The sequence below is a fragment of the Terriglobia bacterium genome, assembly GCA_020073495.1.
Lineage (GTDB): Bacteria > Acidobacteriota > Terriglobia > Terriglobales > Acidobacteriaceae > JAIQFD01.
Window position 1 is genome coordinate 175,001 of record JAIQFD010000004.1, and the last position, 114,051, is coordinate 289,051.

Sequence of the window (114,051 nt, forward strand, 5' to 3'; positions counted from 1 at the left end):
GAACCAAAAACTCGGCCGCCGTGGCGCGGTACGGAGTATTGCCGTCATTGCGCACTGCGTGGACGACGGGCTTGCCCATCCGTGCTTCGCCTCGCTGGCGCTTCTCCTGGACAGTATCTTTCCCCGGCACCGTCGTGGTGACAGTCGCATCAGTCAATGAGACCGCCAGGTAATCGTGCTCATGCCGGTGGAGTTGGGTGGTTTGGTGCGGCGGGATCTCGACGCCGACGACCTGGACGTTCTCGTTGCGGAAGATCTGTTTGTGGAACGGCTCTTGTTCCGCCGCGACTGGGGCTTGGGCCGATGCCCCCGTCACCAGAACAAGGCAACACAGCAGAAGCTTTCTCATCATTTGAACTCCAGGATGACGAACTGTGCCGGTCGATCGCCGTTGTTGCTGACAGTATGCGGCCCCTCGGGCGGCAGCCAGACAATGTCCCCGGCTTTGTTCTTTACCGGCATTGCCTGTTCGCCGCGCGGCGTGTTCGTCAAGTCGAGATCGCTGACCGCGACCAGCAGCCGCGGCAGTTCGTCTTCATGTTCGGGAGTCTCGCCGCCTGGCTCCAGCCGGAGGCGGCTGGCCCGCACCGCATCGGTCTCGAGCACCGTCTCCTTCGTGAACTTCACGTCCGCCGAGGCCATTCCCGCGGGCCCGATGCTGATCGTGCCGCCCGTCACCGCCATCGACGCCGGACACGGATTCCCCGCGAACCCGCAGATCTCCTTCGTGCTCTTTTTCTTGATCTCCACCGTGACGTTGCGGAACGGCGCCGCGCCGCGGTTAATCACCACGTGCGCGAAAGCTCCTTTGACGAAGCGCGTGTCTCCGTCCGCCAGGCTCATCTCCGCCGGAGACTGTCCCTGCACCGCGCTGGTGATCTCGGCCGCGCCGATGCTCACGAAGACGTAGTCGCGGTCGTGCTCGTGCAGGCGGGTGGACGCGTGCGCCGCCGCCTCCACCTGGAACACGCTCGTGTACTCGTTCTCCAGCGCCAGGTGGTGCGACGGCTCCTGCGTCAGCGGCACAGGCGCTTCCGTGCTCTGCGCCCAGCAGGCCACCGCGCAGAATGCCGCCAGCAGGACCAGGGTTCCGGGTTGCATGCGGCGGATTGTAGGACTCCCGGCGTCCCTCCGGAAGAGCTTTTTCGCCTCCGCCTGCCGGACCGCAATCCCCGGCGCCAGTTCCCCCGCATCTCGATCAATGCTTTTCACCCGATGAGCTGTCGTTCTCTTCCTCTATCGAGCTGACCCCGCCTATGGGATCGGAGTTGCCAAAGGGCTCGCTTTGAACATCGAAGCAATCTCTTGCGAAGCGGCGGTGGCTCGCTGATTCGCGACAGGAGTGTAGATCGAAGATTTGCACGAATGGGCTCGAGCGGTGCAGACTCGATTGCGGGGCTGCAAGGTTCGAGCCCTTGTTCTATTGGGCAGGAGTAGTGCCGTAAGAAAAGAGCGGAGCATTTGCTCGGTAGGAGTCGTGGCGCAGACATCGACGTTCGAGCTTCCGTGATGCACCATGTCGCTGCTTCTCCGCAACACACAAGGAATGGAGGGAACCATGCGTGGCAATGAGAAGGTGATGGAGCAGTTGAATGCGGCTTTAAGTGCGGAGCTGACAGCCATCGTTCAATACATGGTCCAAGCGGAGATGTGCCACAACTGGGGGTACCAGCGCTTGGGCGGCCTCACAAAAAGACGTGCCATCGAGGAGATGAAACACGCCGAAGGACTCATCGAACGGATCCTGTTCTTGGACGGCACGCCCGCTGTGGATCTCGCGTTAGTTCCCAAGGTCGGCGCCAATGTGCAGCAGCAGCTTGAGACTGACCTGCGCGATGAGACTGACGCTGTGCGGCAGTACAACCAAGCTGTGAAAGTATGCAGCGACGCGGGGGACGCCGGGTCTCGCGAGCTGTTCGAGCACATGATTCAGGACGAAGAGCGGCACGCCGACTTCTTGGAGGCCCAACTGCATTCAATCGAGGAACTGGGGATCGCCAATTACCTCGCAGAGCAGCTCAAGGGCGACAAGTAGCCGGGAGGCGCGATGCCAAAAGGAATGGTTTCGGCTCAGTTTTCGATTTGCCGGCCAACCACCCAAATGGACGCGCGTGGGCCTTCGCGGGGGACAGTTCCTGGTCGGTGGTGAGAAGGGCCGTTCTCGGCAGTCCTCGTCCGCACCGTCGGACCTGGAGGACGATTCCAGAACACCTTCGTGTGGAATGCAGCTCAGGACCATGCCCGGGGAGCACAGCTCGTCTGGGCAAACCACCTCGGCTGTCCGGGCCAACCGCCGGGGGACGAGCAGGGAACACTCTTTTCTGCCAATGTGCAAGAAGTTGCAGCTTTTCAATCGACGTTCCGGTCGAAAGTCCTTATTTTTCAATGAGATCCGTTTGGCCGCTTGCGTGCCTATTAGATGATCGTTCAACCTTGAACCTTGGGGAGCGTATATGCGTCGACTGTTAACAGCGGCACTTGCGGTTCTACTCCTGTCGGTCGTCGCTTCGGCGAACGTCGTAACTCTGACCTTCGAGGGCTTGGCCGACGGCGCAACAATAGGCAACTGGTACAACGGCGGCGGGGGCGGGAACTTGGGCATCCAGTTCTCGGACAACTCACTGGCCCTCATCGCCATACCTGCTGGTAACGGCAACTTCGGCGGCGAGCCTTCGTGCTGCACGATAGCGTTCTTCCTTTCTGGCGGCGCGGATACGATGAACGTTCCGGCTGGCTTCGACACCGGTTTCTCGTTCTTCTACAGCGCCGTGAACAGCCCCGGCGTGGTGAACGTGTGGTCGGGTGTGGATGCGACCGGAAATCTGCTCGCGAGCATCTCGCTGCCGGTCACGCCGGACGCCTGCGGCGGCTACCCGCAGGATTTCTGCCCGTTCTTCCCGATCGGCGTCTCATTCTCGGGCACAGCGATGTCGGTGGACTTCGGCGGAACGGCGAACCAGATCGGGTTCGACAACATCACCCTCGGCTCCGACATTCCTGGCGTTCCGGAACCGGCTTCGATGGTCCTGCTGGGCACCGGCCTGCTGGGCATCGCGCGCAAGATCCGCCGCAAAGCTTAATCACTTCGTTCCGCGGGAACAGGCCCGAGCCTCAGGCTCGGGCCTAGTTTTTTCCCCCAGAGCGTTTGCTAGCGGGCCTTACGGATACGGCTCGATCTTCTACTTCTCGTACACCTTCGCCTCCATGAAGGTCTTGAACAGCTCGGGGCCGAGCTCGCCGTCCTTGATGACGACCGTCGGGTTCCCGGCGATCCGACAACCGCTCGAAATGGATGTTGCTCCGGCTGAAACGGAAGCCGCTCCACAAAATCAGCCCCTGGGTGCGGGAACTGTGCGGAAAGGAAATCTTTTCGGCTGAGTTTCCGAGTCGGCGACCATCCGGGAGTCAGCGCGTGGTGGCTCGAATCGAAATGCCGAGTGCGGCCACTTCTACGGGCAGCCGGTTCTTCAGGGAACTATCTAGAGTTTGCGCCGTTCCTCGCCGAGACCTTATGCGGCAGCAGGTAAGTGAATCCCAGAAACACTTCCCAACGTGTGGATGTACTCGTGAGTCCATGACTGACACCGCCATCGAGCACGAGGTTTTTCCGCATGTTGTAATTCAGCGCCCACAAGTTGCCGACGGCATTGCTTCGCAGAAGAGGCTGAGTGAAATGCCATATTTCTCCGGAGATACCGAATTTCTTCACGAGTGAATGCGAAACCGAGAGCGTCTGCCCGAACTGGGCGCGGTGAATCGCGTTGTCGATGACTTCGTTGAAGAGAAAATTGGTGTCGTAATGGAAGCCTTTTACGTCCGCGCTGGCAAGAAGGAGCATTGAGTTTCTGGCGCTGCCAAAATCGAGGTCGGGTGTGCCTCCACTGTACACTCGTCGGAAATAACTCAATGCAATTGTTGGCCGCGCGCCTTCTCCCTGATGGACAACTCCTTGCACTCCCAGCGCCACGTCTCCCGTCCCATTTGCAGTTTGGTTTTCAGCGCGGGAATGGGCAAACGGTCCTACCGCGGCTAACAATTCGATCCGGCGCGTTAAAGAAAACTTCACCACCTCATTGAGACTTGACTGGGAAGAGAATTCGGGAGAGTGCCACGCACCCAAGAACCCGGTTTCAAATTGAAAGTAGCCAACCGGAGTCAGGGTTGCGGGCGTGGACACAGTGGGTCTGGCGGGGTTGGCAGCGGGGTCCTCCCGCTGGCGCGCTTCCTCCGGGATTTTCGGCGTTCCGGCTTCCTGCTGTGCGCAGGCGGAGATCGCGACGGCTACCAACAATGACAGTGGTAGTACCGACAAGGGCCGAATCATCGTATTTTCGTCGCACGCTTCATTTCGCCCGAAGCAGAAGAACGGGCACGCTGACACTGTGCTGGACTCGGATGGCTGTGGTACCCAGGAAAATATCGGCAAGGAACCGGTGCCCATGTGTGCTCATCGCCACCAGGTCGCAACCCTTGTGCTGAATCCATTTGATGATTTCCTTGACCGGCTCGCCGTAGGCCAGCTCGGCCTCTGTGGGAATGCCCATGGCTTGAAACTCTGCCCGGATTGTTTCCAGGTAGGCAGTGTCTTCGGCGATTTCGGGACTGACCGCGTCCGGGCCGTAGGTCCTAGCTGCCCATCCATCGGCCACATGAAGCAACACCAAGCGGCTCTGCGCGAGCTTCGCGAGCTGTTTGACGTGTTCGATAATCGCCCGATCGCTGGACGTGCCGTCCAAAGTCACGAGAATCTTTTCATACATGGGCTGTTCCGTTTCTGTCGTACGGGAGTCACCCGCCGGTGATGACGTGCCAGGCAGCCTTGAGCGAGTCCGGCAGGCCATAAATGTCCATCGCGGTGATCAGAATTGCGCTGGTCCAACCGGAAATCAATAGAAACCAACCGTTCTTCCAAGCTCCCATCCGCTTGCCGGAGCTGGTGAAGTGCAGGAGCGGGAACATGGCGAAGGGGAGCTGCAGCGCCAGCACCACTTGACTGAGGGTCAGCAGGTCGGTAACGCTGCTGTCGCCGCGGAGGCCGATGATGAGGACCGCCGGCAGGATGGCCAGCGTGCGGGTGATGAGCCGCCGCAGCCACGGCTGGATGCGCCAATGCATGAAGCCTTCCATCACGACTTGCCCGGCGAGAGTGCCGGTGATGGTGCTGCTCTGGCCGCTCGCCAGAAGCGCCACCGCAAACAGTGTGCTGGCAGCGGTCGTCCCCAGCAACGGCGCCAGCGTCAGATACGCGACCCGGATCCAATCACTGTCGGCGCTGAACTTGACCACCTGGCCGCCGGCTACGGTCACGCTTTCCTTGCCGAAGAACACCGTTGCCGCCAGCACCAGGATCGCGGCATTGACGAAGAAGGCGATGGTCAGGGCCGCGATCGAGTCGATGGTGTTGAACTGGATCGCGCGACGAACAGACAGTTCGTCCTTCTGCAACTGGCGGCTCTGTACCAGCGCCGAGTGCAGGTACAGGTTGTGGGGCATCACGGTCGCGCCGATCATACCGATGGCGATATATAACATCCCGGAATGACGAAAGTGTGGCGACACCAGCGCCCGTCCCATCTCCAGAAAGTCGGGCTGGGTCTGCGGGAGAACGAAGATCTCGATGAAGTAGCACACGCCGATGGTCGCGATCAGCAGCAGGACTATGGCCTCGATGGTGCGCATCCCAAAACGTTGCAAGGCCAACAGTAGCAGCACGTCCAAGCCTGTGATGATGACCGCCCACGGCAGCGGGATGTGGAACAGCAGGTTGAGGGCCACGGCACTCCCCAGAACCTCCGCCAAGTCACAGGCGCCAATGGCCACTTCGCTCATCAGCCAATTGGGCCAGCGGGTCCACTTGGGGTACCAATCGCGGCAGCATTGGGCGAGATCCTTGCCCGTGACCACGCCCAATCGGGCGGAAATCACCTGCATGAAGATGGCCATCAGGCTGGCCAGGCCGACCACCCATATTAGCCCGTACTTGAACTGAGCGCCGCCTTGCAGGTCCGTCCCCCAGTTGCCGGGGTCCATGTAGCCGACGCTGACGAGGATCGCCGGCCCGACGAAAGCCCGCCACTGCTCCCAGAAGCCGGCCTGATGGTGCGGCACCTCGACGGTACTGTGCATCCCCTCCAAAGATGGGTGGTTGCCGTGTGGAACCTCCGTTGCCATCCGCCCCGCCCCCTCGCACCTTAGCGCCAGTACAGTATCACAAGTTAACTGCAGCTAACTAACGCTTCGATGCTGGAACCGGGGGAGGAGAAGACACCCAGATTTTCTCTGCTGCGGGGCCGCCCAGGACAATAGCGCCCGCGGACGTGCCGATCGAGAGGGTCTGGTCGTAGTTGCGCTCGCGCAGATACAGCTCGCTTCCAGGCCTGATGCCGCGTCGATCAAGCAACTCCCCCAGCTTCGAATCCCTCTCGTACACGCTGGCCACGGTGTAGCTCTGGCCAGGTTCCGCTTCCGACAGCAGCTTGTACCCACGCCTGCGCTTCTGGGCGGGGCTATCGACGATCGCGAAATTTCCGTGAGGACAAGCTCCGCCTCGCCCAAGTTTCTTGACCAACAACGACTCGAAATCCGCTGACACGGCGTGCTCCAGCCTTTCGGCTTCGTCATGGGTGCGGTACCACGGCATACCGAAGATCTCGGTCAGCATCCGTTCGATGAGGTGGTGTCGGACCGCGATACGCTTTGCGATCCGCCGTCCTTCATCGGTCAACCGCACCCGCCCGTCTTTGCGCACCTCTACCAGGCCATCACGCGTTAACCGGCGTAAAGCCATGGTGACCGCGGGCGCCGAAACCTTCAGCCAATTCGCCAGCGTCGCTGAGATAACGGCTTCGGCTTCGTTCTCCGCTTCGAAAATCGCTTTCAGATAGTCTTCTTTGGAAACCGTGATCATCGCGGGGCGCGATTATAGCTGGCCAGGCCTGCCCTTCATAATGCCGTCACTCAAACGCCTGCACCGCCTCTGCCCGGAAAGTCGGCTGCACGTGGAAGTGACCTCGTTCGCAGCCGATCGACGGCGTCTTTCGGGATTGTGCCTGGATCACGGCCCACTCGGAAGAAATATTGCCTTTCGGAAAGTGGCCAGGGGTGTGTGAAAACCCCGAGATTCCGAGCCGGTCGAAACTGCCGGCGGGTGCGTTCGAGTGCAAGGACTTCGGCAGGAGACATTCCGATCGTTTTCGGCACAGCGACATTACGCCACGGCGATGCTGATTCTACAAACAACCGTTCGAGAGACGGGGGCAGGGATCAGAGAGCAGGGTGAAAGCGGTACCCGATCGCTGATGGCTAGTACGTATCTGGCTCGATCTTCCACTTCTCGAATACCTTCGCCTCCTGCCGATCGCCGGCTATGGTTCAACGGCATGCCTGCACCTCTCCAGCAACTTAAGCATTTGGTCCACGTCACGGTCGAGCGATTCCGCTACCTCCGCAGGGACAGCCCCCATGCCTTTCATCTTGCGCGGGCGGCTGTCTTCCAGGATGGTCCATATCTGCGAGAGTTCCGCGACGATCGTTCTGCGCAGGTGTTTCCGGCGTTTGTCGAGTCCGTACGCACGGGCCACACTGGCGGTCAGCGTCTGAAGCTCTCGCAGCGTTTCCTTCAACTCCGTGCGTTCGCTCTGCGGGATGGACCGCTCCACCACGGTCATCGTGGTCGGAGAGGTGCGCTCGTCCAGCTGGTCCAGGATTCGCGCCACACCGGCATCTACCAAGGCCATAGCCACCGCCAGACGGCGCTTGTGGTTCTCGTTCAATCCGTTCTCAGGCATGCGCGTTCCACCGCAAGCGGAAGTCGATGTAGAGCGGCGTCACCTTGATGCGCTCCGCGGAGCGATACCTCGGGTCGCGGGCCATCTCGATGAGCGCGAGGATGGCCCCGGGATTTCCCTGACTGAGCTCGACCAGGCGTTCCAGGAACTCTGCCATGTTCAATGCTTGCAGCCCTGACTGCGCGGCGCCCTCACGCGCGAAGGCGAGAGCCGTCGCCGGGTCGAAATTCCGGATTTGCAGCCGGTCGGAGCGGTCTGGATACAGATTCAGCAGGAACCCGAGGTCCTCCATGTGGGCGGAGCGGGAGACGGCGACCACCGGAGTGGCAGCCGACTGGACCGCCTCCTTGATGGACGAGAACAAGGCCTGAGAGGCGCCTGCGGCGTGGTCCAGAACGACCACGTAGCTCGCGGCGCGCAGCGCATCGCGGACGATCCCCCGGATCGCCACCGAACTCTTGTGCTCAAGACCCTTCGCTCCTTTGCCCAGACCAGCCGCCGCGTACGGGTCGCCGGCCCTCACCAGAGCGCTTCCCAGCGCATGAAAAATGCCTTTGACGCTGGTGGAATCACCGCAATACAGCACCTGCGGGAACTCCGGCAGTAGGGTTTTCAGCAGCAGCGTCTTGCCCACCCCGGCCGGACCATGCAGGAGAAACGGCTGCCGCCGGGCCAGGCGGCGCCGGACCTCGCCGAGTTCCTCCTCGCGCGCAAACACCAGCTCTGGCATCAGTGAGAGTCCGGAAAAGCGCCGCCCAACCTGACCTCGACTTCCATGGTCGTAACCAGTCGGTTACCGATCATTTCGGCGATGCTGGGCATGATGCGCTCGACGTTTTCCTCCGATTCGACGAACTCGACCACCAGGGGAAGCAGACCCCCGGCGTCCACCAGCGAGGTTGTCGTGATCCCTGCCGCTTTCGTATACCCGGCGACGCCGCGCACCACCGTCGCTCCCGCAAGGCCCTGCTTGGCCAGCAACCGGAGCAGCGCCATGTGCAGAGGGTGGCCGTGCCACTCATCCGCCTCGTTGATGAAGATCGACACGCGTCTGGCTTTCATGGGCCGCTCCTTGACGCCGAGAAGTCGCTACTGCATCGAGACGTCCTCCGGACCGCGCAAGCTGCGAACTTCAGCCTCCAGCGCCGCAAGACGCTCCAACGCCGCCGTGACCGCCTGGGCTCCCGCTGCGTGCGCCTCGCGGGCATGCACGATGGCACGTTCCGCGATCGATCTGACATCGTGCAGCAGGCCCCGGATCTCGCTCTCCAGCTGCCGCCGGCTCTCCCGCATGCGCTCGTCAATGTCGTTCTGCACGCGAGAGCTGTTGATTTCCATGAGGTCCCCGACAAACCGCAAGGCGTCGCCCGCTATGCCTCCGTACGCGCGCATCAGCCCCAACGCCTGGTCCGCAACGTAGCGGAAGGGCGAGGCAGGCTGGGCGATCCTCACCAGTTCGTGAAAGTGGAAGCGCGAGCGCGTACGGAATCCGGGCTCAAGGTCGAGCGCTTCGGGCATCTCCGCCAGTTCGGGGACATCCGCTGCGGCCAGGCGGCGCAGGAAATCGTTGCCTAGCTGAACGAAGCGCTGCACACCCTGGCGATAGGCCTCCTCTGCGTGGACCTGCTCGCTTTCGAGCCACGGATTCAGCTGTCGCCGCGCGACGTCCTGGGCAGCCGACATGGCGTTCCTCCGAAACCCCGGCCCGCCACGGCGCGGGATCGCGTGCAGGACTCCGGACAACTCTTCCTGCGCCGGCGGGAGTGCGCGGCGGAGGAACATTTTCCGTCGCTCAATGAGCGATTGCGAAAGGCGCTGCTGCTCCGCCCCGAGGAGGGCCCCGAGCTCGCGGAGGGAGGTCTCGGCTTGGGCGAGTGTCTCGCGCAGAGCCGTGATGCGCCGCTCCGACTCTTCGTCCGGGCGAAGCATCGCTTCTGTCTCCTGGTGCAGGGTGGCGAGCAGTTCCTTGCTGATGCGGCGCACGCCGCGTTCCCCCGCAGCCTGCGTGATGCGCCCCGACCCCTCCGCCAGTTCTTCCAGGCTGCGGACGAAGTTTCCCCAATCCCGTTCCGGCCCCCGGCCCTCCAGGCGCTCCGCGGCGCTGATCTCGAAGATCGGGCCGATCGGTGTCTCCAGGTGCTCTGCCAGCATGCGGCGAGCAAACGTGCTAGCCGCCGATCGTTCTACTTCCGTCACGCGGTCGGCCTTGTTCAGCACCACCAGAATGTCGTTCAACACGGCCGCGACCGTCTTCACCAGCTCGAGTTCATCTCCCGCGAGCGGCGGGTCCGTACCGATCACCACTACCGCCGCGTCGATGTGCGGGATGAATTCGTGGGTCGCCGCCGTGTTGCCGGTGAACACCGAGCCCAGACCGGGAGTGTCCACCAGGCACATCCCCGTGGCCAGCAAAGGGCAGGGCAGGAAAATCTCCACCCCGCTCACTCCCTTTTCGTTGCCGGGATTCTTCTCTTCCGAGACGTATTGCTCCACTGTGTCGGGACCGATCTCCTGCCAGGCGCCGCTCTGAGTCCGGATGCGGGCGGCGCGCTGCGATCCGAACCGGATCACCGTTGGGATCGCCGTGACCGGGACGACTCCCGCCGGAAGAATGGGTTCGCCCACCAGAGCGTTGATCAGGGTGGATTTCCCGCGTTTGAACTGGCCGACAAAGGCCGCGTAGAACAGGCCTTCGGCCACGCGCTCGGCCCGGGCGCGGGCGTCGGCGGCAACGCGTTCCGCTCCCAGTTCCGCGGCGATCGCTCCTAGCCGGTCGAGAACGGAAGCTCGGTCAATCGCGATCACACCGCTGCGGCCTCCTCATTCACCAAGGACGCTTCTTCGTTCTAGCTCTGACGGGTGTTCCTGAGGTGGGATCGAAGCTGGTGCGGGGCGACCCCTACCTCAAAGTAGGAGTCATCTTCCCTGTTGAAGGGCGGTTAAGGGTGAACTCCAACACCCGAATGCTGCAGATTATCCGCACTCCGCCCCGGCTGCGTCAATGGTCGCAGCTCGACCGTTAAAGCCGATACTCCTGATGGCTGATCGCTGGCGGCTGAGGGCTAGTACGGGTACGGCTCGATCTTCCACTTCTCGAACACCTTCGCCTCCAGGAAGATCTTGAACAGCTCGGGGTCGAGCTCGCCGTCCTTCACCGCGAATCCCAGGATCTCGATGGCCCGCTCCTGGCTCACCGCCTTCTTATAAGGACGGTCGCTGGCCGACAGCGCGTCGAAGATGTCCGAGATGGTCATCATCCGCGTCTGCACCGGGATCTCCGGCGCCGACAGCTTGTAGGGATAGCCCTTCCCGTTCAGTTTCTCGTGGTGTCCGCGCGCGATCTCCGGGATCGCCCGTATCTCCCGTGTCCACGGGATCTGTTGCAGGAAGTTGAAGGTATGCACCACGTGCGACTCGATCTGCAGCCGCTCCGAGTCGTCCAGCGAGCCCTTGCGGATGGAGAGCAGCCGCACCTCGTCGGGCGTCAGCAGCACCCGCTCCTCGCCCGCGAAACTGACGAACTTCTCCGCCGAGATGCCCTGCAGCATGTCGAAGCTGCCTTCCGGCAGCACCGTCGGCTCGTTCGCCTTGCTGATGATCCCGAGATAGTCGTCGAGCAGCCGCAGTTGCCGCTCCAGCTCCGCGTCCAGTTCCGGCGTTCTCTTGGCGAACGACTCGCGCCCTTGCTCCAGCAGGTGCTCGAGCTTCGCCCGCAGGATCTCCACCTCGCGCGTGCGCTTGGCGAACTCGATGCGTTGCTGGATCAGGTCCATCTGCGCCGGATACAGCTTCTTGGCCTTGACCAGCACTTCCTCCCGCACCCCGACTTTTCCGAAGTCGTGCAGCAGCGAGGCGTAGCGGATCTCTTTCATCTCGCTGCGCGCGAACTTCAGGTCGGCGAACGGTCCCGCATCGCAGCGGTCCACCGATTCCGCCAGCGCCACCGTCAGGTTGGCCACCCGGAACGAATGGCCGCTGGTGGTGGGATCGCGCGCCTCGATCGCGATGACCGACGCCTTCACGAACCCTTCCAGCATCCGCTGGATGGCCTCATATAGCTGGCTGTTCTCGTAGGCCACCGCCGCCTGGCTGGCCAGCGACTCCACCAATTCCTGCTGCCGCTGCGTGTACGACACCACCTCCGTCTCCACCATCGCCGCGTCTTCCAGCTTGATGTCGTAATTCCGCTTCGCATTCAGCAGTTGCACCACCCCCACCACTTCCGCCTTCTGGTTGCGCATGGGGATGGCCAGGATGGACTTGGTGCGGTACCCCGAGCTCTCGTCGAAGCGCCGGCTGAAGGAGAAGGGTACGTCCTCCGGCAGCTCGTAGGCGTCGCCCAGCCGCAGGCCCTCGCCCGTCAGCGCCACGTATCCGGCGATGGATTTCTTGCTCAGCTCCATCGTCGTTTCCTTGAAGGGGAACGACCGCGAGTCGTTCTGCGCCAGCTTGAAGAGAAGATGCTTGCGCTGCTCCTTGCGCTCGTCCTTCACCTTCCCCGGCGGCAGCTTGCTTTCCTCGGCCTCCACCAGGTACAGCGAGCCCGCGTCGCTCTGGGTGATCTCGCGGCACTTGGTCAGGATCATGTCCAGCAGCCGCTCCGTGTCGTGCTCCGCCGACAGCGCCGCCCCGATCTTGTTCAGCTCCGAGATCTCGCGCGTCGCACCCGCCAGTTGCTCCCCCACCTGACGCCGCGTCGCGTGCAGGTGGATGTGGTCCACCGCGTTATCCACCATCCGTTCCATCAGATCGTTGGGGGTGTTGGGAGGCAGGTAGGCGTACACCACCGAGTCCAGCCGCGGGTCCTGGAAGCGTTCGTCGGTCAGCGCGATCACCCGCACGCTGGGGTCGCGCAGCTTTTCGTAGTTTTCCCGCACCAGCCGTTCCGACGACGTGACCACCACCTTTTCCGCCGCCTTGATGTCGAGCTTCGTCCACGCCATCCGCCGGTATCGCTGCGTGCCCCGCATCACCTCCCGGCACACCACGTCCCCGTCGAAATACACCACGACGGGGAGTACGTGGACACTACCGTGCGTCGCGGGTCGTGCCGGTGCGCTCATATTTAGCTCAGGCGGGGAATAGGTGCTCTGGCGGCAAACTATACCAGTAGTCCGTCTCTAGTGACTAGATATTCAGCGGTGTTTGCGTGGGTGCCCCACCCAAGCCCGGCTTTGGCTTGGGTGGGCGTGGCAACTGAGCCTCTCACCACCGGTGGAACGCCGGATGCCCCTCTTTCACCGCCACGAATTTCCCTCGGCAGGTCGCGCACACCTGTCCGCCCGCCCGCAGCTCGGCTTCGATGACGGCGCGGTCGTCCTTGATCTCCGCCACCCGCGCCACCAGCCGCAACGGCCCGGCCTCGGTCGGCGTCGGACGCAGCAGCTTGATGGCATACTCCGCCGTCACCGTACAGGGCGGATGCTCCGCCCCCTGCCGCTTCATCAGGTGATACGCCGCCGTCCAGTTGGAATGGCAGTCCAGCAGCGCCCCGATGATCCCGCCGTTCAGCGCCCCGTGGTACGCCTGGTGATGCGGCTGCGGCTGCCACTCCGCCACCACCTCGTCCCCTTCGACGAAGCTCTGGATGTGCAGCCCCTGCGGGTTCGCCGGCCCGCATCCGAAGCAGATGTTCGCCGGCGCGTACGTCTCTTGCAGACTCTTGCTCATGAGAAGACGTGATGATATCTCACGCTTCGCCTCTGCGTTCCGGAAAGCATCTTCCGAGGGTTGCTGCCTCCCGCGCTAAGGTGCTCCCCACTTCCAGCCCAGCCGCTCGTCGTGGGCTCCGGTGCCGGTTCTTAACGGCGGCGAGCAGCCCTGATTCCTCATTCGACATATTGACGTACTATGCACCGCCTAAGCCGCTGTAGAATCGGCAGTTCCCCTGACCAGCTACTCTCGGTGAGCAGTTCTGAAATCGGAACAAAACCGTCCACTGCGGGCTGAGTGCCAGCGGTCCAGCTACTCTGGGCTGCTTTTCGGTGTCCGAGGGCTACGTGCATGAACGGATTCACTGACAAGGTTGCATTCATCTGGAGCGTTGCTGACCTGCTGCGCGGCCCTTACAAGCCACACCAGTACGGCAGGGTGATTTTGCCCCTGACGGTACTCAGGCGTCTCGACTGCGTTCTTGAGCCGACCAAGCAGAAGGTGCTCGACAGGCACGCCGTTCTGAAGAGTGGCCCGGTAAAGGATTTCGAGCCGATTCTGAACCGCGTAGCTGGACATGCGTTCCACAACATCAGCAAGATGGACTTCCAGAAGCTGAAGGGCGATCCCGACAAGATCGCTCCGAACCTCGACAAGTACATTAAAAGCTTTTCGTCTAAGGCGCGGCAGATTTTCGAGTTCTTCGAGTTCGACAAGGAGATCGCCAAGCTCGACGAGTCCGACCGTCTGTACCAAGTGGTCAAGAAATTTGCTGATATAGACCTGCACCCCGACAAAGTTCCGAATCATGAGATGGGCCTCATCTTCGAGGACTTGATCCGGCGCTTCAATGAATCCTCGAACGAGACGGCGGGAGATCACTTCACCCCACGCGAAGTCATCCGTCTGATGGTGAACCTGCTGTTCGAGCCGGACGGGGCGGTCTTACGGAAGGCGGGCATTGTCCGCACGCTTTACGATCCGGCTTGTGGAACGGGCGGAATGTTGTCAGTTTCGGAGGAATATCTCCGCGACCTGAACCCACAAGCGCAGCTTGAGGTCTTCGGGCAGGACTACAACAACGAGGCTTTCGCCATCTGCTGCTCGGACATGATGATCAAGGGGCAGAACCCGGAGAACATCAAATTCGGCGACAGCTTCACGAAGGACGGGTTACCCGGCATGAAGTTCGATTACCTGCTGGCAAACCCACCCTTCGGCGTCGAGTGGAAGCCACAGGCCGACGCCATTGAGAAGGAGCACGAAGAGAAGGGATTCGAGGGCCGCTTCGGGGCAGGTCTGCCGCGCATCAATGACGGATCATTCTTGTTTATTCAGCACATGATCTCGAAGACGAAGCCGAGCGGCTCACGGCTGGCGATTGTGTTCAACGGCTCACCCCTATTCACAGGTGACGCCGGATCGGGCGAGAGCGACATCCGCAAGTGGATCATCGAGAACGACTGGCTCGAAGCGATTGTCGCGCTACCCGACCAGATGTTCTACAACACCGGCATTTCGACTTACATCTGGATTTTGACGAACCGCAAGCGCCCCGAGAGGCGCGGCAAGGTTCAACTGATCAATGCCGTGGATCTGTTCCAGAAGATGCGACGTAGCTTGGGCAACAAGAGGAACGAGCTTTCCGACGCGCACATTGCCGACATCACCCGCATTTATGGGGAATTCAAGGAATCGGAGCAGTCGAAGATATTTGACAACGACGACTTCGGATACCGGCAGATTACGGTCGAGCGCCCACTCCGCCTGCGCTTTCAGGTGACGCAGGAACGGATCGAGTGGCTGAAGGAACAGACCGCGTTCCAGAACCTCGCCAGGAGCAGGAAAAAGGGAAAAGAGGGCCAGCGAGAAATCGAGGCTGGCGAGGCATTACAGGCCGAGATCATCGCCATGCTGAAGGGAATGAACCAAGCCGTGGTGGACAAGAGCCGCCCTGCTTTCGAGAAACGGCTGACACGCGCAGCACAGTCTGCGGACATCAGGCTCTCGGCTGCGCTGCAAAAGGCAATCCTGACAGCGATGTCTGAGCGCAACGACGAGGCCCAGATTTGTGTCGATGCAGATGGCAACCCGGAGCCGGATTCCGAATTGCGTGATTACGAGAACGTGCCGCTGAAGGAAAACATCCACCTGTACTTCAACAAAGAGGTTAAGCCCCACGTTAGGGACGCTTGGATAGAAGAGAGCAAAACAAGGATCGGTTACGAGATTCCGTTCACTCGGCACTTCTACAAGTACACGCCGCCACGCCCGCTGGAAGAGATTCGGGCAGAAATCAAGCGTGTCGAGCATGAGCTTGTAAAGGCGCTGGCTGAGGTGATGGGATGAAGGAGCACCCGCCGGTTCCAGCAAGAAGCACACGATACGAGTGGCTTCCAACAGTACCTAAGCACTGGGATGTAAACCGTATTAGGTACACCACGTATGTTAAGGGCCGGATAGGGTGGCAAGGGCTGCGATCAGATGAGTTCGTCGATGCGGGGCCTTACCTCGTGACTGGCACGGATTTCCGCGATGGGCAGATTGATTGGAGCAACTGCTATCACATCTCCGAGCAGCGGTTCCACGAAGATCCCTACATTCACCTTCGGGAAGGCGACCTGCTTATCACGAAGGACGGCACCATCGGGAAGGTCGCTGTGGTGACAGAGATGCGAGGACCGGCATCTTTGAACAGTGGCGTGTTCGTGACGAGGCCATTAGCGTCCGACTACATCACGCGGTTCATGTACTGGGTCCTTTGTTCGCAGGTGTTCTCTGAGTTCATCGAAGTGCGCAAGACTGGAACGACGATCTCGCACCTCTATCAAAACGTCTTCGATGATTTTGCCTACCCTGTACCTCCCATCGAGGAGCAGATTGCCATCGCCGCCTTCCTCGATCGCGAAACGGCTCGAATAGACCGCTTAATCGAACAGAAGGCGATGCTTTCGGAGAACTTGAAGAAAAGGCTGGATGCATTCGTATTCCACGCGGTGACAGGTTCACTGGGTAATGCGGACAAACGGAAACCATCTGGCTTGGAACTCTGTCCGCTTGTCCCGGCAGATTGGAAAGCCGAGCGACTGAAATGGTGGGTAAGTTTGTTCAGTGGCTTTGCCTTCACTGGGGAGCACTTTCGGAAGTCAGAGGACGAATGGCCGGTGCTGGTGACGCCTGGTAATTTTCACCCCGATGGCGGCCTTTACTTCGATAGCGGTAACCGTACCGTCTATGACTCTGCCGAGGTTCCGAAGGACTACACGCTGCGTCCTCGCGATTTGGTCGTGGTCATGACCGACCTGTCATACAAACGGCTCATTCTCAGCCGAGCCGAGTTTGTCCCTGAAGGCGAGTACCTACTCAATCAGCGAATTGCTCGCGTGGATGTACACCCTGGAAAAAGGCACGAGTTATTGCCGGAGTACCTCCGACTGGGAATCAACACAGTGGTCAGGGAGCAAGTGCTTCCGACCACAAACGGTGCGACCGTCTTCCACACTTCAGCCGCCAAGATTCTCAATTGTGTGGTGTTCATTCCGCCCTATGAGGAACAGCATAGAATCGTGGATTCCGTCAACACTGAGCATCATAGGATGCAGGGATTACGAGACGATATTGCATCGGCTATTCGGAATCTGACTGAGTACCGAAGTGCTCTCATCACTGCCGCCGTGTCTGGCCAACTCGATGTCTGCAACTACAGGGTGCATGAGGCAGCGTCATGCCCGTAGACCACCGCGAAAAGGCGTTCGAGAGCGCCATCGAGCACCACCTGATCACGAAAGCCGGGTACTCCAAGACCGAGCAGGCGCACTTCGTCCAGGAGCGGGCTCTCGACACGACGCAACTCATCCCCTTCATCCAGGAGACACAGAGGGAAACTTGGGATGCGCTGGTGAAGCTGCACGGCAAAGGGACCGAGACGGTCATACTCGACGATCTTTGCACAGCTATGGACTCACGGGGCAGTCTCGACGTGCTGCGGCACGGATTCAAGTGCTACGGCAAGATCATCCGCATTGCGTATTTCGCCCCTGCGCATGGCATGAACCCCGAGACGCAGAAGCTGTACGCGGCCAACCGCCTGACCGTCACGCGCCAACTTCTGTTCAAGCCGACCAGCAGCAAGTCGCTCGACGTTGTTCTCAGCCTCAATGGGATTCCGGTCGCAACCGCCGAACTGAAGAACCCGATGACGGGGCAAACCGTCGAGAACGCCAAATACCAGTACCGGAATGACCGCGATCCGAACGAGCTGATATTCCAGTTCAAGAAGCGCACGCTGGTGCATTTCGCCGTTGATCCCGACGAGGTTTACATGACTACACGCCTCACCGGGAAGAGCACTCATTTCCTGCCGTTCAACAAAGGCAATGGCACAGGCGCGGGCAATCCTGACAACCCGAACGGCTACAAGACAGCGTATCTGTGGGAAGAGGTGTTGCAGCGGGACAGTTTTCTCGACATCCTGCACCGCTTCATTCACCTGGAGATCGACGAGCGCGAGATTCGCGGCAAGCTGGTGCAGAGAGAAAACCTGATCTTTCCGCGCTATCACCAGCTAGACGCCGTGCGGAAGCTGGAAGTCGCTGCGAAGGCAGACGGCCCTGGGCACAACTACCTAGTGATGCACTCGGCGGGCAGCGGCAAGAGCAACTCGATCGCATGGCTGGCGCACAGACTGGCGAGTCTGCACGGGGCGGACGACCAGCGGGTATTCGATTCGGTCGTAGTCGTGACCGACCGCCTCGTGCTCGACCAGCAATTGCAAAACACGATTTATCAGTTTGAGCACAAATCCGGTGTGGTCGTAAAGATTGACGAGGATTCCACACAGCTTGCCGAAGCACTGAAGAACGCGACACCGATCATCATAACTACGTTACAGAAGTTTCCATTCGTAACAGAGAAGATTGGTGTACTCCCGACGCGCAAGTACGCCGTCATCGTAGATGAGGCGCACAGTTCGCAATCAGGCGAGGCGGCGGCAGAATTGCGAGGAACTCTGGCGTCAGAGGCGATCCAGCAGCAGGCCAGGCAAGCGGCGGAAGAGCGTGGTCTGCCAGATTATGAAGAAGAGATTCTCAAGGCGGTTGCCCGGCGGGGACACCAGCCGAACCTCAGCTTCTTCGCGTTCACGGCGACTCCGAAGCACAAGACACTTGCCACGTTTGGCAGGCCGGGTCTGGACGGCAAGCCTGAGCCGTTCCACCTTTACAGCATGAGACAGGCCATTGAGGAACGCTTCATCCTCGACGTGCTGAAGAATTACACGACGTACAAGACATATTTTGGGTTAATCAAGTCCATCAAAGACGATCCCAAGCTGGACAAGCGCAAGGCAGCACGCGCTCTGGCCCGCTTCGTCAGCTTCCATCCGTACAACATCGCGCAGAAGACGGAAGTGATGATCGAGCACTTCCGCACCTTCACAAAGCACAAGATCGGCGGCAAAGCGAAAGCGATGGTCGTGACCAATTCCCGTGAGGCAGCGGTTCGCTACAAACTAGAGTTCGACCGCTACATCAGCGAGAAGGGATACACGGACATCAAAACGCTAGTTGCGTTCTCAGGCAGGGTGGTGCTCGACATCGGTGAGTTCACGGAAGTCAGCATGAACAACGGCATCCGTGAGAAAGAACTGCCGGAGAGGTTCACGACCGACGAGTACCAGGTGCTGATCGTCGCCGAGAAGTATCAGACGGGCTTCGATCAGCCGCTGCTTCACACAATGTACGTCGATAAGCGTCTTGCGGACGTGCAGGCGGTGCAGACCCTCTCGCGCCTGAACCGCATCCACCCGCTCAAAGAGGATACCTTCGTTCTCGATTTCGTCAACGAGCGGCAGGAGATTCTTGATGCTTTCAAGCCGTACTACGAGGTTGCGGCGATAGATGAGATGGCGCAGCCGAGCCAACTTTACGAGTTACAGCACAAGCTAGCAGCCGAACAGGTGTACTACGAGAACGAGGTCGAGGCGTTCTGCAAGGTATTCTTCAAGCCGAAGGAGAACCAGACGCCAAGCGACCATGCCCAACTGAACGCATCACTTGATCCGGCTGTTCGTCGTTTCACCGACTTGGATGAAGTGAAGCAAGAGGAGTTCAAGGGGCTGCTAGTCGCTTTTCGCAACCTGTACTCGTTTCTTGCGCAGATCATTCCGTTCCAAGACACCGACTTGGAAAAGCTGTACACGTTCATCCGGTTCCTAGTTGCGAAGCTGCCAAAGGGCCTGCGCGACCGGCTGGAACTCGATGATGAGGTTCGGCTCAAGTACTACCGCTTACAGAAGATCAGCGAAGGCTCGATTGTGCTCGAACCCGGCGAACGCGGAGTTGTGAGCGGCCCCACCGCAGTAGGCACTGGTGCTCGGCACGATGAGAAGGTGGAACTCTCCCGGCTGATCGACATCGTAAATGAGCGATTCGGTACTAACTTCACTCCCGCCGATGAACTTTTCTTCAACCAAATCCGTGAGGAAGCGGTCGCAGACTCTTCGCTACAGCAGGCCGCATTGGCGAATACGATGGACAACTTCAAGTTCGTGTTCGACAAGGCTCTGGAAGGGCTGTTCATCGACCGAATGGAGCAGAACGAAGAAATTTTCGCCCGGTACATGAACGACAAGGATTTTCAAAAGCTGGTCGCCAACGTGCTCCTGCGCCAGGTCTACAGTCAAATTCACGCCGAGAACGAACAGAAAGCATCGGGTGCGACAACATCGCCGAGTATGAATCGATAAAAGCACTTAAGAAATGACAGTGACATGGCCGACAGTACGCTCTGCCTATCTGCCGCAACCCACAAATTCTGGACAAAGAGATGGCTCTCCTGCTGTCTGCGATCGCCGCGAATAAAGCACAAGCTCCCGTCTGACGGGTTTCCTCGCGAGCTTGTGACCGGCAGCCAAGGTCCAGCACCTCGCCGTTCTGCGCTCCGCCGGCGTGGTCGCCACCCGCCGCGAAGCAGGCCCTGCTGCAGGTATTTCCGCTGGTTACTGAGTACCGAGTACTGAGTACTTAGTTATATAATCCGCCCACTCCCCTAAGACACAGGTACAACGAGGTCTCTCGATGGCCAGTCCGACCCAAGCACCCGCGCCGGCGGCTCCTGCCGCAGCGGCTCCCACCACCGGCGGTCTGCATTTCCTGCAGCGCATCAAGCTGTTTTCCGCGCTCTCCATCCCCGACTGCGAGCAAGTGGTCAAGCGCATGAAGCGCCGCGACTTCCCTCCCAACCAGGTCATCGTGCGCGAAGGCGCTCCCGGCACCTCGATGTTCTTCCTCACCGCCGGCAAGGTCGAGGTCCGCAAGAAGGACCCCCACACCGGCATCGACTTCCTCCTGGTCGAGATGGGCCCCGGACAGAACTTCGGCGAGATGTCCCTGCTCACCGGCAAGCCACGCACCGCTTCCGTCACCGCCGTGCAGGCCACCACCTGCGCCGTCCTCGAGCAGGCCGACTTCCAGGACCTCCTGCTGAAATACCCCAAGATCGGCATCGCACTCACCACCATCCTCGCCGAGCGTGTCGAAGCCGCCTCGCAGCAGGTCGGCATCGAGTACATCAACCTGTCGAAGATGAACTTCGATCCCCGCGTCCTCGGCCTTCTCCCCCAGACCATGATGCTGCAGCATAAAGTCATCGCCGTGGCCTTCGCCAACAACCGCCTCACCCTCGCCATGGTGAATCCAAACAACATTATCGCGCTCGACGATATACGCCGCATCATCAAGGGGGTGATGATCGAGCCGGTGGTGACTACGGAAGATGACTTCCGCAAATTCATGAACAGCACCTACCAGACGCTGATGAAGAAGGAGGAGGAGCCGCTGAAGGGCGCCAGCAGCGCCAACCTCGAGCTGGTGGGGGCCAAGCCGTCGGAGAACGTCATCGACCTGCTGCAATCCGAGATCATCCGCGACCTGCAAATGACAGAGGACCTCGCGGCGACGGGCGGCGACAGCAAGCAAGAGCTGATGTCGGCGTCGGAAGATGCGCCCATCATCCGCCTGGGGAATTCGATCCTGGGCCTGGCCATCAAGAAGGGGGCCAGCGACATCCACGTCGAGCCCATGGAGAAGGAGCTGATCATCCGCTTCCGCATAGACGGCGTGCTGCAGACGGTGCAGAACCTGCCAAAAAAGGTGCAGCTCGGCCTGATCTCGCGCCTGAAGATCATCTCCAAGCTCGACATCAGCGAAAAGCGCCTGCCGCAGGACGGACGCATCTCGGTCAACATGGAGGGCAAGCCCATCGACTTCCGCGTCTCCACCGTCCCGGCGAAGTGGGGCGAGAAGATCTGCATGCGCATCCTCGACAAATCGAACACCACGCTCGGCCTCGACAAGGTGGTGGCGCACGAGCCCACCCTGAAGCTCATCCGCGAGCTCATCAGCCAGCCTTACGGCATCATGTACGTCACCGGGCCGACCGGCTCGGGCAAGACCACCACGCTGTACTCCGCGCTGGCCGAGATCAACGACCCGGGCATCAACATTTCCACCGCCGAGGACCCCATCGAGTACGACCTGGCCGGGGTCAACCAGATCCAGGCCAACAAGGACATCGGACTGGACTTCGCGCGGGTGCTGCGCGCCTTCCTCCGCCAGGACCCCGACGTCATCCTGGTGGGCGAGACCCGCGACAAGGAGACCGCCCACATCGCGGTCGAGGCCGCCCTCACCGGACACCTGGTCTTCACCACCCTGCACACCAACTCGGCCGCCGGCGCCTTCACCCGCCTGGGCGAGATGGGCATCGAGCCCTTCCTGGTGTCGAGCTCCACCATCGGGGTGATGGCGCAACGCCTGGCGCGTCGCTGCTGCCAGCGCTGCAAGGAGCCCTTCCCCGCCGACGACGCCACCTGCGAGTTCATGGGCATGCCCAAGGGCACCACCATCTTCAAGGGCAAGGGCTGCGACGCCTGCAACGGCAAGGGCGTCAAAGGCCGCGTCGGCATCTACGAAGTCATGAAGATGAACGCCGAGCTGCGCCAGATGGTGGCCAAAGGCGCCCTCACCGAGGACATCCACAACGCCGCCCTCAAGCTGGGCATGTGGGACCTGAAGAAGTACGCCGCGTGGCTGCTCACTGAGGGTCTCACCACGGTGGAAGAAGTGCTACAGGTCGTCTCGGTTCAGGAGTAGCCGAGCGGCGCAGCCGCGAAGCCCTGAGTGAGCGCAGCGAGTCAAAGGGGTGCATGTGTAGCGCCCGAGCGGCACGGCCGCGGACACTGAATCGAGTACCTTGACGAGTTGTAAAGTCTGCCCCACCCAGATCAGCGTCTTCTTTTCGGCTGTGCTCAAGACCAATCAGAGCGACGGCCCCGTTCACAACCATAGATATTTCGCATAGAGAGCGGGATTTCGCGAAAACTCAGAGCTAGGATTCGATATGAGCGCGCTTCTCAGAATTTTAGGGATTTTCGATGGCTTACCGGCGCGAATTTTGCGGCTTTGCAGTCGTATGTAACCGCCCATTCCCCGTGGAATCAACAACTTGTCGCCAATCCGCGTTTTGTCCGCGGAGGGCAACTTTTTCTTGACTCTTTGCGTCAAATCTTGTACTAATTAGTAGTACAGATTGTACCGATAATGTGTACGGGGGCGTATAATGTTGACAGCGGCTACGAAGGGCCTTGCTACGGTCAAGGTCAAGCGATCGGAGTTTCGTCAAAGGCAGAGTGACTTTCTTGGGAAAGCCAAGGGGCAGACTGTTGTGGAAGTCACCGCCTGGGATGCTGAAAACGACAAATATGTCGTAGATAAGCGGTATTTCGACGATCTCCTTGTGCGCTTCCGTGCGCTTCGGGAAACGCTCAGTATCATGGCGAATCCCAAGTTGTACAACCAACTCCTGCGTGCGGGGAAAACGATTGATGAAGATGTCCGCCTCGGGAGACTCCACTCATTCGAGGAGGCGTTCGGAGAGGAGTAATCGTTGTACGACATCCAGTTCACCGATGATGGCCTTCAAGATGTGAGGGCACTTCCAAGAAACATAAGAAACGCACTCGGCAAGGCCATGAAGAAGGAACTGGCGCCCGATCCGGCGCCCTGTTCGGACGAACTTCGAGAGCCGCTACAAGGCTGGCGCAGTTTTCACCACGGCAAGTACCGCGTAGTGTTCAAGGTGTACAAAAAGGAGCGCATCATAGCCGTTGCGGGCATCGGGAGGCACGACAAGGACGAAGCTAAGGATATTTATCGGCGACTGGAGGCAGCCGCAAAGCGAGGCAAACTAGCGGAACAAGTTTTGGCGGCGCTGAAAGGCCTTTCGGCACCACCTAAGCGCTAACCTCCTCGTCTCATAGTCTTAGCGGAGAACGCCGCCCTCAAGCTGGGCATGTGGGACCTGAAGAAGTACGCCGCCTGGCTCTTAACAGAGGGCTTGACTACTGTGGAAGAGGTGCTACAGGTCGTCTCTGTTCAAGAGTGAGGCCGAGCGCAGCGAGCCCTGAGCGAAGCCGAAGGGCCTGAGCGAAGTCGAAGCGGAAGGACTCACGACCGTTGAAGAGGTCCTCCAGGTGGTGAGCGTGCAGGAATAACAGCCGCTGCTTCAAAGTTGCAACCACTTTGACACTTGCTACCGAGGCGAATAAATAGCGAAAATAGGACGGGATGCCACCCTTTGATGAAATCGGCATTTGGTCCGAGATCAAGCTCGCGATTATTCGGGATTACGCGGCAGCGTATTCACGAATCATGTCCGCCCAAACTGCTCCCAAGCTCCACCACTCCTACATCGACGCTTTCTCCGGAGCAGGTTTACACATCTCTCGTTCGAGCGGAGAACTCGTCTTAGGGAGTCCGCTGAACGCGTTGTCGATTGTTCCTCCGTTCAGGGAGTATCACCTGATTGACTTAGAGGGAGAAAAGGTCGAATTCCTTCGTGAACAGGTCGGGGAACTTCAAGAGGTTCACCTATACCACGGAGACTGCAATGAGATCCTGCTTGCAGAAGTGTACCCAAAGGTTCGTTTTGAGGACTACCGCCGGGCGCTATGCATCCTTGATCCCTACGGCCTCCACCTTCTCTGGAAGGTCATTGAGACGGCGGGACGCATGGGTAGCATCGACATATTTCTGAACTTTCCGACCATGGATATGAATCGAAACGTCCTCTGGCACGATCCCTCTGGAGTGTCCGTGGAGGACGCCGCGAGGATGACGTCATATTGGGGCGACGACTCATGGAGGAGCGCTGCATATAGACAAGAGCCGACTTTGTTTGGAGATATCGAGTTGCAGAAGAATCCAAACGCAGCAGTCGCCGAGGCTTTTCGGGAGCGCTTGCGCGCTGTAGCACGATTTGCCTACGTACCTAGCCCGCTGCCGATGCGTAATTCGAACGGGGCAGTCGTTTACTACCTGTTCTTCGCATCCCAAAAGGGCGTGGCTCGCGAGATTGTGACGGATATCTTTAACAAGTACCGCACGCTGGGTCTTGCGAGGTAACTGAATGGCATTGCAAAGCACAATAGAGTGGACAGATGCCACTTGGAACCCCGTGCGCGGCTGCACGAAGATCAGTCCTGGCTGCAAGAATTGCTATGCCGAGCGGTTCGCGGAGAGGTTCCGCAGCGTCAAGGGCCATCCTTATGAGTTTGGATTCGATTTGCGACTCGTCCCTGAAAAGCTCAAGGAGCCCCTCAAGTGGAGAACTCCTCGGAGGATTTTCGTCAACTCTATGAGCGACCTGTTCCACGAAGGTGTCCCAGACTCGTATGTCCGGCAGGTCGCGGACGTGATGGTTTCTGCAAACTGGCACACGTATCAGGTACTGACCAAACGGGCAAAGCGGTTATTTGAGCAATTGAATGGTCCCCTGCGGGACGTCGCTCGATCCCAGCACATTTGGTGGGGCGTCAGCGTTGAAAATCGAATGCACGGGCTGCCACGTATCGATCTGTTGAAAGACACTCCTGCACAAGTGCGCTTCTTGTCCATCGAGCCGCTCTTGGAAGATTTAGGACGAATTGATCTCCGCGACATTGGTTGGGTGATCGTGGGCGGAGAGAGTGGCCCAGGAGCACGCCCAATGAAGTGTGAATGGGTCCGATCTTTGCGCGACCAATGTGCCGGTGCCGGCGTTCCATTCTTCTTTAAGCAATGGGGTGGCACACGAAAGAAGCTCGCGGGTCGCAGGTTAGATGGAAGAACTCATGACGACTTTCCCGCGTCTCGGAAAGCTGCGTTCACAACCAACCACGGCGCTATCGCGGAAACCGTTGCCGCCGACTAGCCGGCGGGTTACCCATCAAAAGTCATAAGGGATAATCCCACGGTTTTGCAACTCGGGAAGCACACCGAGGAGTCGGATAATGTCGCTTCGACGCCTGAATTCGTCGCCGTTCCTGTCTAGATTCGCGTTCGGCAGCGTAGTGGTTTGAAGAGCGCCGCCGCAATCCAGGCAGAACGCGCCGTCTTGGAAATACCTCGCAAATGGTCGGAGATACCCAATGAACTCCTGCGGCACCTCTTCGCCGCGAAGCTCTCGGGCTCTTATCACTTCCAATCTTTCGAGCAAATAGCTAATCTCGTGGTTCCTGAACGAAAGGCCGCAACGGTTTTCTTCACTGACGCAAATTCCTTTCGGCATATGATGCTCCGTTCGCACTGATGTTCACAGTTTGACGTCTCCACGCGCCAAGTCTTGCATTCCACGGCCTGTAATAGAGCTGATCGAGTTCTGCGGTAATTTTGAGGACTCAAATCGCCAGATGTTAATGCCCAGAGTGGCGGCCGATGTCGGCTGGTCGAGTTTCATTTGCCGCTTCGATTCAATCAGTTCGACCAATTCCCTCCTGGCGTTCGACCTCTTCGACACCCGTTCTCGCCCATCATTCCAAACAAAAGCAACAGCACCGACGAGAATGTCGGTTAGTTGGAGGAGGTTGCTGCCTTCCAGCGGCATACTCCTAACGCGGCAGTAATCAAGGTATCTCTTTGGGGGCTGAGCACGTTTGACGAACCTGGCCTCAACTGTCCGTTCCAGATCCGTCACGGTGTGCCCAGGCCGGTCTTGGTATTGATGGATTCTGACATCGAAGAAGTGTTCTGGGTAACGGCGCAAGAAACCATCAGCCAAGAAGACACAATAGAATTTCAGATAACCTAGGAGTGGGTCCTTTTGCATGAACGCCCGACTATCCAAGGGGTATTTGCTGCGATCGACGACCATGCATTTGAAGTAAAACCGTTTCTCCTCCAAGAAAACGGTCAAGAACTCTTTGTAGCCCTCCAAATATTGACCGTCGCTCGGAACCTTTGCCCATTTGAGCGTGCCCGGTTCTAGCGCAAACCTATCTTTCGTTTCCGTCAGCTGCTGCTCCAGTCGGGACACGACGACATCCCCACCTTCCGGGTCGGAAGGACTGAAATACACGCCGCCTATTACATACTGGCGTAGGTTTTGCGATGATTCGTCGCAGAACATGACCATCGTGCTCGGGGCTCGCTTGACGAAACCCAGTTTCACATCAGTTACCTTTCGGTGCCTGGAGCAATCGTGCGTGCCAACTAAATCGTAATTTGCACGACAACTGCAGCAGCCACCCCTTGACACTCTCTCTGCATACGATTCTAGTCAACAGCCTGTCACTTCCGGTCTGCGAATAAGCTGTGGATAACGACAATTTGCTGTGGACGGATGAGGAAACTTGCACTAATCACAGTGCAGATGGCGGGTGGCCCACCTGACCATCGGGGGAACTGGGGATCGGCGGAGCGGGGGAAGAAGTACCAAGTACCCGGTACCAAGTTGAGGCGTTTAGCGGGCGTGAGCGCAGTGGGAGCCCGCTGCCGAAATCCTGAGCAGAGCGAAGGGTCTGGTACCCAGTACCAAGCGAGAGCCGTTGGTGCCGCACGATATAACCTGTGTCCGGGAGAAGCAGCCATGTCCTTCGAAGAGGCCCTGAACCTTGCCAGCAGAGACGACGGATTCAAAGCGACCGTGTACGCCATCAACACGCTCCTGATCCATAAAGGCATCTACACTCAGGAAGAATTCCAAGCCCTGTTCGTGGAATGGGTCGCAAAGGACCAGCGGCGCAAGGCCCGCCACCATAGCGCCTAGCCCGTTCACGGGCGTAAGACTTTAGCCCCGGGCGCCGGTAGGTCAGGCCTTTAGGCCTGACTCGCTGCGCGACCCGGGGTTAGCTGCATTAGAAGGGCAGAGCCCGCTTCAGCGGGCGTAAGAATCTTCTTTCGCCCCTGAAGGGGCTCTTCCCCAAACCAACCCCCTACCCCGGGCTCACGCCCGGGGCTAGATTCTTTCGCCGCCTGCGGCGGCTCCGCGGCCTCCGTGTCCTCCGTGGTGAGGTTCAGGATTTGTAATTTGCAAATTGCAATTTGTAATTTGCAAATTCGAAGCCCCTCGGCGTTCTCTGCGTCCTCGGCGGTAAAACCCGGATTCGCTCCGGATTGTGCTGAACCCGTTCAAATTGAGGCGCTTAGCGGGCGTGAGCGCAGCGGGAGCCCGCTGCCGAAATCCTGACCCTGAGCACCGCGAAGGGGAAGGATCTGAACCCGTTCAAATTGAGGCGCTTAGCGGGCGTGAGCGCAGCGGGAGCCCGCTGCCGAAATCCTGACCCTGAGCACCGCGAAGGGGAAGGATCTGAACCCGTTCAAATTCTTGTCAATACCCCTGAGAGCTATAATTCTCCCTAACCGCATCAATCCACGGCAATTATAAAATTGTGGAAAGTGGCACTTTTACCCCCTCCGATATGCCATACTGGAATTAGAGAGTAAGAAAAAAGCCCGCGGCGTGCGCTGCGGGCTTTTCGCGTTTTGCGGCCTGATTTCACCGCAGAGAACGCCGAGCACCCAGAGTCCTCACTTCGCCAATCGCAAATCACCAATTACCAATTACAAATTCCCCGATTAACACCATGCCCCCACGCTCCCTGATGTCCGTTTACGGGGAGCAGGCGGAGTGTGCCTTCGTCTTCCGCGCCATGCAGCATGGCCTGATTGTTTGCAAACCCTACGGCAACTCCACGCCCTACGATTTCGTCGTTCAGGCGCGTCGTCCCGGCCACGCCGCTCCCGCCCCCGGCGCTCCCCTCTGGCGCATTCAGGTCAAGTCCTCCTTCGGTCTCTTTCACGAGTCCGCTTACAAGATTTCCACGGAGCACTGCGGCCGCCCTTACACCTGCACCGACTTCGATTTCTTCGCCGCTTGGATCGCCCCCCTCGACGTCTGGTACATCCTTCCTGTCCGTGCCATTATCCCGTCCCGTTCTGTCGGCTTCTTTCCGCACGTTCCCCGCACCCGCAGCAAATACGAGAAATACCGCGAGGCCTGGGAGCTGCTGCTGTGATCTGTGATTTCAAGCCCTCTGCGTCCTCCGCGTCCTCTGCGGTGAGCACGCCCGCAAGACGGCTCAACCTCAGGGGCTAAAGCCCCGAATCCTTTCTTGACCGTCTAAACCCCGGCTTGAAAGCCGGGGCTTCCACGGTGCTGCGAACAGCGGTGGAAGCCGACGGCTTTAGCCGTCGGAACCAGACGCCTCCTTGATCCCGGCTTTAGCCGCGGTGGGCCTCAGGGGCTAAAGCCCCGAATCTCTTTTCACCCGTTACGGCACGACTGAAGTCGTGCCCCTTCCCCGGGCTAAAGCCCTGTACTACCTCCGAGGAGGTAGTGCAGGCCTTCAGGCCTGCTTCATCGGGCGTTCTTTAGACGCCGGCTTTAGCCGCGGTCGGCCCTCCGGGGCTAAAGCCCCGAATCTTCTTGACCGTCTAAACCCCGGGCTGAAGCCCGGGACTACCTCGTGTCGCGGCCGTGCGCGGGCGAGGAGGTAGTGCAGGCCTTCAGGCCTGCTTCATGGGCGCTTTTGGACAGCGGCTTTAGCCGCGGTCGGCCCTCAGGGGCTAAAGCCCCGAATCTTCTTGACCGTCTAAACCCCGGCCTGAAGGCCGGGGCTACCTCATTCGCGGCCGTGCGCGGGCGAGGAGGTAGTGCAGGCCTTCAGGCCTGCTTCATGGGCGCTTTTGGACACCGGCTTTAGCCGCGGTGGGCCCGGGACTACCCCGCCCGCCGCCGCCCGTCCCGCTTCGCCTTTTCCCTTGACGGACAGGCTCTCTCGTGCTAAGATATTGTTGTATCGTATTACGATATATCTCAACACTAGGAGGATTCCATGGCGGCGTTACTGTTTTGGGTGATTCTGGGAGGACTGGTGGGAGGGTTCGTGAAATCGGTCGCCTGGTACGAGAGCGATCGCGGCTGGCTGCCCTGCGTGCTGTTCGGCATGGCCGGCGGCGTGGCGGGTGGCTACGTGAGCACCCTGGCCGGCGCGGGCAACGGATTCGAGTTGAGCAGCATGGGCGTGTGCATCCTGGGAGCGGCGGTCCTGCTGACCGTCTACAAGCTGTTGGTGCGCCGCGCTCCCCAGAGCGTAGTCCTCAGGCGGGCCGCGTAAGACGGGCCTGCTCGACCAGCCTGCCCTGAGCGAAGTCGAAGGGACCGGCACAGGCCGCCGCGATGGGATCTCGGATCTCCTCGGCGGCCTTCGTGTCGTTTGTGGTGAGGTTCAGGATTTGTAATTTGCAAATTGCAATTTGTAGTTTGCAAAATCAGGTCCCTCTCCGTCCTCCGCGTCCCCCGCGGTGAAAAGCCTCTTCCCTGCGTCCTCCGCGGTGAAATCGGTCCTGGTGGCAGGCTACGTTTTTTGAGGCCATTTCCGGGGATCGTGCGTCCAACAGGACATGAGCAAAGATCCTCGTTACCCCATCGGTCCCTTCCAGTACGAAGGTCCGTACGATCCAACCCAGCGCAAGAAGTTCATTGCGGCCATCGAGCAGACGCCGGCCAGGATGCGGGCGGCGGTCAAAGGGCTGCGCGCGAAGCAGCTCGACACACCGTACCGCGACGGCGGATGGACGGTGCGGCAAGTCGTGCACCACGTCCCGGACAGCCATCTGAATGCGTACGTGCGGTTGAAGCTGGCGCTGACCGAGGACGAGCCGACCATCAAGCCCTACGACGAGAAGGGTTGGGCAAATCTGGCGGATACGCGCGAGACGCCGATCGATACTTCCCTGGCGCTGCTGGAAAACCTGCATGCGCGCTGGGTGAAGCTGCTGCGCTCGCTGAAATCGGCAGACTACCAGCGTACGTTCCGCCATCCCGAAGCGGGAGTGAGAACGGTCGACTGGCTGCTCGCGCTCTACTCCTGGCATGGACGGCACCACGTGGGGCACATCACGGAGTTGAGGAAGAGAATGGGGTGGTAGGGGTCAGCTCCGGGTCCAGCACTCCCGTGCTGGGCGACAGTCACGCCAGCGCGGAACCGAGGGAGAACTCGCCGGTCTTGTAGCGCATGACGGGCTGGCAGATGGCGCCGCAAAGAGCCTCGACGGTGGAGACCACGAGAGCCGTGTCTTCGCCCTTATGGAAGACGCAGGCCGCACCGGCGTCGAAGGCTTGCGAGCGCAGGTCGGGCGAGTCGTCACCGGTCATGAGGATAAGGACCGGGCCGGCGGGATGGTTGGCGGCGCGGATGAGGTCGAGGCCGGAGACGTCGCGCATCTGGAGGTCGGTGATGACGCAATCGCAACCGTCGGCGATGGCCGTGCAAGCGCTCTGCATGTCGTGGCAGCGGACCACGGTGTGGCCGTCGGCTTCGAAGATCCTGCTCCACATGAGAGTGAAGGAAGAATCGTCGTCCACCAGAACGAGCCTGAGATCGCGCAACCGTTTGACCGACGTGCCCATCACCGAATGCCTCAGAAACAAGTCCACGTATTTGACACAGTAGTAAGCCCAGTGGATGCGTTTTCGCCAGTTACCGGGGGACGTGTCCCAAAGGACGATGGTGGTACAAGTCTCTTACTCGCCAGCAGATACAGGCGGTTGGAAGAGCCCCTAGGGGAGCATTGGGGGCGGCTGCCGGGCCAAACCCAGTGCCGGAGCGCTTGGAGGAGGGTTGCCGGCGGCTGGACATGCGATTACTGAATAGTAAACATCTGCGCGGGCAGCGCGGGAGCGGGGCGATGTCCACGGGGCCAGCCGCGGAGGGGCACGGACGGCCGCGCAGAATTCCCGACAGACCGTGCTCTTGCCAAAGGGTAGCGGCAATAGTAGTGATAAGACGTGACTCTCCGAAAAGCCGAACCGTTGACTGCGCCCGGGGTGTCGTCCCACGACCGGATCCTGCAAGCCGCGAAGCAACTGTTCGCGGCGCGCGGATACGAGAACACCAGCACGGTGAACATCGCGCGCATGGCGGGCACCAGCGAATCGCAACTGATGAAGCACTTCGGCAGCAAGGAAGGCCTGCTGGAGGCGATCTTCGAGCAGGGCTGGGAGCAGATGTCGTTCTATTTCCGGGGGATCGAGGAGCTGAAGTCGCCGGCGGAGAAGCTGCAGGCGCTGCTCGACCTGGTGGTGAACGCGCTGGAGCGGGACAAGGAACTGAAGGAGCTGATGCTGCTGGAGGGCCGGCGCGTGCGCAAGGAAGGGCGCATGATCCTGATGACCGAGGGTTATCTGCGGTTCGTGAAGGTGCTGGACGGGATCCTGGCGCAGATGAAAGACGCGGGAATGCTGCGTCCGGAACTGGACGCGCAGGCGCTGCGTTCGGGGCTGACGGGGATGTTCGAGGGCATGCTGCGCGACCAGGTGCTGGCGCAGCGGATGGGATATCCGGCGAACTATTCGTCGGAAGACTTGCGAAGGGTCTTCAATGCGATGATCGGGGGATTGGTGAAAGGATAGTACCCAGTACCCAGTACTCGGTACTCAGTTAACCGCCGGTGTTTTCAGCGGTCACTCCGTTTTATCCAACTCTCTTGCGCTTCAAGCCAAGACTCACCACAAAGGACGCGAAGGAAGATCGAGAAAAGTAAAGGGCAGGCCGTGAGACCCGCCCTTTCCCTTAACTGGGTACTGAGTACCGAATACTTCTTCTCAGAGTTTGCGCAAGACGTCGAAGGCTTCCTCGTTGTCGGGTTGCTGGTCGAGAGGGTAGACCTTGCTGAAGACGATCTTGCCACCCTTGTCGATAATGAACACAGAGCGCTCGTTGATGCCGGGGATGGGATCGCCCTGTCGGAGCACGCCGAACTTCTCTGCCACCGAACCGTGCGGGTAGAAATCGCTGCACAGCGGGTAGCTCAGCATGCCGATGTCTTTCTTCTGCCACGCGATGTGGCTGGGGATGGAATCGACGCTAATGCCCACGACCTGGGCATCGAAACCGGCGAACTTGTCGAGGTCCGCGTTGTACGCCGGCATCTGCGCGGTTCAGACTGGGGTCCAGTCCAGCGGATAAAAGGCCAGGACGACGTGCTTCTTGCCCTTGAAGTCGCTCAGCTTGACCTTCTGCTTCTTGTCGCCGACGACAGCAGGGACCTCGAAGTCCGGCGCCATATCACCAACTTTTAAAGGCATTCGTTCCTCCGCTTACGAGTACAGTTCTTCCGCCCACGAGGAGCGGAACCTATCGATTTTAGTCAGGGGGAGAACAAGGAGCAAGCCGGGGGAAGAAGTACTCAGTACTCAGTACTCAGTACTCAGTACTCAGTACTCAGTACTCGGCAACAATATACTTGGCGAATCAGCCATCGGGGTGCACAATGAGCACTCTGGAAAGGCTGGTTAGCCTAATGGAGATACTAAGGCTTTACGCGCATCTGTACTTACAGAAGTACGCCGCACTCTCTCTCTTTTCCGACGTGGTGGAAAGGGCTGGAGATAAAGACTTTCGAAACTATCAAAGGCTACCGTTCTTGCTTAGCGAATTGAACGAGCTGTCTGCGCTATGCAAAAGCGCAGATTTGCCAGTCACTCGGAAGGCAATTCACAGTGCCATTTATGCCATCACATCGTACAGAGAGGACAATCCGCAGGTATTCAACAAGGCCATCCTGCATTTCCTTGAAAACATCAAGAGCAGGCTCCCAGACGAGTTAGAGACCAAGTTGTTCCTTCAGTTGCCACATTCGCGAAGAGACTATTTTGACACCCCTCGAAATGGTTGGGAGGAGATCATAGGACGCTTCCCTGACACCGCAACCGACATCGAGGAAATGTCGAAGTGTTTTGCGCTGTCACGGTATGCGGGTTGTGTCTTTCACTCGCTGTTAGTGGTAGAAGTCGGACTGATTGAACTCGGAAAAGAACTTGGGGTAACGGATCCAAAGTCTGGATGGGATGCGACCTGCAACAAGATGAAGCAACTGGTTGAGGGTGGACACGCAAAGTATCCGACAGCAGAGCGCGTGACCTATTCTGGGCTGGAGCAGATTAATAACTGCGCGCAAATGATGAAGCTTGCGTGGCGCAACAAGGTTAATCATGCTGCCAATCGTTTGGTCGTGATAAAGCCAGACTTTGCCCCGGACGTTGCAGAGGAAATCATGACAAGTAGCCGAGGATTTATGCGTCGCTTAATGGAGGAACTACCGCAGTGAGAAAATCGAATGAATACGAACGGTTTGACAGAACGATGCGCCAACTGCTGCGCGTTCCCCACTCTGAGATCAAGGCCAAGTTGGACGCGGAGAAGACAGCAAAAAAGCGGAAGCCTAAGAGAACTTCCGCTTCCCGCCGCGCATCTGGCGGGGGTGTTTAGCTGGCTGCTGGCGGTTGCGTCGCACCATCCTTGCCAGTGAGTTCGGCATAGGTGAGACGCTTTCCAAGTATGCCGCTAAGGGCGAGGTTGAACCGCTCGGAATCCGGCAGCGGGACGCGGTCAGCATCCCGGCGATTGTTGTAACGGAACATTTGCTCATCGAGGTAACGGAACAAATGGAACGGCTCGACGTTAACGTAGGTTCCACCAAGGCCGCGCTTCAGGAGACTCCAGAAGTTTTCGAGGCCATTGGTGTGAACCTGTCCGCGAACGTAGCCGAGTGCATGGTCAACCACTTCGTGAGCGAAGTAGTTTTCCAGCCCTTTGTAAGAGAGCAGCTTGTCAGTGTAGAGAGCGGAACCTGGCAGCACGTTCTCTTTTACGATCTCGTGAATCTTGTGGCGCTTCCGAGTCTCGACCACTTCGGCGCGGACGTGACCACCTCGCTCCAGCACTCCGACGATGATTGCTTTCTTCCCCATGCCGACCTTCGCATCGCGCTTGCCGACGTGGACATTACGGGCCTTCGCACCGATGAAGGTTTCGTCAGCTTCGCAGCTTCCGCCAGAACCGCCCAACTTGCGGAAGGATTTGTTCTGCAAGGCCTTGCGGATGCGATGCAGCATGAACCATGCGCTCTTTTGGGTGACTCCGATAGTCCGCGCTACTTCATAACTGCTAACTCCGTTGCGGCAGTTGACCAGCATCCAGACAGCGGTCATCCACTTGTCGAGCGGGATGGGCGAGTCCTCAAAAATAGTTCCGACCTTCGCGGAGAACTGGCGCTTGGGATGAACGCTCTTGCACTGCCACTTGCGCTGATTCTTCAGGAACACAACGTCAGCGCGGCCACAGGTGGGGCAGGTGACTGTGCCATCAGGCCAGATTCGCTCGACCACATAGGCCAACGCATTGTCGGGATCACCGAAGTACCGGATTGCCTCTTGAAGAGTGCGGGGCTGTTTTCTGTCTTTCATGGAGACAGAATAGCCCAAGGGATTTGATTTGTCAAGTATATTATTGCCCAGTACTCAGTACTCAGTACTCAGTACTCAGTACTCAGTACTCAGTACTCAGTACTCAGCACTCGGTACTCGGTAGTCGGTAGTCAGAAACCTTCGGTCGCAGCAAGCATTCGGGTGAGACCGATTCACTGACGGGGTGGGGCAAACACGGGCGAGATCCTTCGGCGCTGAAGCGCCTCAGGATGACAAACGTAAAGACTCGGGCGGGCAGTCCTAGTCAATCCACCAGAGCCAGGCGGCACCCATGGCGATGGTGGCGAGGGCGACGGGAAAGCCGGCGCGGAGGTACTGGCGCCATGTGATGTCGACCTCGGGGCGGGCGCGCTCGGCGACGATCATGTTGGCGACCGAGCCGGTGATGGTCAGGTTGCCGGCGAGGGTGCTGGCCATGGCGAGCGTGAGCCAGGCGGTGTGCGGGTTGGCGAAACGCGAGACAGCGGACTTGAGCAACATCACGGCGGGAACATTGCTGACGACGTTGGAGAGCAGGGCGGTGACGAGGGTGAGGGGGGCGACGCGCTCGAGGTTCCAGCCGCGGGTGAGGGCCATGAGGCGGTCCACGATGCCGGACTTCTCTGCCCCGCCGACGATCAGAAACAGCCCGATAAAGAAGACGAGCAGGCCCCAGTCGATCTCGTCGTAGATGCGGCGGGGCTCCACGGTGCGGGTGATGAGCAGGAGCGCTGCGCCAAGAGCGGCGATCATGGCAGGAGACGCCCCGGCGAGGAAGCCGCCCAGGACAAAGACGATGACGATGCCGGCCTTGCGCAGGCGGGTGGGCTCGGTGCGGCTGGCTTGGCGGCGGTCGTCGAGAGGCGGGAGGGAGATGTCGTCGTGGCGGTAAAGCCAGTGGAGGATGGCCCAGTCGAGCAGCAGTCCAAGAATCGCGACGGGGCCGAGGTGCCAGAGGAACTCGCGGTATCCGATGCCGGAGACGGAGCCGATGAGCATGTTCTGGGGGTTGCCGGTGATGGTGGCGACGCTGCCGATGTTCGAGGCGGTAGCGAGGGCGAGCAGGTAGGGCAGCGGGCGAAGTCCCATGCGGCGGGTGACGCCGATGACGAAAGGAACCATCACCAGGCAGACGATGTCGTTGACGAAGAAGGCGGAGAGGATGCCGCTAGTAAAGATGACCGTGGGCAGCAGGTGGCGCGGATGCAGGCGGCGGACGATGGCTTCGGTCACCCAGTCGAAAAAGCCGGCCAGGCGCAGGTTGCCGACGATGAGCATCATGGAGAAGAGCAGGACGATAGTGGCGAAGTCGATGTACGCGATCGCCTCGCGGGGGCCGATGATGCGAAAGGCAAAGAGGACCGCCGAGCCGATGATGGCGGCGCCGGGGCGGTCGATCTTCATCCCGGGGAACTTGCCGATGGCGAAGACCAGGTAGCTGCCGAGGAAGACGGCGTAGGCCGCGGCGAGTTGCGCGTCGGAAACGACGATCGGCGGAAGATGGGTGGGCAAGCGGGGATATCTTAGCAGCGAAAAAGGTAGACCCTGCGCAGAGTACTCAGTACGCGGTACTCAGTACTCAGTGGCCTTCGGCCGCTGCGCGCATCGGCGTGGAGCCGATCTACTAACGTCGTGATTTGAGCATCGGCGAGGTCCTTCGCGGGCTGACGCCCGCTCAGGATGACAGGGGAAACAATGGTTCGTTCTCTGATCGACGAGGCGCAGCAACAACGGCCGCGCCTCGCTCAGGATGACACCATCGAGATCCTCGATCGCGTGTGACGGCCGCGCGACAACCTGGCTCCCGGAGCGACGGAGGAGTTCAGCCGGCGGTTGCGACCGCGACTTTGGGTTTACCGGCGAGCAACTGGCGCAGGACGTACTGCAAGATGCCCCCGTGACGGTAGTAGAGGGTTTCCTGCGGGGTGTCGATGCGCACCAGGGCGCGGAACTCCTTAACGCCGGCAGGCCCAGCGGCGCGCACCGTGACCTCGCGTCCGGTGGCGAAATTGTTCTCGATAAGCTCCTTGAGGCCGACGATCTCGTAAGACTCCTCGCCGGTAAGGCCGAGGGAGTCGGCGGTGGCGCCGCCCAGGAACTCCAGGGGGACGATGCCCATGCCAACCAGGTTGGAGCGGTGGATGCGCTCGTAGGATTCGGCGATGACGGCGCGGATGCCGAGCAGGCGAGGTCCCTTGGCGGCCCAGTCGCGCGAGGATCCGGAGCCGTATTCCTTGCCGGCGAGGACGAAGAGGGGCACGCCTTCCTGCTGGTATTTCACGGAAGCGTCGAAGACGGTCATGGTCTCGCCGTCGGGGAGGTGGCGGGTCCATCCGCCCTCGGTGCCGGGAGCGATCTGGTTGCGCAGGCGGACATTGGCGAACGTTCCGCGCACCATGACTTCGTGATTGCCGCGGCGTGAGCCGTAGGAGTTGAAGTCCTTGATGTCCACGCCGTGGCCGATGAGGTACTTGCCGGCCGGGCTGTCGGGCTTGATGGATCCGGCTGGGGAGATGTGGTCGGTGGTGATGCTGTGGCCGAGCTTGAGCAGCACGCGCCCGCCCTTGATGTCGTTGACGGGCGGGGGCGTGTGCGGCATGTCCTCGAAGTAGGGCGGGTGCTTGACGTAGGTGGACTTGGCATCCCACGCAAAGGTGTCGCCGGTCGGCACCTTCAGGTTCTTCCAGCGCTCGTCGCCGGCGAAGACCTCGGAGTAGTTCTTCTGGAACATGTCGGAACCGAGGGCTTTCTGGATGGTGTCGGAGACTTCGCGCTGCGTCGGCCAGATGTCTTTCAAGAAGACCGGCTTGCCATCCTTACCGTTGCCGAGGGGCTCGTTGGCGAGATCGATGTCGATGCGGCCGGCCAGGGCGAAGGCGACCACCAGCGGCGGCGACATGAGGTAGTTGGCGCGGACTTCGGCGTTGATGCGGCCTTCGAAGTTGCGGTTGCCGCTGAGCACGGAGACGGCGACCAGGTCCTTGTCCTGAATCTCTTTGGAGACGTCGGCCGGGAGCGGGCCGGAGTTGCCGATGCAGGTGGTGCATCCGTAGCCGACGGTGTTGAACTTGAGCTGATCGAGGAAGGGCGTGAGTCCGGCGCGCTTGTAGTACTCGGTGACGACGCGCGAACCCGGAGCCAGCGACGTCTTCACCCAGGGTTTGGTGGAGAGGCCCTTCTCGACCGCTTTCTTGGCGAGGATGCCGGCGGCGACCATCACCGAGGGATTCGAGGTGTTGGTGCAACTGGTGATGGCGGCGATCACGACCGAGCCGTTGTGCAGCTTGCCGTCGCCCGCGGTCTTCTTGGCGTTGGGCTTCAGCAGCGAAGGCAGCGCCTGCTGGAAGTTGGTCTTGGAATTGAACAGCGCGACCCGGTCCTGGGGGCGCTTGGGACCGGCGATGCTGGGCTCGACCGTCGAGAGATCGAGCGCGAGCATGTCGGAGTACTTCGCTTCGGGCGCGCCCTTGGTACGGAAGAGGCCCTGCTCCTTGCAGTAGGCCTCGACCAGGGCGATGAGCTCGGGCGGGCGTCCGGTGAAGCGCAGGAAGCGGATGGTCTCGTCGTCCACGGGGAAGATACCGCAGGTGGCGCCGTACTCGGGGGACATATTGGCGATGGTGGCGCGGTCGGCGAGCGGCAGGTTGTCCAGCCCGGGGCCGAAGTACTCGACGAACTTGCCCACGACGCCCTTCTTGCGCAGCATCTCGGTGACGGTGAGCACAAGGTCGGTGGCGGTGGAGCCCTCGCGCAACTGTCCGGTCAGCTTGAAGCCGACGACGTTCGGGATCAGCATGGAGACAGGCTGGCCGAGAAGAGCGGCCTCGGCTTCGATTCCGCCGACGCCCCATCCCAGCACGCCCAGGCCGTTGATCATGGTGGTGTGTGAGTCGGTGCCGACCAGGGTGTCGGGATAGGCGATCGGCTTGCCGTTCTCCTTCACGAAGACGACGTGCGCCAGGTACTCGAGGTTGACCTGGTGGACGATGCCCATGTCGGGCGGAACCACGCGGAAATTGCGGAAGGCGGATTGTCCCCAGCGGAGAAACTCGTAGCGCTCGCGGTTGCGCTGGAACTCGAGGGCGGCGTTGATGTCCATAGCCTGCGGGGTGCCGAACTCGTCCACCTGTACGGAGTGGTCGATGACCAGCTCGGCGGGGGAGAGCGGGTTGATGAGATTGGCGTCGCCGCCCATCGTCTTCATGGCGTCGCGCATGGCGGCCAGGTCCACCACCGCGGGAACGCCGGTGAAGTCCTGCAAGAGCACGCGGCTGGGAGTGAAGGCGATCTCGGTGCTGGGGGCCGCGGCGGCGTCCCAGGCAGCAAGAGAGCGGATGTCGTCCGGGGTGACGGAGCGGCCGTTCTCGGTGCGCAGCAGGTTCTCGAGCAGGATGCGGAGCGAGAAGGGCAACTGAGTGGTGGAAATGCCCTGCTTGTCGAGCGCGTCGATGCGGTGGATCTCGTATTCCTTGTCGCCGACGCGGAGGGTGGAGCGGCTTCCAAAACTGTTCTGCATGGCTATGGACCTTTTATGAGAGCGTTGCCAAACCTTAAACAGTACCACTTCGGTAAGGGGGATTCTAGGCAGTTTCAGGATTGCGTCGTCCCGATGGTACTCCGGCAAACAAGCGATGCCTGACCCAGGACTTCCGTCCTGGGCTGCGCATGCGCCGCGCCCTCGGCGCTGCGCGACAGCAGGTGATGCGGTAGCGCAACCCTGGAGATCGGCGAAGAGCAGGCAAAGAACGACTCGCCCAAAAGGACCCGAAGGAAGGGCCACAGGGGCACGTCGGTCACCGGGGCAAAGGCGCAGCGCTGGGTTTGACACCCGGCGGGCAGCACGCCTAACCTTGTCTCTCTTTCCGGCGAACATCATGAAGATCCTGGTCATCGGAAGCGGCGGACGCGAACACGCGCTGGTGTGGAAGCTGGGGCAGTCCCGGCGGGTGAAACAGCTCTACTGCGTCCCGGGGAATGGCGGTATCTGCCGCGATGCGGAGTGCGTGCCGGGCGACGTGAAGAGCGTGGACGCGCTGCTGGCGGTGGCCAACCAGGTGAGGCCTGACCTGACGGTGGTGGGGCCGGAACTACCGCTGGCGCTGGGCGTGGCGGACGAGTTCGCGAAGCGCGGGTTCGCGGTGTTCGGGCCGACGGCGGCGGCGGCGCAGTTGGAGTCGAGCAAGGGCTTTGCCAAGGAATTCATGCAGCGCCACCACATCCCCACGGCGCACTACGCGATCTGCAAATCCACCGACGAGGTGAAGAAGGGGCTGCCGCTGTTCAAGACCCCGATCGTGGTCAAGGCGGACGGGCTGGCAGCGGGCAAGGGCGTAGTCATCGTCTCCACAAAAGAGGAAGCGGCCAGCGTCGCGGCGGAGATGCTCAGCGGGAAGATGCTGGGCGAGGCAGGGTCACAGGTGGTGCTGGAGGAGTGCCTGGAGGGCGAAGAGCTGTCGTTCCTGGTGATGAGCGACGGGGAGCGGGTGGTGCCGCTGGTGGCGGCGCAGGACCATAAGCGCGTGGGCGAGAACGACACCGGCCCCAATACTGGCGGGATGGGCGCGTACTCGACGAATGCGCTGCTCGACCCCAAGATGCAGGACTGGCTGATCGCGCATATTGCGAAGCCGGTGGTGGCGGGCATGGCGGCCGAGGGGCATCCGTACAAGGGCATCCTTTACTGCGGGCTGATGATGACGGCGCGCGGGCCGATGGTGCTGGAGTTCAACTGCCGCTTCGGCGACCCGGAGACGCAGCCCATCCTGATGCGCATGGAATCCGACCTGGTGGACGCGCTCGAGGCGGCGATCGCGGGCCGTGCGAGCGAGGGCGACTTCCGCTGGTCGGCGGATGCGGCGGTGTGCGTGGTGCTGGCGTCGGGCGGATATCCCGGGGCATACGAGCAAGGGAAGAAGATCAACGGATTGGACGAAGCGGCGAAAGTCGAGGGCGCCACCGTGTTTCACGCGGGAACCACAAGCCGAGACGGGGCACTCTACACGGCGGGCGGGCGAGTGCTGGGCGTGACGGCGCGCGGTGCAGACCTGGATACGGCATTGGCGCGAGCGTACGAGGCGGTGGACCGGATCCAGTTCGAGGGCATGCATTACCGCAAGGACATCGCAGCGCGGGCGCTGCGCCAGAAGGCTTCCAAATAACAAACGAGACGTAGCAAGCGACGTCTCTACAGGACAGGCATGGCGAAACCACTGGTTTCCATCGTGATGGGTTCGGATTCGGACATGGAGATCATGCGCGAGGCGGGGAAGGCGCTGGAGGAGTTCGGCATCCCGTACGAGATGGACGTGACCTCGGCGCACCGCTCGCCGGCGCGCACCAGCGAGTACGCGCGCAAGGCGGCGGGGCGCGGGATCAAGGTGATCATCGCGGGAGCGGGCGGAGCCGCCCACCTGGCGGGGGTGATCGCGGCGGAGAGCACGCTGCCGGTGCTGGGCGTACCCATCCCCTCGTCGGCGCTGCAGGGAATGGACGCGCTGCTGGCGACGGTGCAGATGCCGGCGGGGATCCCGGTGGGCACGCTGGCCATCGGCAAGGCCGGGGCGACCAACGCCGGCATCCTGGCGGCGCAAATCCTGGCCACCAGCGACCCCGAGATCACAAAGAAGATGCACGCGCACAAGGAAAAGCTGGCAAAGGGCGTGGAAGAAAAATCAGCCAGGCTGAAGGGCTCGCAAAAACAGGAGCCACGATGAACGGGGTCAGTTTCACCGAGCTGCTGCGCTATACCGAACTGGAGACGGCGAAGTGGCGCACCTTCCTGAACAGCGCGGGGCCGGCCATCCTGGAGGTGCAGATCGATACCGCGGGCAGGAAAGACCTGCGCGGGGTGCTGCTGCACATATTCGCCGTGGAATTGCGCTATTCGGAGCGGCTGCTGGAGACGGCCGAGACGCCGTACGAGAAGCTGCCCACCGGGTCGCTGGATGAGCTGTTCGGTATCCACGCCAAGGCGCGCGAGAACATCAAGCAGTGGCAGGCGAAGTCCAACGAGCGCGACCTGGCCAAGGTGCTGACCTTCCAGACGATAACAGCGGGAACGCTATCGGCAAGCAAGCGAAAGATCCTGGCGCACGCACTGCTGCACGGGATCCGGCACTGGGGGCAGGTGGCCGCCATCTTGCGGCAAAAAGGCTACAAGCAGGAGTGGGGGCACGACTTCATCTTCAGCGACGCGCTGGAGTAGCGATTAGCGATTGGCAATTAGCGTTTAGCCATTGAAGGGAACCCCGCTGGCTAAACGCTAATCGCTAATTGCTCGTGGCTTGTTTGCAGGTCACAGTTTCAGTGATTTCAGGTATTCCCGAAACGCATCGCCCATGTCGGGGCGCTTGAGGGCGAACTCGACGGTCGCCTTCAGGAAGCCGAGCTTGTCGCCGGTGTCGTGGCGCTTTCCCTCGAAGCGGAATCCATACATCTTTTCCTGCTGGAGCAAGAGGCGCATGCCGTCGGTGAGCTGGAGTTCGCCTCCGGCGCCGAGCGGGGTGCGTTCGAGCATCTCGAAGATGCGCGGGGTGAGGATGTAGCGTCCGATGACGGCCAGGTTGGAGGGCGCGTCCTGCGGCTTCGGCTTTTCCACCATGTTGTTGATCTCGAAGAGATTCCCGCCGAAGCGCGGGTCGGCTGGCTTGACGTCGAGCACGCCGTAGGCAGAGATCGCCGGCCCATCTACTACTTGTGTAGCAATCACGGAGGACTGGGTGGCGTCGAAGACCTCCATCATCTGTCTTAGGCAGGGGGTGGGGGCGTCGATGACGTCGTCGGCGAGGAGTACGGCGAAGGGCTCGTTGCCGACCAGCTCGCGGGCCATGAGAACGGCGTGGCCCAGACCCATGGCCTCCTTCTGGCGCACGTAGGCGACATGGATCATGTCGGAGATCTGCCGGACAACGGCGAGGAGCTCGGTCTTTCCCTTCTCCTCCAGCATCTTCTCCAGCTCGTAGCTGACGTCGAAGTGGTCCTCGATGGCGCTCTTGCCGCGGCCAGTGACGATGATGATCTGGTCGCAGCCGGCGGCGAGTGCCTCCTCGACGCCATACTGGATGATGGGCTTGTCCACCAAGGGCAACATCTCCTTGGGCTGGGCCTTGGTGGCCGGCAGGAAGCGGGTGCCCAGGCCGGCGGCAGGGAAAACGGCTTTGCGGACTCTCATCACCGTGTCAGGTTACAGCACCGGGCTGTCGTTGCCCAACATGGCGCGGCGGATGATCTTGACCGGCGGGAATCCCTGCTTGAGGAACTGGTCGTGGAACTCCCGCAAGCTGAACTTGTCGCCGCGCAGTTTCTTGTAGTCGTCGCGGAGCTTGAGGATCTGGAGCTTGCCGAGCGTGTAGACGAGGTACGTCGGGTCGGAGGTGCCACGCTTGGTCTCGACTTCTCCGACGGCACGCGGCTGGTAGCCTTCCTTGACGAAGAAATCGATCGCCTGGTCGAAGGTCATTTTGCCGGTGTGCATCTCGATGCCCACGATGTAACGGGCGTTACGGAGCAGCGCGTCCTGTAACTGGCCAAGGCGGAGGCGAAGCGCCCGCTTGTCTTCCTTGACGGCTTTTTCCGCCTGCGGCGAGTCACCGTAGCCTTCGTCGAGCATCATCTGCTCGCTGTAGTGAGCCCAGCCCTCGGCGTTGGAGCCGCAGCCCAGCAGCTTGCGCACCTTCGACGGCGCTGCCGGCACCCAGAGGAATTGCGTGTAGTGGCCGGGATAGGCCTCGTGCACGGCGATCGAGACCAGAGTGTTGTAATTGAACTGCGCCATGAATCCGGCGACGCGCTTTTGATCCCAATCCTTCTCCGGCAAGGTGACGTTGAAGAAGGCTTCCTTGGCGACGTGCTCGTAGGGGCCGGGGGTGTCCATGGAGGCGAAGGTGAGGGCGCGAGCGAAGGGCGGCGTTTCTTCGACGATGGGCAGCACCTGGGAGGGGACGGTGACGATCCGACCCTTCTCCAGGAAATCGCGCAAGCCGGTGAGCAGGTCGCTTGTGGTCTGGAGCAGGCGGTCGGGCGGCGGATAGTCCTTGCCCAATTCGTCGAGAAGCTGCTGCGGGGTCTTGTCGGGATCGAGCTTCTTCGCCGTCTCCTCGAACGCTTTCTGGTTCTGGTGAAGATTGTCGTAGCCGATCTTCAGGAGCTGGTCGAGAGGGGTGTCCACCATCTCGTCGTAGAGCAGCTTCTTGCGGTAATTCTCGGCTCCGATGCGAAAATCGCCCTTAGATCGCGGCAGCAGGTCCTTCTCCAGCCATGACCGGTAATTGCGCAGGGCGTCGATGACCTCGGAGTTGGCCTGCTTGAATTCAGCCAGGAGCTTCTGGTCCTTGACCGAGCTGAAGGCTTCGGGGACATCTTTCTGGAAGAATCCGATGATGCCGGGCAGTTGCTGGATGGCGACCTTGGTGAAGACCTCAGGCGGATCCTTGAGGTTGGCGCGGGCCTCGTCGAGGGCCTTGGGCATCTGGCGCTCGCGCGCGATGAGGGACTTGAGGCGCTGCTCCGGCGGCGCGAATCTTCGGCTCATGATGACGAAAGCGCTGTTGGTGATGTTGCTGGAGTAGCGGTTGGGATTCTTCTCCCAATTCCGAATCTCCACCAAGGACAACAGGCGGGAGTCGCAGCGTGCGATGACCAGGTCGCGGTCGGCCTGCTGACCGGGAGTGAGCCTGGAGGCGTCGAAGGCCTCGAAGCGCGCCTTCATGTGTTTGACGGCGGCGATCTCGTCGTCGACGGCCTTGCGGGAGAAGTCTTCCAGCTTGGCGTCGTAGCGGTGGAAGCCGGCGGAGGTGCCTTCCGTGGGATGGAAGGGGAAGTAGTAATCGTCAAAGAACTGGTCCACGAGCTTGTCCCAGGGAGACATAGTGGGTTCGGGGGCCAGCGGTGGCTTCGCGGTCCTGGGTTTCCTGGTGGTTTGGGCCATAGCGGGTGTGAGACAGCAGGCAATCAATGCAGCGGCGACGAGCCGCGAGAAGACGTTTCTCATCCGCACCTCGAGGGGCAAACAAGGTAACACAGGCGCTCAGTTGGCGGCGACTTTGGGCATCGAGAGGTCTTCCAGAAGCGTTCGCAGCCGGAACAGAACTTCTTCCGCGCCGGTGTAAGCGAGGTTGAACTTGAGCATGCCGTCTGGGCTGAACTGCGCGCCTCGGTTCTGGGCGACGAAGCGGGCCAGCTTTTCGGGGTCGACCTCGGCGTTCCCGGTGAATTTGATGGTGACTACGTCGCGGCGGCGGTCGATGGTGGTGACGCCCACGCGGCGGGCAAGCAGCTTGAGAGCCGCATACTCCAGCAGGTGGCGGACGGGTTCGGGCGGCTCGCCGTAACGGTCCACCAGCTCGGCGCGGACGTCGTCGAGCTGGGCCGCGGTCTCCACGCCGGCGGCGCGCTTGTACATGCGCAGCCGCTGGTTCTCCTCGCCGATGTAATCGGCGGGGATGCGGATGTTGATGCCAAGATTGAGCTGGGTGTCCACCTCGGCGGGCACTTCCTCGCCCTTCAGCTCGCGGACGGTGCGTTCCAGCATGGTGGTGTAGAGCTCGAAGCCGACAGCGTCGATGTGCCCGCTCTGCTGTCCGCCGAGCAGGTTGCCGGCGCCACGCAGTTCCAGGTCGAGCGCGGCGATCTTGAAACCCGCCCCTAGATCGGAGAATTCCTTGAGCGCGGCGAGGCGACGGCGCGCCAGGGGAGTGAGCTCGGCCTCGGGAGGAACTAGCAAATATGCGTAAGCCCGGCGATTCGACCGGCCCACGCGGCCGCGAAGCTGGTAGAGCTCCGAGAGGCCATGGCGGTCGGCGCGGTTGACGATGATGGTGTTGCAGAGCGGGATGTCGAGGCCGTTCTCGATGATGGTGGTGGCCACGAGCACATCGGCCTCGTGGCGGATGAACTTGAGCATGACCTTCTCGAGCTCACCCTCGGACATCTGGCCGTGGCCGATGATGACGCGCGCCTTGGGCGCCAGCTCCTGCACCTTGGCGGCGATCTCGTGGATGGTCTCGACGCGGTTGTGAACAAAGTAGGCCTGGCCGCTGCGTTCCAGCTCGTGCTCGATGGCGGTCTTGATGAGCTTGTCGTCGAAGCCGGCAACGACGGTCTGAATGGCGATGCGATCGCGCGGGGGCGTCTCGATGACGCTCATGTCGCGCAGGCCGGTCAGCGACATGTGCAGCGTCCGCGGGATGGGCGTGGCCGACATGGTCAATACGTCCACTTCTCTCTTGAGCTGCTTGAGGCGCTCCTTGTGCTTGACGCCGAAGCGCTGCTCCTCGTCAACGACCACCAGGCCGAGGTCGGTGAATCTGATGTCCTTGGAGAGCAGCCGGTGGGTGCCGATGAGGACATCCACCTTGCCCTGCTCGACCTTCTCCACGATCTCCTTCTGCTGCCTGGTGGTGCGAAAGCGGCTCAGCATCTCGATGGCGATGGGGAAGGCGGCGAAGCGCTGCTTGAACACCTGGTAGTGCTGGAAGGCCAGGACGGTGGTGGGAGCGAGCACCGCCACCTGCTTGTTGTCGCTCACGGCCTTGAAGGCGGCGCGCATGGCGACCTCGGTCTTGCCGTAGCCGACGTCGCCGACGACGAGGCGGTCCATGGGCTGGATGGACTGCATATCGCGCTTGACGTCCGCGATGGCCTGTTCCTGGTCGTCGGTCTCCTGGTGCTCGAAGGCGTCGTCGAATTCGCGTTGCCAGTCGGTGTCAGAGGGGAAGGCGTGGCCCTGGGCGGGCCGGCGCTGGGCGTAGAGCTTGAGGAGTTCGTCGGCCATGTCCTGCATGGCTTTCTTGACGCGCGCCTTTGTCCTGGCCCAGGCAGCGGTGCCGAGTCGGCTCAGAACCGGCTTGGCGCCTTCGGCGGAGCGGTATTTCTGGACCAGGTCGAGGCGGGTGAGGGGGATGTAGAGGCGGGCGGCCTCGTCGTACTCCAGCACCATGAACTCGGTCGCGGTGTCGCCCTGCTGGATCTCGTTCAGGCCCCGGTACTGGCCGATGCCATGCTCGACATGAACGACATAGTCGCCGATCTGAAGGTCGCGGAAATCAGAGAGGAAGGCGGCGGTCTTCGATTTCTGGCGGAGGGGGCGGGGGACAACCGCTTCCGATTCGTCGAACAGGTCGAGAAAGCCGAAGACGATCAGGCCGGGAGCGGGGAGGACGACGCCATCGGGGATTGCGGCTTTCACTACAACAGTAGTAGTAACTTCCTGGGCGAAGTAGGCGGTCTCTTCCAGACAGGGGTCGGCGGCGGCGGTCTTGGCATGGGTACCCAGGCGGTAGGGGACCCCGTATTCGCTGAAGATGTCACCCAGGCGCTCGACTTCGCCGATATTGGCGGCCGCGAAGATCACCCGCCGGCCCTCAGCGGTCAGCTTCTTGACCTCCTCCGCCAGGGCCGGGACCGATCCATGGAACCGGGTGGTGGGTTGGGATATAAACGACACATGTAGTATTTCGCTGTTGCCCTCGAAGCCCAGGTGTTCGAGGGAGCCTCCCGGCAAGGCGGCAACCATCTCGCGCCACTGCTCCGGGGCAAGGTACAACTCTTCGGGACGGGCGAGCTCGCCTACGCCGCTGCGCTCGTGCGCTTCCGCGATCTTCTCCCACCAGCGCTTGAGTTCATCTTCGGCGACGACAGGCTCATCGACCAGCACGACTGCGTTGGGAAGAAGCTGGAACAGGGTAGCGTCGGCGTCCGCCAGCGGGGCGTAGAACTCCCAGCCGGGAAAGACCGAGGCTCCACCGGCGACGGCAGCCTGCGCGAGCACCTCCGCGCTGCCGCTGAGGCGCCGTCCGGAAAGACGGGCGTGGATGGCCGCCAAGAGATCTGCGGTGACGGGGGTTTCGGTCAGTGGCAGAAGCGCGGCCTCGTCGGCCGGGTTCTGCGAGCGCTGGGTGGCGGGATCGAACTTGCGGAGGGACTCGACCTCGTCGCCGAAGAACTCGACACGCAGGGGGCGGTCGGCGTCGGGCGGATAGACGTCGAGGATGCCGCCGCGCAAGGCGTATTGGCCGGTCATTTCAACCACGTCCACCGAGGTGTAGCCCACGGTGTTTAGGTGCTGGATGAGCTGCTCGGCGTCGATGGACTCGCCCCGGCGGACGATGCGCGCCAGCCCACCGTAGAACTCAGCGGAGCGCATGCGCATGGCGGCGGCGGAAACCGGGGTCACCACGATGGAAGCGGCGCCAGTCACGATCTTCCACAGGGCGATGGCGCGCTGCTCCTGGATCTCGGGGTGGGGCGACATGTTCTCGTAGGGCAGAACGTCATAACAGGGCAGGTTGATGACAGCAGCAGGATCGGCCGCGCCGGTCAGCTCACAAAAGGCCTGGAGGACCGGGAGCATGGCCTCGGCGGAGCGGTTGTCGGCCACGACCACCAGGAGTGGGCGCCCTATGGCGCGGTGCAACAGCGCAAGGTAGAGCGCCTTGGCGGCCGGAGTGAGGCCAGAGACACGTATCCGCCCCGCGCCGGCTTTCAGGTGGGAGGCCGCACGCGCCAGTTCGGGGCTCTTTTCCACGTCCGCGAAGATTTCACGGACGAACGGCAGGACCATTCAGTCGTCGATTTTATCAGTTACGGACGGGTCTCGCGGAGCCAGTTCCGAGAAGCCGGTCGAAGAGCGGCAGGAAGATGGCGAAGTCCGTGGTAGGGATGTCGTGATGGCGCATGTGGCGGGCGCGGGCGGCGTCCAGCGCGCGCGGCAGCCAACCACCCATGTGGAAGCGCCAGTGAATCTCCTCGGTCAGGATGAAGTAGAGGACGAAGCTGATGAGGACGCCCGGCGTCAGGTTCAGGTGCAAGAGGTAGTCGGCCAGCGCGAATGGCCAGATGTTAAGCAGGAACATGGCGATGACCAGAAGCGGCCGTCCGGCGAGGTTGACGTACAGCGGCTCGTTGGGTTGGCCGAGCGAGGCGTGGTGGAGCATGTGTCCGTCGCCGGTCCAGGTGCCGGGCCAGTGGAGAGGCCAGCGATGCAGCGCGTACTCGAATCCGTTGGCCCAGAGGAAGCCACCGATCAGTCCGATGATCCACATCGCGGCACTGGGCGGCTGCTGCCAGGCGCAGATCGCCGCCGGGACCGCGCCGCACAGGGCAGCAGTGATCGCGTTGTGCGTGTTGATAGCGCGGCCGCGCGCAAGGGCTTCAAGATCGACTTTAGTCGCGACGGGCATACTTGTTGGACTAGCTTGCAGGATCGAGGGTCAGCCTGGTCTTGCCGCCAGCAACCAGCGCCGTGCCGCAATCACAGCCCAGACAGCCTCCACCAATCCGAACGGCCACGCTCCTTGAAGGAATCCGTAGACCGATCCCAGCACGCATGCGCCCGCGAAGGCCAAAATGAACCATCGGCTGCGGGCCTCGAATGCATAGCACACCACCATCGCCGTAACGGCGAACAGGCCAAATGCTGAAAGTGGGCTCACTCCGATCCTACTTTCCTGTTGTAACGGTCCGGGCGGGTCGCGGAGGGCGCGGGTGCCACCCCACATCTGCCTGCTATATTAGACCGTTCTCCCCAAGAGCGCCGCCATGGCTGTGAGCAGCACGAGAAAACTCGACAAGTCCCGCGAACTGCAAAAACGAGCCGAGAAGGTGATCCCCGGTGGGGTGGATTCGCCGGTGCGGGCGTTCCGCGCGGTGGGCGGCGATCCGCCGTATATCGTGCGCGGGGCGGGCTCCCGCATGTACGACGCCGACGGCAACGAATACATCGACTACGTGCTCTCGTGGGGGCCGCTGATCCTGGGGCACGCCTTCCCGGCGGTGGTGGCGGCGATCGCCGAGGCCAACAAGAACGGCGCCAGCTTCGGGGCAAGCACGCCAGCGGAAGCGGATTTGGCCGAACTGGTGCTGGAAGCGTATCCGTCGATGGAGAAGGTGCGCTTCGTCAGCTCGGGGACGGAAGCGACGATGTCGGCCATCCGGCTGGCGCGGGGCGCCACCCAGCGCAAGTACATCGTCAAATTCGAAGGTTGCTATCACGGGCATTCCGACGCGCTGCTGGTAAAAGCGGGCTCGGGCGTGGCCACGTTCGGTATCCCGGGATCGGCGGGGGTGCCGGAAGAGTTCGTGCAGTTCACCCTGGCGCTGCCGTACAACAACCTCGACGTGGTGCAGGAGGCCTTCCGGCGGCACAAGGACGAGATCGCCTGCGTGATCGTGGAGCCGGTGGTGGGCAACATGGGCTGCGTGCCGCCCGACCGGCAGTTCCTCGACGGGCTGCGCTACCTGACGTCCCGTGAGGGCGCGCTGCTGATCTTCGACGAGGTGATGACCGGCTTCCGCGTGGCCTACGGCGGCGCGCAGGAGCTGTACGGGACGCGACCGGACTTGACCACACTGGGCAAGATCATCGGCGGCGGACTGCCGGTGGGAGCGTACGGCGGGCCGGCGGAGTTCATGGACATGGTCTCGCCGCTGGGGCCGGTGTACCAGGCAGGAACGCTGAGCGGGAACCCGCTGGCCATGGCAGCGGGAATCGCGACGCTGAAGCATCTGCGCGACCACCGCGAAATCTACGGGCAGCTGGAGCGCCGCGCGGGCACGCTAGTCGAGATGAGCCTCGAGGCTGCGCGGCAGGCCGGCGTTCCGATGACCGCGAACCGAGTTGGATCCATGTTCACCTGGTTCTTTAGCAAGGGCCCGGTGAGCGACTGGGATTCGGCCGCCAAGTGCGACACGGCCGCGTTCGGAAAGTTCCATCGCGCCATGCTGGAGAACGGCGTGTACCTGCCTCCGTCGCAGTTCGAGGCGGCGTTCCTCTCGGCGGCACACACGGACGAGGACATCCGGCAGACGGTGGAGGCGGCGCAGCAGGCCTTCTCGGCGGTCTCAAAGTAAAACAAACCAAAGAGACCCTGAGGCACAGAGGACCACGGAGTTGTTCGGATTTCCTCCGTGTCTCCGTGCCTCCGTGGTTTGGTTCCATTTTTCCACATCCGGAAATTGACCCTCGGCATCTCACCATTTACCCTGTGCGCCGCTTTACAGGCTGAGAGACGCGCATTTAGACTTACGAGTTTGACCTATCCGCAAGGAGAGCACTGAATGGCTGCCGTTGAAGAAAAAGTGAAACAGATCATCGTGGAGCAGCTCGGGGTAGACGAGGGCGAAGTAACGCCGAAAGCCTCGTTCGTGGACGATCTGGGCGCCGACTCGCTCGACACGGTCGAGCTGGTGATGGCGTTCGAGGAAGCCTTCGACATCGAGATCCCCGATGAGGACGCGGAGAAGATCCGCACGGTCAAGGACGCGGTGGACTACATCGAGTCGCACGCGAAGGGCAAATAACGCTTGGCTCGTCGTGTCGTAGTAACCGGGGTCGGGCTGATCTGTGGAGTCGGCAACACCGCCGAAGAAACGTGGGCCGGGCTGTTAGCCGGCAAGAGCGGGATCGGCCGCATCACCCACTTCGATGCCACCAATTTCGCCTGCCAGATCGCGGCCGAAGTAAGGAACTTCGACCCCCTCAACTTCATCGAAAAGAAAGAGATCAAGAAGATGGGACGCTTCATCCACCTGGCCATCGCGGCCGCGGATGAGGCCATGAAGTCGAGCGGGCTGCAGGTGACGGCAGAGAGTGCGACCCGAGTCGGAGTGCACCTGGGGTCGGGGATCGGGGGATTCGACGTCATCGAGCGGGAGCACATAAACCTGCTCCAGGGCGGACCGCGCAAGATCTCGCCGTTCTTTATCCCCGGATCCATCGTGAACCTGGCGGCAGGCCAAGTCAGCATCCGCTACGGAGCGAAAGGGCCGAACGAGGCCACGTGTACGGCGTGCACCTCGAGCGCGCACTCGATCGGCGACGCGTTCAAGATCATCCAGCGATGCGACGCCGACGCCATGATCGCCGGCGGCACCGAGGCGGCGATCACCCCCTTGGGCGTCGGAGGATTCGCGGCCATGCGAGCGCTCTCCACCCGCAACGATGCGCCGGAGAAAGCCAGCCGGCCGTGGGATGCCGGTCGCGACGGGTTCGTGGTGGGCGAGGGCGCGGGGATCGTGATCCTGGAGGAACTGGAGTTCGCGAGGCGGCGCGGGGCCAAGATACTGGCCGAGATTATCGGGTACGGCATGAGCGGCGACGCCTTCCACATCACGCAGCCGGCGGAGCAGGGCGACGGCGCCTACCGCGTAATGACGAACACGCTGGCCGACGCAAAAATCCAATCCAGCGACGTCGGTTACATCAATGCGCATGGCACCTCGACGCCGCTGGGGGACAAGCTGGAGACCATCGCCATCAAGCGGGCCTTCGGGCCGACGCCACCGCCAGTGAGCTCGACCAAGTCCATGACCGGGCACCTGCTGGGCGGGGCGGGTGGACTGGAAGCGGGCATCGTGGTGCTGGCGCTGCGCGACCGGGTACTGCCACCGACGGTCAACCACGACGTGCCCGATCCGGAGTGCGACCTGGACTACGTGCCCAACACTGCGCGCAAGGCACCCAACCTGCGCATCGCGCTCACTAACTCGTTCGGCTTCGGCGGCACGAACGGCTGCCTGCTATTCCAGCGCTGGGAGGAATGACCGGCGCGACAAGCAAGACATAGAGAGCGCAGCCGCGCGGGCTGCGCCTTTTTGCTGCGCGCCGGCGACAGAGTGCTGGGGGGATTTCCCTGCGCCCGCGCGCATCGCGGAACTAGAATTCTGCATCTTGGGAGGGTTCCTCCGGGAGACAGCCATGCTCCGAAAACTAGCCTTGTGTATTTGCGTTGTTGCGTTCTCCGCTGCCAGCGCGGCACAAAAGACTGCTGACTGGACCGCGCCTATCAAGGACGCGCTGGGGCGGGCGGGCAAGCTGGATGGCGGCGTGTACAAGGTGACGTTCCCGCGCACCGACCTGCACGTGCGCATCGGCAACACGAGCGTCGAGCCAGCCGCCGGACTGACGTCCTGGATGGCGTTCCGGCAGGACAGCGGAGGCGCTGTGGTGGACGGCGACCTGGCGCTGCTGGAATCGGAGGTCACACCCGCGGTGAGCACACTTTCGCTGAACGGCTTCGAGGTGAGCGCCGTGCACAATCACCTGCTGGGAGAGCGGCCCCGGGTGATGTACGTGCACTTCTTCGCGCGCGGGGAGCCCGGCAAGCTGGCCGCCACCCTGAAGAACACGCTCGCGCTGAGCCGGACGCCGCGCGCGCCCGCGGCGTCGGAAGCCACGCCGAGCTACGACACGAAGGCGATCGAGAGCGCGCTGGGCCGGGCCGGGACATTGAACGGGCCGGTACTGAGCTTTGGGTTTCCGCGCGAGCACCGCATCAGCACGCACGGCGTCGTGCTGCCGCCGCCGATGGGCATGGCGACCGCCATCAACTTCCAGCCGTCTCCGGCGGGCGTAGCGGCGACGGGTGATTTCGTTCTGCGGGAGGCGGAGGTGGATCCGGTGATCAGCGCGCTGCGCGCCGGAGGAGTGGCGATCACCGCCGTGCACACGCACATGCTCGACGCCGAGCCGCGCATGATCTTTCTGCATTTCTGGGCGGAGGGCGCTCCGGAGCAGGTGGCCAAGGCGCTGAAGGCGGCGCTTGACGAAACCAAGTAGGAACAAGAAACCGGCCGGGGCGCCCCCGGCCGGAGGAGGATGCACAACCTCTACTTGTCGGCGTTCTCAACCACCTTTTGCGAATCCTTTTGCGCCTTCTCCAGTTCCTTGCGGGACTTCTCCATCTCTCTGTGGAGCTTTTTCATCTCCGACTCCATTTGGAGCTGGGCTTGGCGCATGGCGCGGCTTATCTCTTCGCGGCTGAGGAGCAGCGCCTGGTGGCTGGCCTTCTCGATCTCCGGGCGAAGCTTTTCGAGATCCCGGTCCAGGGCCTCGAGATCCAAGTCCGGCAGGTCGATGCGGAACGAGTTGTCGGGATTCTTGCTCTCGGGCAGGGTAAGCGTGACGGATTGCTCGCGCCGGTCGCGGACGATGCCGAGCGTCACCTTGCCGCTGCGATGGCTGCGCATAGCCGAACGCCAATCGCCGCGGTCGGCGATGCGGTCCTTGTCCACGCGGATGATCACGTCCCCGGCCTTCAGCCCAGCCTTGTCCGCGGGGCTGCCCTTTTCCACCGAGCGCACCAGTACGCCATCGCCGTTCTTCACGCCAAAGTACTCGCCGAGTTGCGGCGAGAGGCTCTCGATGACGATCCCGGTGTTGGAGTAGGTACGGACGTTGATGTCGATGCTCGGGATGTCGATGACCGGCATGGCGGGCATCGCGGGCATGGCGGGCATGGCGGGCCTGGCTTCGGGATGAAGTTTCCACATCTTCTCTTCAAAGGCGAGGGCCTTGCGGCGGTCGGCCAGAGTGGCTTTCACGGTCATGGGCTGGCCGTCGCGGCTGATGCCGAGGGTGACGGTGCGTCCCGGGGGCATCTCCTTGATCATGCGCCGCAATTGCTCGACGCTCTCCACCCTCTGTCCGTTGAGTTCAAGGATGACATCGTGCTCCTTGAGGCCGGCTTTGCCGGCGGGAGCGTCCTGATCCACCATGGTGATCTCGGCCCCGCGCTCCTCTTTCAGCTTCAGGTCGGCCATGCGGTCGGCGGTGACATCGCGCGAATCGACGCCGAGATAGGCGGCGCCGACGGTCGAGTCGCCCTCGCCGTCCCCGACGTGAAAGACGTAGCCGTCGTCGTACGGAATCACGCCGGCCGCCGCCCACGTCGAGGCAGCGAGCGCAGCCACAAGCGCCAGTTTTCCAATCATGCGTAGCATAAGAATCCCCTTTACCTCTTTCCTTTGCGCAACTCGATGTTGCCGAGGGTCGTACGGAGTTTCAGAACCGGGCCCCCGCCATTGATCTGGCCGCTCGCGTAGACCTCTTTCGGGCCCCAATCCCCGCCTTCGGAGGTGATCTTCAGCTCCGGAAAGTCGGAACGGATCTTGTGTCCGAGCGCGGTCTCGATGACAGCCTTCACGGTCACCTTCATGTCCGCCGGGAGATACACGACGACGTCACCCACGCTCGTAGCGAGATACGACTCGGTGAAATCGGCGGGCTTGCCGATGAATTCCGCGGTGATGGATCCGGCCGCGGTCTCGGCCTTGACGCCGCGCATCAGCTTGTAGAGGTGGATTCCGCCGCCGGCGGTGCTGGCCTTCACCGGTCCGGTGGCGGAGTTCAGGCGGATACTGCCGCCGGAGGTCTCGAGGACCGCGCCGCCGTTGACGTCTCCAACGTCAACGCTACCGCCCGCGGTCGTGGCCTTGAGTTCCCCGCCGCATTGCTTGACGTTGATGCTGCCGCCAGCGGTCTCGGCGACAACCGCCTGGCCGGCGGATTCGACGAAAATGCTGCCCCCGGCGGTGCTGGCGCCGACCTTTCCCTTCACGTTGCGCAGGACGATGCCGCCGCCCTGGGTTTCGAGGCTGACGTCCCCACCGGAGTTGCCGACCTCGATGCTGCCGCCTGCGGTCGAGGCGGTGATGTTGCCGCCGATGTCATTCAAGTTGATGCTGCCGCCGGAGGTCTCGACAGCTGCCGATCCGGCGATGTTATTGACCCAGATGCTGCCGGCGCTGGTCTCGACCTTCAGCGAGCCCAACTCGCGGGGCACGCTGATGGTGAATTGCACCGAGAACCGCTTGTACCGGCCACGGTCGGCGTTCGCTTCGATGATGGCGGTGTCGCCGCGAGATGCGGCCGAGATGCGGAAGCCTTCGAGCTGCCGCCGGGCCTCGCCCTCCTCCACACAGATCTTCTTGGTGACGGTGTACTGGATGCCTTGCTGCGAACCACCGGTGACCTGGACCGCCCCGATGGGAGTCGTGACTTTCAATACCCGGGCCGCAGGCAGAGTGCCGGTCACGACCTGCACCCAATCCTGTCCGTCCCGCTTGATCTGGGATTCCTGCGCCAGGGCCGGTAGCGCCCACAGCGCCGCCGCGGCGATCAGCATCCCGAATTGAAGTTTCGTTTTCACTTCTGCGTCTTCCCTTCCTGAGCCCTGATTCGTTTCCCTTCGCCCGGGAGCGCTAGTCGATCTCCGGGAGCGAGTCGAGCACGCGGCGCGACTCGGAGCGGATGAACTGGTTCTTGTCTGTATCCGCCAAATGCTTCAAAACCTGGCGCACGCTGCCGTCAGCCTTCACCGGCTGGAGCAGGCTGATGGCCATGGAGCGGACGCCCGCATTGGAATCGTTGAGCAGCGCGTCGAGCACGGCATCGCGGACGCTGGTGTCGGTCTTCACGTAGTCGCGCAGGCTGTCGAGGGCTTTCAGCCGCACGCCGGGGTTGTTGTCGTAACGCAACGAGAGCATGAGCGACTGGCGCACGTTCTGGTCGTCGGGTTTCTGGGTGAGGATGTCCACCGAATCCATGCGCACGCCGGAGTTGGTGTTGTTGCGCGCGGCGTAGAGCAGGAGCTGCTGGATGCGTGGATCGTCGAGATTGCCCTGGGCCGTCTGCGGCTGGAGCGTGTTGTACTTGATGCGGACGCTGTTGGTGGCCGGGTCCTGGGTGATGGCCTGGATGCCGGCGATGGAGGCTTCGGAGCTCTGCGCGGGGACAGTTCCCGCTTTCTCACTGATCCCGGAGTTGCGCGTCACCTGCCAGCCCGCGATCCCGCCGCCAACGAAGCCGATCATGATCAGCGCCAGGACCATCGCGGGAGCCAACCTGGCCTGGTGCAACCATCCGGCGAAGTCGAAGGTGAAGCGGCGCCAGCCGCGGTGCTGCTCGGCGTCTTCCAGCACCTCCGAAAGCCGCATGCGGGAGGCGGCCAGCAGGTTGGGCGAGGGGTCCGGCGGCTGGACGGCATGCATGGCGTGATGGAAGGCGCGGAAGGCGCCCAGTTCCACGGAGCACGACTCGCAGCGCTCGATGTGGCGCTCCAGTTCGTGCCGCTGGTCATCCGCCAGCTCGTCGTAAACGTACAGTGCGACGTTCTGTTTCACCCAATCGCAGTTCATGGTCACTACCTCATGTCCCCGAGCGAGCCGCGCATCTTCTGCGTGGCGCGAAACAGCGTGTTCTTCGCTGTCTCCTCGGTCGTATTCAGCATCTCGCCGATGGTGCGAAGCTTCAGCCCCTGGAAATGTTTCAGCTCGAAGACCATGCGCTCGCGGGGCGTGAGCTTGGTCATGGCGCGGGCGATCCGCCCGCCCAGTTCGCGGCGCATCAGGTCGCGCTCGGGATCGGCTCCCGGGCGGTCGTCGGCGAACTGATTCAGCAGGTTGAACTCTTCTCCCTGGCTGTCGGTCACGACCGGCGCGTCTTCCTTGCGCACCTGCCGCTTGCGCAGGTGGTCGAGGCAGAGGTTGGTCACGATGCGGTAGACCCAGGTGTAGAACGAGCACTCGAAGCGAAAACTGCCGATGTTGCGGTAGGCCTTGAGGAAGGCTTCCTGGTAGATGTCCTGGGCGTCCGCCTCCGAACCGGTCAGATGCAGCGCCAGGCGCAGCACCGCGCGGTCGTACTGGCGGACCAATTCCTCGAACGCCACGTGGTTCCCACGTTGCGCTTCACGGATCAGTTGGCTGTCATCGACTCGGCTCAGACTTTGACTGACCATGTGACCCCGCCGCGCGGGGGCTGGAGTGGAACCGCTGGCGCCAACCGCGAGTGCCATCACCTCGGCCGGCATGTCGCTTCTCCTGAACTCGCCTGGGGTCCCAAAGAACCCCTAAAGTTCCGCCTTGCATAGTCTTGGACGAGTCAGGCGCGGTTCCGTGAGCAGGATTATAGGGGACAACCGGGCTAATTGTGGAAAACGCTCCATCGGCCGGAAGGACATTATGGCCGGACTAACTCTTTACCGGGGATAAGGACTACTGTCCGGGCACGACTGCCGCCGTGCCCGGAGAGGAACTACTCGGTCGCGGCTTCCTTCTCGATGATGACCTTGACCGACGTGGCCACGTCGCGGTGCAGGCGTATCTGGACGGTGAACTCGCCCAGCATCTTGAGCGGCTCGTCGAGCTGGATCTTGCGGCGATCGACGTTGAAGCCCTTCTTCTCCAGGCCTTCGGCGACATCGCCCGAGGTGACCGAGCCGAAGAGGTGGTCCTTCTCGCCGGACTTGCGGGTGAAGTGCAGGGTCAGGCCGTCGAACTGCTTGGCCAGTTCCTCGGCTTCGCCCTTCTCGCGGGCGGAGCGGCGCAAAGCAGCGCCGCGCATCTGCTCGATCACGGCGCGGTTGGCCGGCGTGGCCTCGATAGCCAGCTTGCGCGGCAGCAGGTAGTTGCGTCCGTATCCCTCGGCCACCTTCACGACGTCGCCGCGATGGCCCAGCTTGGATACGTCTTCCTTCAGGATGACTTCCATGATCAGTGCTCCACAATCTGCCGGCGCGATCTGTGTCGCGGCAGCGAAATCTTCGTTTCCGCTAGATCCTCGCCGCGAACGGCAGCAGGGCGATGTTGCGGGCCTGCTTGATAGCGGCGGTGAGGCGGCGCTGGTGCGGCGTGCATACGCCGGTCAGACGCCGGGGAACGATCTTGCCGCGCTCGGCCACGAACTGCGCGAGCAGGCGCACGTCCTTGTAGTTGATGGAATCGATCTTCTCGACGCAGAACTTGCAGACCTTCTTGCGGCGGAAGAACTTGCGGGGACCGCCTTCGCGGCCGCCGGAACGGGGACCGCGATCGCCGCCGGGGCGGGGGCCGCGATCGCCTCCCATACGGGGACGCTGCTGCGGCGCCTGGGTCTGGACCTGGGCCTGCGGCTGCGGGGCCGCTGCCGGTTGCTCGGAGGCCGCGGCTTCGGTGGTTGCGGGTGCCTGGACTTTCTCTTCGTCAGCCATAAATCTCCTTGAAATTTCTGGCGGACAGCCGAATGCGGCTGTCCCACACGATTTCGTTAGACCGCGGCGGGCGTCGCCGGTTCGCCGGTAGCCGGCTCGGCTGCGGGCTCGGGCGCACGCTTCTGGTGCGTGGCGCGGATCTTCTTGATCTTGTCCTGCCGCTTCTGTTCCTCGTCCACGCGCACGGTGATGAACTTGATCACCGGCTCGGTGACGCGCAGGCGGCGCTCCAGCTCGGTCACCATCTGGCCCGTGCCCTCGAGGGTGAGCAGGATGTACAAGCCGTCCTGGAACCTGCGAACGGTGTAAGCCAGGCGGCGCTTGCCCATCTTCTCCACGTTCTTGACGGCGCCGCCGGCGGTGGTAACGCTGGTCTCGAGTGACGAGATCAGCTTGTCGAGATCTTCGTCGGCCATGTCGGGCCGGACGATAAACATCACTTCATAAGTACGTTGCATTGTCTCTCTCCAAAACTCTTCTACGCTTCCGGTTCCGCCGATTCGACCTTGCGGTTGAACCGGTTCATGGCCTGTGGCACGCCATCGGCGAGGATGACCTTCACCGCATCGGCGGCGCTGTCGAGCATGTCGGCGATCGCTGCTTCCTGCGAGCGCTTGATCTGCGACAGCACGTACCGGGCGCCGTCCTTCACCGGGTGCCCCGGGGCGATGCCCAGGCGCACGCGGGTGAATTCCTGCGTGCCCAGCGCCCCGATGATCGACTCCAGGCCGTTGTGGCCCGCCGAGCTTCCCCGCGGGCGGATGCGCAACTGGCCAAGCGGCAGGTCCAGCTCGTCATACACCACGATCAGGTCCTGCGCCGGATCGGCCTGGTACTCGCGCACCAACTCGCGTACCGACATGCCGCTGAGGTTCATGAACGTCTCCGGCTTGGCCAGGAGAACGTCGTGTCCCGCGATCACGGCCTTGCCGGTCAACGCCCGGCCATGGCGGTTGCTCACCCGCACGCCACAGTCTTCCGCGATGCGGTCCACCGCCAAAAACCCCATGTTGTGCGGCGTGAACTGATACTCGATGCCCGGATTGCCGAGACCGACAATCAGCTTCACGGTGCTGGTATGAACCTTTCGTTCATCAACACATGTCCGCTTTGTTCGAGATCCTTCGCGCTGTCGCGCTCAGAGCCTGTCCTGAGCGTAGCGAAGGAATGACCGCGGCGGGCTCAAACGCCCGCCAAGCGCGGTCACTTCTTCTCTTTCTTCTCGGCCTTCTCGGCCTTTTCGGCCTTTTCGGGCTTGGCTTCCGCCGCGCCCACGGCAGCGCCTTCCTCAGCCTCCTGCTTGCCCTTCTTGATGACTTCGGGCTCGGCAGGAGCGGCAGCGACTTCCACGCCCGCCTCGGCCGGTTTCTCCTCAACATGCTCCTTCACCGACACGATGTGGGCCACGATCTGGTCCGCGACGGTAAGGAACTTCAGCTTCTCGCTGTGCGGCAGGCCGGAGACGCGCAGGTCGGTGCCGAAGACCAGGTGCGCAACGTCGGCGTCAATGTGGCCCGGTATGTCGGCCGGCAGACACTCGACCTCGACTTCGCGCAGCACCTGCTCGAGGATGCCGCCCTGCGTCTTCACGCCCTCGGGCGTGCCCAGGAGGCGGACAGGCACTGCAACCTTCATGCGCATGTCCATGGCGATCCGCTTCAGATCCACGTGGAGCAGGGAGCTGTTGATGGGCTCGTACTGCCAATCCACGATCATGGCCTTGGTGCGCTCCGTGCCGGCCTGGAGGTCGAAGATGGTGTTATGCCCGGTATCCGAATGCAGGATGCGCAGCATCTGCTTCGGATCGACGAGCAGCGCGATGGTCGGCTTCTTGGCGCCATAAAGCACGGCCGGGATGCGGCCGGCGGCGCGCACCCGCCGAGCTTCGTTCTTGCCGCGCGACGAATCCTGCCGCGGTTGCGCTTCCACTACGTTGCTTGCTGTTGCTGTAGCCATGATTCCCTTCGTCCTTATGTGAATAGCGTGCTGACCGAGGTCTCCTCGTGGATCGACTGGATCGCCCGTGCGATGAGACCGGCGATGGAGAGCACCCTGATCTTGGGTTCCTGCCGCCCCAGTTCCGTGAGCGGGATGGTGTTGGTAACAATGACTTGCTCAAGTTTCGACTTCGCGATGCGTTCGATGGCCTTGCCGGAGAACACGGGGTGGGTGGCGCAGGCATAGACCTTGGCCGCGCCCGCCTCGACCAGCGCCTCGGCGGTCTTGCACAGGGTGCCGGCGGTGTCGATGATGTCGTCGAGCAGCAGGCAGGTGCGCCCGTGGACGTCGCCGATGACGTGCATGACCTCGGACTCGTCCATGCCCGTGCGGCGCTTGTCCACGATGGCCAGCGCCGAGTCCATCTTCTTGGCGAAGAAGCGCGCACGCTCCACGCCGCCGGCATCGGGAGAGACCACCGTCAGGTTGGGAAAGGCGGCTTCCTTGCAGTACGACACCAGCACCGGGGACGCAAACAGGTGGTCCACGGGAATGTTGAAGAAGCCCTGGATCTGCGGCGCGTGCAGGTCGATGACCAGGACGCGATGCGCACCGGCGGTGGTGATCATGTCGGCCACCAGCTTGGAGCTGATGGGTGCGCGCGGCTTGTCCTTGCGGTCCTGGCGCGCGTACCCGTAATAGGTGATGACGGGAGTGATGCGGCGCGCCGAGGCGCGCTTGAGCGCGTCGATCATCAGCAGCAGCTCCATCAGGTGCTGGTCCACCGGGAAGCAGGTGGGCTGCAGCACGAAGACGTCGGTGCCGCGCACGTTCTCCTGCAACTGCACGTAGGTCTCACCGTCCTGGAAGCGGGTCACCGTGGCCTGGCCACGCGGCATGCCCACGTGGGCACACACCTCGTCGGCCAGCGCCGGGTTCGCCGTCCCGGAGAAGATCTTGAACTTGTCGTCGTGCCGTGCCCTCTGCGGTTTGCGATCGGTCTTGGGCTGTTGCGAGGGCTCCTGCGTCTTGTTTTCCGCGGTTGCCACTGTCGTCGCCATAGCGTTCGTCGCCACCTCGTGTGGACTGCCGACCTCGAGCGTCTTTTTCGTGACCTGGTGCATCTTCCCGCCGACTACCGAATCCTGACCTCTGCTGCCTGCTGATCTGGCTGGGCGGCTAGGATTCGAACCTAGACAAAGTGCTCCAAAGGCACTTGACCTACCATTAGTCGACCGCCCAAAACCCTGTTTCTAGTCTCCGGTTTCTCGTTTCTCGAAAGAACCAGCCCTCGAAAAACTAGAAACGAGAAACTAGAAACTCATACAAACATCCGCCGCCAGTACTGCCGGCGCGACAAGGTCCTCGTCGCCTGCGCCGGAATACCATTACCCTTCAGGCGCTCCACCGCAGTGCGGGCCGCCGTTTTCGAGGAAAACAGCCCGTAGACAACCGACCCTGAGCCGGAGAGGGACGCATACCGGGCTCCTACCCGCTCCAGGGCACGCTTCACGTCACGCAGTTCGGGATGCTCAGAAAAGACGACCCGTTCAAAGTCGTTTTCGATCCCGGCACGGACAAGGTCGAGAAGCAGTGCCTCGGCCCGGTCCCCGGCCCCTCTCCACCGCACGGGGCTGGGAACACCGGTGGAAGAACCCCTCAGCCACGCAAAAATAGAGTGGCTGAACCGATTCATTTTACTGGATATAGCGGGAGAGGTCAATTTCCTGGACTGGCCCCCTCGGATTCGCCCGGAACGCCGATCCCAGGCCGCGAACGCTTGTGGGGTGGAGACGCCAGCGGTAGGCATGACTACCACGCAGTCGAGAGCAGGCAGGTCTTCCAGGGGATAGACCTCCTCGCCGCGGCCGGTGCCGAGGATGGTGCCGCCGACCAGGAACAGGGGCACGTCGGAGCCGACCTCGGTGGCGATGCGCAGGCGGTCTCGGGGAGAGAGCTCAACCTTCAGCACGCGCTCCAGCCCCAGCATGGTGGCGACGGCGTTGGACGAGGCGCCGCCCAGGCCGCCCTGCACCGGCAGCCTTTTCTCGATGGCGATGGTGACCCTGGCGCGCTTGCCGAGCGTGCGCAGGACGAGGTCGGCAATGCGATGGCAGGTGTTAGATCGGTCGGTGGGGACGCTGCGCGCGTTGGATCTCAACTCGATACCGCTGCCCCGGCCCACGCTGACGCGCACCACATCGTGCAGCGCGATGGTCTGGTACACGGTGCGCAGCTCGTGAAATCCATCGGGGCGCGTGGGACCGATGCGCAGGCCGATGTTGATCTTGGCGAACGAGCGAACCGCGACGGGCATGTCCGGGCATTGTAAACCAGCAGTCAGCGCCCACCACTCAGCCAGGGAAACTGTGTCGCAATGGATGAACACTAATGACCCAACCTGGGTGCTGAAAAACCGGACACATAACGAATGACTCGTACTATGCTGCTGTCAGGGGTGAGGGTGAGCCGCATTCCAGTGTTGTCCACGCTGTTCGAATGGGAGGGCACCGTCGGCCGCGGCCAGTACTTCGGCTACGGTGCGACGCTGTTTGCGCTGAAATACACGGTCGACAGAGTGGTCGCGAAGCAGGTCTTCCACCGGCCGTGGACACCACTGAATTACTACGAACCTGCGGGCGCGTTCTCGATCGTGAGTCTGCCAGCGAGCGAGCAGCGGTTCTTTTACACCATGCTCGCCATCGCCATCCCTTTCATCTGGTTCGGCGTGTTGCTGACCGTGAAGCGGCTCCGCGATCTCGGCTATCCGCTCGGCTGGACCGTTCTGTTCTTCGTTCCCTTCGTGAATCTGCTTTTCTTTGTAGTGCTCAGCATTCTGCCCGGCGACTCAGCCGCCGCGTCCGCTACGGTTCAGGCAACCAGTTACTGGGAGAACGTTGCGCCGGAGAGCAAACTCGGCGCGGCGTTCGCCGGGGTGCTGCTTTGCACTCCGATCGCCCTGCTGCTGACGCTCTTCGGGGTCAAAGTACTGGCGAATTATGGATGGGGACTTTTCGTCGGCGTCCCGTTCGTTGTTGGATTCGTTTCCGTGGCTGTGTACAACCTGGGCGGGCGGCGGCGGAAGCGAGAGTCGATCGCGGTTTCGATGCTCGCGTTGTTGATCGCGGGCACGACGCTGTTGTTCGTCGCCATCGAAGGAGCAGTGTGCCTGCTGATGGCGCTGCCCATCGCGGCGCCGATCGCGATGATGGGCGGGGCGCTGGCCCACAGCATCTTCTCGCGTCCGTTGCCGCCGCATCCAGTACCGCAGGTGTTCGGGGCTCTGGTGCTGGCACTGCCCATGCTGATGGCCGGAGAACAGGGGGCGCACTTGCCGCCACGGCCCATTGCGATCCACTCGGAAGTGGTGGTGAATGCGCCTCCGCAGAAAGTCTGGAACCAACTGATCGCCTTCGCGCAGATCCCAGATCAGCGCGAATGGTTGTTCCATACCGGCGTCGCCTATCCCATCCGCGCCGAGATCCAGGGTCACGGGCCGGGCGCGGTGCGTTACTGCGTGTTCTCCACCGGAGCGTTCGTCGAGCCAATCGAGGTTTGGGACGAGCCGCACCGGCTGAGCTTCTCGGTGCGCGATCAGCCGCCGGTCATGCAGGAATGGTCACCATACGACATCAAGCCGGCCCACCTGGCACAGAACTACCTGCTTTCGCGCCGCGGCGAGTTCCGGCTCACCGAATTACCCGGCGGGCGCACGCGCCTGGAAGGTACGACCTGGTACGAGAACCGCTTCTGGCCCGGAGCCTACTGGCAGGTGTGGTCGGATTACTTCATCCATCGCATCCACATGCGGGTGCTGGAGCACATCAAGACCTTGGCGGAGCGTTAGCCCTCAAACTCGCTGCGAGGCACGCCGGATTGGCGGATCACCGACAGCAAGGTCCCAGTCTTTAACTCGCGATGATTCGGTACCGGGACCGTGACCGTCGTGTCGGCCATTCTTTTTTGCATGATGATGTGGCTGCCACGCCGGCGGACTTCCACGAACCCGTGACGGGAGAGGATGGCACAAATTTCCGCTCCGGAGAGGATCCGGAGTTTAGTCACCCGCGACCTCAAGGCGGGTCACGAATACCTCGGTGTGCAGACGACGCTGGACCTCGGAAGGATCCGCAGTCTCAAGGAATAACTCGACTGCTTCCTTCAGGTTTAGGCGAGCTGCCTCGATGCTCTCACCCTGGCTCGCAATGTCGAACTCAGGACAGAGCGCGACATACATGTCGCCCTCGCGCTCGATGATGGCGGTCAGCTGTCGAGGTGGTTTCATATCTGTCACATTCTAGAACAGCGCCGACTGTTTGCGGCTGGGCGTGATGCCGAAGTGGTCGTAGGCGAGCTTGGTGGCGACGCGGCCGCGCGGGGTGCGATCGAGGAAGCCGATCTGGATGAGGAAGGGCTCGTACATCTCCTCGATGGCCTCGGGCTCTTCGGCGAGCGCGGCGGCGAGGGTGTTCACGCCGACCGGGCCGCCCTGGTACTTCTCGATGATGGTGAGCAGGAGCTTGCGGTCGATCTCGTCGAAGCCGTGCTTGTCCACTTCGAGCATCTCCAGCGCAGCCTCCGCGGTGGCTATGTCGATGCGGCCGGCGCCGCGCACCTGGGCGTAGTCGCGCACGCGCCGCAGCAGGCGGTTGGCGATGCGTGGCGTGCCGCGGGCGCGCATGGCGATCTCGGAGGCCCCATCGTTCTCGATCGCGACGCCCAGGATCTCCGCCGAGCGCTTGACGATGATCTCCAAGTCGGCGTGCGTGTAGAACTCGAGGCGCAGCATGATGCCGAAGCGCGAGCGCAGGGGCGCTGAAAGCAGCCCAGCGCGGGTGGTGGCGCCGACGAAGGTGAAATGCGGGATCTCGAAGGTGTGGGTGCGCGCCGAGGGTCCCTGGCCGATGATGATGTCGAGCTGGTAGTCCTCGAGTGCGGCGTAGAGCAGTTCTTCCAGCGCCGGCTGCATGCGGTGCACCTCGTCGAAGAAGAGCACCTGCTTGGCTTTCAGGTTGGTGAGGATCGCGGTGAGGTCGCCCTTGATCTGCAAGACCGGCGCCGAGGTCTGCTGGAGGCTGACCGCGAGCTCGTTGGCGATGATGCTGGCCAGCGTGGTCTTGCCCAGCCCGGGCGGGCCGTAGAGTAGGACGTGGTCCATGGCCTCGCCGCGGGACCTGGCGGCTTCGATGGCGACGGAGAGCTGGTTCTTGACTTTGTGTTGCCCGATGAATTCGGCCAGACGCTGCGGGCGCAGCTTGAGTTCGAAGGAGGCGTCGTCGTCAAGCGGCGCGGCGGAAACGATGCGGTCTTTCAGGTCAGGATTGTTCTTGGGCGAGGCCACTGAGCGGATAGTAGCGAGAAACGCTCCGGCAGGCAAACGGACGTTAGGGACGCTCGCGCAGGCCGCCCACCTCGGCGATGACCTGCTTCTCGACCTCCTCACCGTCGACGTACACGACGCGCATCAGGCGCAGGCGGCTGGAGCGCGGGCGACGGCAGAGGCCAGGTCGAGATCGTGGAAGGCGGATGAGGGCTCCCACTCATCGCCGTTCAGCGCGCAGCTCTCGTATTGCTCGAAGCGGGCCAATCTATAGTTGCCAGTTGTCGGTTGTCGGTTGTCAGTCACCCATTAAAGAGGGCGGCATCCCGCCGCCCCTGGAGGTCGGCGAACAGCCTACTCTTCTTCTTCGATGACTTCGCCGCGCTCCGCCTTGGCCGCTGCGATGATCTTTTCCTGCTGCTGCTGCGGGACGATGTCGTAGTGATTCATCTCCATGTTGAAGGAGCCGCGGCCCTGGGTCATGGAAGTGAGGTCGGCGCCGTAGGTCAACATCTCGGCCATGGGGACTTCGGCCTTGACCACGGTCTTGCCGCCCTTGTTGTCCATGCCCTGAATGCGGCCGCGCCGCGAGTTGAGGTCGCCCATGATACTGCCGGCGAATTCGTCGGGAGCGGTGATCTCGACTTTCATGATGGGCTCGAGCAGCGTGGGTTTGGCCTGCTCCATCGCCTTCTTGAAGGCGAGGCGGCCGGCCACCTTGAATGACAGTTCGTTCGAGTCCACGTCGTGGTAGCTGCCGTCGTAGAGGATCACCTTGAAGTCCACGACCGGGTAGCCGGCCAGGTAGCCGCGCTGGGCCGCCTCGACGATGCCCTTCTCCACGGCGGGGATGAAGTTCCTGGGGATCGAGCCGCCGAAGATGTCGTTGACGAACTCGAATCCACCGCCGCGCGGCATCGGCTCCATCTTGATCTTGCAGTCGCCGAACTGGCCGTGTCCGCCGGTCTGCTTCTTGTGGCGTCCGTGGGCGTCGGCGCGGCCGCGGATGGTCTCGCGATACGGAACCTTCGGGGCCTTGAGGTTCACTTCCGCGTGGTAGCGCTTCTTGAGCTTGGAGACGACGACCTCGATGTGCTGCTGGCCGGTGCCCGCGATCAGGAACTCCTTGGTCTGCGGATCGCGGAAGAACCGCAGCATCGCGTCCTCTTCCATCATGCGGTGGATGCTGGAGAGCTTGTCTTCATCGCCGCGGGTCTTGGGCTCGATGGCGAAGCTGATGGCGGGCTCGGGCAGCTTGACCACCGGATACTGGATGGGCGCGTTCTTGTCGCCCAGCGTGTCGCCGGTCAGCGTGTCGCGCAACTTGGCCACGGCGCCGATGTCGCCGGCGTGTAACTCGGTCACCGGTACGGCGGTCTTGCCCTGAATGATGGAGATATGTGCCAGTTTTTCCGACGAGTTCTTGGTGAAGTTCTGCACGGTGGCATCGTTCTTCAACACGCCGGAATAGACCTTGAAGTACGAGATGCGCCCCGCGAAGGGGTCGCTGACGGTCTTGAAAACGTAGAGCGAGAGCGGCTCGGAATCGGCGACCTTGCGGCGCGCGGGCTCGCCGTTGTTCGGTGACGGCGCGGCTTCGACCGGCTGGCGTTCGGCGGCCGTCGGAGCGTACTCCACCAGGAAATCCAGCAGCTTGTCCGTCCCGATGTTGCCCAACCCGCTGGTGAACAGGACGGGGAAGATCCTGTCGTCGCGGATGGCTTCGTGTAGCGCGGGAACCAGGTGCTCCTCGGGGATCGTGCCCTTCTCGAAGAATTCCTCCATCAGCTTGTCGTCGCCCTCGGCGACGATCTCGACCAGCTTCTCGTGGGCCGCCTGGGCCGCGTCCTTCAGGTTGGCGGGAATATCGACTTCCTTGCCCTTGCCGCTGCCACCCATGTCATAGCTGTAGGCCTTCATGCGGACCAGGTCCACGATGCCGGCCAGATTCTTCTCGCTTCCGATGGGTAGTTGCAGCGGGATCACCGTACGGCCGAACGTGCTGGTCAGTGATTCCATCAGCCGGTCGTAGTTGGCGCGCTCGCGGTCCATGCGGGCGCCGACGATGATGCGCGGCAGCTTGAACTCGTCGGCGTAGCCCCAGACCTTCTCGGTGACGACCTCGACGCCGCTCACGCCGTCCACCACCACGATGGCCGATTCGACCGCGACCATCGACGTCTTCGCCTCGTGCACGAACATGTTGAAACCGGGGTTGTCGAGCAGGTTGATCTTGACGTTCTTCCACTCGGCGTGCCCGATGCCGGTGGAGATGGTCATCTTGCGCGCCACTTCTTCTTCGTCGTAGTCGGTGACCGTGCTGCCGTCGTCCACCCGCCCCAGGCGTTGCGTCGAGCCGGCCGTAAAGAGCATGGCCGAGACCAGCGACGTCTTGCCCGCGTGCGAGTGGCCCAGTACAGCGACGTTGCGGATGTTTGCCCCTTCGTAGACTTTCACGGTGACTCCTTAATGAATAAGCCAAGAGGGGATGCGGCAGGAGTCATCGCCTGCCGGCGACCGACCTTCTGGGCTGGTGTCCCGGATGGCCGGGACAGCCACGGTTTCCGTGGCGGAGAGCTGGCAGAAATGGTCATCCTATCATGCGGCAAAATAGCGGCTCAACGTCTCCGATGCCGTCCTGGATCTTGGCGTAGAATATCCGCACTTATGGCAAGGGTGGGGGCACGAGGGTTGCTGTTGGTGCTGGTGGCGAGCTGGTTCGCGCCGGCAGCCCTGGCTACCTACGCCTCTCCCGAGCATTCCTGCTGCCGCCGCGCCGGGCACCATTGCCAGCCGAGTGCCGAGAAGACCTTTCGCGACGCCAAACTGCATTGTCACAACTGCCAGGGATTGGTGTCAGCCCACCAGGCGCCGCGCGTACACACGGCTTTCACCGCCATCGCGCCGAACGATGAGCACCGGTTCGTCCGCGAATTCTCATCCGCTAATCGGTCCACGCCGGAGCCTAAGGAAGAAACCGGCCGGGCGCCTCCGACCGTCTCCTCTCGCTGATTCCACGCGGCCCGTTTCGGCCGCCCACGTTGCACGCAGCCCGTGTGCTGCGCGCGTCCATTTGCCTCTAGTGGGAGAGTTTCAAGTTGAGGAAGATTGTCCGGCAGCTCGTCTGCATTGGTGTGGCCGCCTGCGCGCTCTCGGCGTACGCGAGCATATTCGGCACCGTCCGCGGGCTGATCCACGACCCGCAGCACCGGCCGGTGGCAGGCGCCCAGGTAGTCGTGAAGGCATCCGCCTCGGAATGGACGAAGACGGTGACCAGCGACGATTCCGGCAGCTTCGAGTTCGACGCGGTGCCTGTCGGGGAGTATCTGGTCGCGGTAAGCTCGGCAGGTTTCGACACGCAAGAGCAGACGCTCCTGCTGCGCTCCGGCCAAGTCGCCAACCTGCATTTCCCGCTGGTGCTGGCAAAGGTGAGCGAAAAAGTCGAGGTACGCGAGAACTCGCCGGCGGTGGACACAAGCTCTTCCACGACTGTCAGCCAGATCAGCCGCCAGCAGATACAGCAGTCGCCGGGCGCGGAGCGCACCAACAGCCTGTCTATGATCACCGACTTCGTTCCCGGGGCGTACATGGTGCACGACCTGTTGCACGTGCGCGGGGGGCACCAGTTCACCTGGATGCTGGACGGGATCCCGGTGCCCAACACCAACATCGCCACCAATGTCGGCCCGCAGTTCGATCCGAAAAACATCGATACGCTCGAGGTGCAGCGCGGCGGCCTCTCCGCCGAATACGGCGACCGCGTGTACAGCGTCATCAATGTGGTGACGCGCTCCGGATTCGAGGCCTACAAGCAGTGCGAGATTGTGGTGAACTACGGCAGCTACAACCAGACCGACGATCAGCTCAGTTGCGGCAGCCACACCGATCGCTTCGCGTACTTTGCCAGCCTGTCGGGCAATCGCACCGACCTCGGCCTGGAGACGCCCTCGCCCGAAGTGCTGCACGACATGGGAGCGGGGCTGGGCGGCTTTGTGTCGCTGATCCTCAATCAAACTCCGTCTGACCAGTTGCGGCTGGTCGCATCCGCTCGCGGCGATCACTACCAGGTGCCGAACACTCCAGCGGACCAGGCCTCTGGGACTCGCGACGTCGAAAACGAGCACGATACTTTCGTCAACGGCTCATGGGTCCACAGCGGTCAGCGCGGCATCCTGTTCACCGTCTCTCCGTTCCTACACCTGAACCGCGCCCATTACATCGGAGGCCCGGCCGACACGCCGGTCTCTCCGGAAGACGAGCGCCGGTCCGATTATTTTGGCGGCGTGAGCATGGTCTCGATCGCGCGCGGGCGGCACAACGCGCGCTTCGGCTTCCAGGGATTCGCCCAGAACGAGCGAATGTTTTTTGCGCTGCGCAGCCCCGGGAATCCTGCTATCACGGAGAATGACAGCCAGTGGGGCAGCGTGGTCGCGGCCTTCGCCGAGGAGCAATACAAGCCCACGAACTGGCTGACGTTCAACGGCGGCCTGCGTGTGACGCATTTTTCCGGGCCGCTCAGCGAGACGGCGGTCGATCCTCGTCTCGGCGCCGCAATCGTGATCCCGCGCATCAAGTGGGTGCTGCGCGGGTTCTACGGCCGTTATTACCAGGCGCCTCCGCTGACCACGGTCTCTGGGCCGATCCTGGATCTGGCCGCACAGCAGGGATTTGCGTTTCAGCCACTCCGCGGCGAGAAAGACGAGCAGTACGAGTTCGGGGTGAGTGTCCCCGTCCATCGCTGGACGGCGGACTTCACCCATTTCAGCACCGCCGCCCGAAACTACTTCGACCACGACGTGCTGGGGAACTCCAACATCTTTCTCCCGCTGACCATCGACCGGGCGCGTATACGCGGGTGGGAGGCGACGATCCGTTCTCCGCAGGTGTTCGGCCGCGCCGATTTCCACCTGGCTTATTCGCACCAGTGGGCGATGGGGTTCGGGGGCGTCAGCGGAGGATTGATCGACCTGAGCGCGCTGCCCTCCGGACCGTTTTTCCTGGACCACGACCAGCGGCACACGTTGAGCACCGGTATTCACGTGAATCTGCCGTGGCACGCGTGGGCCTCGACCAACGTCTCGTACGGCTCGGGGTTCCTGGATGGCGACGGCCCGGCACACCTTGCCTCGCACACGACACTGGACATAGCGCTGGGCAAGTCGATCGGAGAGCGCTGGGCGGTCCGTCTGACGGCGTTGAACGTGACCAACAACCGCTATCTGCTGGACAACAGCAACACCTTCGGAGGCACGCATTTCGGCGATCCCCGAATGGTTTCGATCCAGGCCAAGTACACCTTCCACTATTGAAGGCCAACACCGGGACTGCGCTTTCGTTTAGGATAAGCAAGCGACGTGCAGCGTGTTCGCTGGCGATTCGCATCCCATTGGGCAGCTCCCAAGCTGCCAAGCATGAAGAAGAGGTTCCTTTGCGCAAGCTCGTGTTGCTCCTGATTTTGGTGCTGGCCGCGTCTCTTCTGGCGGCCGCCGCCGACACCACCGCGCTGCGGCCGCCGAAGGGCGCACGCGTGGCCATCGTCGTCTTTGAAGACCTGCAGTGCCCGGATTGCTCGCGGGCGTGGCCGCTGCTGCAAGAGGCGGCACGCACCTACAAGATCCCCATCGTGCACTACGATTTTCCCCTGCCGATGCACAACTGGTCGTTCCAGGCGGCGATCCTGGCGCGCTACTTCGACTCAATCTCGCCGAAGGTCGGGGACGAGTTCCGAACCCAGATCTTCGCCCACCAGATCGAGATCACGCCGGATAACGTGCGGCAGTTCGGTGAGAACTTCGCCAAGGAGCACAACCTGAAGCTGCCTTTCGCCGTCGATCCGAAGGGTGAGCTGGAAAAGAGGATCAAGCAGGACTTCAATCTCGGGCAGAGGACCGGCGTCCAGCACACGCCGACCATCTACATCGTCAGCAACACACAGCGCGGCACGCCGTTCGTCGAGGTGGTGGACCGCAGCCAGCTCTACGCCCTGATCGACGACATGCTGAAGCAGGCCGGTCCGGCAGAGAATGCGTCGGACAAGCCGGCGCGCAGGATGAAATCGGGCCCACCCAAGAGCTAGTCCGTTCTGAAAACAAAAAGGCCCGGCCAGCGCCGGGCCTGATTTTTCCTTCGCCTCACCAGACCCGGCAGGCATTGGCCCGGACCATGGGCCGCCCGGCCTTGCAGCCGAACGCCTTGCGGAATTCCGGCATATTCGAAACCACGCCGTTGACCCGGAAGACGGGCGTGGAATGCTCGTTGGTCAGAGCCATGGTGCGCAGCATCTCCGGACGAAGCTGCGCGCACCAACCCTGGCCGAAACCGAGGAAGACGCGCTGCTCCGGCGTGAAGCCGTCGATCCGACCGTCCGGGGTATGCTTCTCCTCTGCCATTGTGTTCAGCAGAGCCATCAGCGCGATCCGAAGGCCGCCATTGTCGGCGGTGTTCTCCCCCAGAGTGAGCTTGCCGTTGAGATGGACGTCGTCCACCGGGACGTAGCTGTCGTACTGTTCGACCAGGCAGTCGGCACGCTGAGTGAACGCATTGGCATCTTCCGGAGTCCACCAATCGCGCAGGTTGCCCTGGGCGTCGAACTGGCGGCCCTGATCGTCGAATCCGTGGGTCAGTTCGTGGCCGATCACAGAGCCGATGGCCCCGTAATTCACCGCGTCGTCCATCCGCTTGTCGAAGAAAGGCGGCTGGAGGATGCCGGCGGGAAAGTTGATGGTGTTGAGCTGCGGGTCATAGTAAGCATCGACGGTCATCGGAGTCATGATCCACTCGACGCGGTCCACAGGTTTGCCGATCTTCGCAAGCTCGCGGGCCCATTCGAATTGGGCGGCGCGCAGCGCGTTGCCGGCCGCATCGCCACGCACGATCTCCAGCGTTGAGTAGTCGCGCCAGCGCGCGGGATAGCCGATCTTGTCCTCGATGGCGTGCAGCTTCGTCAGCGCCTCTTTCTTGGTCGCGGGCGACATCCATTCGAGCTGTTCGATGTCCTGGCCAAGCGCTTTTTCCAGCGCGTTGACCAGCTTGGTGGTGCGCTGCTTTCCTTCTACGCCGAAAGTGCGGTCCACATAGGCCCGGCCGAGCGCCTCGCCCAGGTCGCGGTCCACGTACGCCACACAGCGCTTCCAGCGCGGAAGCTCCTGCTGGCGCCCGAAAAGAACTTTTTGGTTGAAGTTGAAATCTTCGGTGACGATGGCGTCGGAGAGAGCCGGAGCAGCGGCATGCAGCAAATGCCACTTGAGATAGGTCTTCCAGTCCTGCAGCGGCACCGATTTGATCAGAGCGTCCATGCCGCGGAAGAAATTCGGCTGCATCACCAGGATGTGGTGCGATGCCGGCATGGCGATCGCCTTCGTGTAAGCGCGCCAGTCGAACGACGGTGAAAGCGCCGCGAGCTGGTCAAGAGGCATGGGATTGTTCAGCTTGGCTGGATCGCGCCGCGAGACCTTGTCCATGGATACCTTGGCCAGCGCGGTCTCGATGCCCATGACGGTCTTGGCGTCGGCTTCGGCCTGCGGTGCCGGCTCGCCGAGCAACTCGAACATCTTCTCCACGTGGGCGACGTATTGCTTCTGGATCTCGAGCGACTTGGCATCATCCTTCAGGTAGTAATCCCTGTCGGGCATGACGAGCCCGCCCTGGTCGGCGGCGGCAACCACCAGGCTGGCATCCGTCAGGTCCTGGCTGGAGGTGAACGCGAACACCGCCGGCCCGGTCGTGCCGTAAATCGAATTCACCAGCGCGTAGGTGACCCCGTGCAGGTGGGCGAGTTCCACGGCCAGCTCGTTCTTCGACTTGATGGCGGCGATACGGGCCAGCTCCGGCTTCAGCGGCGCAGTTCCCGCCGCGTTCGCGGCCTTCTCGTCCATGCAAGCGCCGTAATAGTCACCGATCTTCTGGTCCACCGCACTGCGCTTGGGATCGGGCACAGAAGCTTTTTCCAGGACCTCGCGCTCGATAGCCAGGTTCCGCTGGCGCAGTTCACTGCCCCGTCCCCAAGCCGCTTGATCCGCGGGGATGGGATTGCGCGCCAACCAGCCGCCGCAGGAATAGCGGAAAAAGTCCACACAGGGATCGACCGACTTGTCGAGATTCTCGAGATCGAACCGCTGGTCAGGATCGATGGGCGGCCGGGCCGACTGCTGGGCCAGCGCCGTGGACACCGCCAGCGCCGCAACCAGGAAAAATGAGATGCTTCGCAAGGTAATCTCCTTTCAAAATGAACCGGGAAGTCTACCAGCAGCAGGGTACGACATGCGGGGCTGCGCGGTTCCTGGGAATTAGACGAATTACAATGGAAGGGTGAGCGATGTCGGAAAACTTCTGATCGGGATCGGGGCCCTGTTGCTCGTGGTCGGCATAGTCATCGTCCTGCTCGGGCGCATGAATGTGCCGGTTGGCCGATTGCCGGGGGACATTGTCTATCGCGGAAAGCATACGACCGTTTATTTCCCGATCGTCACCTCCATCCTGCTGAGCATCGTGCTGTCGCTGATCTTCTATTTCTTCAGCCGCATGCAGCGGTAGGAACGCTGTGGGCTTTTCGCTCTTGGCTCTTAGCGTTTCCCTGCAGACTACTGGTAAGCTGACGGCCGTCAATGGCCAAGCGAAAAACAAAAAGCCAAGAGCCAAAGGCGAGGCTCTCCCACTACGACCGGTCCGGCCGAGCCCGCATGGTGGACGTCTCGGAGAAACGCCCCAGCAAGCGCACGGCAGAGGCGAGCGCCTTCGTTTGCATGTCTGCCAGGGTGCTGAAAGCGCTGCCGAAGAATCCCAAGGGCGACCCCCTGGGGGTGGCCAGATTCGCGGGTATAGCAGCGGCCAAACGCACAGCGGAACTGATACCCATGTGCCATCCGCTGCCGCTCTCGCACATTGATGTGCGTACAAAATTGTGTGAGAATGGCGTCGCCATTGCCTCCCGAGTAACGACCACCGCGGTCACGGGGGTAGAGATGGAAGCTCTGGTGGCGGCCAGCGTCGCCGCCCTCACCGTCTACGATATGTGCAAGGCACTGGATAAGGGCATCGAGATCCGCGAGGTCGTTCTGCAGAGGAAGTCCGGCGGCAAATCGGGCGAGTATCGCCGCAAGACCAAGAAGTAACCCCATGCCAAGCAACGTACGCGTCCTGCTGGTCGACGACAATCCGATGGTGCTGGAGATGCTGCGCCAGTCGCTGGCGCCGCTGGCCACCGTCAGTACGACCACCGACGGAGCGGATGCCCTGCTCAAATCCATCGATGAATCGCCGGACCTGGTGATCAGCGACTACACGATGGAAGGCATGAGCGGGCGGCAGTTGCTGGAGAAGTTGCGCAGCCGGCCTCAGACGGCCAAGATCCCTTTCATCATGGTGGCCAGCAAGTCCGACATCACCGACAAGCTGAAGGTGATTCAGGATGCTGTGGAGGATTTCCTGGAGAAGCCGTTCTTCATCCGCGAGACGGTGGCGCGGATCAAGAAGGTGATCGACAAGATCGCGCTGGAGAAGATGGCGCGCGAAGCGCCCACCGCCAGCGACGGCATGCTGCGCGGCAGCCTGGCGCAGATGAACGTCATGGACCTGCTGCAGTCGCTGGAGATGGGCCACAAGAACTGCGAGCTCATCCTGACCAACAACGGCGATCGCTGCGACATGTATTTCTCCGACGGCCAGATCAGCCACGCCGTGTACGGAAACCTGGTCGGGGACGAAGCGGTGTACAAGGTCCTGACCTGGAACGGCGGCAACTTCCAGATCGATTTCAACGGATCATCGAACCAGACCACGACCACGCGCTCCACCCAGGGGCTGCTGATGGAAGGCCTCCGCCTGATCGACGAAGCCAACCGCGACAGCGAAGGCGACGTGCTGGAAGCGTAGGCGCCCGCAATCCACCTTTCCCGCTTGCAACCGGCAAGCGGAATCTGGAAACTAGACTCTCTTCATGACAGCGGCTGTCATCACCGTGAGCGATTCGTGTCACCGTGGCACGCGCGCGGACAGGTCCGGGCCTGCGGTCGCCGCTGCGCTCAGGGTCAAGGGCTTCGAGGTGCTGGCGACGGAGATCGTGCCCGACAGCCAGGTGAAGATCTCGGCGGCGATCAAGCGGCTGGCCAAGCGGGCGCAACTGGTGGTGACCACGGGCGGGACCGGCGTCACCGAGCGCGACGTCACGCCGGAGGCGACGCGCGCGGTCTGCGACCGGCTGGTGGACGGCGTAGCCGAGCGCATGCGCGCCGAAGGGATGAAGAAGACGCCTCTGGCGGCGCTGGGCCGCGGTCTCTGCGGAACGATCAGCCACAGCCTGGTGCTGAACCTGCCGGGCAGCCCGGCGGGCGCGACTGAGTCGCTGGCGGCGGTCATCGATCTGCTGCCGCACGCGCTGGAACTGCTGCGGGGCAAGACAGCGCACGCCGAACCCTCGCGCTGAGCCCCTGCGCAAGTAGCGCGCGGTCGCATATCGCCCTTCGCGTACAATTGATTTTTTCCTCATGGACTGGGTAAAGCATCTTTTCTCGCGCTACACAGCCTGGATCTGGGCGGTATTGAAGCCGCTGGGCGCCTGGGGCGTGTTCGGAATCGCCTTCGTGGACGCAGCATTTCTGGGCATCCCTATGGATCCCGTGGTGGCGGGATACGTGTACGCGGACCGCGCGCACTTCTGGCTGTACATCCTGATGGCTTCAGCGGGTTCGGCCCTGGGCAGCCTGCCGCTGTATCTGATCGGCTACAAGGGCGGCGAACTAGTGCTGGCCAAGCGCATCAGCAAGCAGCGCATGCAGAAGATGCGCGACCGCTTCGAGAAGCAGGAATTCTTCGCGCTCATGATCCCCTCGATGCTGCCGCCGCCCACGCCGTTCAAGCTCTTCGTGCTCTCCGCCGGGGTGTTCGAGATGCACGTCACTGCGTTCCTGGGCGCGATCTTCCTCGGGCGCACGCTGCGGTTCGGCATCCTGTCGGCGCTTGTGCTCACGTTCGGTCCGCACGTGGTCAACGTCGTCGGCCGGATGGTCCGCGACCACCTTCCCGTCACCATTGCGGTGACGGTGGCGGCGATCATCCTCATCTACCTGCTGTATCGATTGTTGCGCGCGCCCGTGGCCGAACTCGAGCACGAACTCGAACGCGCGGAGGAGTAGTGGCTAACCTTTCCCTACCAGCTCGAGCAATTCCTGCTCGCCAATCACTTTGACGCCGAGCTCGCGCGCCTTATCGAGCTTGGAACCGGGATCCGTCCCAGCGACGACGAAGTCGGTCTTCTTGCTGACCGAGCCGGAAACACGGCCGCCCGCATCCTCGATCATCTTCTTGGCGTCGTCGCGCGAGTAGTTGGCGAGCGTGCCGGTGAGGACGAAGGTCTGGCCGGCAAGCTGAGTCCCGCGCTCCTTCTTCTTGCCCTTGAACTGCAGACCCGCTTCTTCCAGGCGCTTCAAGAGCTGTACGTTCTTGGGCTCGTCGAAGAAGTCGCGGATGCTCTCCGCGATACGCGGGCCGACCTCGTTCACCTGCTGGAGTTCCTCGACGCTCGCCTTCATGAGGGCGTCGATGGAGCCGAAGTGCTGGGAGAGGAACTCCGCCGTGCGCTCGCCGACGAAGCGGATGCCGAGGCCGTAGATCACGCGCTCCAGCGGCAGCTTCTTGGAGGCCTCGATCTCGTCGAGCACGTTCTGCGCCGATTTCTCTCCCATGCGCTCAAGTCCAAGCAGCTTCTCTTTCGTCAGCCAGTAGATATCGGCGACGCTTTTCACCAGCTTTCGGTCACAGAGCTGGTTGACCAGCGCTTCGCCCATGCCTTCGATGTTCATCACGGAGCGCGAGGCGAAGTGCAGGATACTTTCGCGCAGCTTGGCGGGGCAGTTGGCGTTGACGCAACGGTGATCGGCTTCGCCTTCCGCGCGCACGACGTGTCCGCCGCATTCGGGGCAGCGCTCCGGCATGTTGAATTGTTTGTGGCCGCGCGGGTGCTGCTTGTCTTCGACCACGCCGACGACCTTGGGGATCACGTCGCCGCCCCGCTCGACCGTCACCCAATCGCCGATCCGTACGCCCAGGCGCTCGATCTCGTCCATGTTGTGCAGCGTGGCCCGGCTGACGGTGGTGCCGCCGATGGGAACAGGCGCCAGGCACGCGACCGGCGTCAGCTTTCCGGTGCGCCCCACTTGCACGATGATGTCCTCGATCTGGGTAACGCCGCCGCGGGCGGCGTACTTGTAGGCGATGGCCCACCGCGGCGCCTTGCCGGTGTAGCCGAGCTCCTCCCACAGACGCGTGTCGTTGACCTTTACCACCACACCGTCGATCTCGTACCCGAGATCCTCCCGTTTGCCTTCCAACTCGCCGATGAGCCTCCACACATCGTCGATGCTCTTGGCCAGGCGCCAGGCGCGATTGACCTTGAACCCGGCAGCATGCAGCGCTTCAAGAGCTCGTGAGTGCTCGGAGAAATGCGTCTTTCCGTTCACCAGCAGGAAATAGGAGTAGAAATCGAGCCGACGCTGGGCGGTGATGTTCGGATCGAGCACGCGGACGGCGCCAGCGGCGGCGTTGCGCGGATTGGCGAACTTCGACAGGTTCTGCCGCTCGCGGTCTTCGTTCATGCGGCGGAAAGCGGCGAGGGGCATGATGACTTCTCCGCGCACTTCGAGTGCCGCCGGTAGCCCAGCTTTCTTCAATGCGGCCGGGGGGATGGAAAGCGGGATAGAACGTATGGTCTTCAGGTTTGCCGTCACGTCCTCGCCCACGGAACCGTCGCCGCGCGTAAGGCCGAGCACGAAATTCGCCCGGCCACGCTCTTGCTTGTCCTCCTCGTAGCGCAGCGCCATGGAGAGGCCGTCCAGTTTCAGCTCGCACACGTACTGAACCTCCCGGCGCCCGCTCAGTTCGAGGACGCGGCGGTCCCAGGCGCGCAGCTCGTCCTCGTTGTAGGCATTGTCCAGGGAGAGCATGGGGCGGGAGTGCTCGACCTTGACAAAACCCTCGCGCGGCTTGCCGCCGACACGCTGGGTAGGAGAATCGGGCGTGACCAGTTCAGGGTGCTCGGCCTCGAGCCGCTTGAGCTCGCCTATAAGGCGGTCGAACTCGGCATCGGAGATCTCGGGATCATCGAGCACGTAGTAGCGGTGCTCGTGGTGGCGGATCTTGTCGCGCAGCTTGTCGGTCTTCCTCTGCGCTTCCCTGGGCGTGGGCATGAAACGATTATATTTGCCGGGACGAAGTGTCCGAAGCGCTTGACCGCCATCGCTATTGGTCTATAGTGTTCGGCGGTCGATTCCAACTGACAGAGCTATCCAAGCGTTCAGGAGAGGTGCGTGATGAAGCGACTGTTTTTCGCAGTTTTGATCGTAGCGCTCGCGTCCTTGTGGGTCTCCGCGCAGGAAAAGAAGGCCGACAAGAAGGGCGAGATGAAGCACGACCACGCCGCCATGGAAAAGAAAGGCGGTATGCCGATGGCAGCAAAGCCCGCGCCGGAGATGACCAAGCTCATCAAAATGTTCTCCGGCACTTGGACCTCTACGGAAAAATTTGAGCCCGGGCCGATGATGCCGAAAGGCGGCACAAGCAAGGGTACGGCGACGTTCAAGGCGGGCCCGGGCGGAAATTCGCTGATCGAGGAGTACAGCTCTCCTCACGGCGCCATGGGCGCGTTCCACGGCCACGGCGTCACCTGGTGGGACGCCAAAGCCGGCGCGTACAAGGGCACCTGGTGCGATTCGATGGCCCCCGACTGCATGGTCGGCGGCATGAAGTGGGACGGCGACAACATCGTCGCCATCCCGCAGGAGATGGACATGGGCGGGCAGAAAATGGTGATGACCAGCAAGTACAGCGACATCAAGCCGGATTCGATCACCTTCACCATGGGAATGGGCCCGACCGCGGCGCAGGCGAAGACGACCATGACCATCGTGTACACCAAACAGGGCGGCATGGCAGCGGCTCCGGCGGCAAAGAAGGCGGACGAAAAACCCGCCGCCACCACGCAGAAATAAGCCGCGCGATGATTGCTTGAAGGCCGGGCAGCTTGCCCGGCCTTATTTCTTCTATCCGCAACGGTGCTGTAGCATCCAAGACTCGACGTTATCTCGCTGAGGCAGAACCGGGGAACTTGGAACCGATCACGCACTTCTTGGCCGGCGCTTGCCTGAGTCGCGCTGGACTGAACCGCAAGACCGCGCTGGCCACCACGACCCTGGTGCTCGGGGCCGAGGCATCCGATATTGACATCGTGTGGCTGGCCAAGGGGCCGGTGTTCTACTTCGGCCACCACCGGGGGATCACGCACACCTTCGCTGGCGCGCCGTTCGTCGCTGCCCTGACCCTGAGCTTCGTCTACGTGCTGTGGAGGCTGGCGCGGCGCTTCGCAAAACCGGACCCGATAGGCTGCGCTGGATGTCCACCGGGCACGCAGCCACAAAAGCTCCAGCCGCGATGGGGAGTGCTTTACCTGTACGCGCTACTGAGCGCGCTGGTGCACATCCTGCTCGACTTCACCAACAGCTACGGCGTGCGCCCCTTCATGCCGTTCAGCTACAAGTGGTACTCGTGGGACATCGTCAGCATCTTCGAGCCGCTGATGTGGGTGGCGCTTCTGACTGGTCTGATCCTGCCGGGACTGTTCCGGCTCGTGAACGAGGAGATCGGGGCGAGATCGCGCGGGCCGAAGGGGCGTGGCGGCGCCATCTTCGCGCTGGTGGCGATCGTAGTCCTCTGGGGCGTGCGCGATTACGAGCACCGGCGCGCGGTGGCGGTGATGGAATCGGTGGTGTACCAGGGCGAGGAACCGAAGCGCGTCTCCGCCTACCCGTACGCTTTCAATCCGTTCATCTGGCATGGCGTGGCGGAAACCACCGACTTCTTCGAGATGTTCGTGGTCGATTCGTTGAAACCGGACATCGATCCGCAGGGCCGGGCGCGGATCCGTTACAAGCCCGAGGAGACGCCGGCTTCATTGGCGGCGAAGACGACGTATCTGGGACGCGTGTACCTGGACTGGGCGCAATACCCCATGACAGAGGCCGAGCAACTGCACGATGGCAGCCACGAGATCCGGTTCTACGATCTGCGCTACGACTATCCGGAGCGGGGACGCGCACTGCGCTCCGCTGTCATCCTCGACAAGGACCTGCACGAGATAGAGGAGCGGTTTGGCAGCCGGGTGCAGAAGGTAAAGTGATCTTATTTTCCAGAAACCCGCATCCTCGCTTGACGCATCGGCGCATCGAATGGAGAATGTGAGTTCTCGTCAGAGGTGACTATGCTGGCTTACGTATTCGTTCTCGCAGTGATCGCAGCGAGGTTGCTATTGCGACCTTTGGCCTTTGCGCCGGTCGGAGCGGCGCTGCTGTTCTTCGGCGCGCGTGCGCCTCGGAAGTTGCTCTGGGTCCCGTTGGCATTGCTCACGGTCACCGATCTCTACCTCACGCTGGCCGTGTACGGGCAGGGACTCAAGGCAGACCAGATTGTCACTTCCGCCTGGTATCTGGCGGTCCTGCTCCTGGGGAGCGCGTTCCTGAAACGCGCTGTGAAGCCGGTCAGGGTGTTGGTCTCCGCGCTCGGAGCGTCGGTGTCGTTCTTCGTGCTCAGCAACTTCACGGTGTGGGCTGTCTGGCCGACCTACCCGAAGACTCTGAGCGGCCTGGCGGCTTGCTATGTGGCGGCCATCCCGTTCTTCCGCAACCAAGTCGCTTCCGACGTGTTCTTCACCGCGGTGATGTTCGCCATCCCCATGGCGATCGAGGCGCTGCGTTCCGGCGAGTCGCACGACCACATCCGGGCAGCGTAAGAGATCGAGGGAAACGGAAGAGGCACGGCCACGGCCGTGCCTTTCGTGTCTCTGCGGACTTGTGCCGGACTACGAATTCTCGATGAAGTCGTCGATCCACTGGCGGACGTGAAAGCGCGCCTCGTCGGAGGTGTCGAAACGCACACCGAAGGACCCGTCCGACGCACGGGCCCAGCACAGGATGCCGCGGACGCTGACCTGAGCCATCCTGGGCAGCTCGAAGGTGACGGTCACGTTCTGGCCCGTCGTCAGTTCTTTGCTGCTGCTGAACGACATGCCGCCGGCGCTGATCTCCAGTGAGGTACCGCGAATCTCGCTTCCATCGAACTTGACGCGGACCTCGGAAACGATGGGGACGCGCACGTAGCGCCGGAACTCGTGCACCACCAGCAGGTGCGTGGCGCGGACGACTTTCAGCGCGTTCTGCCGCTCGACCGGCAAGTCCAGCACGGCGTTGACGGAGAAGCGCGAAAAGCGCAGCGCCTCCTGGGCCGTGTGGCAGATGCCGTAGACGACCATGCGCCAGTTGGAGCGCGACTTGCGCGCCGCCTCGAGGATGGGCTCCGCGCCGTCGTCCAAGCGCAGTGCGCAGGCGTCGAACTTCTCCCGATGAAGCCGATTGATCGCGTCGGCCGCGATCGGGACCGTCTGGATGCCGAACTGGCGGAAGCAGTCGGAGAGAATGGTGTTGACGGAGTCGCTGAGGCCGATGGTGGCCACGCGGGCCAAGACTTTCTTGGAGACCGCTGCTGGAGCCGCCGGTGAACCCTTGGTCGTCATAATCAGACGTATTCTCCGTCGCCCGGGGAAAGTTGGCAACCCGGGATCACACCGACGCCGCCTTGGGCGCCGGAGCGGCATGGACGCGGTCACGCCCGGCCTGCTTGGCGGCATACAGAGCGGCGTCAGCCGCCTGCACCACCTCGTCGCGGGAACGGCCGTGCCTGGGAAAATCGGCCACTCCCGCGCTGAACGTCACCGCGCGTGGGATGCCGGGGAAAGGATAGCTGGAAACGATCTGGCGCAGCTTGTCGGCTGCGGCGAGCGCATGTTCGCCGCTGGTTTCGGGCAGCAGCAGCGCGAATTCTTCGCCGCCGAATCGGCAGAGCACGTCCGGCTTGCGCAGGTGCTGCTCGAAGAGCCGCGAGATCTGCTTGAGCACCTCATCGCCGAGCAGGTGGCCGAATTCGTCGTTGATGCGCTTGAAGTGGTCGATGTCCATCATGATCACCGACAGAGCCAGCTCGTAGCGGTTGGCGCGCTCGATCTCCTGCATGACGCGCAACTCGAAGAACCGCCGATTGAAGATGCCTGTGAGTCCGTCGAGATAGGCCATCTGGCGCACGCGCTCGAAATAGTGAGCGTTCTGGATGGCGGTGGCGCACATGTCGGCCACCGACTCGAGTGTCTGCGCGTCCTCGGCGCGAAAGGCCCCCGCGCTGGAACTGTCGAGCACCAGCACGCCCAGGGTCTCTCCGAAGGCGATGAGCGGGATGCACATCTCGGAGGCGCTCTCCTTCAGGCCGACGACGTAGCCGATCACGGCGGAAAGATCGTTCTCGACCACGGTTTTGCCCGTCATCAGAGCACGGCCGGAGAGGCCGGCGCCCGGAGGCAGGGCGGTGCCGATGGGCATCACGGACGTGAGCTGGCCCGAGTGCGCGCGCAGAGCCAGCTTGCCTTCCTCCTTGAGGAGGATGGAGACATGGTCGACATCGAACGACTGCACGATCACCTGGCAGACCTTCTCCATCAGTTCGTTCAGCTCGAGTACGGCGGTGGATTGGCGCGCGATCGCGTTGATCGCCTCCAACTGGGTGGCGCGGCGCTGCTCCAGCGTGTAAAGCTCGGCATTCTGAAGGGCGATGGAAGCCTGGGTGGAGAAGAGCGTGAGCAGGTCGATGGTCTCGCTGTCAAAGGCGTCTGGCTTGTTGCTCTGGCAATCGAGGACTCCGACGACTTCTTCGCGGACCATAAGCGGGATGGCCAGCTCGGACCGGGTGCTCGGATTGCCGACGACATAGCGCGGGTCCTTGCTGACATCCGGCGCGTAGATGGGCCGCTTCAGCTTGCCGGCGCAACCGATCAGGCCCTTGCCCAGCGGCAGGCGCACCAGCTTGTGGGCAGCGTCCCAATCCACCTGGGCGCGGACGTAGAACTCCTGGCTCCTTTTGTCGAGCAGCAGGATCGCGCTGTTCTGGAGATGGAAATAATCGCGCAGGATGCTCAGGATCTGGGAAAGGACCTCGTCCAGATCGAAGGTCGAGAGCACGGCCTGGCTGGCGTCGTAAAGAATGGCAATCTTTTGCATGAATGATGCGGAAGCCGAGGTACCTGGGAACGGAGGGATTCTACAGCGGAAGTATTGTGGATGAGTACATTCCTTTAGTACCCGCTCCCTACCCGGGCTGATCTACCCTTCGTGAACGCCGCCAGCGATTTCCTGAAATTCCGCAGGTCCGATGGGAGAGTAACAAGAGGTGGTAGTGTTGTTCGCTGCGAGAGGGCGCGCCACGGCGCGACTTGAGACTCGAAAACGGAAACTGCTTCTTCATGCTGGAACTCACGACCCCGGTCCAGTACGTAAAGGGTGTCGGCCCTCGCATCGCGGAGGCGCTGGCGGCAAAGGGCATCTCGACCGTCGAGGACCTTTTGTACTACCTTCCGTTCCGCTACGAGGACCGGTTGAACCCGCGTGGCATCGCGGAGCTTCGGCCGGGAGAGATGGCCACCGTCATCGCCGAGGTCCGCACCTTCGGCCTGTTCTATGCGCGCAACGCGCGCTTCTGGATCGCGCAGCTTACGGCCGGCCAAGGGCGCGACACCCTCACCTGCATGTGGTTCCGGGCCGACTACCTGCGCGACCGCTTCCAACCCGGGCAACTGGTGGCGCTCTACGGAAAGGTCGAGCAGAAGAAACGCGGCCGCGGAATGCAGATCACGCAGCCGCAGTTCGAGATCATCGGCGAGCCGCCCGGACCGGGCGAGGAGCCGGACCCGGAAGAACTGGCGGCGCAGTCGCTGGAAGTCGGGCGCATCGTTCCGATCTATGAGGCGGCGGGCAAGCTAACGACGCGCTGGTTCCGGCGCGTCATTCACGGTGCGCTGGAGAGCCTCTCGCCGGAATTGCCGGACGGCCTGCCGGGCGCGATCGTCGAGCGGCATGGGCTGTCTCCTCGGAGGCAGGCGTTCTGGGGAGTGCACTTCCCCGAGGCCGGTGCGGCGTTCAACGATCTCCAGAATGCGCGCACGCCGGCACACCGCCGGCTGATCTATGAGGAGCTGTTCTTCCTCGAGGTCGGACTGGAACTGAAGCGCCGCCGCTTGCGGGCCCAGCCGGGCATCTCGTTCCAGCTGAACGAGCGGGTCCGCGAGGCCATCAAGAAGATCCTCCCCTTTCACCCGACCAATGCACAGAAGAAGGTGCTGCGCGAGATCGCGGAGGACATGGCGCGTCCCTCGCCCATGCGGCGTCTGCTGCAAGGCGACGTGGGATCGGGGAAGACCATCGTAGGGTTGCAGGCGGCGATCATCGCCATCGAGAACGGCTACCAGGCGGCGCTGATGGCGCCCACCGAGATCCTGGCGGCGCAGCATTACCTCTCGGCGCGGCAGGTGCTGGAGAACGCGGGGTACCGCATCGTCCTGCTCAGCGGCTCGATGGAGGACGAGCGCAAGCGCGACACCCGCCGGCACATCGCTCGTGGCGACGTGCAACTGGTGATCGGGACGCACGCCCTCATCCAGGAGAAGGTGGAGTTCGCCAAGCTTGGGCTGGTGATCGTGGACGAGCAGCACCGGTTCGGCGTGATGCAGCGCTTCAAGCTGATGAAGAAGACCAGCGAGCTCGATCCGGACGTGCTGGTCATGACCGCAACGCCCATCCCACGGACGCTCGCGCTCACCCTCTACGGTGATCTCGACGTAAGCGTACTCGATGAGCTGCCGCCGGGGCGCACGCCGATCGCAACCCGCCGCGTCCCCGACGAGCGCGCACCCGAGGTCTGGGACTTCGTGCGCAAGCAGGTCGCAAAGGGCCAGCAGGCGTTCGTGGTCTATCCCGTGATCGAGGAGACCAAGCAGGATGAGCCCGCGCTGGTGCTCCAGCCCGACCTGCTCGAAGTGAAGCCGGCCGCCGAGCTGAAAGCGGCGGTGAAAATGTACGACGAGCTGCGCAAGAAGGTATTCCCTGACCTGCGGGTCGGCCTGCTGCACGGGCGGCTCGGCCCCGACGAGAAAGAATCCGTCATGCGCCGATTCCAGCACGGCGAGATCGACGTCCTGGTCTCGACCACCGTGATCGAGGTGGGTGTGGATGTGGCGAACGCGAGCGTCATGGTGGTGGAGCACGCGGAGCGTTTCGGACTGGCGCAGTTGCACCAGTTGCGCGGGCGCATCGGGCGCGGGGCCGCCAAGTCGTACTGCATCCTGATGACCGGGCCGAAGGTGTCGCCGGACGCCGAGCAGCGCCTCGACACCATGGTGCGAACCACCGACGGCTTCGAGATCGCCGAAGTGGACCTGGCGCTGCGCGGGCCGGGCGAACTGGCGGGCACCAAGCAGGCGGGCATGCCCGAATTCCGGGTCGCCAGCCTCATTCGCGACCGTGAACTGCTCGAGCTCGCCAAGCGTGATGCCGCCGCCCTGGTCAGCGGCACCGACGCGCAGATCTCCCCCGAGGACAAGGCCCGCGCCCTGTCCCACCTGAAGGCCCACTGGCAGAGGCGCTACGGCCTGGTCGAGGTGGGTTAAACTAGCGCACGCGTGAAAGCTCCCAGCAAGGCTGAACTCTACCGCAAGCTGCCCGCGGTGGATGAGGTGCTAAAGCTCGAAACCGTTGCTGCGCTCCTCGAGCGCGAAGGACGACCGGCGGTCACCGAGGCGGCGCGCTCCGTTCTGGCCACACTGCGCCAGGAGATCTCTGGCGGACAGCTCGACGCGCACGCCGTCGCGCTGGCGGTGAGCGGGATCGCGGAGGCCGTCGAACGCCAGCTGCGACAGTCGCTGCAACATTCGCTGCGGCCGGTCATCAACGCCACCGGCGTGGTGCTGCACACCAACCTGGGACGCGCTCCGCTGGCGCGCGCGGCCATCCAGCGCATCGGGCACATTGCAGCCACCTACTCCAACCTGGAATTCGACATCGAGGCCGGACACCGCGGCAAGCGTGATGTCCACGTGGACCGGCTTTTTGCGCGCCTGCTGAACGTCGAGGAGCTGCACGATATCTCCAGCATCGTGGTCAACAACAACGCCGCCGCGGTGTTGCTGGCGCTGAACACGCTGGCCGAAGGAGGCGAGGTCGTGGTCTCGCGCGGCGAACTGGTCGAGATCGGCGGCTCGTTCCGCATCCCGGACGTCATGTCGAAATCCGGCGGCGTGCTGCGCGAGGTGGGCACCACCAACCGCACGCGCCTCGCCGACTACGAGAAGGCGATCAACGAGAAGACTCGCCTGCTGCTGCGCGTGCACCGCTCGAATTTCCAGATCGTCGGTTTCACCGAGCAGCCCAAGCTCGAAGAGCTGGTCGTGCTGGCCCGCAAGCACAGTCTCAAGGTGCTGGAAGACCTGGGCAGCGGCGCGCTCTTCGACCTGCGCTCCGTCGGCGTGAGCGGCGAGCCGGTGGTGACCGACAGCCTGCGCGCCGGGGTGGACGTCGTGACCTACAGCGGAGACAAGCTGCTGGGCGGGCCGCAGGCCGGCATCCTGAGCGGCAAGAAAGAGGTCATCGCCGAGATCCGCTCCAACCCGATGTTTCGCGCTCTGCGCGTGGATAAGCTCACCTATGCGGCGCTGGAGGCCACCCTGATGGCCTACATCCGCCAGGACCACGACAGCATCCCGGCGCTGCGCATGATGCGATTGACGCGCGAAGAGGTGGGCCGGCGAGCGGAAAAGATGTCCGCCGAACTGGGCGCGCGCGTCCCCAAACTGTGGATCGCGATGGTGCAGGGAGCGTCGGTGCTGGGCGGAGGCTCAGCGCCCGGCGCAGCGCTGCCCACCATCCTGCTCGCCATCTCGCGGCACGGCCTGAGTGCTGACGAACTCGCCGCCCGGCTGCGCGCGAACGATCCCGCCATCATCGCACGCGTGGAGGATGGCCGCGTGCTGCTGGACCTGCGAACGGTCTTTCCCGAGCAGGACGCCGAGGTCTGCGACGCCCTGGTCCGCATCTGTCAGTAGTTGGCCACCGTTTACACTATCGGGCATTCGACGCGCACGCTGGACGAACTCGTCGCGGCGTTGCAGGCCCACGGCATTCGTACGTTGGTGGACATCCGTTCGTTTCCCGCCTCGCGGCGCATGCCGTGGTTCGCGCGCGAATCACTGGAGAAGGCGCTGCCGGAGGCAGGGATCGCGTACGTCTGGGAGAAATGCCTGGGCGGACGTCGTGGCAAGCAGAAGATCGAGTCGCCGAATGCCGGCCTGCGCGATCAGTCCTTCCGTAACTACGCCGACTACATGCTCACCGCCGAGTTCCATCGCGCCGCCGCCGATGTGGTCACGATGGCCGAGCAGAGGCCCACGGCAGTGATGTGCGCCGAGCGCATGTTCTTCCAGTGCCACCGCATGCTGGTCTCCGACTACCTCGGCCTACACGGCCACGAGGTGCGGCACATCGTGGACACCGGGCCGGCAAAGCCCCACCGCATCACGCCCGAGGCCAAGCTCGTCGAAGACCGCGTCATCTACCCTGGACTCTTCTGAGCAGCACACCTGACCCGATGACCCGATTCTCGCTGTGTTACCTTTATCCGTTTCGCATGATCGTCGGCACCGGAATCGATATCGTCGAAGTCGCGCGCGTGGCCGAAGCCATCGAGCGCTTCGGCGACCGTTTTCTGCGGCGGATCTACACTCCCAGCGAGATCCAGTACTGCCGATCGAAGCGCAATGCCGCGGAACGGTTTGCGGCGCGGTTCGCGGCCAAGGAGGCGGCACTGAAGGCGATCGGCACCGGGTGGAAAAACGGCATCGCCTGGACGGAGGTGGAGGTCCGGCGGGAGCCGGGCGGGCGCCCGACCATCCGGTTCAGCGGTAAGGCTGCCGGGTTTGCCGCGCAGCTTGGGATGAAACGCGCCTCGCTTTCCTTGTCGCACACCGCCCAACTCGCGATCGCCAAGGTCATCCTCGAGGACTGACCCCGCCGAATGAGTGAACCTGCCATCCTCGCCGTCTCCGAAACAAACACCGCGTCCCCCGTTCGCGGTCGCTTGCTGGCCGGCATAGCGCTGGTCAGCCTGGCCAGCCTGCTGCTGGAGCTGGCACTGACCCGGCTGTTCTCGGTCATCCTGTTCTATCACTTCGCGTTCCTGGCGATCTCCATCGCGCTGCTGGGGCTGGGCGCAGGCGGGGTGTTCGCTTTCGTGCGACGCGACTGGCTGGCGCGCTGGAGCACGCGTTCGCTGGGCGCGGGAGCGTGCGCCATCAATGCCATCCTGATCGTGGTGGTGCTGGAGATCGTCCTGCACGTGCCGGTGGCACTCGACCTGACGAAGGCGAATTTCTTCCGGCTCACGGTGCTGTACCTGGCGGCGTCGGCCCCGTTTTTCCTGACCGGTCTGCTGTTCTCGGTGGTGTTCGCGCGCGAGACCGGCATGATCACCCGGCTGTACGGCGCCGACCTGGCGGGCGGCGCGAGCGCGTGCCTGCTGGCGGTTCCGCTGCTGAACTGGATCGGTGGCCCAAACGCGGTCGTGTTCGCGGCCCTCAGCATGGCGGCCGCTAGTCTGGTCTGGGCGGAGACGACGCGCGCACGGCGCCTGGGCACCACCCTGACGCTGGTGCTGGTGCTGCTGATCGCGGCCAACTACCGCGGGCGGCTCATCGACATCGTCTATGCCAAGGGCGAGCGCCGCGACAAGCCGTGGATGCTCTGGGCTCGCTGGAACGCCATCTCGCGCGTCGAGGTGGACCAGGTCGGGCAGTCGAAATACATCGTGATCGACGCCGACGCCTCCACCGCCATCATGAACGTTGACCCGAATCGCTGGGCGGAGACGCAGGCTCCGGCGCAGGGCGCCGACCATGTCGGCGGCCAGGAGCGCGACGAGGAGTCCGGCGAGGGCTACAACTGGAAGGACGATCTGATGTCTGCAGTGCCGGCCATCGCCAACGTGCTGCGGCCCCACGGCGATTACGCCATCATCGGGCCAGGCGGCGGCGTGGACGTGCTGCGCGCAGTGGCCAACGGCAGCCCCAGCGTGACCGCGATCGAGATCAACCCGCTCATCGCCGACGACATCATGCGCGGCAGCTACGCCGACTACTCGTATCACCTCTACGAGTTGCCGCAGGTGCACATGCACGTGGGCGACGGGCGTTCGTGGATCCGGGCCAGCACGGACAAGTACGACGTCATCGAGATGACGCTGGTGGACACCTGGGCTTCCACTGCTGCCGGCGCTTTCGCGCTCAGCGAAAATAACCTCTATACCCTCGAAGCGTTTCGCGAATATTTCGACCACCTGAAGCCCAATGGCTTCATCGCCATCACGCGCTGGGAGTTCGCCAAGCCCCGGGAGGCGCTGCGCGTAGTGGCGCAGGCGACGGAGGCGCTGCACCGCATGGGCATCGCGTCGCCGGCGCAGCACTTTGTGATCGTGTCCGATGGGCCCCTGGATACGGATGGACGCCCAGTGGCCGTGCTGGCCAAGAAATCGCCGTTCACCAACGACGAGATCGGCGCCGTGCGCGCGCACCTGGAAGCATTCCCGCGCCTGCGGCCACTCTATGTACCAGAATCCGAGACCGCGATCCTGGCCGACGACACGCCCGGAACCATCGAATTCATCAAGCTGATCCTGAAAAACGATCCCAGCGAATTCGCGCGCGAGTATCCCTACCAGATCGCGCCTGTGGGCGACGACGCGCCCTTCTTTTTCTTCACCTTCAAGAGCGGCCAGGCGCTGAAAAGCGTCCTCGAAGGATCTGGCGCCGGCATGGACTGGAAGAACAACCTTGGCATCGTCGTGCTGGGGATGCTGCTCGTGATCGCGCTGTCCGCGGTCCTCGCCTTCCTGGTGCTTCCCCTGGCGCTCTACTCGCGGGCGCGCCGCGTGGGGTTTCTGCCGCTGCTGTACTTCATCACGGTGGGGCTGGGGTACATCATGGTCGAGATCACACTGATCCAGCGTTTCGTGCTCTTCCTCGGCCATCCCACGTACGCCCTTACCGTGGTGGTGTTCCTGATGCTGCTGTCGAGCGGGGTGGGCAGCGTGATGTCGCGGCGCTGGCTGGTGCGGGCCACCGACGTACGCATCGTGTTAGCCCTGATCGTCGCCGGCACCTTGAGCTACCTCTACCTGCTCCCTCGGGTGCTGGCCTCGCTGGTCGGGCTGGCGTTCGGGATCAAGCTGCTCATAAGCGCGGCCCTAATCGTCCCGCTCGGCTTCGCCATGGGCATGCCCTTCCCCACCGGCCTGCGCAGCCTGGCCGCGCGGTCCGCTGAGGTGGAAGGCGCGGTAGAGTGGGCGTGGGCGATGAACGCGGCATCCAGCGTGCTCGGCTCTGTGCTGGCGATGGTGATCGCGATCCATTTTGGGCTTGGCGCCACGCTGGTGTTCGGTGCGGGAGCGTACTTCCTCGCCGCCGTCCTGAGCGCCTCCTGGCGGGCCGCACGGAGTTACTGACGCGCGCCAGCCGTTCTGTTATGATGCGGCGCTCTATACTCAATCCAGTCCTGGGTTCTCCCGCAGTTTTCGTGTGCCGGGACGCAATGATGGGGGAGAGGTGCCGAGCCAACAGCAGGTAAGGTGGTCGCAGCTTCGTGTCGGGATCACGGTCATCGTTTCCACGCTCATCCTGGCCGTGCTCATCTTCCTGATGACCGGCGAGGTCGGCCTGTTCACCTCCAAGATCCGCGTCCGAGCCTACTTCGAGAACGCCGAGGGCCTCCGCGTCGGCGCCCCCGTCCGTCTGGAAGGCGTGGATATCGGCAACGTGACCGCCATGCGCGTGGTGAACCGGCCGCTAACCCCGGTCGAGGTCACCATGAAGATCAGCACGCGGTACAAGAGCGAACTCCACAAGGATTCGCAGGCCGTGCTGACCACTGCCGGCGTCCTGGGTGAGACCTTTGTGGATATCAGCAGCAAGAGCGCCCACGGCCCGCCAGCCGTGAATAACGACGAACTCCCCACTCAGACCCGGCCCGACATTCAGGACATGGTTCGCGCCAGCCAGGGCACGTTGCAGAACATCGACGTGCTCATCAAGCGCCTGGACCGTATCGTGAGCACGATCGAGAGCGGACAGGGATCGGTGGGCAAGCTCATCAATGACCCCGACCTCTACAACCGCCTCAACGAGACGCTGGGCGAGATGCAGAAGATCGCCAACCAGATCAGCGGAGGCAAGGGTAGCATCGGAAAACTCATCAACAACGACGAGCTTTACGACAAGCTCAAGGCCTCCATCGACAAGGTCGACCGGATGGTCGACCAGATCGACAAAGGCCAGGGCACGATCGGGAAGCTGATCAAAGACCCTAGCCTTTATAACGAGGCCCACTCGACCATCGCCAAAGCCAACCAGCTGATGGCCGATATCAACGCCGGCAAGGGGGCGTTAGGCAAGTTCACGCACGACGAAGAGTTCGCTCACAAGCTGGACGATACGATCTCCAAGCTGAATTCGCTGCTGGCGCGCATGGACGCCGGCGAAGGCAGCGTGGGCAAACTGTTCCGTGACCCCTCACTCTACGCCAACGCCGACCAGATGCTTTTGGAGACGCGCAAGCTGGTGCAGGCCATTCGTGAGGACCCCAAGAAATACCTGACCATCCGCTTCCGGGTCTTCTAACCGGATTCGACATCCAAGAGCCGGGGCTTCCGCCCCGGCTTTTTCCGCTCACTTTGCGAGCCATTCCGCGTCCAACAAAAGGGCCGAGGTGTGTCGTTTTGCGCCCGGCCGTCACCCCATTTAGACTGCTTTGTTCACCATCAAAGACGAGAGAGGTAATCATGCGGCAATGGAAGCTCATGGCACTGTTCTTACTCGCGAGCAGCTTCTGCTCCGCGCAGGCTCCGAAGGAAACCCAATCACCCGCAATCGCGGCCAGGCCCCACTCCTTCGACCTCGAGGCCATCGACAAGACGGCTGATCCCTGCGGCGACTTCTACCAGTACGCCTGCGGTAACTGGATGAAGAAGAATCCGATCCCTCCGGAATATCCTTCCTGGGGCAGTTTCAGCGTGCTGCGTGACCGCAACCAGGAGATCCTCCACGAGATCCTGGAGAAGGCTGCGGCCCCCGACCCGAAACGCAGCACAGCGGAGCAGAAGATCGGCGACTTCTACTCCTCCTGCATGGATGAAAAGGCCGTGGATGGCGCCGGGGTCGCGCCCATCGATCCCGAGATGCAACGCATTGCCGCCATGAAGTCGAAGCATGATGTCGCCGCCGAACTCGCCCGCATCCACCTCTCGGATGCCAACACGTTCGCATCCGCGCTGTTCAGCTTCAGCTCCACTATCGATTTCAAGGATGCTCGCCAGCAGATCGCCGAGCTCGACCAGGCTGGGATCTCGCTTCCCGATCGCGACTACTACCTCAAGGAGGACCAGAAGTCGAAGGACATACGGGAAAAGTACGTAACGCACGTGCAGAGGATCTTCGAGCTCCTGGGCGACAAGCCGGAAACGGCGGCGGCCGAGGCGAAGACGGTCATGGAACTGGAGACCACGATGGCCAAGGCCTCCCTGGACCGCACCGCGCGCCGCGATCCCGACAAGGTCTGGCACCCCATGTCCAAGGCGGAAATGATGGCGCTTGCCCCGTCCTTTGACTGGAATGCCTACTTCGCCTTCATCGATCCGCCCCCCTTCGACCGCGTAAACGTCGCCAACCCCGAATTCGTCAAGGCGGTGGGCGCACTATTGCAGTCCGAAAGCCTCGACGGCTGGAAGGTCTACCTTCGGTGGAAACTGGCGAACCAGATGGCAAGGTATCTCTCCGCGGACTTCGTCAATGAGGATTTCAACTTCAATAGCAAGGTGCTGCGGGGAACGGAAAAGAACCTGACGCGCTGGAAGCGCTGCGTCGAATACACCGACCGCAACCTCGGCGAGGCGCTCGGCCAGCCGTACGTGGACCGCACATTCGGCGCCGAAGGCAAGGCCCGCACCGTCAAGATGGTGGAGGCCATCGAACGCGCGATGGACAAGGACCTTCAAGGTCTCGACTGGATGACCGAGGCCACGAAGAAGCGGGCCTTCGAGAAGCTCCAGGGCATCACCAACAAGATCGGCTATCCTGATCACTGGCGCGATTACTCCAAGTTCGACGTCAAGCGCGGGGATTTCGCGGGCAACCTGGTACGCGGGGCTGCATTCGAGCAGCGGCGCCAATTGAACAAGATCGGCAAGCCCGTAGACAAGAAAGAATGGGGCATGTCACCGCCGACCGTAAACGCCTATTACAGCTCGCAACACAACGACATCAACTTCCCCGCCGGCATCCTCCAGCCGCCCTTCTATGACAACAACATCGACGATGCAGTGAACTTTGGCGCCATGGGCCTGGTGGTCGGGCACGAGTTGACCCACGGCTTCGACGACCAGGGCCGCAAGTTCGACGGCGACGGAAATCTGAACGACTGGTGGACTCCCGAGGACGCCAAGGCCTTCGAGCAGCGTGCCAGCTGCATCGTGGACGAGTACAACAGCTTTGTGTCCATCGATGACCTGCATCTCAAAGGCAAGCTGACGCTAGGCGAGAACACCGCCGATAACGGCGGCGCGCGCCTGGCCTTCATGGCGCTGATGGACCTCCTCGGTGGGAAGGAGCCGCCCAAGATCGACGGCTACACACCGGCGCAGCGCTTCTTCATCGGCTACGGCCAGGTGTGGTGCCAGAACGTCCGGCCGGAATACGCGCGCATGCTGGTCACCGTGGACCCGCACTCCCCCGGTCGTTTCCGCGTCAACGGTGTGGTCCAAAACATGCCGGAATTCCAGAAGGCTTACGGCTGCAAGGCGAGCCAGCCCATGGTGCGCGCCAACGCCTGCCGGGTCTGGTAGCATCTGCTATATGCGGGACCGCAGGAAAAAACATCGAGGCCAGCAGGACCGGCGCAAGCAGCCGCGGGGACATGATGTCCTGAGCAAAATCGAGGACACGACCTACCACGTCATGCGGCAGCACGGCCGCGAACATACTCACAAGGATCCTCACGGCCGCCGCGGCTAAAGCTGACCGACAAGCAAAAAGGCCTGGCGCAAGCCAGGCCTTCGTTCTTGCCGCCGAATTCAGCTAGACCGCCGCCGATTCCGACTGCTCGTGCGCGTGGTAGCTCGATCGTACCAGCGGGCCCGATTCGACGTGGCGGAAGCCCATCTTCATAGCCTCGTCGCGCAGCATGAGGAACTCGTCGGGCGTGTAGAAACGGGCAATCGGCAGGTGGTCTTTCGAAGGTCTCAGGTACTGCCCGACGGTCAGAATGTCCACGTCCTGCTCGGCCAGCAGGCGAAACGTCTCCAACAGTTCATCCACGCTCTCGCCCAGCCCGACCATGACGCCGGATTTCGACAAGCTGGTGGACGAGAACCTCTTCACGTTGGCCAGCAGGCGAAGCGAGCGCCGGAAATTCGCCCCTGAGCGCACCGAGCGATAGAGACGAGGTACGGTCTCGGTGTTGTGATTGAGGATCTCGGGACGGGCATCGAGGACGATCTGAAGCGCCTCGTCGATGCCCTGGAAATCGGGGATCAGCACTTCGATGCGGCAGCCGGGCGCCTGGCGGCGGATCTCGCGGATGGTCTCGGCAAATACTTTCGCGCCGCCGATATTGTCATCGTCGCGGTTCACACTGGTGACGACCGCATGCTTCAGGTTGAGCCGGGCCACGGCTTCGGCGACCCGCCGCGGCTCGTCCCAGTCGATGGGGCCGGGCTTGCCCTTGGGCACGGCGCAGAAGCCGCAGCGCCGCGTGCAGATGTCGCCCAGCAGCATGAAGGTGGCCGTGCGGTGGTTCCAGCATTCGCCGATGTTGGGGCATTGCGCCGACTCGCAGACGGTGTGCAGGCCAAGCTTCCGCGCCAGCGATTTCAGGTTGCGATAGTTCTCTCCCAGCGGCGCGGGCGCCTTGATCCACTCCGGCTTCGGCGTGCGCCTGGGCGGCACGGGCTGGATCTGCACGAGTTCGACAGGCGATGCCATGGAAAAGCTCTATTGTACGATGCCAGGTCCTTGAATCCAGATTCAACTGCTCAGAGCGTGTGCAGGTACGCGAGGAGATCCTGCAGCTCTTTTTCGCTGAGCTGATTGCGGAACGCCGGCATCATGGGACGTCCCAGCAGGATCACGTCTTTCATGCGATCGTCGTTGGCCGGCGTGCCGCTGGGCATGTACGGCTTCCTGAATGTCCCTTTCAGCGATGGCCCATTCTTCCCCGAACCAGAATAGGCCGCGTGGCAGAGCAAACAGTGCGTGTCATAGACGCGCCGCCCGGCCGCCTGCTGGGGGCCGAGCTCGGCATCGGTCTTTGGTCTCTGGTTGGAGCACGCGGCCAGCGCCGCGCACCCAAGCAGGGCGCCGAACAGCCGCAGGATTTTCCCTTGCGTCCTCAAACGCTCTATTATGGATACCCGGCAGGAATTCGCCAACCTCCCATGAAGGTAACCATCAAGCGCGCCTATGAGAAGCCCTCGGTCTCCGACGGCGTGCGCGTGCTGGTGGACCGGCTGTGGCCACGCGGCGTGAGCAAGAGCGCGGCCCGCATCGACTCATGGCTGCGCGATCTGGCCCCATCGAACGCACTGCGCCGCTGGTACCACGCCAGACCCACCCAATGGCTCGTCTTCCGTAAGCGCTATTTGCAGGAGCTGGCGTCGCCGGTGGCGACCCGTGCGCTCGAGGAACTGCACCACCTCGCGGCAACATCGAAAACGCTGACCCTCGTCTTCGCCTCCAGGAATGAACAACACAATAACGCGGCGGTGTTGCGCGACCTGCTGCAAGGGATGCGCAAGCCTCCGTCGAGTTCGGGCCCTGCGCGAGCTGCCGCCAGCGGGCGGATCCGCCGCGCAGCCCGGCGCCGCTGAACATGGTCCTGCGACCCCTCCTCACTCCGGCCCCCCGTGATGGGGTGATTCCCGCATGGGACGCAGTAGAGCCGGTCCAGAAACACCCTTACTCGGAGTGCTGGCTCATTGCGCAACCCGACCACGCCGCGCTGGCCGGCGACATCGCCGCCCACCTGGCCCCGCGCGTCTTCCCCGGTCTCGACAGCGACGTGCTGAAGGGGATCACGCTGCATGATGAAGGCTGGGGCCCCTTCGATACGCGGGCGGCGGAAGGCCGGCAGCCGCCCCGCTCTTTCATCGACGAGGCCCCCGGCACTTTCGTCGAAGCGTGGACCGCATCCGTCGACCGCTGCCAGGAAGTGGCGCCGATCGCCGCCGTGATCGTCAGTAAGCACTTCTGCCGGCTGGCGCAGTTCCGGACTGGCGAGAACAAAGATACCGCCGAGAACATGCGCCTGCTGCGCGGATTCCTGATCGCCGAGGACCGCCGCCAGCGCGAGCTGCTTCCCGGCTGCCGCTCTTATGACCCGGAATGCCTGACCGATGTCCTCCAGTTCTGCGACTTGCTATCGCTGTACTTGTGTTGCGGTGCTCAGGAGAACGTCACTTTCCCGCAAAGTTTCGCCGGCAGCAAGGTTCGATTGGAGCGCGTGCGGACACAGGATTCCGCCGCCATCTGCCGCTTCTCTCCCTCAATCCTCGACGGGATCAACGAGCTTGCCGTCTCCGCTCGAGGCTGGCCGGACGCACGCAACTCCCGGCAATTCCTCTTCGTGCTGGAGTAACCAGATGGCAGGTGACTTTCGGACATGTCCCGCGTCCAGTGAGCATGTGACTTTAGACCGAATCGGGCCCGTTTGGCGTTGATTGCGCCCGCGAAACCTGCTGAAATACGACTCAGTCATGGCGAGGAAACGCGCGTCCATTCTGCACAGCGATCTCCAGGATTACCTTGCCACGCTGGCCAACGGCTCGGCGGAGAAGGACTCCGTGCGCCAGGCCAACCTTCTGTTCTCCTTCGCAGAACTGAAGTTCCGGATGGGCGGAGGCGGCAAGTGCGGAGTCTGCCGCGCGCATGTGCGCCACGTGCTGCCCGCGGAGGTGGAGCACGAGGACGGCACTCTGGTGAAATTCGCCTGCCTGTGCACACGCTGTCTGGTCGCGGAGAAGGCATCGGCCCGGCGCGTGACCCTGAAGATCGGAAATGCCTCCGTGCACTACACGCGTCCCTCGAAACTCAGCGTCTCCTCCGAGCCCGGCGACGTCCGCGAGTTCCGCGTGGCCAACAGCAAGTAGATTGACTCTTCTTTTCCGGGGAACGACCGCTACTTCCGGGCGGGACTGTCTTCCACGACGGCGAGCACGATGCGGTCGATGAGTTCCTGCGTCCGCTTGGTCGGCAGCTTCTGATTGTTGGAGAAGATGGAGAACGCTACACGTTCTCCCGAGAGAGTGGTGGCATAGCCGGCGATCGAGGTCACGTGCGTGAGGGTCCCGGTCTTCCCGTGCACCCGCCCCTGTGCGGGAGTGCCTTTCAGGCGGTCGATCAGGGAGCCATCGGTTCCCGCCACCGGCAGCGTGTTCTCGTAGGCAGCGCCCCAGGGCTGGTTGCCGACATACTTGAGCAGCTTGACCACCGAGGCCGGGGTCACAAGGTTCAGGCGCGACATGCCCGAGCCGTCGTAGAGTGCGTACTCATCGCGCCCGATGCCGGCCTGGGTCAGGAAGCCGCGCTCGACCTCCAGGCCTCCTTCCACGGTGCCCGCAGTCCCCTTCTCGCGGCCTAGCAGCCGCAGCATGAGTTCCGCGTGCAGGTTCTGGCTGACTTTATTGATGACCGTCAGGTCTTCCATCAGCGGCTGCGATTCGTGAGCTCCGAGTACCAGCGGGTGGTTGCCGTTGGCGGCGCGCCCGCCGCCGGAGGCGAACGCCGTCACCGACAGCGTCTCCAGGTTGGCCAGCTCGGTGTGGCGGGTGCGCGTCTTGCCGTAGATGGCGATGCCCCGCTGCTCGAGCAGGCTTTGGAAGAGCTGCGCGGCGAAGTCCGCGGGATCCTCGATCGCCAGGCCCTCTCCTCCCCCGGGGTCATCCACCGGGATGTTGCCCCACAGCGTGAGCACGCGCGATCCGGGCTGCCGGCTGAAGACAAACTTGCGCGGCCCCGTTCCCTGCGGCGTGGTCAGGATGCGATTGTCGATCGTGTAGTAGTTGGCGAAGGGGTCGACGCTGACGAACGCTTTCTCGCCCGGGCGGTCCGCCGGCAGGATGCTGACGAACATCACGTTGTCGTTGACGGCCAGCGCCGAGACCGGAGCCCCGACCTCCCATACCAGGTCGTCCTGCGACCAGCCTGCGCCGTAGCGCTCGAAGGCGAAATAGGAATCGTCGGCGACAACGTCGCCGTCAATGTACTTCACGCCCTTCTTCTCCAGCTGGTCGGCCAGGTCGACGAGCACGCGGATGGGCGGCAGCTTGCGCTCGGTGCGCAGGTTGTAGGGGAGCGTGCGGCCGGAGAGATTCGGGTCGCCGCGGCCCACCAGTACCAGGTCGCCGGTAAGGCGGCCATACTTGTCCACCATGCCGGAGGTCTCGACCGTGGTGCGGAACCGGTAGTCGGGGCCGATCATGGCCAGAGCCGCGGAAGTGGTGAACAGCTTGGTGATCGAGGCAGGCGTGAAGAGCTTGTCCGCGTTCAGTCCGTACAGGGTTTTGCCCGTCGAGAGCGAAACCACCTGGATGCCCCAGAAGCCGCGTGCCGCATCGGGTTCGGCCAGAATGGCGTCGATGCGGGAAGCCAGCGGCTTGCCGCGCGCCAGCGCAGCCTGGGCCGCCAGGACGATCAGTAAGAGCGAAATGATGCGGGCCGCGCGATTCATCCGATACCTGGGATTGTACATCGGTTCCTGCCGGCGCGAACGACGACCGTCCGAGGGTGACGCGCGACATTGCGCGCGCCTGCGCCCAGGTATAAACTTCGGCCCGCATGAAGACCGGCGGCAACAATTCGCGGCCGGGCACCCCGGAATCCGGTCCTGTCCTGTACGTCGTCGCCACCCCCATCGGCAACCTCGAAGACATCACCCTGCGCGCGCTGCGGGTCCTGAAGGAAGTGGACCTGATCGCCTGCGAGGATACGCGCCAGACGAAAAAACTGCTGGACCACTACGGGATCGAGAGGCCCACCGTCAGCTACCACGAGCACAACGAGATGACGCGCGCCGCCGAACTGATCGTAAACGCGGAGCAGGGCGCCAGAATCGCGCTTGTCTCCGACGCCGGCATGCCTGGCATTTCCGATCCCGGACATCGCCTCATCAGTCTTGCCATCCGCCATCACATCAAAGTGGTGCCGGTCCCCGGCGCGTCGGCGTTCGTCGCCGCGCTGGTGGCCAGCGGGCTGCCCACCGACTCCTTCCGCTTCACCGGCTTTCTGCCCCACAAGCGCGGCCAGCGCCGCGATGAGCTGGAAAGGATCAAGAACACGCCTCGCACCCAGATCTTCTACGAGGCGCCCCACCGCATCGTCGAGACCCTCGAGGATGTGGTCGAAGTCCTGGGCGGCTCCCGCCACGTGGTCATCGCGCGCGAGGTCACCAAGATCTACGAGGAGTTCCTGCGTGGGCGCGCAGACGAGGTGCTGGACCGGCTCCGCTCCCGCGGGGAGGTGAAAGGCGAGATCACTCTGCTCATCGACCGCGCCCCTGAGGTCCTCGCCGAAGCCCCGTCCAAGAAGAAAAGCGTCGGCTTGCGCCTGAAGGAAGTCATGTCGGAGCACAAGCTGGACGAGAAGTCGGCGCTCAAGGTCGTCGCAAAAGAGATGGGCGTCTCCAAGAGCGAGGCCTACCGCGAGCTGCAACGGAGCCGCCGCTAGTCCCTTCATCCCCTCTGGTAACATCGTCCCCCATGAGCAATCGCGAAAAGGTTTGCGTCCGTTCACTAAGGAGCTGACATGCAGATCGTGGCCGGCATTCTCGTGGGTATTGCAGTGGGAATTTTTTCCGGGCTGGTCGGGATCGGAGGCGGCGTGGTGCTGGTGCCGATCCTCGTCTACGGCTTTGCCATGTCGCAGCAACAGGCGCAGGGGACGACGCTTGCCCTCCTGCTCCCGCCCACCGGCCTGCTGGCCTTCTGGCAGTACTACAAGGCCGGCCACGCCGACCTGAAACTGGGACTCCTGCTGGCGCTGGGCATATTCATCGGAGGCTACTTCGGCGGCGCCTGGGCGCAGCATATCCCCACTGGCGTGCTGCGCAAGATCTTCGCGGTTGTGATCGCGGCAACTGCCGCGAAGATGTTCTTCGAGAAATAAAGACCACCCATTTCATCGCAAAGAACGCTTAGAGACTCAGCTTCTTGTCGAGCAGTTCGTTGACCAGCGCGGGGTTGGCCTGTCCTTTCGACGCCTTCATCACCTGGCCGACGAAGAAGCCCTTCACCGTGGTCTTGCCGGCGCGGTACTGCTCCAGCTGCTTGGGATTGGCGGCGATGACCTCGTCGATCATTCTCTCGATCGCGGTGGTGTCGGTGATCTGCTGCGGCTTTTCCTTTTCGTAGATCGTGGGAAAGTCCACGTTATGCTCGAAGGCCTTGTCGTAGAGGTCCTTGAGCATCTTGCTGGAGATGGTGCCCGCTTCCGCGAGGTCGGCCGACATGGCGACGCCCTTCATGGTGATGGGCGACTTCTCGATCTCGAGCCCTTTCGCCTTCAGCCGTCCCATGAGTTCGCTTTGCACCAGGTTGGCGACGCGCTTTGGATTCCTGGCCGCCTTGGCTGCCTCCTCGAACTGGTCGGCAAGCGAGCGGGAGATGGTCAGCACTCCCGCGTCGTAGTCGGTGATGCCGTACTGGGCGACGAAGCGCTTGCGCCGGGCGTCGGGCAGCTCGGGCAGCGACCCGCGGATCTTTTTCTGCCAAGCTGCGTCCACCACCAGCGGCAGCAGGTCGGGTTCGGGGAAGTAGCGGTAGTCGTGCGCCTCTTCCTTGGAGCGCATGCCGTAGGTCTTGCCTTCGGCGGAGTTGAACAGGCGCGTCTCCTGCGTGATCTTGCCGCCCGACTCGATCACCTCGACGTGGCGCGCGATCTCGTACGCCAGCGCCTGCCGGATGAAGCGGAACGAGTTGACGTTCTTGACCTCGGTCTTGGTGCCGAATTCCTTTTGTCCTTTTGGCCGGACGCTCACGTTGGCGTCGCAGCGCAGCGAGCCCTCCTCCATGTTGCAGTCGCTGACGCCGGTGAACAGGATGATCTCCTTCAGCAGCGTGAGGTACTCGTAGGCTTCGTCGGGGGAGGAGATGTCGGGCTCGCTGACGATCTCGATCAGCGGCACGCCGGAGCGGTTCAGGTCGATGGAGGTGCGCTCGGCGGAGTCGGGCAGGCCATCGTGCAGGCTCTTGCCCGCGTCCTCTTCCAGGTGCAGGCGCGTGATGCCGATCTTCTTGGCGCCTCCGTTGGTGTTGATCTCAATCCAGCCGTGCTCGGCCAGCGGCTTGTCGTACTGCGAGATCTGGTAGCCCTTGGGCAGGTCAGGATAAAAGTAGTTCTTGCGCGCGAAGATGGAGGTTTCGCGGACTTGGCAGTTGAGCGCCATGGCCGCGAGCACGGCGAACTCGACCGCCTGCTGGTTGAGCACTGGCAGCGCGCCAGGAAGTCCGAGGCAGACCGGGCAGACGTTGGTGTTCGGCGGATCTCCGAATCGGGTCGCGCACCCGCAGAAGATCTTCGACTTGGTCAGGAGCTGGACGTGGACTTCCAGGCCGATGACCGGCTCGTACTTCGAGCGCACGTCGACGCCGGCGCCGGAGATGGTGACCATGACCCGCGATTATATCGGGTCACCGGGAAGCCGGGTCATTTGCCGAACTCCGCTCCGCTCCTGTAAAATCTATGTTTTGGCACTCAAGTTCTAAGGTTTTCTGGAGAAGTCATGCCACGAGTCTGTGATGTCTGCGGCAAGGGGCCGCAGTTCGGCAACAACATCAGCCACGCCCACAATGTGACCAAGCGGCGCTGGAACGTCAACCTGCGCCCGGTGCGCGCGCGGGTGAACAACACTACCAAGCGCCTGCGCGTGTGCACCTCCTGCCTGCGCAGCGGCAAGGTCGTCAAGGCGTAACTTCCGCAAAAGACAGGCCTCCCTTTGGGGAGGTCTTTGTGTGTGCAAGCTACTCGCCCGGCTTGCGAAAGATCTTCTCGTCGAGCGGCGGGTTCCAGTGGATATCCTGGGCGGTGACCGTGAGGTCCGGCGCGACGGTGTCGCCGCTGGTCTGCCGTCCTCGTCTCCAGGTCTTGATCCCGCCATAGTCCTGCCATTCAAGGTAATAGAAGGTCAGCGTGTGGTCGCCGTCGACGATCTCATGTTTGATGGGCAATCCCGTGTTCTTGTCCAGGTAGAAAGTCACTGGGACACCGCCGGTGGGCAGGAGCTTGATCACGAAGGCGTCTGGTTCTTCCCCAACCCATTCGACGGAGCCGGGCTGGCGTTCGGGGAAGAACTGCGAATAACTGCCCAGGTAGGAGCGGGTGATGGCAGAGGCCAGGAAGTCACCGTCGAGGTCCTGCAGCGCTCCGTCCCGCACCGCCCAGCCGCTGCGGCCGTCGCAGACGGTGATGAATTCGTGATCGCCCAGCAAGACCGTGGTCTTGTACTCTCCGCGGGCGGTCTGCCAGTTCTCCAGCGTGCCGATCTGCCCGGCGTTCACGATGACAGCCTTCACGTACATCGTTTTCACGGCGCGCAGCTTGTCCTTGCCGCCCAGCGCCGTGAGCCAGCGGTCCAGAACGTAATGGGTACGGACGGGATGCTCTTCGAACGCGCTGGAAGCGACGGCCAGCAAGAGTGCTAGTGCGCAGCCGAATTGGCGAGTCAGCCGCGGCATCACTGGGTTGCGATCACGTCGATCTCGACCAGAACGTCCTTGGGAAGGCGCGCCACTTCGACCGTCGAGCGCGCGGGGAACGGCGGCTTGAAGTGACGGCCGTACACCTCGTTCATGGCGGCGAAATCGCCCATGTTCTTCAAGAAGACAGTGGTCTTCAGGACCTTGTCCATACCGCTGCCGGCCGCGGCCAGCACGCCGGCCAAGTTCTTCAGTACGCGTTCGGTCTGCGCCGCGACGTCGCCGGCGACCACCTGTCCTGAGGCCGGATCGAGCGCCACCTGGCCGGAACAGAAGACTAGGCCGTTGGCCTTGATGGCCTGCGAATAAGGGCCGATGGCCTGAGGAGCATCTTTGGTCGCGATTGGTTCGCGCATAGAGTTTCTCCGTCGAGCTATTAGCGATTAGCGTCTAGCCAGCATACCTCTGGGATGGCTAAGTGCTAATCGCTGATAGCTAGACCTTCTGCACGCGCTGGACGTCGCGCACCCCGGCCACCTTGCGAATGCCGGTGGTGATCTGGTCCAGGTGCTTCAGGTCCTGGATCTCGACGACGATGTCGATGGTGGCGTGGGTATCTTCGGTGCGCGCCTCGATGTTGCGGATGTTGGTGTTGGCGTCGGAGATGATGCCGGTGATCTGCTTGAGCATCCCGGCGCGGTTGTCGCAGAAGACGGTGAGCTTGACGGGGTAAGTGCCGGGGGCCCCGGTCTTGCCTTCGCGGGCCCATTCGACCGCGATGCGACGATCCACTTCGTACATGAGATTGGTGACGTTGGGGCAATCCCGAGAATGCACCGCGACTCCCTTGCCGCGGGTGACGTAGCCGACGATCTCCTCGCCGCGGATGGGGTTGCAACAGCGCGCACGATAGACGAGCAGGTCGTCGTGCCCGGTGACCTTGAGGGCGCCGCCGTCGCCGCCGAAGACGCGGCGGACCACGCTGGTGACGCCGCTGGGCTCTTCCGCCTCCGCATCGGCCGTGGTGGGCGCGAGGCGTCCCAACACCTTGCGGGACGAGAATTTACCGTAGCCGATGCCGGCCAGCAGGTCGTCGGCGCGCCCGACCCCGTACTCCTGCGCAACCTGCTGGTACACCTTGTCGTCGATGTCCTTGAGGGAGACGCGGTACTTGCGCGCCTCTTTCTCGATCAGCTTGCGGCCGATCTCGATGGCACGCTCGCGTTGGTGGACGTTCATCCAGTGGCGGATCTTGTTGCGCGCGCGCGAGGCCTTCACGAAGCCGAGCCAGTCGCGGCTGGGGTGGTGGCCCGGCTGGGTCATGATCTCGACAATGTCGCCGTTGCGCAGCTTGTAGCGCAACGGCACGATGCGGCCGTTCACCTTGGCGCCCACGCAGGTGTGTCCGACCTCGGTGTGGATGGTATAGGCGAAGTCCACGCAGGTGGCGTCGCGCGGCAGGATAACGACCTTCCCTTTCGGCGTGAAGGTGTACACCTCTTCCGGGTAGAGGTCGATCTTGAGGGTGTTGAGGAACTCGTTGGGGTCGCTGACGTCGCGCTGCCACTCGACCACCTGGCGAAGCCACGCCAGGCGCTGCTCGTCCTTGGCCGAGACGGGCGAGCCGTCCTTGTACTTCCAGTGGGCGGCGATGCCCTCCTCGGCCATCTTGTGCATGTCTTCGGTGCGGATCTGCACCTCGAAAGGCGTGCCGTTCTCGGCGATGACCGTGGTGTGCAGCGACTGGTACAGGTTCGGCCGGGGCATGGCAATGAAGTCCTTGATCCGCCCCGGCACCGGCCGCCAGAGATTGTGGATGGTGCCCAGCGTGGCGTAGCAGTCCTGCACCGACTTGGTGATGACGCGGACGGCGAGCAGATCGTAGACCTGGTCGACGGTGATGTGCTGGCGATGCAGTTTCTGCTGGATGCTGTAGATGCGCTTGATGCGGCTCTCGACCTTGGCGTCGATGCCGTGCTCCTTGATCTTCTCGCGGACCACCCCTCCGATCTGTTCCAGGAACTGCTCGCCCTTCTTGCGGCGCGCCTCGATGGCGTCGTGGATGTTCTTGTACCCGATGGGATCGACGTACTGGAAGGCGAGGTCCTCGAGTTCGCCGCGGATCTTGCCCATGCCCAGGCGATGGGCAAGGGGGGCATAGATCTCCAGCGTCTCCTTGGCGATGGCGTGCTGGCGGTCGGACGGAAGCGCCGCCAGAGTGCGCATATTGTGCAGGCGGTCGGCGAGCTTGATGAGGACGACGCGGATATCGTCCACCATGGCCAGCACCATCTTGCGGACGTTTTCCGCCTGGCGTTCCTCCTTGCTGGCAAAATCGAGCTTGCTGATCTTGGTGACGCCCTCGACGATGTGCGCCACCTGGTCGCCGAATTCGCGCTCGATGTCCTCGATGGTCACCGAGGTGTCTTCGACCGCGTCGTGCAGGAGGCCGGCGGCGATGGCGCTTGGGTCCAGCTTCATCTCCGCGAGCAAAATGGCCACTTCGAGCGGGTGGATCAGGTAAGGCTCGCCCGTGGCCCGGGTCTGCCCGGTGTGATGGCGCAGTGAGTAGTCATAGGCCTTGCGGATGATGTCCAGATCGTCGTTGGGGCGGTTCGCGCGCACCTTCTTCAGAAGGTCGCGGAACTTAGTGACCGTCAGGACGTTGGTCGCGATCTGGTGGCGAAGCGTCGCCATACTTGATTATATCCGGGAATCCAAGCAGCGTCGGCGATGGCTCGGAGCACGAGGTATCCCCAGAGTACTCGATAGGCGGGCTTCCGGCGGGATCCAGCATTGCTTCTGCATAGAGCAAGGAGTACAACTCTCCCGCCATGCGCGTAGCTATCAGCGGGGCGTCGGGGTTCATCGGCTCAGCCGTGGTGCGGCGCCTGGAGGCAGACGGGCACCAAGTCGCGCGGCTCGTCCGGGGAACGGCCCGGCCGGGAGAGATCCACTGGATCCCCGCCGGCGCGCTCGACCCGCAGCCGCTCGAGGGCTTCGATGGGGTGGTGCACCTGGCGGCGGAGAACATCTCGGGCCGCTGGACGGCCACCAAGAAGGCCCGCATCCTCAATAGCCGCGTGCAGGGAACGCTCACCATCGCGGCCACGCTCGCCCGCTTGCAACAGAAACCCAAAGTGCTGGTCAGTGCGTCCGCGATCGGCTTCTACGGCCCGCGTGGCGAGGAGACACTGGATGAAACCAGCTCCTCGGGGTCCGATTTTCTTTCCGAGGTCGCCCAGCAATGGGAGTCCGCGACGGAAGCCGCCGCCCGGGCGGGGATCCGCGTGGTCCTGCTGCGTTTCGGGGTGGTGCTCGGCGAGAGCGGCGGGGCGCTGGCCAAAATGCTGCCGCCGTTCCGGATGGGTGTCGGGGGGCGCGTGGGGTCCGGCGAGCAGTGGATGAGCTGGGTGGCGCTCGACGACGCGGCCGGAGCAGTGGAGCACGCTCTCACCAACGAATCGCTGCGCGGCCCGGTGAACGTCGTGGCACCCAACCCCGTGCGCAATTCAGAATTCACCAAGCTTCTGGGCGAGGTGCTGCACCGTCCCGCGGTGCTTCCCATGCCGGTGTTCGCGGTGAAACTTGCCTTCGGCGAGATGGGGACCACGCTGCTCCTGGGCAGCCAGCGGGTGTTGCCGAAAAAACTAGAAGCGAGCGGATATCAGTTCAAATACCCGGAATTGAAGAGCACGCTGGAAGCTTCACTCGCCCGCTAAAGCAGGCTTCCTGCGGATCATTCGCCGGCGGAGTCGAACAACTTGGTGGTCTGGCTGAGGCCGACTTTCAGGACAATGTAGCTGACGTCTTTGCCGACGAGGCGCCGGAAGAGCAGCTCGCCGCGCTCGTCGCCGTCCACGTCGGCAGCGTCGATCAGTTCGAGACGGCCGTCGAGATCGACATTCCGGACGTCGGTGATACGCACGTAACTCCCGTGCAGTTCGGCACTGAGGTCTTCCCTCGCGATGAGAGTGACAAAGAACTCGCGCAGGGCGACGGTGGGAGCGGCGGGTGGCCTGCGCGTGCCGGCGGCCTTGCCATGGCGGACCGGCACCACCGGGAAGAGCGCGACCCGGGCGGTGAGCACCGCTTCGACATTGTTGTTGCCGTCGAGATCGAAATACTTCAGCGTGGCTTCCTTGTAGTCCACCCGAGCACTGGTTGCAGCAAGCCCAGCCTGTTTCAGGATGGCCTGCTCCGCCAGAGCAGAGGTCGCCTTGCGCAGCTGCACCTCTTCGTCCGCATTGCGTTCGACGGTAAACAGCCGGGGTTCGGGGCCCCCGGCGTCAGAGATCGCGGGGACAAGCTCGGGCGGCTTGGCTGCCGGAGTCCTGGCGCCCGCAGCCTTCTGCTTGGCGCCTGAGCCCGGCGCTGCGGCGGGCGCAGGCGTTGCCGGCTCGGGGCGCTTGGCGGGCTGGCCACGTTTCAATACCGGCCGGTCCGTGTCTTCCTGCGGCGGCGAAGGGAGTGGTTCCGGTTGTGTCTGCGATTTACTGCCGGAGGCGCTGGATCCCTGCTCTTCCGGCGGCCGGCTGCGGCGCAGGACAGGACGTTCGTCGTCGGAGGTCGGCGACACCCCCGAGGGCGGGTGTCCCTTGTGCGGCTGCCACGTGCCCAGGCCTATCCACGTGCCGTTTTCCTGGACGGCCTGATTCAAAGTGAAAAAGCCGATGGGGTTGCCGGTGCGCTCGACTTCATAAACTGTTCCGGGTTCAAGCGCCATGGGGCGCGGCGTGGCCTGGTAGATGGAGGCGTCCCAGAACTGGTCGTTATCTCGGATACAGATGGGGATGAGGCGTGCGGCCGACTTGCCGTCCGGCGACATGACGACCAGGGCGGTCGCGCGCGGGCCGCGCCGCGCCTGCTTCTTTTGCGCCCACACCGCAGCCACCGCGAGGACCAGAAGCAGGATGACTTTGACTGCGTCCTTGCGGTAGAAATATCGGACTATGGATGTCAATGCCAAGGCACCTGATTCTAGCCTGTTGGACGAAACCGGCAAAAAGGTCTCGCTGGCCGACTTCAAGGGGAAGAACGTCGTGCTCTATTTTTTTCCCAGGGCCGACACGCCCGGCTGAACCATCGAAGCGTGCGGGTTCCGCGACGCATACAAGAAGATACAGAAAGCCGGGGCGGTCGTGGTGGGCGTCTCTCCGGATACCCCCGAGCGCCAGATGAAGTTCAAGGAGAAGTACGACCTGCCCTTTACCCTGCTCTCCGATCCGGACAAAAAGCTGGCGAAAGAATTCGAGGTCCTGAAAGAAAAGAATATGTACGGGAAAAAGGTGCTGGGGATCGAGCGCACTACGTTCCTGATCGGGCCGGACGGGAAGATCAAGCACGTGTTCCCGAAAGTGAAGGCGGAGGGGCACGCCGAGGAAGTGCTGGCAGTGCTGAAATAGGGAGCAAGTACTCGGTACTCGGTACTCAGTTAAAGTCGAACCAGGGTTGAACTGAGTACTGGGTGCTCTCTTGTGAATCCTTCTCACAAATCGAAATCTGTGCGGGGCCGCACGCTTTCGCAGAAGTTCTACGACCGCGACCCGCGCATCGTCGCGCAGGAGCTGCTGGGGAAGGTGCTGGTGCGGCGGGAGCGCGGGCGGGAGATCGCGGGGAGGATCGTCGAGGTCGAAGTCTATTTAGGGCAGGATGATCCGGCGGCGCATGCGTTCTCGGGACCGACGGCGCGCAATCGGGTCCTCTTCGGACCGCCGGGACACGCCTACGTTTACTTCATCTACGGCAACCACTTTTGTCTGAATGTGTCGTGCATGCCGGAGGGGGAGGCGGGGTGCGTCCTGATCCGCGCCCTGGAACCGTTGACCGGATTGGCGCAGATGGCCGCGCGGCGCGAAGTGCCGGCGTCCCAGCTCGGCTCCGAACGCGCGCGAAAGATACTTACCAGTGGTCCGGGCAGACTCGCCGAAGCGTTTGGCATCACCCGCGCGCGCGACAACGGCAAGGATGTGGCCACGGCGCAGTCTGACCTGCGAATCGTGAATGACGGGTATCGGCCGGAGAAGGTCGCTTCCACAGCGCGCATCGGGATCACGAAGGCGAAGGACCACGCCCTGCGCTACGTGATCGCCGGAAATCCGTTCGTATCGGGAAGCGCTACGCTCAATCGGAGGGCAGGAGAGAGGTAGCCAGCTACGTCTTTACCGAGCGAAGGCTACTGGCGCGTCGCCTGCCCCGATGCGGTGAGGACGATGTTATCGATGAGGCGAGTGGTGCCGACGAAGGCGGCCACCGCGACCAGAGCGCCGCGCGAGACGGCGGGCACGGGCTCGAGCGTGTCGTTGTCCACGATCTCGACGTAGTCCACGCGCACATCGGGCTCTTCGCCTAAAACTTCGCGCGCGGCGGCAATCAACTTTTCGCTGGAGCGCTCACCCTTGCCGGCCAGGAGCTGCACGCGCATGAGCGCGCGGTGAAGCACGGTGGCCTGCTGGCGCTGCTTGGGATCGAGATAAGCATTTCGCGAACTCAGAGCCAGGCCGTCAGGCTCGCGCACGATGGGACAGACCTCGATCTGCACCTCCATATCGAGATCGCGCACCATGCGGCGGAGAATGGCGCATTGGGCCGCGTCCTTCTGCCCGAAAAAGGCCACGTCGGGCTCGACCGCGTGGAAGAGCTTGCTGACCACGGTGGTGACGCCGCGGAAGTGTCCGGGCCGTGACCTTCCGCAGAGCTTCTTGCTCATCTCCTCGACGTGGACGAAGGTCTTCGCGCCGGGGGGATACATCTCCTCGACCTTTGGCGCGAAGAGCAGGTCCACCGCTTCCGCTTCCAGCATCTGGCGGTCGCGGTCAAAGGTGCGCGGATACTTGCCGAAGTCCTCATTCGGCCCGAACTGCGTCGGATTCACGAAGATGGAGACGGCGACGGCCTGGCATTGCCGGCGCGCGGCGCGGACCAGCGAGAGGTGCCCATCGTGCAGCGCGCCCATGGTGGGAACAAAACCGAGCCGCTTGCCGTCACGCTTGAGCGCCCGGCAAGCGGCCCGCATCTGATCGACGGTTTCGATGACCTTCACAATCAGTGGGTGAGGGCACGCTTGCGAGCCTGGATGGTCTCCAGCGTGGCCTTGGTCTCCTTGGGCAGATGGTACGACTCTTCGTCTGAGGGATAGCCGCCGGCCTCGACGTCCTGCTTGAAGCCAGCGACGGCGTTGCTGATGGCGGTGCCGATATCGGCGTAGCGGCGCACGAACTTGGCGGGCGGGCCGAAGGTCAGGCCGAGCATGTCGTGCAGGACCAGCACCTGCCCGTCGCAGTCGGGCCCGGCGCCGATGCCAATGGTGGGGGCCGAGATCTCTTCGGTGATCATGGCTGCGAGTTCGCGCGGCAAGCCTTCGAGCACGATGGAGCACACACCCGCACGGTCGAGCGCGACCGCGTCCTGCATGAGTTGCTCGACCGCTTTCAGCGTCTTGCCCTGCACCTTGTATCCGCCCATCACATGCAACGACTGCGGAGTCAGGCCGATGTGGCCCATGACCGGGATCTCGGCGTCGATCAGGCGCTCGATCAGGCGGACGCGCTTCTGCCCGCCCTCGACTTTGACCGCCTCCGCGCCGGCTTCCTTCACGAAGCGAGCGGCATTGGCCAGCGCTTCTTTTGTGGTGACCTGGTAGGAGGCGTAGGGCATGTCGGCGACGAGGAAGGCGCGCTTGGTCCCGCGGCGGACGGCGCGGGTGTGGTGCAGCATCTCCTCCATGGTGACCGGCAGGGTGTTGTCGTAGCCGAGCACGACCATGCCGAGCGAGTCGCCGACCAGGATGATGTCGATGCCGGCTTCGTCCACCAGCCGGGCAGACGGGTAGTCGTAGGCGGTCAGGCAGGTGATCGGCTGGTGTTGGGCTTTCTTTTCGAGGAGAGTTGCGGTGGTGACTTTGTTGCGGAAATCTCCGCTGGTGACGCTCACGGTTCCCTCCAGTGCCCCTCCGGCTCGGCCGGATAGAGCCTGTCACTCGCTAGGATGCGAGTAAGGACATTCTAGTCGCAGACTCTCTCGAAACAAAGCGGGAAAACGGGTCGTCGGCTAGGCGCTGGCGGCGTCTACGCCCAGGGGAAGGAAGTACTGCGTGCCCTTGATGGGCTCGGTGAGGCGGCGGAGGAGTTCCTGCAAGTCCTCGTGGCGGTCCACGAAGTCGATGTCGGAGGTGTTCACCACCAGCAAGTCGGAGCCGGTGTAGTGGAAGAAGAAGTGTTCGTAGGCCTTCACCACCTCTTCCAGGTAGTCGTCGCTGATGGCCATCTCGCTGGGGACGTTCTTCTTCTTCAGCCGCTTCTTCAGGACCTCGGGGGAAGCCTGGAGGTAGATGACCAGGTCGGGGGTGGGCAGCAGCGAGCGGAAGTACTTGTAATAGCGGTCGTAGATGTCGAGTTCGGTGTCGCCCAGGTTGATGTTGGCGAAGAGCTTGTCCTTCTCGAAAATGTAGTCGGCGACGACGGTCTTGTGATTGTGCGGGCCGACCTCGAGCGCCTTCAACTGCTCGAAGCGTGCCACCAGAAAGGCAAACTGCGCCTGGAAGGCGGCCCCCGGATCGCCGTCGTAGAAGGCCCGCAGGAAGGGATTGTTCACCGGCTCGCTGACGCGCTGCGCGTGGAGGCGGTCGGCGATGATCTGCGCCAGCGTGCTCTTGCCGACGCGTATGGGACCTTCGACTGCAATGTACCGGGGTAGCTCGAAAAGATTTGCCATGGCTCGAGACGGTTAAGCCGGAGCATATCTCGCAATGGACGGGAGAGCAATTGCGACTTCAGTAAACTTCCGGAAAAGTTTTCCACCGCATCTGGAAAAACAATTCACTTGGAAGTCAACTATTGGGAAGCAGCAAGCCCACGCCGCATCATCTCGGGCACGCTCACGAACTCGTAGCCTTCGGCCTGGCAGCGGCGGATGAGGCGTTCGGAGGCCTCGACCGTGGGCATCCGGTCCGCGCCCATCCTTACGTGGGAGCCGTCGTGCAGCAGGATGACGTCGCCGCCGCAGATACCGCTAACGGCGCGTTGTTCGACCGCGTCCGGCGTCCGGGCTTTCCAGTCATAACAGGTGACTGTCCACATCACGGGCACCATCCCCCGCGCGCGGACCGCGGCGAAGGTCCCCGGGCGACGTCCGCCGTAGGGCGGCCGGAAGAGTCCGTCGTGGCTGCCGATGGCGCCGGCGATGGCCTTGTCCGTGTCGTCGAGTTCGCGGCGGAGCTGGGCGGAGGAGGCGAAGATCAGCAGCGGGTGCGTGTAGGTGTGATTGCCGATGGCGTGGCCGCCGTCCTTGATGCGGCGCACGATGTCGGGCCGCTGGGCGACGTAGCGGCCAATGAGGAAAAACGTGGCCTTGACCTGGTGCCGGGCAAGGACGTCAAGCAGGCGCAGCGTATGCGGGTCGTTGGGCCCGTCGTCGTAGGTCAGGGCGAGCAGCTTCGTGCCGGGCACTCCGAGGAAGCTGCGCCCGTAGAGCTGCGAGGAGGGACCCATAGCCCCGTAGCCCGCGTACGCAGCGGCGGCAGCAACCATGCCTCCTGCAATCGCTCCGAACATTGCAGTCATTGTAGCCGTGCAGACAAGAAATCGGCGCGGCCGAAGCGCCAGCGTCTCCGCGCCTGCGTGTAAACTGGCGTGCTTCACGGGAAACCAACCATGCGAGCCGTGGTGCAACGCGTCAGCCGGTGCAAGGTCAGCGTCGGCGGGCAGGTCGTCGGCGAGATCGGCAATGGCCTGCTGGTGCTTCTCGGTGTCGGCCAGGGCGACACCGAGGCAGCTGCGGACTACCTTGCCGACAAACTCAAGGGACTGCGCATCTTCGAAGATGCCGACGGAAAAATGAACCGGGCGGTGACGGATGTCGGCGGAGCTGTGCTGGCGGTGTCGCAATTCACGCTGCATGGCGACGTACGGCGCGGGAAACGTCCGTCGTTCGACCGCGCAGCACGGCCCGAGGAGGCCCGGCGGCTCTACGAATACTTCGTCTCGAAGGTCCGCGCTGCCGGCCTGCGCTGCGAGACCGGGCGCTTCCAGGAGATGATGGACGTGGAACTGGTGAACGCAGGACCGGTGACGATCCTGCTCGACTCGGAAAAGACGTTCTAGCCAGCGGCCAGAATCTGGTCGGCGATCCTCGCGGCTTCTGCCGCGGCTTTGACGTCGTGCACGCGGACAATGTGGCAGCCCTGGAGAATGCACGCGATCGTCGCAGCCAGCGATCCGTGTATGCGCTTGTCCGGTGGCGCGTCCTGGCCGTCGCGGGCCAGGGTGCGTCCGATGAACGATTTTCGCGACGTCCCCGCCAGCAAGGGGAAGCCGAACTTGTGCAGCTGCTCGAAGTGCGCCAGCAGCGGATAGTTCTCGCCGAAATTCTTGCCAAAGCCGAACCCGGGATCGAGGACGATGCGCTCGCGGGC

108 protein-coding genes and 1 tRNA gene (2 of these 109 only partly in view) are annotated in these 114,051 nt (G+C 62.6%); 52 read left to right on the top strand and 57 right to left on the bottom strand.

The annotated features are described in order from the left end of the window. On the bottom strand, positions 1-352 hold the 5' portion of the coding sequence (locus LAN37_11100; GenBank protein MBZ5647753.1) for a hypothetical protein. 344 nt of this gene lie to the left of the window's left edge; only the first 352 of its 696 coding nucleotides appear in the window; it begins with the start codon at positions 350-352; its stop codon lies off the left edge, out of view. After that, a complete protein-coding gene (locus LAN37_11105) occupies positions 349-1,101 on the bottom strand; it encodes a hypothetical protein (protein ID MBZ5647754.1) in 753 nt (250 codons plus the stop codon). The genes LAN37_11100 and LAN37_11105 overlap by 4 nt, the downstream gene beginning before the upstream one ends. Before the next feature lie 457 nt (positions 1,102-1,558). Here LAN37_11105 and bfr point away from each other — a divergent pair, with 457 nt between their 5' ends. Together bfr and LAN37_11115 are read left to right on the top strand one after the other, a co-directional pair. Continuing rightward, complete coding sequence (gene bfr / locus LAN37_11110) at positions 1,559-2,035, top strand: bacterioferritin (protein MBZ5647755.1); 477 nt, start codon at positions 1,559-1,561, stop codon at positions 2,033-2,035. A 418-nt stretch (positions 2,036-2,453) separates the two neighbouring features. Beyond that, positions 2,454-3,080 carry a PEP-CTERM sorting domain-containing protein gene (locus LAN37_11115; protein MBZ5647756.1) on the top strand — a complete coding sequence of 209 codons (627 nt, stop codon included), beginning with the start codon at positions 2,454-2,456 and terminating at the stop codon, positions 3,078-3,080. 395 nt (positions 3,081-3,475) lie between these two features. On the opposite strand, the gene LAN37_11120 is transcribed toward LAN37_11115, so the two are convergent. The 10 genes from LAN37_11120 to LAN37_11165 form a co-directional block, all read right to left on the bottom strand. Next, on the bottom strand, positions 3,476-4,312 hold the full coding sequence (locus LAN37_11120; GenBank protein MBZ5647757.1) for a transporter: 837 nt from the start codon (positions 4,310-4,312) through the stop codon (positions 3,476-3,478). 31 nt (positions 4,313-4,343) lie between these two features. Further along, positions 4,344-4,760 (bottom strand): universal stress protein, encoded by a 417-nt coding sequence (locus LAN37_11125; protein ID MBZ5647758.1) that lies wholly within the window; start codon positions 4,758-4,760, stop codon positions 4,344-4,346. Between the two features lie 28 nt (positions 4,761-4,788). After that, on the bottom strand, positions 4,789-6,171 hold the full coding sequence (locus tag LAN37_11130) for an Nramp family divalent metal transporter (GenBank protein MBZ5647759.1): 1,383 nt from the start codon (positions 6,169-6,171) through the stop codon (positions 4,789-4,791). A 58-nt stretch (positions 6,172-6,229) separates the two neighbouring features. Beyond that, positions 6,230-6,907 carry a metal-dependent transcriptional regulator gene (locus LAN37_11135; GenBank protein MBZ5647760.1) on the bottom strand — a complete coding sequence of 226 codons (678 nt, stop codon included), beginning with the start codon at positions 6,905-6,907 and terminating at the stop codon, positions 6,230-6,232. A gap of 457 nt (positions 6,908-7,364) precedes the next feature. Next, on the bottom strand, positions 7,365-7,787 hold the full coding sequence (locus LAN37_11140; GenBank protein MBZ5647761.1) for a hypothetical protein: 423 nt from the start codon (positions 7,785-7,787) through the stop codon (positions 7,365-7,367). Then, positions 7,780-8,517, bottom strand: a complete 738-nt coding sequence (locus LAN37_11145; protein MBZ5647762.1) for an AAA family ATPase — start codon at positions 8,515-8,517, stop codon at positions 7,780-7,782. The genes LAN37_11140 and LAN37_11145 overlap by 8 nt, the downstream gene beginning before the upstream one ends. Beyond that, a complete protein-coding gene (locus tag LAN37_11150; protein MBZ5647763.1) occupies positions 8,517-8,849 on the bottom strand; it encodes a DUF190 domain-containing protein in 333 nt (110 codons plus the stop codon). The genes LAN37_11145 and LAN37_11150 overlap by 1 nt, the downstream gene beginning before the upstream one ends. A 27-nt stretch (positions 8,850-8,876) precedes the next feature. Next, on the bottom strand, positions 8,877-10,592 hold the full coding sequence (locus tag LAN37_11155; GenBank protein MBZ5647764.1) for a dynamin family protein: 1,716 nt from the start codon (positions 10,590-10,592) through the stop codon (positions 8,877-8,879). Positions 10,593-10,849: 257 nt separating this feature from the next. After that, positions 10,850-12,850 carry a GAF domain-containing protein gene (locus tag LAN37_11160; GenBank protein ID MBZ5647765.1) on the bottom strand — a complete coding sequence of 667 codons (2,001 nt, stop codon included), beginning with the start codon at positions 12,848-12,850 and terminating at the stop codon, positions 10,850-10,852. Between the two features lie 142 nt (positions 12,851-12,992). Then, entirely contained in the window at positions 12,993-13,457 is a 465-nt protein-coding gene (locus LAN37_11165; GenBank protein ID MBZ5647766.1) for a PaaI family thioesterase, read from the bottom strand. Between the two features lie 333 nt (positions 13,458-13,790). On the opposite strand from LAN37_11165, the gene LAN37_11170 reads away from it, so the two are divergent. The 8 genes from LAN37_11170 (at position 13,791) to LAN37_11205 (ending at position 25,688) form a co-directional block, all read left to right on the top strand. Then, positions 13,791-15,788 (top strand): type I restriction-modification system subunit M, encoded by a 1,998-nt coding sequence (locus LAN37_11170; GenBank protein ID MBZ5647767.1) that lies wholly within the window; start codon positions 13,791-13,793, stop codon positions 15,786-15,788. Positions 15,789-15,952: 164 nt separating this feature from the next. After that, entirely contained in the window at positions 15,953-17,173 is a 1,221-nt protein-coding gene (locus LAN37_11175; protein MBZ5647768.1) for a restriction endonuclease subunit S, read from the top strand. Next, positions 17,164-20,184, top strand: coding sequence for a DEAD/DEAH box helicase family protein (locus LAN37_11180; protein MBZ5647769.1), 3,021 nt, complete (start codon positions 17,164-17,166; stop codon positions 20,182-20,184). The genes LAN37_11175 and LAN37_11180 overlap by 10 nt, the downstream gene beginning before the upstream one ends. Positions 20,185-20,515: 331 nt before the next feature. Continuing rightward, positions 20,516-22,591 (top strand): Flp pilus assembly complex ATPase component TadA, encoded by a 2,076-nt coding sequence (gene tadA, locus LAN37_11185; protein ID MBZ5647770.1) that lies wholly within the window; start codon positions 20,516-20,518, stop codon positions 22,589-22,591. Positions 22,592-23,057: 466 nt separating this feature from the next. Next, positions 23,058-23,381 (top strand): hypothetical protein, encoded by a 324-nt coding sequence (locus LAN37_11190; protein MBZ5647771.1) that lies wholly within the window; start codon positions 23,058-23,060, stop codon positions 23,379-23,381. A 3-nt stretch (positions 23,382-23,384) separates the two neighbouring features. Further along, positions 23,385-23,741, top strand: a complete 357-nt coding sequence (locus tag LAN37_11195) for a type II toxin-antitoxin system RelE/ParE family toxin (GenBank protein ID MBZ5647772.1) — start codon at positions 23,385-23,387, stop codon at positions 23,739-23,741. 323 nt (positions 23,742-24,064) lie between these two features. Further along, entirely contained in the window at positions 24,065-24,901 is an 837-nt protein-coding gene (locus tag LAN37_11200; GenBank protein MBZ5647773.1) for a three-Cys-motif partner protein TcmP, read from the top strand. Positions 24,902-24,905: 4 nt separating this feature from the next. Further along, positions 24,906-25,688, top strand: a complete 783-nt coding sequence (locus LAN37_11205; protein MBZ5647774.1) for a phage Gp37/Gp68 family protein — start codon at positions 24,906-24,908, stop codon at positions 25,686-25,688. Positions 25,689-25,703: 15 nt separating this feature from the next. On the opposite strand, the gene LAN37_11210 is transcribed toward LAN37_11205, so the two are convergent. Both LAN37_11210 and LAN37_11215 read right to left on the bottom strand, forming a co-directional pair. Further along, positions 25,704-26,045, bottom strand: coding sequence for a hypothetical protein (locus LAN37_11210; GenBank protein MBZ5647775.1), 342 nt, complete (start codon positions 26,043-26,045; stop codon positions 25,704-25,706). A gap of 24 nt (positions 26,046-26,069) precedes the next feature. Then, positions 26,070-26,924 carry a hypothetical protein gene (locus LAN37_11215; GenBank protein ID MBZ5647776.1) on the bottom strand — a complete coding sequence of 285 codons (855 nt, stop codon included), beginning with the start codon at positions 26,922-26,924 and terminating at the stop codon, positions 26,070-26,072. 417 nt (positions 26,925-27,341) lie between these two features. Here LAN37_11215 and LAN37_11220 point away from each other — a divergent pair, with 417 nt between their 5' ends. The 4 genes from LAN37_11220 (at position 27,342) to bstA (ending at position 30,685) form a co-directional block, all read left to right on the top strand. Then, the gene (locus tag LAN37_11220; GenBank protein MBZ5647777.1) at positions 27,342-27,521 is read left to right on the top strand and encodes a hypothetical protein; all 180 of its coding nucleotides are present in this window, start codon (positions 27,342-27,344) and stop codon (positions 27,519-27,521) included. 817 nt (positions 27,522-28,338) lie between these two features. Continuing rightward, positions 28,339-28,770 (top strand): hypothetical protein, encoded by a 432-nt coding sequence (locus LAN37_11225; protein MBZ5647778.1) that lies wholly within the window; start codon positions 28,339-28,341, stop codon positions 28,768-28,770. Between the two features lie 819 nt (positions 28,771-29,589). Beyond that, entirely contained in the window at positions 29,590-29,871 is a 282-nt protein-coding gene (locus tag LAN37_11230) for a GlsB/YeaQ/YmgE family stress response membrane protein (GenBank protein ID MBZ5647779.1), read from the top strand. A 286-nt stretch (positions 29,872-30,157) separates the two neighbouring features. After that, complete coding sequence (gene bstA / locus LAN37_11235; GenBank protein MBZ5647780.1) at positions 30,158-30,685, top strand: bacillithiol transferase BstA; 528 nt, start codon at positions 30,158-30,160, stop codon at positions 30,683-30,685. A 40-nt stretch (positions 30,686-30,725) separates the two neighbouring features. On the opposite strand, the gene LAN37_11240 is transcribed toward bstA, so the two are convergent. After that, complete coding sequence (locus tag LAN37_11240; GenBank protein ID MBZ5647781.1) at positions 30,726-31,187, bottom strand: response regulator; 462 nt, start codon at positions 31,185-31,187, stop codon at positions 30,726-30,728. A gap of 357 nt (positions 31,188-31,544) precedes the next feature. On the opposite strand from LAN37_11240, the gene LAN37_11245 reads away from it, so the two are divergent. Next, on the top strand, positions 31,545-32,168 hold the full coding sequence (locus LAN37_11245; GenBank protein ID MBZ5647782.1) for a TetR/AcrR family transcriptional regulator: 624 nt from the start codon (positions 31,545-31,547) through the stop codon (positions 32,166-32,168). A gap of 192 nt (positions 32,169-32,360) precedes the next feature. On the opposite strand, the gene LAN37_11250 is transcribed toward LAN37_11245, so the two are convergent. Further along, positions 32,361-32,843, bottom strand: a complete 483-nt coding sequence (locus LAN37_11250) for a redoxin domain-containing protein (GenBank protein MBZ5647783.1) — start codon at positions 32,841-32,843, stop codon at positions 32,361-32,363. A 185-nt stretch (positions 32,844-33,028) separates the two neighbouring features. Here LAN37_11250 and LAN37_11255 point away from each other — a divergent pair, with 185 nt between their 5' ends. After that, positions 33,029-33,865, top strand: a complete 837-nt coding sequence (locus LAN37_11255; protein MBZ5647784.1) for a hypothetical protein — start codon at positions 33,029-33,031, stop codon at positions 33,863-33,865. Between the two features lie 157 nt (positions 33,866-34,022). Here LAN37_11255 and LAN37_11260 read toward each other — a convergent pair whose 3' ends face one another. The 3 genes from LAN37_11260 to acnA all read right to left on the bottom strand — a co-directional run bounded on the left by LAN37_11260 (position 34,023) and on the right by acnA (position 39,519). Beyond that, entirely contained in the window at positions 34,023-35,003 is a 981-nt protein-coding gene (locus LAN37_11260) for an IS1595 family transposase (GenBank protein ID MBZ5647785.1), read from the bottom strand. 261 nt (positions 35,004-35,264) lie between these two features. After that, complete coding sequence (locus LAN37_11265; GenBank protein MBZ5647786.1) at positions 35,265-36,515, bottom strand: anion transporter; 1,251 nt, start codon at positions 36,513-36,515, stop codon at positions 35,265-35,267. Between the two features lie 310 nt (positions 36,516-36,825). After that, on the bottom strand, positions 36,826-39,519 hold the full coding sequence (gene acnA, locus LAN37_11270) for an aconitate hydratase AcnA (protein ID MBZ5647787.1): 2,694 nt from the start codon (positions 39,517-39,519) through the stop codon (positions 36,826-36,828). Positions 39,520-39,877: 358 nt separating this feature from the next. Here acnA and purD point away from each other — a divergent pair, with 358 nt between their 5' ends. Genes purD through LAN37_11285 form a run of 3 tightly spaced genes read left to right on the top strand, consistent with a single transcriptional unit; the run spans position 39,878 to position 42,207 of the window. After that, positions 39,878-41,161 carry a phosphoribosylamine--glycine ligase gene (purD, locus tag LAN37_11275; GenBank protein MBZ5647788.1) on the top strand — a complete coding sequence of 428 codons (1,284 nt, stop codon included), beginning with the start codon at positions 39,878-39,880 and terminating at the stop codon, positions 41,159-41,161. A gap of 39 nt (positions 41,162-41,200) precedes the next feature. Further along, positions 41,201-41,716: a 5-(carboxyamino)imidazole ribonucleotide mutase gene (purE, locus tag LAN37_11280; GenBank protein MBZ5647789.1), complete on the top strand. Its 516-nt coding sequence runs from the start codon at positions 41,201-41,203 to the stop codon at positions 41,714-41,716. After that, complete coding sequence (locus LAN37_11285) at positions 41,713-42,207, top strand: hypothetical protein (protein MBZ5647790.1); 495 nt, start codon at positions 41,713-41,715, stop codon at positions 42,205-42,207. Before purE ends, LAN37_11285 begins: the two co-directional genes overlap by 4 nt. Positions 42,208-42,297: 90 nt before the next feature. On the opposite strand, the gene galU is transcribed toward LAN37_11285, so the two are convergent. The 4 genes from galU to LAN37_11305 are packed head-to-tail and all read right to left on the bottom strand — an operon-like array spanning position 42,298 to position 49,180. Continuing rightward, a complete protein-coding gene (gene galU / locus LAN37_11290; GenBank protein ID MBZ5647791.1) occupies positions 42,298-43,176 on the bottom strand; it encodes a UTP--glucose-1-phosphate uridylyltransferase GalU in 879 nt (292 codons plus the stop codon). 9 nt (positions 43,177-43,185) lie between these two features. Further along, positions 43,186-44,991, bottom strand: a complete 1,806-nt coding sequence (locus LAN37_11295) for a DUF885 domain-containing protein (protein ID MBZ5647792.1) — start codon at positions 44,989-44,991, stop codon at positions 43,186-43,188. A 36-nt stretch (positions 44,992-45,027) separates the two neighbouring features. Beyond that, on the bottom strand, positions 45,028-48,561 hold the full coding sequence (gene mfd / locus LAN37_11300; protein ID MBZ5647793.1) for a transcription-repair coupling factor: 3,534 nt from the start codon (positions 48,559-48,561) through the stop codon (positions 45,028-45,030). Positions 48,562-48,577: 16 nt separating this feature from the next. After that, on the bottom strand, positions 48,578-49,180 hold the full coding sequence (locus tag LAN37_11305) for a sterol desaturase family protein (GenBank protein MBZ5647794.1): 603 nt from the start codon (positions 49,178-49,180) through the stop codon (positions 48,578-48,580). A 358-nt stretch (positions 49,181-49,538) separates the two neighbouring features. Here LAN37_11305 and hemL point away from each other — a divergent pair, with 358 nt between their 5' ends. The 4 genes from hemL to LAN37_11325 all read left to right on the top strand — a co-directional run bounded on the left by hemL (position 49,539) and on the right by LAN37_11325 (position 53,556). Then, positions 49,539-50,849 (top strand): glutamate-1-semialdehyde 2,1-aminomutase, encoded by a 1,311-nt coding sequence (gene hemL, locus LAN37_11310; protein ID MBZ5647795.1) that lies wholly within the window; start codon positions 49,539-49,541, stop codon positions 50,847-50,849. A 207-nt stretch (positions 50,850-51,056) separates the two neighbouring features. Further along, positions 51,057-51,299 carry an acyl carrier protein gene (acpP, locus tag LAN37_11315; protein ID MBZ5647796.1) on the top strand — a complete coding sequence of 81 codons (243 nt, stop codon included), beginning with the start codon at positions 51,057-51,059 and terminating at the stop codon, positions 51,297-51,299. A gap of 3 nt (positions 51,300-51,302) precedes the next feature. Further along, positions 51,303-52,541, top strand: a complete 1,239-nt coding sequence (gene fabF / locus LAN37_11320; GenBank protein MBZ5647797.1) for a beta-ketoacyl-ACP synthase II — start codon at positions 51,303-51,305, stop codon at positions 52,539-52,541. A 154-nt stretch (positions 52,542-52,695) separates the two neighbouring features. Further along, positions 52,696-53,556, top strand: coding sequence for a DUF1259 domain-containing protein (locus LAN37_11325; GenBank protein MBZ5647798.1), 861 nt, complete (start codon positions 52,696-52,698; stop codon positions 53,554-53,556). A 50-nt stretch (positions 53,557-53,606) separates the two neighbouring features. On the opposite strand, the gene LAN37_11330 is transcribed toward LAN37_11325, so the two are convergent. The 12 genes from LAN37_11330 to LAN37_11385 all read right to left on the bottom strand — a co-directional run bounded on the left by LAN37_11330 (position 53,607) and on the right by LAN37_11385 (position 63,002). Next, positions 53,607-54,719 carry a PDZ domain-containing protein gene (locus LAN37_11330; protein ID MBZ5647799.1) on the bottom strand — a complete coding sequence of 371 codons (1,113 nt, stop codon included), beginning with the start codon at positions 54,717-54,719 and terminating at the stop codon, positions 53,607-53,609. An 11-nt stretch (positions 54,720-54,730) separates the two neighbouring features. Next, complete coding sequence (locus LAN37_11335) at positions 54,731-55,927, bottom strand: hypothetical protein (GenBank protein ID MBZ5647800.1); 1,197 nt, start codon at positions 55,925-55,927, stop codon at positions 54,731-54,733. A 52-nt stretch (positions 55,928-55,979) separates the two neighbouring features. Beyond that, a complete protein-coding gene (locus LAN37_11340) occupies positions 55,980-56,915 on the bottom strand; it encodes a HEAT repeat domain-containing protein (protein MBZ5647801.1) in 936 nt (311 codons plus the stop codon). Positions 56,916-56,920: 5 nt separating this feature from the next. Then, on the bottom strand, positions 56,921-57,574 hold the full coding sequence (locus tag LAN37_11345; protein ID MBZ5647802.1) for a sigma-70 family RNA polymerase sigma factor: 654 nt from the start codon (positions 57,572-57,574) through the stop codon (positions 56,921-56,923). Between the two features lie 239 nt (positions 57,575-57,813). Continuing rightward, complete coding sequence (gene rplI, locus LAN37_11350) at positions 57,814-58,269, bottom strand: 50S ribosomal protein L9 (GenBank protein ID MBZ5647803.1); 456 nt, start codon at positions 58,267-58,269, stop codon at positions 57,814-57,816. A gap of 61 nt (positions 58,270-58,330) precedes the next feature. Then, the gene (gene rpsR / locus LAN37_11355; protein MBZ5647804.1) at positions 58,331-58,747 is read right to left on the bottom strand and encodes a 30S ribosomal protein S18; all 417 of its coding nucleotides are present in this window, start codon (positions 58,745-58,747) and stop codon (positions 58,331-58,333) included. Positions 58,748-58,803: 56 nt separating this feature from the next. After that, the gene (rpsF, locus tag LAN37_11360) at positions 58,804-59,205 is read right to left on the bottom strand and encodes a 30S ribosomal protein S6 (protein MBZ5647805.1); all 402 of its coding nucleotides are present in this window, start codon (positions 59,203-59,205) and stop codon (positions 58,804-58,806) included. Positions 59,206-59,225: 20 nt separating this feature from the next. Continuing rightward, a complete protein-coding gene (gene pth / locus LAN37_11365) occupies positions 59,226-59,816 on the bottom strand; it encodes an aminoacyl-tRNA hydrolase (protein MBZ5647806.1) in 591 nt (196 codons plus the stop codon). 134 nt (positions 59,817-59,950) lie between these two features. Beyond that, complete coding sequence (locus tag LAN37_11370) at positions 59,951-60,703, bottom strand: 50S ribosomal protein L25 (protein ID MBZ5647807.1); 753 nt, start codon at positions 60,701-60,703, stop codon at positions 59,951-59,953. Between the two features lie 14 nt (positions 60,704-60,717). Continuing rightward, positions 60,718-61,746 (bottom strand): ribose-phosphate pyrophosphokinase, encoded by a 1,029-nt coding sequence (locus LAN37_11375; GenBank protein ID MBZ5647808.1) that lies wholly within the window; start codon positions 61,744-61,746, stop codon positions 60,718-60,720. Positions 61,747-61,853: 107 nt separating this feature from the next. Further along, a tRNA-Gln gene (locus LAN37_11380) sits at positions 61,854-61,927 on the bottom strand. A 79-nt stretch (positions 61,928-62,006) separates the two neighbouring features. After that, positions 62,007-63,002, bottom strand: a complete 996-nt coding sequence (locus LAN37_11385) for a 4-(cytidine 5'-diphospho)-2-C-methyl-D-erythritol kinase (GenBank protein MBZ5647809.1) — start codon at positions 63,000-63,002, stop codon at positions 62,007-62,009. A gap of 147 nt (positions 63,003-63,149) precedes the next feature. Here LAN37_11385 and LAN37_11390 point away from each other — a divergent pair, with 147 nt between their 5' ends. Then, positions 63,150-64,532 carry an SRPBCC family protein gene (locus LAN37_11390; GenBank protein MBZ5647810.1) on the top strand — a complete coding sequence of 461 codons (1,383 nt, stop codon included), beginning with the start codon at positions 63,150-63,152 and terminating at the stop codon, positions 64,530-64,532. On the opposite strand, the gene LAN37_11395 is transcribed toward LAN37_11390, so the two are convergent. The 5 genes from LAN37_11395 to fusA all read right to left on the bottom strand — a co-directional run bounded on the left by LAN37_11395 (position 64,529) and on the right by fusA (position 68,462). Next, complete coding sequence (locus LAN37_11395; protein MBZ5647811.1) at positions 64,529-64,750, bottom strand: type II toxin-antitoxin system HicA family toxin; 222 nt, start codon at positions 64,748-64,750, stop codon at positions 64,529-64,531. The genes LAN37_11390 and LAN37_11395 overlap by 4 nt on opposite strands. Then, on the bottom strand, positions 64,743-64,970 hold the full coding sequence (locus LAN37_11400; GenBank protein MBZ5647812.1) for a type II toxin-antitoxin system HicB family antitoxin: 228 nt from the start codon (positions 64,968-64,970) through the stop codon (positions 64,743-64,745). Before LAN37_11400 ends, LAN37_11395 begins: the two co-directional genes overlap by 8 nt. A 12-nt stretch (positions 64,971-64,982) precedes the next feature. Further along, a complete protein-coding gene (gene ruvB / locus LAN37_11405) occupies positions 64,983-65,999 on the bottom strand; it encodes a Holliday junction branch migration DNA helicase RuvB (GenBank protein MBZ5647813.1) in 1,017 nt (338 codons plus the stop codon). Positions 66,000-66,069: 70 nt separating this feature from the next. Continuing rightward, a complete protein-coding gene (locus tag LAN37_11410; protein ID MBZ5647814.1) occupies positions 66,070-66,225 on the bottom strand; it encodes a hypothetical protein in 156 nt (51 codons plus the stop codon). Between the two features lie 134 nt (positions 66,226-66,359). Continuing rightward, positions 66,360-68,462, bottom strand: coding sequence for an elongation factor G (fusA, locus tag LAN37_11415; GenBank protein MBZ5647815.1), 2,103 nt, complete (start codon positions 68,460-68,462; stop codon positions 66,360-66,362). Between the two features lie 210 nt (positions 68,463-68,672). Between fusA and LAN37_11420 the strand changes: the two genes are divergently transcribed. The 3 genes from LAN37_11420 (at position 68,673) to LAN37_11430 (ending at position 72,081) form a co-directional block, all read left to right on the top strand. After that, positions 68,673-69,017, top strand: coding sequence for a hypothetical protein (locus tag LAN37_11420; protein ID MBZ5647816.1), 345 nt, complete (start codon positions 68,673-68,675; stop codon positions 69,015-69,017). A 116-nt stretch (positions 69,018-69,133) separates the two neighbouring features. Further along, positions 69,134-71,314 carry a TonB-dependent receptor gene (locus LAN37_11425; protein MBZ5647817.1) on the top strand — a complete coding sequence of 727 codons (2,181 nt, stop codon included), beginning with the start codon at positions 69,134-69,136 and terminating at the stop codon, positions 71,312-71,314. A gap of 119 nt (positions 71,315-71,433) precedes the next feature. After that, positions 71,434-72,081, top strand: a complete 648-nt coding sequence (locus LAN37_11430) for a DsbA family protein (GenBank protein MBZ5647818.1) — start codon at positions 71,434-71,436, stop codon at positions 72,079-72,081. A gap of 55 nt (positions 72,082-72,136) precedes the next feature. Here the strand turns inward: LAN37_11430 and LAN37_11435 are convergent, their stop codons facing one another. Beyond that, positions 72,137-74,203 (bottom strand): M13 family metallopeptidase, encoded by a 2,067-nt coding sequence (locus LAN37_11435; protein MBZ5647819.1) that lies wholly within the window; start codon positions 74,201-74,203, stop codon positions 72,137-72,139. A gap of 109 nt (positions 74,204-74,312) precedes the next feature. Between LAN37_11435 and LAN37_11440 the strand changes: the two genes are divergently transcribed. From LAN37_11440 to LAN37_11460, 5 genes are all read left to right on the top strand, one after another. Then, on the top strand, positions 74,313-74,537 hold the full coding sequence (locus LAN37_11440) for a DUF2905 domain-containing protein (GenBank protein ID MBZ5647820.1): 225 nt from the start codon (positions 74,313-74,315) through the stop codon (positions 74,535-74,537). A 71-nt stretch (positions 74,538-74,608) separates the two neighbouring features. Next, a complete protein-coding gene (moaC, locus tag LAN37_11445) occupies positions 74,609-75,115 on the top strand; it encodes a cyclic pyranopterin monophosphate synthase MoaC (protein ID MBZ5647821.1) in 507 nt (168 codons plus the stop codon). A 4-nt stretch (positions 75,116-75,119) separates the two neighbouring features. Beyond that, positions 75,120-75,875 (top strand): response regulator, encoded by a 756-nt coding sequence (locus LAN37_11450; protein ID MBZ5647822.1) that lies wholly within the window; start codon positions 75,120-75,122, stop codon positions 75,873-75,875. Positions 75,876-75,939: 64 nt separating this feature from the next. Then, positions 75,940-76,425, top strand: coding sequence for a MogA/MoaB family molybdenum cofactor biosynthesis protein (locus LAN37_11455; protein ID MBZ5647823.1), 486 nt, complete (start codon positions 75,940-75,942; stop codon positions 76,423-76,425). A gap of 61 nt (positions 76,426-76,486) precedes the next feature. Beyond that, positions 76,487-77,134: a VTT domain-containing protein gene (locus LAN37_11460; protein MBZ5647824.1), complete on the top strand. Its 648-nt coding sequence runs from the start codon at positions 76,487-76,489 to the stop codon at positions 77,132-77,134. A gap of 3 nt (positions 77,135-77,137) precedes the next feature. On the opposite strand, the gene ligA is transcribed toward LAN37_11460, so the two are convergent. Continuing rightward, the gene (gene ligA / locus LAN37_11465) at positions 77,138-79,183 is read right to left on the bottom strand and encodes an NAD-dependent DNA ligase LigA (protein ID MBZ5647825.1); all 2,046 of its coding nucleotides are present in this window, start codon (positions 79,181-79,183) and stop codon (positions 77,138-77,140) included. Between the two features lie 123 nt (positions 79,184-79,306). Here ligA and LAN37_11470 point away from each other — a divergent pair, with 123 nt between their 5' ends. The 3 genes from LAN37_11470 (at position 79,307) to LAN37_11480 (ending at position 81,777) form a co-directional block, all read left to right on the top strand. After that, positions 79,307-79,984: a DUF1579 domain-containing protein gene (locus LAN37_11470; protein ID MBZ5647826.1), complete on the top strand. Its 678-nt coding sequence runs from the start codon at positions 79,307-79,309 to the stop codon at positions 79,982-79,984. Positions 79,985-80,100: 116 nt separating this feature from the next. Continuing rightward, a complete protein-coding gene (locus LAN37_11475) occupies positions 80,101-81,168 on the top strand; it encodes a metal-dependent hydrolase (GenBank protein MBZ5647827.1) in 1,068 nt (355 codons plus the stop codon). A gap of 81 nt (positions 81,169-81,249) precedes the next feature. Beyond that, entirely contained in the window at positions 81,250-81,777 is a 528-nt protein-coding gene (locus tag LAN37_11480) for a hypothetical protein (protein MBZ5647828.1), read from the top strand. Between the two features lie 69 nt (positions 81,778-81,846). Here the strand turns inward: LAN37_11480 and LAN37_11485 are convergent, their stop codons facing one another. After that, complete coding sequence (locus LAN37_11485) at positions 81,847-82,557, bottom strand: PilZ domain-containing protein (protein MBZ5647829.1); 711 nt, start codon at positions 82,555-82,557, stop codon at positions 81,847-81,849. Positions 82,558-82,603: 46 nt separating this feature from the next. Continuing rightward, entirely contained in the window at positions 82,604-84,088 is a 1,485-nt protein-coding gene (locus LAN37_11490; protein MBZ5647830.1) for a sensor domain-containing diguanylate cyclase, read from the bottom strand. A 242-nt stretch (positions 84,089-84,330) separates the two neighbouring features. Here LAN37_11490 and recG point away from each other — a divergent pair, with 242 nt between their 5' ends. The 7 genes from recG to LAN37_11525 all read left to right on the top strand — a co-directional run bounded on the left by recG (position 84,331) and on the right by LAN37_11525 (position 94,799). Beyond that, on the top strand, positions 84,331-86,529 hold the full coding sequence (gene recG / locus LAN37_11495; GenBank protein MBZ5647831.1) for an ATP-dependent DNA helicase RecG: 2,199 nt from the start codon (positions 84,331-84,333) through the stop codon (positions 86,527-86,529). A 12-nt stretch (positions 86,530-86,541) separates the two neighbouring features. Next, positions 86,542-87,960: an L-seryl-tRNA(Sec) selenium transferase gene (selA, locus tag LAN37_11500; GenBank protein ID MBZ5647832.1), complete on the top strand. Its 1,419-nt coding sequence runs from the start codon at positions 86,542-86,544 to the stop codon at positions 87,958-87,960. Further along, positions 87,961-88,485 (top strand): DUF488 domain-containing protein, encoded by a 525-nt coding sequence (locus LAN37_11505; protein MBZ5647833.1) that lies wholly within the window; start codon positions 87,961-87,963, stop codon positions 88,483-88,485. Between the two features lie 56 nt (positions 88,486-88,541). Further along, the gene (locus tag LAN37_11510) at positions 88,542-88,919 is read left to right on the top strand and encodes a holo-[acyl-carrier-protein] synthase (GenBank protein MBZ5647834.1); all 378 of its coding nucleotides are present in this window, start codon (positions 88,542-88,544) and stop codon (positions 88,917-88,919) included. A gap of 9 nt (positions 88,920-88,928) precedes the next feature. Beyond that, positions 88,929-91,409 (top strand): hypothetical protein, encoded by a 2,481-nt coding sequence (locus LAN37_11515; protein MBZ5647835.1) that lies wholly within the window; start codon positions 88,929-88,931, stop codon positions 91,407-91,409. 100 nt (positions 91,410-91,509) lie between these two features. Then, on the top strand, positions 91,510-92,580 hold the full coding sequence (locus LAN37_11520) for an MlaD family protein (GenBank protein MBZ5647836.1): 1,071 nt from the start codon (positions 91,510-91,512) through the stop codon (positions 92,578-92,580). A 161-nt stretch (positions 92,581-92,741) separates the two neighbouring features. Beyond that, positions 92,742-94,799, top strand: coding sequence for a M13 family metallopeptidase (locus LAN37_11525; GenBank protein ID MBZ5647837.1), 2,058 nt, complete (start codon positions 92,742-92,744; stop codon positions 94,797-94,799). A gap of 232 nt (positions 94,800-95,031) precedes the next feature. Here LAN37_11525 and lipA read toward each other — a convergent pair whose 3' ends face one another. After that, the gene (gene lipA / locus LAN37_11530; GenBank protein ID MBZ5647838.1) at positions 95,032-95,937 is read right to left on the bottom strand and encodes a lipoyl synthase; all 906 of its coding nucleotides are present in this window, start codon (positions 95,935-95,937) and stop codon (positions 95,032-95,034) included. Between the two features lie 50 nt (positions 95,938-95,987). Then, positions 95,988-96,347, bottom strand: coding sequence for a cytochrome c (locus LAN37_11535; GenBank protein ID MBZ5647839.1), 360 nt, complete (start codon positions 96,345-96,347; stop codon positions 95,988-95,990). 42 nt (positions 96,348-96,389) lie between these two features. Between LAN37_11535 and LAN37_11540 the strand changes: the two genes are divergently transcribed. The 3 genes from LAN37_11540 to LAN37_11550 all read left to right on the top strand — a co-directional run bounded on the left by LAN37_11540 (position 96,390) and on the right by LAN37_11550 (position 98,099). Continuing rightward, positions 96,390-96,821 (top strand): DUF488 family protein, encoded by a 432-nt coding sequence (locus tag LAN37_11540; protein MBZ5647840.1) that lies wholly within the window; start codon positions 96,390-96,392, stop codon positions 96,819-96,821. Positions 96,822-96,823: 2 nt separating this feature from the next. Beyond that, positions 96,824-97,588 carry a DUF3891 family protein gene (locus LAN37_11545; protein MBZ5647841.1) on the top strand — a complete coding sequence of 255 codons (765 nt, stop codon included), beginning with the start codon at positions 96,824-96,826 and terminating at the stop codon, positions 97,586-97,588. Between the two features lie 118 nt (positions 97,589-97,706). Continuing rightward, the gene (locus LAN37_11550; GenBank protein MBZ5647842.1) at positions 97,707-98,099 is read left to right on the top strand and encodes a hypothetical protein; all 393 of its coding nucleotides are present in this window, start codon (positions 97,707-97,709) and stop codon (positions 98,097-98,099) included. A gap of 29 nt (positions 98,100-98,128) precedes the next feature. On the opposite strand, the gene dacB is transcribed toward LAN37_11550, so the two are convergent. Beyond that, entirely contained in the window at positions 98,129-99,679 is a 1,551-nt protein-coding gene (dacB, locus tag LAN37_11555) for a D-alanyl-D-alanine carboxypeptidase/D-alanyl-D-alanine-endopeptidase (GenBank protein ID MBZ5647843.1), read from the bottom strand. A gap of 107 nt (positions 99,680-99,786) precedes the next feature. Between dacB and rsmI the strand changes: the two genes are divergently transcribed. Continuing rightward, positions 99,787-100,674 (top strand): 16S rRNA (cytidine(1402)-2'-O)-methyltransferase, encoded by an 888-nt coding sequence (gene rsmI / locus LAN37_11560; GenBank protein ID MBZ5647844.1) that lies wholly within the window; start codon positions 99,787-99,789, stop codon positions 100,672-100,674. Positions 100,675-100,752: 78 nt separating this feature from the next. Beyond that, positions 100,753-101,112: a TSUP family transporter gene (locus tag LAN37_11565; protein MBZ5647845.1), complete on the top strand. Its 360-nt coding sequence runs from the start codon at positions 100,753-100,755 to the stop codon at positions 101,110-101,112. Between the two features lie 28 nt (positions 101,113-101,140). Here the strand turns inward: LAN37_11565 and gatB are convergent, their stop codons facing one another. Then, positions 101,141-102,616, bottom strand: coding sequence for an Asp-tRNA(Asn)/Glu-tRNA(Gln) amidotransferase subunit GatB (gatB, locus tag LAN37_11570; protein ID MBZ5647846.1), 1,476 nt, complete (start codon positions 102,614-102,616; stop codon positions 101,141-101,143). 111 nt (positions 102,617-102,727) lie between these two features. On the opposite strand from gatB, the gene rpmB reads away from it, so the two are divergent. Then, positions 102,728-102,916, top strand: coding sequence for a 50S ribosomal protein L28 (rpmB, locus tag LAN37_11575; GenBank protein ID MBZ5647847.1), 189 nt, complete (start codon positions 102,728-102,730; stop codon positions 102,914-102,916). 49 nt (positions 102,917-102,965) lie between these two features. Here rpmB and LAN37_11580 read toward each other — a convergent pair whose 3' ends face one another. From LAN37_11580 to LAN37_11590, 3 genes are all read right to left on the bottom strand, one after another. Then, positions 102,966-103,637: a hypothetical protein gene (locus LAN37_11580; GenBank protein ID MBZ5647848.1), complete on the bottom strand. Its 672-nt coding sequence runs from the start codon at positions 103,635-103,637 to the stop codon at positions 102,966-102,968. A 41-nt stretch (positions 103,638-103,678) separates the two neighbouring features. Further along, positions 103,679-104,056: a RidA family protein gene (locus tag LAN37_11585; protein MBZ5647849.1), complete on the bottom strand. Its 378-nt coding sequence runs from the start codon at positions 104,054-104,056 to the stop codon at positions 103,679-103,681. A gap of 79 nt (positions 104,057-104,135) precedes the next feature. Continuing rightward, on the bottom strand, positions 104,136-106,337 hold the full coding sequence (locus tag LAN37_11590) for a bifunctional (p)ppGpp synthetase/guanosine-3',5'-bis(diphosphate) 3'-pyrophosphohydrolase (GenBank protein ID MBZ5647850.1): 2,202 nt from the start codon (positions 106,335-106,337) through the stop codon (positions 104,136-104,138). A 137-nt stretch (positions 106,338-106,474) separates the two neighbouring features. Between LAN37_11590 and LAN37_11595 the strand changes: the two genes are divergently transcribed. Next, on the top strand, positions 106,475-107,362 hold the full coding sequence (locus LAN37_11595) for a TIGR01777 family oxidoreductase (GenBank protein MBZ5647851.1): 888 nt from the start codon (positions 106,475-106,477) through the stop codon (positions 107,360-107,362). 17 nt (positions 107,363-107,379) lie between these two features. Here LAN37_11595 and LAN37_11600 read toward each other — a convergent pair whose 3' ends face one another. Continuing rightward, positions 107,380-108,609: a hypothetical protein gene (locus LAN37_11600; protein MBZ5647852.1), complete on the bottom strand. Its 1,230-nt coding sequence runs from the start codon at positions 108,607-108,609 to the stop codon at positions 107,380-107,382. On the opposite strand from LAN37_11600, the gene bcp reads away from it, so the two are divergent. Together bcp and LAN37_11610 are read left to right on the top strand one after the other, a co-directional pair. Continuing rightward, positions 108,593-109,045, top strand: a complete 453-nt coding sequence (bcp, locus tag LAN37_11605; GenBank protein MBZ5647853.1) for a thioredoxin-dependent thiol peroxidase — start codon at positions 108,593-108,595, stop codon at positions 109,043-109,045. The genes LAN37_11600 and bcp overlap by 17 nt on opposite strands. Positions 109,046-109,144: 99 nt before the next feature. Next, positions 109,145-109,789 carry a DNA-3-methyladenine glycosylase gene (locus tag LAN37_11610; protein ID MBZ5647854.1) on the top strand — a complete coding sequence of 215 codons (645 nt, stop codon included), beginning with the start codon at positions 109,145-109,147 and terminating at the stop codon, positions 109,787-109,789. A gap of 26 nt (positions 109,790-109,815) precedes the next feature. Here the strand turns inward: LAN37_11610 and panC are convergent, their stop codons facing one another. The 4 genes from panC to LAN37_11630 form a co-directional block, all read right to left on the bottom strand. Continuing rightward, a complete protein-coding gene (gene panC / locus LAN37_11615; protein MBZ5647855.1) occupies positions 109,816-110,682 on the bottom strand; it encodes a pantoate--beta-alanine ligase in 867 nt (288 codons plus the stop codon). 2 nt (positions 110,683-110,684) lie between these two features. Next, entirely contained in the window at positions 110,685-111,572 is an 888-nt protein-coding gene (gene panB, locus LAN37_11620) for a 3-methyl-2-oxobutanoate hydroxymethyltransferase (protein MBZ5647856.1), read from the bottom strand. 117 nt (positions 111,573-111,689) lie between these two features. Continuing rightward, the gene (locus LAN37_11625; GenBank protein MBZ5647857.1) at positions 111,690-112,352 is read right to left on the bottom strand and encodes a deoxynucleoside kinase; all 663 of its coding nucleotides are present in this window, start codon (positions 112,350-112,352) and stop codon (positions 111,690-111,692) included. A 119-nt stretch (positions 112,353-112,471) separates the two neighbouring features. Beyond that, positions 112,472-113,191, bottom strand: a complete 720-nt coding sequence (locus tag LAN37_11630; GenBank protein ID MBZ5647858.1) for a polysaccharide deacetylase family protein — start codon at positions 113,189-113,191, stop codon at positions 112,472-112,474. Between the two features lie 99 nt (positions 113,192-113,290). Between LAN37_11630 and dtd the strand changes: the two genes are divergently transcribed. Continuing rightward, positions 113,291-113,740 carry a D-tyrosyl-tRNA(Tyr) deacylase gene (gene dtd, locus LAN37_11635; GenBank protein ID MBZ5647859.1) on the top strand — a complete coding sequence of 150 codons (450 nt, stop codon included), beginning with the start codon at positions 113,291-113,293 and terminating at the stop codon, positions 113,738-113,740. Here dtd and folP read toward each other — a convergent pair. Continuing rightward, positions 113,737-114,051: the 3' portion of a dihydropteroate synthase gene (gene folP / locus LAN37_11640; GenBank protein MBZ5647860.1), read on the bottom strand. It continues 516 nt past the right edge of the window; only the last 315 of its 831 coding nucleotides appear in the window; its start codon lies off the right edge, out of view — the gene reads right to left on this strand; its stop codon occupies positions 113,737-113,739. The two genes, dtd and folP, sit on opposite strands and share 4 nt — an antisense overlap.

Bases quoted from the DNA above. Each gene is read 5' to 3' on its own strand.
- LAN37_11105 (MBZ5647754.1), bottom strand. From the start codon at position 1,101: ATGCAACCCGGAACCCTGGTCCTGCTGGCGGCATTCTGCGCGGTGGCC.
- bfr (MBZ5647755.1), top strand. From the start codon at position 1,559: ATGCGTGGCAATGAGAAGGTGATGGAGCAGTTGAATGCGGCTTTAAGT.
- LAN37_11115 (MBZ5647756.1), top strand. From the start codon at position 2,454: ATGCGTCGACTGTTAACAGCGGCACTTGCGGTTCTACTCCTGTCGGTC.
- LAN37_11125 (MBZ5647758.1), bottom strand. From the start codon at position 4,760: ATGTATGAAAAGATTCTCGTGACTTTGGACGGCACGTCCAGCGATCGG.
- LAN37_11130 (MBZ5647759.1), bottom strand. From the start codon at position 6,171: ATGGCAACGGAGGTTCCACACGGCAACCACCCATCTTTGGAGGGGATG.
- LAN37_11135 (MBZ5647760.1), bottom strand. From the start codon at position 6,907: ATGATCACGGTTTCCAAAGAAGACTATCTGAAAGCGATTTTCGAAGCG.
- LAN37_11140 (MBZ5647761.1), bottom strand. From the start codon at position 7,787: ATGCCTGAGAACGGATTGAACGAGAACCACAAGCGCCGTCTGGCGGTG.
- LAN37_11145 (MBZ5647762.1), bottom strand. From the start codon at position 8,517: ATGCCAGAGCTGGTGTTTGCGCGCGAGGAGGAACTCGGCGAGGTCCGG.
- LAN37_11150 (MBZ5647763.1), bottom strand. From the start codon at position 8,849: ATGAAAGCCAGACGCGTGTCGATCTTCATCAACGAGGCGGATGAGTGG.
- LAN37_11160 (MBZ5647765.1), bottom strand. From the start codon at position 12,850: ATGAGCGCACCGGCACGACCCGCGACGCACGGTAGTGTCCACGTACTC.
- LAN37_11165 (MBZ5647766.1), bottom strand. From the start codon at position 13,457: ATGAGCAAGAGTCTGCAAGAGACGTACGCGCCGGCGAACATCTGCTTC.
- LAN37_11170 (MBZ5647767.1), top strand. From the start codon at position 13,791: ATGAACGGATTCACTGACAAGGTTGCATTCATCTGGAGCGTTGCTGAC.
- LAN37_11180 (MBZ5647769.1), top strand. From the start codon at position 17,164: ATGCCCGTAGACCACCGCGAAAAGGCGTTCGAGAGCGCCATCGAGCAC.
- tadA (MBZ5647770.1), top strand. From the start codon at position 20,516: ATGGCCAGTCCGACCCAAGCACCCGCGCCGGCGGCTCCTGCCGCAGCG.
- LAN37_11190 (MBZ5647771.1), top strand. From the start codon at position 23,058: ATGTTGACAGCGGCTACGAAGGGCCTTGCTACGGTCAAGGTCAAGCGA.
- LAN37_11200 (MBZ5647773.1), top strand. From the start codon at position 24,065: ATGCCACCCTTTGATGAAATCGGCATTTGGTCCGAGATCAAGCTCGCG.
- LAN37_11205 (MBZ5647774.1), top strand. From the start codon at position 24,906: ATGGCATTGCAAAGCACAATAGAGTGGACAGATGCCACTTGGAACCCC.
- LAN37_11210 (MBZ5647775.1), bottom strand. From the start codon at position 26,045: ATGCCGAAAGGAATTTGCGTCAGTGAAGAAAACCGTTGCGGCCTTTCG.
- LAN37_11220 (MBZ5647777.1), top strand. From the start codon at position 27,342: ATGTCCTTCGAAGAGGCCCTGAACCTTGCCAGCAGAGACGACGGATTC.
- LAN37_11225 (MBZ5647778.1), top strand. From the start codon at position 28,339: ATGCCCCCACGCTCCCTGATGTCCGTTTACGGGGAGCAGGCGGAGTGT.
- LAN37_11230 (MBZ5647779.1), top strand. From the start codon at position 29,590: ATGGCGGCGTTACTGTTTTGGGTGATTCTGGGAGGACTGGTGGGAGGG.
- bstA (MBZ5647780.1), top strand. From the start codon at position 30,158: ATGAGCAAAGATCCTCGTTACCCCATCGGTCCCTTCCAGTACGAAGGT.
- LAN37_11255 (MBZ5647784.1), top strand. From the start codon at position 33,029: ATGAGCACTCTGGAAAGGCTGGTTAGCCTAATGGAGATACTAAGGCTT.
- LAN37_11260 (MBZ5647785.1), bottom strand. From the start codon at position 35,003: ATGAAAGACAGAAAACAGCCCCGCACTCTTCAAGAGGCAATCCGGTAC.
- acnA (MBZ5647787.1), bottom strand. From the start codon at position 39,519: ATGCAGAACAGTTTTGGAAGCCGCTCCACCCTCCGCGTCGGCGACAAG.
- purD (MBZ5647788.1), top strand. From the start codon at position 39,878: ATGAAGATCCTGGTCATCGGAAGCGGCGGACGCGAACACGCGCTGGTG.
- purE (MBZ5647789.1), top strand. From the start codon at position 41,201: ATGGCGAAACCACTGGTTTCCATCGTGATGGGTTCGGATTCGGACATG.
- LAN37_11285 (MBZ5647790.1), top strand. From the start codon at position 41,713: ATGAACGGGGTCAGTTTCACCGAGCTGCTGCGCTATACCGAACTGGAG.
- LAN37_11295 (MBZ5647792.1), bottom strand. From the start codon at position 44,991: ATGAGAAACGTCTTCTCGCGGCTCGTCGCCGCTGCATTGATTGCCTGC.
- mfd (MBZ5647793.1), bottom strand. From the start codon at position 48,561: ATGGTCCTGCCGTTCGTCCGTGAAATCTTCGCGGACGTGGAAAAGAGC.
- LAN37_11305 (MBZ5647794.1), bottom strand. From the start codon at position 49,180: ATGCCCGTCGCGACTAAAGTCGATCTTGAAGCCCTTGCGCGCGGCCGC.
- hemL (MBZ5647795.1), top strand. From the start codon at position 49,539: ATGGCTGTGAGCAGCACGAGAAAACTCGACAAGTCCCGCGAACTGCAA.
- acpP (MBZ5647796.1), top strand. From the start codon at position 51,057: ATGGCTGCCGTTGAAGAAAAAGTGAAACAGATCATCGTGGAGCAGCTC.
- LAN37_11325 (MBZ5647798.1), top strand. From the start codon at position 52,696: ATGCTCCGAAAACTAGCCTTGTGTATTTGCGTTGTTGCGTTCTCCGCT.
- LAN37_11330 (MBZ5647799.1), bottom strand. From the start codon at position 54,719: ATGCTACGCATGATTGGAAAACTGGCGCTTGTGGCTGCGCTCGCTGCC.
- LAN37_11340 (MBZ5647801.1), bottom strand. From the start codon at position 56,915: ATGAACTGCGATTGGGTGAAACAGAACGTCGCACTGTACGTTTACGAC.
- LAN37_11345 (MBZ5647802.1), bottom strand. From the start codon at position 57,574: ATGGCACTCGCGGTTGGCGCCAGCGGTTCCACTCCAGCCCCCGCGCGG.
- rplI (MBZ5647803.1), bottom strand. From the start codon at position 58,269: ATGGAAGTCATCCTGAAGGAAGACGTATCCAAGCTGGGCCATCGCGGC.
- rpsR (MBZ5647804.1), bottom strand. From the start codon at position 58,747: ATGGCTGACGAAGAGAAAGTCCAGGCACCCGCAACCACCGAAGCCGCG.
- rpsF (MBZ5647805.1), bottom strand. From the start codon at position 59,205: ATGCAACGTACTTATGAAGTGATGTTTATCGTCCGGCCCGACATGGCC.
- LAN37_11370 (MBZ5647807.1), bottom strand. From the start codon at position 60,703: ATGGCTACAGCAACAGCAAGCAACGTAGTGGAAGCGCAACCGCGGCAG.
- LAN37_11375 (MBZ5647808.1), bottom strand. From the start codon at position 61,746: ATGGCGACGACAGTGGCAACCGCGGAAAACAAGACGCAGGAGCCCTCG.
- LAN37_11385 (MBZ5647809.1), bottom strand. From the start codon at position 63,002: ATGCCCGTCGCGGTTCGCTCGTTCGCCAAGATCAACATCGGCCTGCGC.
- LAN37_11400 (MBZ5647812.1), bottom strand. From the start codon at position 64,970: ATGAAACCACCTCGACAGCTGACCGCCATCATCGAGCGCGAGGGCGAC.
- LAN37_11420 (MBZ5647816.1), top strand. From the start codon at position 68,673: ATGGCAAGGGTGGGGGCACGAGGGTTGCTGTTGGTGCTGGTGGCGAGC.
- moaC (MBZ5647821.1), top strand. From the start codon at position 74,609: ATGGCCAAGCGAAAAACAAAAAGCCAAGAGCCAAAGGCGAGGCTCTCC.
- LAN37_11450 (MBZ5647822.1), top strand. From the start codon at position 75,120: ATGCCAAGCAACGTACGCGTCCTGCTGGTCGACGACAATCCGATGGTG.
- LAN37_11455 (MBZ5647823.1), top strand. From the start codon at position 75,940: ATGACAGCGGCTGTCATCACCGTGAGCGATTCGTGTCACCGTGGCACG.
- LAN37_11460 (MBZ5647824.1), top strand. From the start codon at position 76,487: ATGGACTGGGTAAAGCATCTTTTCTCGCGCTACACAGCCTGGATCTGG.
- ligA (MBZ5647825.1), bottom strand. From the start codon at position 79,183: ATGCCCACGCCCAGGGAAGCGCAGAGGAAGACCGACAAGCTGCGCGAC.
- LAN37_11470 (MBZ5647826.1), top strand. From the start codon at position 79,307: ATGAAGCGACTGTTTTTCGCAGTTTTGATCGTAGCGCTCGCGTCCTTG.
- LAN37_11480 (MBZ5647828.1), top strand. From the start codon at position 81,250: ATGCTGGCTTACGTATTCGTTCTCGCAGTGATCGCAGCGAGGTTGCTA.
- LAN37_11485 (MBZ5647829.1), bottom strand. From the start codon at position 82,557: ATGACGACCAAGGGTTCACCGGCGGCTCCAGCAGCGGTCTCCAAGAAA.
- LAN37_11490 (MBZ5647830.1), bottom strand. From the start codon at position 84,088: ATGCAAAAGATTGCCATTCTTTACGACGCCAGCCAGGCCGTGCTCTCG.
- recG (MBZ5647831.1), top strand. From the start codon at position 84,331: ATGCTGGAACTCACGACCCCGGTCCAGTACGTAAAGGGTGTCGGCCCT.
- LAN37_11510 (MBZ5647834.1), top strand. From the start codon at position 88,542: ATGATCGTCGGCACCGGAATCGATATCGTCGAAGTCGCGCGCGTGGCC.
- LAN37_11515 (MBZ5647835.1), top strand. From the start codon at position 88,929: ATGAGTGAACCTGCCATCCTCGCCGTCTCCGAAACAAACACCGCGTCC.
- LAN37_11525 (MBZ5647837.1), top strand. From the start codon at position 92,742: ATGCGGCAATGGAAGCTCATGGCACTGTTCTTACTCGCGAGCAGCTTC.
- lipA (MBZ5647838.1), bottom strand. From the start codon at position 95,937: ATGGCATCGCCTGTCGAACTCGTGCAGATCCAGCCCGTGCCGCCCAGG.
- LAN37_11540 (MBZ5647840.1), top strand. From the start codon at position 96,390: ATGAAGGTAACCATCAAGCGCGCCTATGAGAAGCCCTCGGTCTCCGAC.
- LAN37_11545 (MBZ5647841.1), top strand. From the start codon at position 96,824: ATGGTCCTGCGACCCCTCCTCACTCCGGCCCCCCGTGATGGGGTGATT.
- LAN37_11550 (MBZ5647842.1), top strand. From the start codon at position 97,707: ATGGCGAGGAAACGCGCGTCCATTCTGCACAGCGATCTCCAGGATTAC.
- dacB (MBZ5647843.1), bottom strand. From the start codon at position 99,679: ATGAATCGCGCGGCCCGCATCATTTCGCTCTTACTGATCGTCCTGGCG.
- rsmI (MBZ5647844.1), top strand. From the start codon at position 99,787: ATGAAGACCGGCGGCAACAATTCGCGGCCGGGCACCCCGGAATCCGGT.
- LAN37_11565 (MBZ5647845.1), top strand. From the start codon at position 100,753: ATGCAGATCGTGGCCGGCATTCTCGTGGGTATTGCAGTGGGAATTTTT.
- gatB (MBZ5647846.1), bottom strand. From the start codon at position 102,616: ATGGTCACCATCTCCGGCGCCGGCGTCGACGTGCGCTCGAAGTACGAG.
- rpmB (MBZ5647847.1), top strand. From the start codon at position 102,728: ATGCCACGAGTCTGTGATGTCTGCGGCAAGGGGCCGCAGTTCGGCAAC.
- LAN37_11585 (MBZ5647849.1), bottom strand. From the start codon at position 104,056: ATGCGCGAACCAATCGCGACCAAAGATGCTCCTCAGGCCATCGGCCCT.
- LAN37_11590 (MBZ5647850.1), bottom strand. From the start codon at position 106,337: ATGGCGACGCTTCGCCACCAGATCGCGACCAACGTCCTGACGGTCACT.
- LAN37_11595 (MBZ5647851.1), top strand. From the start codon at position 106,475: ATGCGCGTAGCTATCAGCGGGGCGTCGGGGTTCATCGGCTCAGCCGTG.
- LAN37_11625 (MBZ5647857.1), bottom strand. From the start codon at position 112,352: ATGGCAAATCTTTTCGAGCTACCCCGGTACATTGCAGTCGAAGGTCCC.
- LAN37_11630 (MBZ5647858.1), bottom strand. From the start codon at position 113,191: ATGTTCGGAGCGATTGCAGGAGGCATGGTTGCTGCCGCCGCTGCGTAC.
- dtd (MBZ5647859.1), top strand. From the start codon at position 113,291: ATGCGAGCCGTGGTGCAACGCGTCAGCCGGTGCAAGGTCAGCGTCGGC.